We start from the raw sequence: 115,343 nt of genomic DNA, 5'->3' as shown, positions 1-115,343 counted from the left end.
CCGCTCGACGACCTCCCGACCCTGGCGGACGAACTGCTGGGCCCGCGCGAGGACGAGGACGACTGGGACGAGGGGCAGGGCCAGGGGCGCGGCGGGCGGCGCCGCTAGTCTCCGGCCGCCGGACACGGCGCGCGCGGAAACACGCGCCGCCGAGGTCCGGGGCGGTCCGGGGCGGTCCTGGCGATGCCGGGGCCCCGACGGTGCTCCGACGGCCCGGCGTCCGGCGGCGGGCAGTTCGCGTTCGGCGGCCTGTGGGCCGGGTCTGGCAGGCTGCGGTCCGGCGGTATGCATCCCGCTCCCCGCGCGCGGCTCTCGGTGTCCGGCTCCCCGTCCGGCTCCCCGTCCGGCTCCCCGTGTCCGGTGAGCGGGTGGGTGGGGCCCGGTTGTCAGTGGCGACCCGCACAATGGACGACGCGAGACAAAAAGCGATGGAAGGGCGGAGCCCATGCCTGTGTGGGACGACCTGGTGGGCCAGGAAAAGGTGAGCGAGCAGCTCGCCGCCGCTGCCCGGGACGCCGACGCCCTTGTCACCGCGGTCGCCGCGAAGGCCCCGCTCCCCGAGGCGTCCAAGATGACGCACGCCTGGCTGTTCACGGGCCCGCCCGGTTCGGGCCGTTCCACGGCGGCGCGGGCGTTCGCGGCCGCGTTGCAGTGTGTGAGCCCCGACCGCGCGCTCGGCGGAATCCCCGGCTGCGGGTTCTGCGACGGCTGTCATACGAGCCTGGTCGGGACCCACGCCGATGTGCAGATCGTCCGCACCGACCTGCTCTCCATCGGCGTCAAGGAGACCCGCGACCTGGTCCGTCGCGCGCAGCTGTCCCCCGCCGTCGGCCGCTGGCAGGTCATCGTCCTGGAGGACGCGGACCGCCTCACGGAAGGTGCGGGCAACGTCCTGCTGAAGGCCGTCGAGGAGCCCGCTCCCCGCACGGTCTGGCTCCTGTGCGCGCCGTCCATCGAGGACGTGCTGCCCACCATCCGCTCCCGCTGCCGGCTGCTCACACTGCGCACCCCGCCGGTGGAAGCGGTCGCCGACATCCTCGTTCGCCGTGACGGCATCGAGCCCGACGTCGCGGCGGCCGCCGCGCGCGCGACGCAGGGCCACATCGGACGGGCCCGCCGCCTCGCGACCGACCCGAGCGCCCGGCAGCGCCGCGCCGCCGTCCTCAAACTCCCGCTGCGGATCGACGACATCGGCGGCTGCCTCAAGGCGGCGCAGGAGCTGATCGACACGGCTTCGGAGGACGCGAAGCAGCTCGCCGAGGAAGTCGACGTCAAGGAGACCGAAGACCTGAAGACGGCGCTCGGCGCGGTGCAGGGCGGCCGGATGCCGCGCGGCACGGCGGGCGTCATGAAGGAGCTGGAGGACCGGCAGAAGCGCCGAAGAACGCGTACGCAGCGCGACAGCCTGGATCTGGCTCTGATCGACCTCACCGGCTTCTACCGCGACGTACTCGCCCTTCAGCTCGGCTCGCGCCTGGCCATCGCCAACGTGGAGGCGGGGGACACGCTGGAGCGGCTGGCCCGCGGCAGTTCGCCGGAGTCGACCTTGCGCCGCATCGACGCGATCGCCGCGTGCCGAGAGGCACTCGACCGCAACGTTGCCCCGCTGCTCGCCGTGGAGGCGATGACGATGGCGCTCCGGGCGGGCTGATCCCCTTGCACGCGCGCCGCATGCCATCCGCGCCGCATGCCATCCGCGCCGCATGTCTCCATGATGTGGTGCAGGGCCTGGTGCGGTGTGCGGCCCCGGCCATCGGGCGGGACGTGCGGCCCGGACCATCCGGGCGTGGTCTGCGTGGCTTGCGGGCCTGGGCGGCCCGGTCAGGGGTGGCGCGCCCGGCGACCGGTTGACCGACTCACTCGTATGAGCCGGTTACGAAACTGAAGGTGATCAATTGATCGCGCAGGGCTACGCTCGCGAGATGCATATGAGGCGCACCGCTCGGCCGGCCCGACCCCTTCGTGCGGGCGGCGTGCTGCTGGCCGCTGCGGTGCTGCTCATCTCCGCCTGCTCCTCGGGGAGTTCCACGACGACGGCCGCGGCGACCGAGGCGGCGCTCACCGCGCTGCCGCGCGCCACACCCTCGGCGCTGTCGCCCTACTACCAGCAGAAGCTGAACTGGCGCAGTTGCGGTGTCCCCGGCTTCGAATGCGCCACGATGAAGGCGCCGCTCGACTACGCGAAGCCGGGCTCGGGCGACGTCAGACTGGCGGTCTCCCGCAAGAAGGCCACGGGGCCGGGCAAGCGCCTCGGTTCGCTGCTGGTCAATCCGGGCGGGCCGGGCGGTTCGGCGGTGGGCTATCTCCAGTCGCACGCCGGGATCGGCTACCCGGCGGACGTCCGTGCCCGCTACGACATGGTCGCGGTCGATCCGCGCGGAGTGGCCCGCAGTGAGCCCGTCGAGTGCCTCAACGGCCGTGCGATGGACGCGTTCACGCAGACGGACACCACTCCGGACGACGGTCGGGAGACGGATCAGCTCGTCGAGGCGTTCAAGAAGTTCGCGGAGGGCTGCGGCGAGCACTCGCCCGAACTGCTCCGGCACGTCTCCACTGTCGAGGCGGCCCGCGACATGGACATCCTGCGGGCCGTGCTGGGCGACGAGAAGCTGAACTACGTCGGGGCGTCGTACGGGACGTTCCTGGGGGCGTCGTACGCGGGCCTCTATCCGGACCGGGTGGGCCGGCTCGTCCTGGACGGCGCGCTGGACCCGTCCCTCACCGCGCGCAAGCTGAACGAGGAGCAGACGGCGGGGTTCGAGACGGCTTTCCAGTCCTTCGCGAAGGACTGTGTGCGGCACAGTGACTGCCCGCTCGGCGACGCGGGTACGAGCCCGGATCAGGTGGGCAGGAACCTGAAGGCGTTCTTCCAGCAGCTGGACAAGGAGCCCATCCCGGCGGGCGACCCGGACGGCCGCAAGGTCGGGGAGGCGCTCGCGACGACCGGGGTGATCGCGGCGATGTACGACGAGACGGCCTGGCCGCAGCTGCGTGACGCGCTCACCTCCGCGATGAAGAAGAACGACGGCGCGGGCCTGCTCGCCCTCTCGGACAGCTACTACGAGCGTGACGCCGACGGCCAGTACGCGAACCTGATGTCCGCCAACGCCGCCGTGAACTGCCTCGACCTGCCTGCCGCCTTCTCCGGCCCGGACCAGGTGGAGCAGGCGCTCCCCGCCTTCGAGAAGGCGTCCCCCGTCTTCGGTGAGGGGCTGGCCTGGGCCTCGCTGAACTGCGCGTACTGGCCCGTGAAGAACACCGGCGAGCCCCACCGCATCGAGGCGAAGGGCGCCGCGCCGATCCTCGTCGTCGGCACCACCCGCGACCCGGCGACCCCGTACCCCTGGGCCCAGTCCCTCGCCTCCCAGCTCTCCTCCGGGACCCTCCTCACCTACGTCGGCGACGGCCACACCGCCTACGGCCGCGGCAGCACCTGCATCGACTCCACGATCAACCGCTACCTCCTCCAGGGCACCCCTCCCGAGAAGGGAAAGCGCTGCTCATAGCCCTGCCGGGCACCCCTGGAGCGCACGCCCCGAGGCGGGTGCGGAGCACCCCCGGAAACTGTGTAGACTTACCGACGTTGCTGATCGCACCATAGGTGTGGGCAGCGCGCCGCCTTAGCTCAGATGGCCAGAGCAACGCACTCGTAATGCGTAGGTCTCGGGTTCGAATCCCGAAGGCGGCTCTGTGGAAGCCTCAGGACTCACTCGCCGTGACCTGGGGCTTTTACTTTTGCGTGATCTCTTTGTGGTCTGAACCGCTGCCCGATTGGGCGCCAGGGTGGTGGCCCGGTGGGGGCCGATCCGGGGCCCGCGCGAGTCCGGTCCGCCCCCTTGGGCCCGGTCTCCTTCGCTTGGTACCAACCCCGGCGCGGGTCCTGTGATGCCCGGCGCCTGCACCTTCGCCGCGGCGGGCTTCGTCGCCGACCCGGCGACGCGCGAGATCCCGCTCCTTCAACCGGGCGCGGTGATCACTGACCCCCGATCGCCGGCAACAGCATGGCGGGCAGGGGCGGTTGAGGGTTTCGGCCAGTCCGCAAACCCGCTCGCTCCCCTGTCGGGGCGGCCGCTAGAGTCCGACGCGTTGCGTGATGTTCACGACAACCGTACAAAAGAGCGCGGTCGGCCTCCGGATGTTCGAGACAGCGAGGCCGCGCCATTCCCGTGGGGGGAATCCAGTAGTGAGAACACGCTCTTTGGTGTCGGCGGCAGTGTCCGCTGCACTGGGCGCCGCGCTCCTCGCCGCGCCGGCGCTGGCGTACGCGGCCGACGGCGACACGCCCGGGCAGTACCCGGCGGCCACCGCGACCACGGATCCGACGGCTGATCCGACGCCGGCGTACCCGACCACCAGCGCCCCGTCCGGCACTCCTTCGGACACCCCGACCCCGTACGACCCGCCCATCGGTGAACCGTCGGACACCCCGACCTCCGCCGATCCGACCCCGTCCGACCTGCCCTCCGGAGACCCGACGCCCGCCCCGAGCGGCAGCGCGCCTGCCGCCGACGGCACCGGTGCCCCGGTGTTCGGCGACGTCGGCTCCGACCCTTCCGACGCCGGCTTCCTGACGGTCGCCGTCTCCTCCGATTCGGCGATCACCGAGGTGTCCGCCGACCTGACCGAGCTGCGCGGCACGGACCCGGCGACCATCGCAGTCACCGGTTTCACGCTCGTCTCCGGCACGCCGCAGGACGGTGTCTGGCGCTCGCCTCGCATGTCGCAACTGCCGTCGTACGGCAGCTACGACGTGACGGTCAGCGCCCAGGACAGCGACGCCGACAGCAGCTCGTCGGCGCACGCCACCACCGTGGACGTCGAGCCGAAGCCGGTCTTCGCCGATCGCAGCATCAGCCCCGCCGTGCTGGACGTGGAGCACACGCACGTCACACTCGGCGGCCGCATCTCGCTCTTCGACCCGATCACCGGCGACACCTCGCCGCTGGCCGGCAAGACGCTGAGCGTGGTGGCCGAGAACGGCTACAGCACCGTCACCGCTGCCGACGGCAGCTACGCGATCGACGTGGCACCGAAGTTGAACGGCGACAACGCCACGTCCGTGCCGGTCTCCCTCTCCTTCTGGATCGCCAACCCCGACGGCACGAACACCTATGTGCTCGTCGACTCGAAGACCCTGCCGGTCGTGGTCAGCCCGAGCCGGATTCGGCTGGACCACTCCAGCGTGCGGATCAAGTTCGGCGCCAAGGCGTCCTCGTCCGGTGTCGTGGAGTACCTGTACGACGGCACCTGGCGCCCGGCCAAGGGCGTCGCGGTCGACATGGGCTACTACGCCACGGCGACCAGCGGTGCCGGCGGGCGCTTCACCCTCACCGACCCGTACATCCCGTACGACGACGGCACGTTCACGGTCGAGACCACTCGCGACAGCTACCTGGCCGACCCGTATCTGACCGCCTCGCACGCGCAGTTCAAGGTCGACGTCATCAACAAGACGAACATCTGCTTCTGTTCGAGCTGGATCGACGAGTACTCCGACCTCCACATTCAGGGCAGCATGAACGCCAGCAACGGCAAGGTGCCGCCGAACCGGAAGCTGTACCTCCAGCAGTCGGCCGACGGCAAGACCGGCTGGAAGTCACTCGGCTGGTTCACCGCGAAGTCCGACGGCACCTTCAACCTCGACGGGTACGTGTCGGTGCCGAAGGGCTACTGGCGGCTGTACTCGGCAGGGTCGTCGGACTACCAGTCCGGCTACTCCAACTCCGTACACTTCAACCGCACCGCCACCCGGATCACCGGCTTCAACGCCGGTCCCGAGCCGGTGCGCAAGGGTCACACCGTGACCACCACCGGCACCTTGCAGCGGCTGAGCGGCACGAAGTGGGTGGCGTTCGACAAGCAGCGCGTCCACATCCTCTTCCAGGCCAAGGGCAAGAAGTCCTGGACCGAATTGGGCTCCGTCAAGACCGACTCGCACGGCCACTTCACCGCCCGCTTCACCGCGAAGCAGGACGGCACCTGGGTCGGGTTCTACGTCGCGTCCGGCTCGTACGTGGACGCCGAGAGCTACCACGACTACGTGGACGTGCGCTGAGCAGCCTTTTGCGACGACCACGGCGAAGGGCGCCCCGGGAACCTCCGGGGCGCCCTTCGCCTTTGCGGCCGCTTGGCTACGCGCCACCAGGAGCTCCGCCTGCAGCAGGATGTTCCCCGTAGCTGCACTCAGCGCCGGGAATTCCGCGCGGGCTGCTGGTTCGGTGGTGCCGGAATCGTTGTATCTTCGATGGTGGAGACTGCCACGATCGAAGGAGTCGGCTCATGGTGCGCAGCGGCAACGCCGAGCAGCACGGGGCTTCCCCCCGGAAGGACTTCCTCATCGCCGAGCGTCCCGGCTATCTGCTCCACAAGGCGGGGCTGGTGCTGGTGGAGGACGTGGAGAAGGCGCTGGGCTCGGTCGGTATGCGCATCCGCGACTTCTTCGTGCTGGCGGCCCTGGCCGGCGGGCCCGAACTCTCTCAGCAGGACCTGAGCCGGCTGCTCAATCTCGATCCCACCACGGTCGTGACCGTGATCGACGAGATGGAGCGCAACGGGCATGTCGAGCGCCGCCGCAACCCGGCCGACCGGCGGCGCTACAACCTGATCCTGACCGAGTCCGGACGTGAGGCGCTCGCGACGGCTGACCGGGTGGCCACGGAGGTCGAGTCGGCCTTCTTCGGCGTGCTCGCGGAGGATGAGCGCGAGGCGCTGCGCAAGATGCTCGGCGTGCTGATGGCGGGCCGCTGGCCCGCGTCCGTCTGCTCCGACTGACATACGCGTTCCGACTGGCGCACACGTTCCGGCCGACACACACGTCCTCGAGGAAGCCCGCGGTGCCGCGTGAAACCGGCGCCGCGGGCTTTTGTCGTGCCCGTGACCGTCATTTCGGGTGAGCGCCCGCGGGCCGGCGATGGGCCGTCGGCCGGTCGCCCTGTCGGTCGCTACCGACCGTCACGGTCGTTGACGTACGGCTTTTCTATCATCTAGATTTCCATCATCTAGAGATCCCACTGATCGGAAGGCTCTCGTATGTCCGCAGAACGCGCGTTATCGCCCACGAGGTGGTGGACACTCGGGATCGTCGCGTTGGGCTCGTTCATGCTGATGCTCGATCTGAGCGTGGTGTCGATCGCGCTCCCGCAGATCCACCGCTCCCTGGGAAGCAGCTTCGCCGACCTGCAGTGGGTGTTCGACGCCTACGCCCTCACGCTGGCGATCTTCCTGGTGGCGGCGGGCTCGATCGCCGACCGGATCGGCCGCAAGAAGGTCTTCCAGGTCGGTTTCGCCGTCTTCACCGCCGCTTCCCTGGCCTGCGGTCTGGCCGACGGTGCCGGGCAACTGAGCTGGTTCCGGGCCGTCCAGGGTGTCGGCGCCGCCATCATGTTCGCGGTCGGTCCGGCGATGCTCAGTCACGAGTTCCACGGCAAGGAGCGGGCGACCGCCTTCACCGCGTTCGGCGCCGCCGTCGGTCTCGCCGTCGCCACCGGCCCGCTCATCGGCGGCTCGCTGATCAACGCGCTGTCCTGGCGCTGGATCTTCTACATCAACGTTCCGGTCGGTGCGATCGCCCTCCTCGTCGGTGCCCTGCGTGTCCGCGAGTCGCTCAACAGGCGGGCCCACCCCACCGACTGGGCCGGTCTCGCCACCTTCAGCGTCGCGCTCGGAGCGCTGGTCCTCGCCACCATCCGCGGGCCCGTGGAGGGCTGGACCAGCGGCACCACGCTCGGCCTGTACGCGGGCAGCGTGCTCTTCCTGGTTCTCTTCGTCGTCATCGAGCGGCGGCTGGGCGAGCGCGCGCTGATCGACCCCGCGTTCTTCCGCAGCCCCACCTTCGTGGGCATCTCGCTCGTCGCCATGATCGGCAACGCCGGAGCCCTGCCGTCGGTGTTCTTCGAGACCAGCTACCTGGAGAACATGCTGCATGTCGACGCCTGGGGCACGGGTCTGCGGTTCCTGCCGCTGACCGGCGCGATGTTCGTGGCCGGTGCCCTCGGCGGCGGTCTCATCGGCAAGGTCCCCTTCCGGGTGCTGCTGGGCGGCTCGACCCTGGTCATGGGCATCGGCATTCTGTTCCTGAACCTGACCAGGGCCGACTCGTCCTGGACCGTGCTCGTCCCGGCGCTGGTCATCGCCGGCTTCGGCATGGGCGCCTTCAACCCGGCCAGGGCCGCGCTGGCCATCGGCGTCACGGAACCGGCCAGGGCCGGTGTCGCCTCCGGCATCAACGAGACCTTCCAGCAGGTCGGTATCGCCGTCGGCATCGCCGGCGTCGGCGCGTACTTCCAGCACGGCGTGTCCCAGGACTTCACGTCCTCCGCGGTCGGCAGGCAGATGGGGAACGCAGCCGCGGAGCAGGCCGCCCACGGCATCAGTGCCGGCTCCCTGGACGCCGTCGCCGAGGCCGCGGGGCCCCTGCGCGACAAGGTGCTGGCCACCGGGCAGGACGCGTTCATGAGCGCCTTCCACGGCGCCATGACCCTGAGCGCGATCCTCGGGTTCACCGCCGCGCTCGTCGGCTTCACCATGCTGCGTACGAAGGATCTGCACGCCAGCGCGCTGTCGACCATTCCGCCGGACGTCGACGAGGACGCTGGGGTACGTCCCGACGGCTCGCCGGACGTCGCGGTGGGCGCAACGGCCTGACGCCGGCACTCCGGAACACCGTCAGTGGCCGCCCGGGTCGTGGGACGAGACCGCGATCGTCTCCTTGCGGAAGTAGCTCGGGCGGAACGCGCTGTACAGGAACATCAGGACGGCTCCGAGGAGGAGTGCGCCGATGCCGGTGACGAAGACGCCGCCGAATTGCCAGTGCGGCGGGAACGGCAGGGTCCACGACGTGCTGCCGTAGTCGGCGGCCGCGTACACGAAGCAGGCGTTGATGAAGAAGTACAGGAGCATGGCGCCGCCGAGGCCCGGCATGATCCCGCGCGTCCAGAGGTCGCGCGGGCTGCGGGTCAGCACCCTGCGGTAGTACCAGACGCAGGCGAAGCCGGTGAGACCGTAGTAGAAGGCGATCATCAGTCCGACCGAGCCGATGGAGTCGGCCAGGACGTTCTCGCTCACCCGGGTCAGCATGACGTAGAAGGCGATCGAGGCCAGGCCCATGCCCACGGTGGACCAGGTCGGGGTGAGGAACCGGGGGTGGATGCGGGCGAAGCGCTGAGGGATGGCCTTGAACGCGGCCATGGACAGGGTGGTGCGGGCCGTGGGGAGGATGGTCGTCTGGGTGGAGGCCGCCGCCGAGGTGAGGACCATCACGATCAGAAGCTTCGTGGCGACCGTGCCCCAGCCCCCGGTGCCGAAGACCTCGGAACCGAGACTGGAGAGGACGTCTCCGGAGTTGTCCGGGTTCCCCAGGCCGATGCCGTGCTCGCCCACTCCGGCGAACGCCTGCGCGGACGTGGTGACCATGAGGTAGACGAGCAGCAGGATGACGGTGGAGATGACGGCCGCGCGGCCCGGGGTGCGGTCGCGGTCGACGGTCTCCTCGTTCACGGACACCGCGGTGTCCCAGCCCCAGTAGATGAACACTCCGGCGAGGATGCTCTTGGTCAGGTCGTCGAAGGAGTTGATCTCGAAGGGGTTGAACCACGACCACGAGATCTCCGACGAGACCGCCGGTGCCGTACCGCCGTACACCTTGACCAGGGCGGTGACCGCCAGCAGACAGAGCACCACGATCTCGATGGTGAGCAGCGCCTTCTGCAGGTTGGCCGAGAGCTCGATGCCGATGTAGCAGATCAGGGTCATGACGGCGATCCACAGGACGCCGACCACGGTGACCCAGAACGTGTTCTGCGCCAGCCCGTCCGCGCCGATGAGCTGGAAGCCGTACGCGCCGGCGATCTGGGCCAGGTTGGCCATCACGATGATGTCGGCCGCGACGATGCCCCAGCCGCCCAGCCAGCCGGTACGGGGGCCGAAGGCCCTGGCCGCCCAGGTGAACGTGGTGCCGCAGTCGGGGTCGGCCCGGTTGAGTTCCTTGTAGCCGTAGGCGATCAGGAACATCGGGATGAACGCCAGCACGATCACGATCGGTGACTGGAAGCCCACGATTCCGACGATGACGCCGAGGGTCGCCGCGAGGCTGTAGGCGGGGGCGGTGGAGGCCAGCCCGATCACCGTGCTGGAGAACAGACCCAGGGCGCCACCCTTGAGGCCCTTGTCCGTGGCCCCCGGTCCCAGTGGAGGGAGCGGTGCGGGCGGCGGGACGGATGGTGAGCTCATGGCGCCCTCCGGAACCTTGTGGCGCCCGCCGGTGGTGGACCGGGCGCCCGCTGTCCCCGGCTCCGGACTTCCTCGGTGATCCCCGGGGATCACCGAGGAAGTCCGGGGGCACCGGGCCGCTCCCACCAGCATGAACCCGCTCGTTGCCAACCGGTAGTCGAGCTGCGGGTTCCACCCGTGAACCGGCTCCCACCCCTGTCCCGGCACGAGCGCGGCGGGATGCCTCGTACCGGCTGCCCGACGGTGTCACCTATGTCGCTCGGCTGGAACTCGCGGACGGGACCGAGAATCCGCTGCCCGCGATCGCGGAGTTCCGTGAGTTCCGGGCGGGCCTGAGGAACTGGATGGCCGGGCCGCCCGCCGTCGAGCACTTCGAGGTCAGAGGCGCGTACGCGGGCTGACCGGACCAGGCGGTGTCATCCTGCGGGGATGACGGGATCCAGCGCGGCGGGCGGCGGGTACTCCGGTACTCCGCTCGCCCGGAAGATCGGCATCAAGACGGGGCACCGGGTGCGGTTGGCCCACGGGCCACGGGACTGGGAGATCCCCGGACTGCCGGAGGGCTGCGAGGTCGAGGACGGCGGTCCGAAGGGGGCGGACGTCACCGTCGCCTTCTTCCGGGAGCGTGCCGAACTGGTGGCACAGGCGGCCGGATTGGTCGCAGACCTGTCCGATGCGTCCATGCTCTGGATCGCCTGGCCGCGCCGCGCGGCCGGGCACCGCAGCGACATCACGGAGAACGATCTGCGGGACCTTTTCCTGCCCCTCGGCGTCGTCGACGTGAAGGTGGCGGCGCTGGGGGAGGACTGGTCGGGGCTGAAATTCGTCCGGCGCAAGGAGAATCGGCGCCACTGATCGTGGACGTGATCGTGGACGTATGGGTGTAGATCAGGACGTACGTACGGCGGGCAGGGTGGCGTACGCGAGGGGGAATTCCGGTGAACGGCTAGCATCGCGGCACAGTTGTCGGCCGGGATGGGGTGGGTTTCGTGTCACAGGCGGAGGAGGGGCCACGGATCGCCGTTGCCGTGGTCACCATGGGCAACCGGCCCGTCGAGGTCGACGCACTGCTCACCTCCGTGGCCAAGCAGGACGTGGCGCCCACCCGGATCGTGATCGTCGGCAACGGCTGCCCGCTGCCGGAGTTCGCCGAACGCCTCGGCCTGCCGGGCGAGGTGACCACCGTCGAACTGGACGACAACCTCGGCTGCCCCGGTGGCCGGAACGTCGGCCTGAGCCGGCTCCGTGAGTTCGGGGACGTGGACGTCGTCGTCGAGCTCGACGACGACGGGCTGCTCGTCGACGGCGACGTGCTGCGCAAGGTGCGTGACCTGTACGCCGCCCGGCCGCGGCTCGGCATCGTCGGCTTCCGCATCGCCGACGAACACGGGGAGACACAGCGCCGTCATGTGCCGAGGGTCGGGGCCAAGGACCCGATGCGCGGCGGACCGGTCACCGGCTTCCTCGGGGGCGGCCACGCGCTGTCCATGCCGATGCTCGCCGAGACCGGGGACTGGCCGGCCGAGTTCTTCTTCGCGCACGAGGAGACCGACCTCGCCTGGCGGGCCATAGACGCCGACTGGACCGTGCTGTACGAGCCCGAACTGCTCCTCCAGCACCCCAAGACCTCGCCCGCCCGGCACGCCATCTACTACCGCGTGACCGCCCGCAACCGGGTCTGGCTCACCCGTCGGCGGCTGCCCCTGGCGCTGATCCCCGTGCACCTGGGCATCTGGATCGTGCTCACGCTGCTGCGGACGCGGTCGGCCGGCGGGCTGAGGGCCTGGTTCGGCGGATTCGCGGAGGGGCTGCGGCAGTCCGGCGGAGAGCGACGCCCGATGCGCTGGCGGACCGTGTGGAGGCTGACCCGTCTCGGGCGCCCGCCGGTCATCTGACCCGGCTCGCGGATCCTGTACGGACGGAGGCCCCGGTCGATCACCTCGCGACCGGGGCCTCTGACGTCCCCGGATCCGGCCGCGGCGGCGACACTCCCCCGAGTTACGCGTAGTACGCGCGCACCGTCGGGCCAGATCCGATGGACTGATCACATCAGGCCACGCCAACGGATCGCTAACATGAGGCCAACGGTTCCCACGGGAACGATCAGTCGATCGGCGTGAACTCGCCCCGAGAGGGCGGGAAACCGCCGTGGTGCGCGACCGGAGCGGTCGGGCGGAAAGGCAGTGGGGCGGCGTGATGCGGAACGGGCTGCGGTTCGGGCTGCTGGGGCCGCCGGTCCTGTACGACGCCGACGGCGGGGTCGGCTCGATCGGCAGCGGCAAGATGCGAGCCCTGCTGGCCGCACTGCTCCTGGAACCGGGCCGGGTCGTCTCCGTCGACGTGCTCAAGGACGCGCTGTGGGGCGGGACGCCACCCGCCTCCGCCCAGGCGTCCCTGCAGAACCATGTGACCCGGCTGCGCCGTCTCCTCGACGATCCGGAACGGCTGCGCGCCGTACCGCCGGGGTACGTCCTGCGGGTCGGCGAGGGCGAGTTGGACGTCCGCGTCTTCGAGCGACACGCCACCGTCGCGCGCGACGCGCACGCCGAGCGCGACTGGGAGCGGGCGCTGCGGGAGTCCACCGCCGCGCTCGCGCTGTGGCGTGGCACCCCGCTGAGCGGGTTGCCGCCCGAGACCGGCGGACACGCCTTCGTCCAGCGTCTGGAGGAGGCCCGGCTACTGGTCCTGGAGTGGCGGTACGAGGCGGAACTGTGCCTCGCCCCGACGGCCTCCCGGCTCGACCGGCTGGCACCGGAGCTGGCCGCCCGCACGGCCGAGCATCCGCTCCGCGAGTCGTTCCACCGGCTTCTGATGCTTGTCCTGCACCGCACCGGGCGCCAGGCCGAAGCCCTCGTGGTCCACCGCGACCTGCGGGCCCGCCTGGTCGACGAACTCGGCATCGAGCCGGGGTCCGCCGTGCGCAGGGCCCACCTGGAGATCCTGCGGGACGACGAGTGGGTCCCGGGTGAGGTCCGCGCTGCCGACCGGACCCCGGGCGGGAGCCGTGCCGATGACCGGGTCATGGGCGGGGGCGGGCCACGGGGTGGCGCTGGGGACCAGGGCGGAGGCAGGGCCGGGGACAGGGTTCCGGGCGGGGACGCCGACCGGGGGAGGAACGGTGACCACCGTACGAACGGTGACCGGGGCCGGGATCACGGCCGGGGCATGGACGGTGACAGCGACCGGACCTGGAACAGCGGCGGGGACGGGAGCAGCGACGGTGACGGGGCCGGAGACGTCAGCGACGACCGGATCTGGAGCGGGGACGGTGACGGGAGTAGCGACCGGACCTGGAGCAGCGACGGAGACAGAGACGGAGACAGGGACAGGGACAGGGACAGGCGCGGCGACCGACGCGGTGGCCGGGAAGGGAACGGCGGGGCGGCGGAATCCGCAGCCGGCTCCGCCCGGGTCGACCGGGCCACGGCTTCGCCGCCCCGCCCCGCCCAACTCCCGCCGCCCCCGGCACACTTCACCGGCCGCGAAGACGCCCGTGACCGGCTGTGCCAGGTCCTGGACCCGGAACACTCCGTGGACCTGACGCACCCGAAGGTCCCGGCACACCCGGACGGCGGGCCCGACGGCTCACCATCCGAAGGCGCGGCGGCAGGTGTGCCGGCAGGTGCGCCAGGAGGCACGCCCGGCGACGCGACGATCGCAGGGACGGCCGGCGGGACGGTCGCCAGGACGGCCGCCGGCAGGGCAGCCGACGGGGCGCAGAGCGGTTCGCGAGGCCGGTCTTCCGGAGGCGACCCCGCCACCGGGATGCCTCGTGTCGCGGTGATCAGCGGGATGGCCGGCGTCGGCAAGAGCGCGCTCGCGCTGCACGTCGCACACGGCCTGCGGGAACGATTCACCGACGGTCAGCTGTACGTCAACCTGCACGGCGCCACCCCCGGCATGACCCCGCTCACCGCCGGTCAGGCGCTCGCCGCACTCCTGCGCGACCTGGGCGCGGAACCCCGGCGCATCCCCGAACACCCCGACGCGGCGGCGGCGTTGCTCCGCTCGATGCTCGCGCCCACCCGCACGCTCATGGTGCTGGACGACGCGGCGCACGCCGCGCAGGTGCGGCCGCTGCTCCCGGCGGGCGCGGGCTGCGCGGTGATCGTGACGAGCCGCTCGCCGCTCACCGCCCTGGACGGCGCCGACCGTTTCCCACTCGCGCCGCTGACGGACGAGGACAGCGCGGCCCTGCTCCGCGCGGTCTCCGGCCGCCGGGACGGACTCGACGGCGGGCATCCCCTCGTCGAACTCACCGGCCGGCTGCCGCTCGCCCTCCGGGTCGTTGCGGCCCGCCTCGCCGCCCGCCGCGCTCTGACCCCCGATGTCCTGGCCGGTCAACTGGCTGCCACGGAAGGGCGGTTGCATCATCTGGAGTACGACGACTTGAGCGTGCGCCGTTCGCTCGCCGTCGCGCACGACGCCCTGCGCGCCTCCGAGCGCGAGGCCGACCGGGACGCGGCGCTCGCCCTGTGCCGTATCGGCGCGCTCGACCTGCCCGCTTACGGGGCCGCCCTCGTCGCCCGCCTCACCGGCACCGACGAACGCCGGGCCGAGGCCGCGCTCGACCGCCTGGTCGACGTCGCCCTCCTGGAGGAGACCGCCTACGGCCGCTACGCGCCGCATGACCTCGTACGGGATTTCGCCCGGGAGATCGCGGGCGCGGCGGAGTGCGTCCTGGCGGCAGCGGCAGCGGGCGCAGGCGTGGGTGTGGGTGCGGGCGTGGGTGCTCCGGCGGCCGGGAGTGTCTTCGGAGGCCCGGTCGTCGTCGCCTATGGCAGTGGCAGTGGCAGTGGCAGTGGCAGTGGCAGTGGCAGTGGCAGTGGCAGTGGCAGTGGCAGTGGCAGTGGCAGTGGCAGTGGCGGTGGCGGTGGCGGTCCGGCCGTCCCGGGCGGTCACGGCGATTCCGTTCCCCTCGGTCATGACGCGCTCGTGGCCGAGCGCGCCCTGCGCTGGTACGCCGGTGTCGCCGCCCGCTCCCTGGAGGCGATCCTCGAACCCGGCCTCGACCGGGAGGACCGCAGCAGGCCGACCGCCTCGCAGCCGGCCGGGCACGCGGCGGACGTCGCGGCCACGCCCCCGTTCTGTTCCGCGCGGGAGGCCTTCGCCTGGGGCGACACGGAGCTGGCGAACGTGGTCGCGCTGGCGGAACGGTACGCGCAGACCTCGCCGTACGTTCCCGTGCTGGCCCGCATGCTCAACCCGTACGTCCAACGCAGCGGCCGGGTGGCCGAGTTGGAGGTCCTTCACGAGGCCGCACTCGGGGCGGCGCGACTGCTCGGCGACGAGGCCGCCGAGGCGTACGCGCTGGGAGACCTCGGAGGCCTGCACTTCATGACCGGCCGTGTGGGCGAGGCCCTCACCCTGAACGACGAGGCGCTCGCGATCTGGCGCCGCCTCGGGGTGCTGTCCTGCATGCGGCGGGGGCTGAACAACCGGGGCATGCTCCTCGAAAGCCTGGGCCGTTACGCCGAGTCCGGTGAAGCCCTGCTCCAAAGCCTGTATTTCTCGCGGGAGTTGGGTGACCCTCACATGGAGGCCATCACCTACAGCCATCTCGGCAACCTGTACGAGCACACCGATCCACGGGCCGCCATCGATCACCACAAGCGCAGCCTCGCCATCGGCGACGCCGTGCAGGACGTGATCATCAGGCACTCCGCGCACTGCAACATCGGCTACGCCCACCTCACGCTCGGCGAACCGGCCGCCGCCGTACCGCACTTCGAGGAGAGCCTGCGCATCCTGGGCGGCCACGGCGACTGGCACGGCGAGTCACAGACCCGGCTCGGCCTGGTGCGCGCCCTGCGCGGCGTCGGCCACTGGGAACGGGCCGCGCGCGAGTGCGATCTGCTGCGGTGCCGCGCCGACCGTCGGGCCGACCGCTATACCGGAGGCCTCGCCCGCCACCAGCGGGGCCTGCTGCTACGGGAACGCGGCGACGCCGAAGCGGCCTACAAGGAGTGGACATCGGCGCTGGAGGACCTGGAGGAGACGGACAGTCCGGTGACGGGCGAACTGCGAAAGCTGCTCGCGCGATAACGTCTGCCGCCGACACCGGCGGCGACCTCCTTCGCCGTCCCTCGGGGCATCCGGCGCCGGAGGCGCAGAAGGCTACGCGGACGCCCTACTTCGCGTCCGCGTAGCACCGTACGACCGCCGTCGTGAAGGGGAACCGCACCGGCGTCTCCCCGAACGTGAGGCGGCCCGCGAGTTCGGCCGCGTCGCGGATGGCGGCCACCACGGTGTCGGCCTCCTCGGCGGGGCAGTGCACGATCACCTCGTCGTGCTGGAAGAAGACCAGCTCGGCGGAGAGCTGGGAGCAGGTGCGGCGCAGCGCCGCCAGCACCAGCAGGGCCCAGTCGGCGGCACTGCCCTGAACGACGAAGTTGCGCGCGAACCGTCCGCGGGCGCGGGCGTTGGAAGAGGCGTAACCCGGCACCCAGCCCTGGTCGACGGCGGTCCCGACGGGATCGTCCTGAGGGATGCCCGCCTCCTCCCCGCTGTCGTCGCCCGCCCCGACCGCCGGAGGACAGGTTCGCCCGAGCCAGGTCCGTACGAGGCGCCCCTCCTCGCCCGCGCGGGCCGCGTCGTCGACGTACGCGACCGCCTTGGGGAAACGGCGGCGGAGGAGGGCGAGGTTCTTCAGGCCGTCGCCGGAGGTCTGGCCGTAGACGGCGCCGAGCACGGCGAGTTTGGCCTGCGCGCGGTCGCCGGAGAAGGCCCGGTCCGACACCGACTGGTAGAGGTCGCTCTCACGGCCCGCGACCTCCATCAGGCCGGGGTCGCGGGAGATGGCCGCGAGGACACGGGGCTCCATCTGGTCGGCGTCGGCGACGACCAGCCGCCAGCCGGGGTCGGCGACGACGGCACGCCGGATCACCTTGGGGATCTGGAGGGCGCCGCCGCCGTTCGTCACCCAGCGTCCGGTGACCGTCCCGCCCGGCAGGTACTCGGGCCGGAACCGTCCGTCGCGCACCCAGTCCTGGAGCCAGGACCAGCCGTGGGCGACCCAGATCCGGTACAGCTTCTTGTGCTCCAGCAGCGGCTTCACGGCCGGATGGTCGATCGACTCGATCTCCCACCGCCGGGTGGACCTGACCTTGATCCCGGCCTGCGCGAAGGCCTTGACGACGTCGGCCGGCAGATCGGGTCTGACCCGTCTCCCGAAGGCGGCGGAGACCTCCTCGGTGAGCTCGGCGAGGCGCCGGGGCTCACCGCCTCCGGTGTACCGCTCGCCGAGCAGTTCGTGCAGCACGTCCCGGTGGACGTCCGCGCTCCACGGCAGCCCCGCCTGGTTCATCTCGGCGGCGACCAGCATCCCCGCGGACTCGGCGGCCGTCAGCAGCCGCATCCGCTCCGGGTGCGCGGTGGTCTCATGGCGGCGCTGCTGGTCGGCGTAGACCGTGAGGAGATCCGCCAGCGGCAGATGCACCGGGCGCGGTTCGAAGAGGGAGGACTGCGAACCGGGCTCGGCGGAACGCTGCGGCGGGTCCGGCGGCACGGGGCCGCCGCGCAGTCTCGCCAGCGCGGCGGCCGCCGACCGGGGCTCGCCGAGCCGCCCCTCATGCCCGAGCAGCAGGGTCTCGGCGGCCTCCATGTCGTAACACCGCTCCACTCGCACCCCCGTGGCGAGCAGGCGCGGGTAGACATCGGCCGTCGACCGCCACACCCACCGGCTCACGTCCGGCCGTGTCCGCACGGCCTCCGCGAGGTCCGCCTCCCGGCGGACCGGTCCCGTGGGCAGCCCGTCCGGGCCGAGGGCGGCGATCTCCACACCACCGTCCTCGGCCGGCGCGAGAGCCCAGCGCTCGGTCATGCTTCCGAGTCTCGCAGGAGGGTCTGACAATGCCGTCCGCCGCCGCGGCCGTAAGCCCGCAGGCCGTAAGCCCGCAGACCCGCTGCCCGCAGGCCGTAAGTCCGGAGGCCCGCTGCCCGCTGCCCGCAGACCCGCTGCCCGGAGGTCGCAGGCCCGGAAGCCCGGAAGCCCGGAACCCTGGAAGTCCGTAGGTCCGGAAGTCTGGAGCCCCGGAAGTCCGGCGGGCCCGGAGGCCTGCTGCCCGCTGGCCCGCAGCACCGGAAGTCCGGAGGACTGCTGGCCCGCAAGCTCGCAGCTTCCGGGAGCCCCGAAGTCCGCAGGCCGTAGGCCAGGAAGCCCGCAGACCTGCAAGCCCACCAAGCCCACCAAGCCCGCAGTCCGTGGGCCCCCAGCACGCAAGCCCCCCGAGCCCGTAGCCCCTAGTGCGCTGCCGGCGACGGCAGTTCTCTATCCGTTCCCCTCGGACTGTTCGTCCGACTTGCCCTCCGTCTTCGCCTGCGTCTCCGTCCTCTCCTTCACGAGCGCCTCGAGCATGCGCCCGATGTGCGCCTCGGTCGCCGCCTTGTCGACGCCCGCGCGGCTGAGGACGCCTTCGCCGTTCTCGAACTCCAGCAGGGCGAGCAGGATGTGCTCGGTACCGACGTAGTTGTGGCCGAGGCGGAGCGCCTCGCGGAAAGTGAGCTCCAGGACCTTCTTGGCGGCCGGGCCGTAGGGGACCAGTTCGGGGACCTCGTCGGCGGCGGGCGGAAGGGCGGCGACGGCCGCCTCACGGACGGCGCCCAGGGAGACGCCCTGCGCGGTGATCGCCCGTGCGCCGAGTGCGTCGGGCTCGCTGAGCAGGCCGAGGACGAGGTGCGCGGGCAGTCCCTCGGTCCCGCCCCTGGCCTTGGACTCGTTGTGCGCGACGAAGACGGCCTTGCGGGCTCGCTCGGTGTAGCGGCCGAACCCCTGGCTGGGGTCGAGGTCCGCCTCCGCCTTCGGCACGAACCGCTTCTGCGCGGCCTGCCGGGTGACGCCCATGCTCCTGCCGATGTCCGTCCAGGACGCCCCCGAACGCCGTGCCTGGTCCACGAAGTGCCCGATCAGATGATCGGCCACGTCGCCCAGGTGATCTGCCGCGATCACCGCGTCCTGGAGCTGGTCGAGCGCGTCGCTGTGCACCTTCTTGATGGCCTCGATGAGGTCGTCGAGACGCACGGATGCCTTGCCGGGTGGATTCGTCGTCATGTGTCAACGTTAGGTTGACAGTCCAGGGAGTGTCAACCCGAAGTTGACATCTGTCGTCATTCAAGGTGCCGGCGAAGTATCCGCAGGGTGCGCGCGAAGAGCCCGCGAAGAGCCCATGGGGCATCCGTCGGGCGGGGGTGAGGCGGAGATGGACGGAGGTTGGACGGAGGGCAGGGGAGGGTGTCTGCCGTCCGGAGTCCGGCGGTCGAGGCGCTGTCCACAGGGTGTGGACGATCCGACGACTTCGAGGCCAGGCCACACTTCGGCACCCGGCCGTCCCGTGACACGATCGGGGGATGAGTACGTCCAGCACCGTGGAGCGCGCCTTCGGGGCCGCCCTCTACGCCGACTCCGAAGCGGCCCTCGACACCGGCGCCTCCCTGCTCGCCGCCGACCCGGCCTCCGACGCCGAACTCGCCCGGCGCGGTGAGGAGTTCGCCGCGGCGGCCTGGCGTCGCGGCTGGCAGCCCGCCGATGTCGTACGGATCGTGCGGCGCGACCTGGACGACGTACACGTACGCCTGGTGACATCCTTGATCATCGAGGAGAGTCGGGGCGACCGCTCGCCCCGGGGTGCGCGCTGGGCGGCCCAGCTCGACGAGCTGGAGGCCGAGCCGCACGACCTTCGCACCGACCGCTTCACCCGCGCCACCGCCGCCCTGGAGCTCTACCGTCTGCTCCTGCGCCTGCCCTCCATCGAGCCGCTGCACCCGCCGAGGGTGCCGGCCACGGCGGCCGCCCCGCAGGAGACGCGCATGCTCACCCGTATCCGTGCCCTGCTCGCGAAGGCGGAGGCGACCGGGTTCCCGGAGGAGGCGGAGGCGCTCAGCGCCAAGGCGCAGGAGCTGATGGCGCGGCACAGCATCGACGAGGCGCTGCTCGCCGCCCGGACCCACGCGAAGGACGCGCCCGGCGCCTGCCGTATCGGCGTCGAGCCGCCGTACGAGACGGCCAAGGCGGTGCTCCTGGACGCGGTGGCGGGGGCGAACCGCTGCCGGGCCGTGTGGAACGACGCTCTCTGCTTCTCGACCGTGGTCGGCTTCGAACCCGACCTGGAGGCGGTCGAGCTCCTCTACACCTCGCTTCTCGTGCAGGCCACGGGGGCGATGACGAAGGCGGAGGCGGCGCAGCGGGCGGGTGGCCGCAAGCGCACGAAGACGTTCCGGCAGTCGTTCCTCGCCGCGTACGCGCACCGGATCGGTGATCGGCTCGCGTCGGTCGCCGAGGGGCAGGTGACCGCCACGGAGGGGGAGCTGCTGCCAGTGCTGGCAGCCCGTGACGTCGCGGTCGCGGACCACCTGGACCAGATGTTCCCGGAAACCGTGACAACCCGGATGCGTGGCGTCACCGACGAGGCCGGCTGGCACGAGGGTGCCGCGGCGGCGGACCGGGCCCAGGTCCGGGGCAGACGCCCGCTCCCGTAAGCACCCGGCCGTCCCTGAGCCCTCGGCTGTCCCGTGTCGGCCCGGCGGTTTCCGTGAGTCCTCGGCTGTCCCGTGAGAGTCCGGCTGTCCCGTGTCGGCCCGGCGGTTTCCGTTAGCCCTCGACCGTCCCCTGAGAGCCCGGCCGTCCGTGAAGGCCCGGACGTCCCGTGAGATCTCGGCTGCCCCGTAAGCGCCCGGCGGTTCCGGATGGGCCCGGCAGGGCGCTCGCTCGTCAGTCGCCCGCGTGCTGGAACGGCGTCACGGAGGCGTTCGGCTCGCTCGCCGAGCCCTTGCCCGCGACCGGGCCGTACGACCACGGGAAGCTCTGCGTCGTGCCGGCGCCGGGAAGGCTGATCTTCAGCGTCTTCACGGCGAGGGTCTTCGCGTCGCCCGCCGCACCCCGCACGTAGGTGATGGTGAAGGACGCGGTGTCGCCCTCGGCGAGGGTCAGTTGTTCCGGTGCCGCGGACTTGTCCGCGGCGATGTCCGCCGACGTGTCGCCCGCCTGTACGGAGAGCCCGGGGAAGCCCTTCAGGGTGCACTGGGCGCCCTTGTTGGTCAGGGTGACCGGGATGTTGCCCGTGTCCCCGGCGGCCGTGGCGGCGTTCGCGGGACCCACCTGGATACCGGCGTCACCGATCACGCAGGCCGCGACGGCGGCCTTCTTCGCGGAGCCGGCCGAGTCACCGGACTTCCCGGAACTGCTGGAGCTGCCGCCGCCGTCGCAGGAGGTCAGGGCGAGGGCGGCCGCGAGGGCGGTGACGGCGATGGGCAGAGCGCGCATGTGTTCCCCTGGAGGTCGTGACGATGTGCATGGATCATCACGCACTTGGGGCCGACGATGTTGCGCGCCCCTGGCCGTTCACCCACCCGGGACCGATATCGCCCGCTATTGTCCGCGGATCTTCCCCGCGCTGTCGGAACGGACCGTCGACGGAATGCATTGTCCGAACGGACCGACGGAACGCCTCTGACGTAACGAGCCGACGGAACGCCCTGACGGACCGACCGGACCAGACCGCACCGGACCGGACCGGAACGAATCGGGTGCGGGCGCCGGGGCTCGTGGAGTTCGCGGGATCAGGAGCCCAGGCTCGCCGTGGGCAGGTCTGTGGGCAGCTTTCCGCCCGTGCTCTTGGTGTACGTCTCCTTGCCGAGGCCGCCCTCCCAAGTGACCTTCAGGGTCGTACCGCTGACGGAGTCGACCATGCCGACGGCACGCTTCTTGCTGCCGTCCGTACAGGCGAGGCGGATCATCCGCATGCTCGCCTCGTCGGACGAGGTGCCGCTGCACACGGTGCCGCCGGTCGCGAAGAGGCCCGCCTGCTTGCCGTTGATCATCAGGACCACGGCCTTGCCGCCCGAGGTGGTGAGCCAGCTGCCCTGAAGTTCGCCGCTCGCCGAGGAGGTGCTTCCGGAGCCGCCGCCCGTACCGGCGTCACCCGTACCGGTGGCGTCCGTGGCGGACGCGCTCGGGCTCGCGGACGCGTCCCCGGAGTCGCCGCTCCCGCTGCTGCAACCGGTCAGCACGAGCGCCGCCGCCACTCCTGCGGTCGCGGCCGCGATGCGCGCCTGGCGTGACGGGAAGGTCGCCGTAGTCACTGAAGCCCCCAAGGTGGGTTGGATGCGGGTCGCCCGAACGATCGCAGCAAGCTATCAGGAGGACCTGGGGATCCCGGCCAGGTCCTATAGGTAGGAGATTACCTACGATTGACGTGTAGGCAATCTCCTACCTATCCTGTCGGCCATGAACATCACCCACGCCTCCTTCGTCACGCTTCCCGTCGCCGACCAGGACCGGGCCCTGCGCTTCTACACGGACGTCCTCGGCTTCGAGGTCACCGCCGACCAGGACATGCCGCCCGGCCGGTGGCTCCAGGTGGCGCCCGAGGGGGCGCAGACCGTCTTCACTCTCTCGGATCCGGGCATGGGGAGTTTCACGCCCGGCGAGACCCGGGGGATCATGTTGGTCACGACCGATGTCGACGCCGACTGCGCGCGGCTCAGTGCCGCGGGTGTCGCGGTGGAGGGTCCCGACGACCTTCCCTGGGGCCGCATGGCCTCGTTCCGCGATCCCGACGGCAACGGTCTGATGCTGATCACGGAGAAGGCCCTGGAGACGGCCTCGGAGTAGGAGTGAAGGGTGCTGAGCGCGCCATGACGAGGACCGGAACCGGGACCGGCCCGGAAGTCGGGACTCCCGACGGGGTTCCCGTCGAAACTCTCGCCGCCCGCGAGGACCAGACCTTCGCCGCGCTCGCCAACGCCACCCGCCGCGAGGTGCTCCGGCTGCTGCGCGAGCAGGGACCCCAGCCCGTCCAGGCGCTGGCCGACCGCTTCGCCATGCGCCGCCCCAGCCTCTCGGAACATCTCAAGGTGCTCCGAGAGGCCGGACTCGTGTCCGAGGAGCGCGCGGGCCGGCAGCGGATCTACCGCCTGGAGGCCGCCCCTCTCGCCGACGTGCAGGACTGGCTCCATCCGTACGAGCGGTTCTGGCGCGACAGGCTGAAGGGTCTCGGCGATCTCCTGGACCGCATGCCCGACGATGCCGAGACATGACCCCCGACTCACAAAGCGTGAACCCTGACCCGCAGGACGCGAACCCCGCCCCGCAAGGCGCGAACCCCGCCCCGCAAGGCGTGAACCCCGACCCGGCGGGACCGAGCCCCGTCTCCGAGGGCGACCTCACGACCATCCGCGTCGACCAGTTCCTGCCGCATCCGCCGGCCAAGGTCTGGCGTGCGCTCACCGAGCCCGAACTGCTCGCGCAGTGGCAGATGCCGGGGTCCGAGAACTTCCGGCTCGAAGTCGGCCACCAATACACGCTGACCGCGGTCCCGCGCCCCAACTCGAACTTCTCCGGCACCGTTGACGTGCGCGTTCTCGCCTACGAGGCGCAGCGGATGCTGAGCGTCCGGTGGGCGGACGCGAACGCGTCGCGTCCTGCGGACTGGACCATTACCTGGACACTGGAACAGGAAGGGCGCGGTACGCGTCTCTTCCTAGTACACGCGGGATTCGATCCGGACGATCCCGCACAGATGATGGCGCGGAAGATCATGGACGGGGGCTGGAGATCGCATGTGATGCGATCTCTGGGGAATGCGCTGGACCGAATGTAGTTCGTCCCGCACTCCGGTTGAGCTGCAGGCCGTAGTCGGGTGAACGACAGTCGGTAGTCAAGGGCCGGTAAAAGCTGTAACCGCAGGACCACCCCGCGTGCACGTGCATCTGCCCATGCATCTGCACATGAACAGAGCTATGATCCGAGTCAGTTGACTACTGCATCTATGGCCACCTCAGCCACTGCACGACCGGGGAGCGACCTGTGGACCACGACGTGTTCGACGTGGATGACGTGTACAACGGTATGGCTGAATTCGTGTACAACGGCATGGCTGCGACCGAGCTGGACGGCGTCGCCTGGCAGAAGAGCCGGCACAGCAACTCGCAAGGTTCCTGTGTGGAGTTCGCACGGCTGCCCGGCGGTGACGTGGCCGTGCGGAACTCGCGGTTCCCCGAGGGGCCCGCGCTCGTCTACACACGCGCCGAGATCGAAGCGATGCTCCTGGGCATCAAGGACGGCGAGTTCGATCACCTGATCGCGGGCTGACAGCCGTGATCGTGAACCGTCCGGAACGGGCCGGTCGCGGGAGAGCCGGTCGCGGGGCGGGCGACGTCAACCGAAGGTGATCGCCGTACAGCGTTCTGTAACGCGCGTAGAACCGCGGCGCCAAAAGACGCCGCGGTTCGTCATTCGGAGGGGGGTTCGGCCGTCCCCGGATGGGATCCCAGCCGGAACAGCGCCCACACGACCTTGCCGCTGAGTGTTCCGGCGAGCGGGTGCCAGCCCCAGCTGTCCGAGAACGAGTCGACCAGGAAGAGTCCGCGCCCCGACTCCGCCGCGAAGTCGTCCGAGTCGCCGGCGACCGGACTGTCGTGGCTGGGATCGCGCACCGCGCACACCACACGTGAGGTCCACCGCATCAAGTGCAGTCGTACAGGCGGCCCTTGGTCGTCCTTGCGGGGCGTGTCCGAGGGCAGCGCGTGCCGCAGGGCGTTGGTGACGAGCTCGGAGACCACCAGACAGACGTCGTCGAAACGGTCGCCTATCTCCCAATGGTCCAGCGTTCCGCGGGTGAACTGCCGGGCCTCGCGCACCGCTTCGTAGCGGGCGGGCAAGGCGCACGAAGCGGCGCTGGACACGGCCGCGGGATCGAGAGGCGGAAGTCCCTGCCGTAAGGGTTCGAGCATGGTCGATCCATTCGTCCCCATGCGAGGCACTCCCGGGTGTTCGCGGTCGTTGCGATGCAGCGGTGGCGCGAGGACCATGGTTCCGAATGCGTACGGCAGATGCAAGGGCAGATGCACGTGCACGCGCCCGAATTGGACCTTCCTCTCCTACTTCTTGCTCATTTCTTCCATCACCTTATTCTCAGTTGTTGACACCCGACTGGTCTTTTCCTGTGCTCTGCCTTTGGCTACTTTCCGTTTCCGTAACTGAACGAGTACTGCTTGAAGTGTTTTAGTGGCAGACTTCGGCGTCTGGGAGACGGTTGGGGAGGCTGACGAACGTGAGCGCTGGTGAGTCGAGCGGCTCGGTGGTGCGGCGCATGCTGCTGGGGTCACATCTGCGGCGCCTGCGTGAGGCGCGTGGCATCACCCGTGAAGCGGCCGGCTACTCGATCCGTGCCTCCGAATCGAAGATCAGTCGCATGGAGTTGGGAAGGGTGAGCTTCAAGACGCGCGACGTCGAGGACCTGCTGACGCTCTACGGCATCAACGACGAAGCCGAGCGCACCTCCCTGGTCTCGCTCGCCAAGGAGGCCAACGTCGCGGGCTGGTGGCACAGTTACTCCGACGTCCTGCCGAGCTGGTTCCCCACCTATGTCGGCCTCGAAGGCGCGGCCCACCTGATCCGGGTGTACGAAGTGCAGTTCGTGCACGGCCTGTTGCAGACCGAGGCGTACGCCCACGCGGTCGTCCGGCGCGGGATGAAGGGTGCCTCCGCCGCCGACGTCGACCGGCGCGTGGCCCTGCGCCTGGAGCGGCAGAAGTACCTCGTCTCCGAGAGCGCCCCCGAGTTCCACATCGTCCTCGACGAGGCCGCGCTGCGCCGCCCGTACGGCGACCGCGAGGTGATGCGCGGACAGCTCCAGCATCTGATCGAGGTCTCGGAACAGCCCAACGTACGGCTTCAGGTCATGCCGTTCAGTTTCGGCGGCCACTCCGGTGAGAGCGGTTCCTTCACCATTCTGAGCTTCCCGGAGTCCGACCTGTCCGACGTCGTCTATCTGGAGCAGCTCACCAGCGCGCTCTACCTGGACAAGCGCGAGGACGTCACCCAGTACGAGGGCGCGCTCAAGCAGTTGCAGCAGGACAGCCCGGGGCCGTCCGAGAGCCGCGACCTGCTGCGGGGGCTGCTCCAGCTCTCCTGAGAGTGTCCACAGGCTTCTCCGGACTTCGCCGGTCTCCTTCAACTCCCTTGAAACACAAGTACGATGACGTGTGATCAGACCGTGATCAGATGTCTGCTGACCCGGGCCAAGGACTGCCTCGGCAGCACAGGGATTGAGGGAGCACATGTCGTCCTACTTCACCGACCTGGCCCAGCAGTACATCGACGGCGAGTGGCGTCCGGGAACGGGCTCCTGGGACATCATCGACTTCAACCCGTACGACGGCGAGAAGCTGGCGTCGATCACGATAGCCACGGTCGACGAGGTTGATGAGGCCTACCGCGCCGCCGAGCGCGCCCAGAAGAAGTGGGGCGCGACGAACGCGTACGCGCGTCGCGCGGTCTTCGAGAAGGCGCTCGCCGTCATCGACGAGCGCGAGGCGGAGATCACCGAGGTGATCATCGCCGAGCTGGGAGGCACCCGCCTCAAGGCGGCCTTCGAGCTCCACCTCGTCCGGGAGTTCCTGCGCGAGTCGGTCCAGCTGGCGCTGCGCCCCGAGGGGAAGATCATCCCCTCGCCGGTCGACGGCAAGGAGAACCGCCTCTACCGCGTCCCGGTCGGCGTCGTGGGTGTCATCAGCCCCTTCAACTTCCCCTTCCTGCTGTCGATCAAGTCGGTCGCGCCGGCCCTCGCGCTCGGCAACGGCGTGGTCCTGAAGCCGCACCAGAACACCCCGATCGTCGGTGGCTCCCTGGTCGCGAAGATCTTCGAGGACGCGGGCCTGCCCGGCGGTCTCCTCAACGTCGTCATCACCGACATCGCCGAGATAGGCGACGCCTTCATCGAGCACCCGGTCCCGAAGGTCATCTCCTTCACCGGCTCCGACAAGGTCGGCCGGCACGTCGCCACGGTCTGCGCCGCGAACTTCAAGCGCTCGGTGCTCGAACTGGGCGGCAACAGCGCCCTGGTGGTCCTGGAGGACGCGGACATCGACTACGCCGTCGACGCGGCGGTCTTCAGCCGCTTCGTCCACCAGGGCCAGGTCTGCATGGCCGCGAACCGTGTCCTCGTGGACCGCTCGATCGAGGCCGAGTTCACCGAGAAGTTCGTCGCCAAGGTCGGGACGCTGAAGACCGGCGACCCGAGTGACCCGCAGACGGTGATCGGCCCTGTCATCAACTCCTCCCAGGCGGACGCGCTGGCCGGTGTCGTCGAGCAGGCGATCGCGGAGGGCGCCACCGCCCTGTTGCAGGGCACGACCACGGACAACATGGTCGAGCCCTCCGTCCTGACCGGCGTCCCCGCCGACTCGGACCTGCTTCGGCAGGAGATCTTCGGGCCGGTCGTCTTCCTCGTCCCGTTCGACGGGGAGGAAGAGGCGGTCCGGATCGTCAACGACACCCCGTACGGCCTCTCCGGCGCCGTCCACACGGCCGACATCGAGCGCGGTGTGAACTTCGCCAAGCAGATCGACACCGGCATGTTCCACGTCAACGACGGCACCGTCCACGACGAACCCCTCGTCCCCTTCGGCGGTGAGAAGCACTCCGGCATCGGCCGCCTGAACGGCGAGACGACGGTCGACTCCTTCACCACGACGAAGTGGATCTCGGTGCAGCACGGGCGGAGCCGCTTCCCCTTCTGACCCTTCTGGCCCTCTGGCCCCTCGGACCTTCCTTCCGAGACGCCTTCGCGTGATCGTTCAGCGTGCCCGGACCCTTGCGGACAGAACCTGACCGCAAGGGTCCGTAGCGTCATCGGTGTCAGCCAGGAGGACCCGATGAAAGGCGGCCGGTCATGGTCACGCATGTGCGAGCGGAAGAGCAGGGCGACGAACGAGGGGCGCTGCTCGCCTTCATCGAGGAGCAGCGCAGTGGCATCCGCCGGTCGCTGCTCGGGCTGACCGAGGAACAGGCCGCGAGCCGGCCGAGCACCAGTGAACTCTCCCTTTCGGGACTGCTCAAGCATGTCGCCGAGGTCGAGCAGGGCTGGGTGGCCCGCGCCAAGGGCGAGTCGCCCGCGGTGAAGCGGGACGAGTCGAACTGGCACGAGTGCTTCGTCCTCGCCGACGGCGAGACGGTCGCCTCTCAGCTCGCGTACTGGGAGAAGGTCGCCGCCGAGACGGATGAGTTCCTGCGCGCGGTGCCGAGCCTCGACGACACCTTCGCGCTCCCGAACGACCCCTGGTTCCCACCCGAGGCCCGCGTCTCGATGCGCTGGCTGGCCCTCCACCTGATCCGAGAGACGGCTCGCCACGCCGGGCACGCCGACATCATCCGCGAGTCCCTGGACGGCAAGACGGCTTTCGAGCTGGTGGCGCAGGAGCAGGGCACCTCCTGGGGCTGAGCCGCCGCGAGACACCTGCTGGGGCTGAGCCCCCCGCCTGAGGCCTGACGGTCCGACGGCATGCCGTCGGACCGTCTCGTCGTTACGCGACGGCACCCACCCTCCACCGCCACCTGCCCTCCACCGCCACCCGCCGCTCCTCCCGGAGGGCCGCGAGCCGGTTCGGCGCGACAGCCTCGCTAGTGGTGGAAACTCGTCGCCGCGTCCTTGTCATGGGTCATCGGACCCGGCTGGCGGCGCAGTTCGGGCAGCAGCCGGGTCAGATCCTCGATGAAGAGGTCGGCGAGGTCGGACGAGAAGCCGTTGCGGCACACAACGCGCAGCACGGACAGATCCTCGCGGTTCTCCGGGAAGGTGTACGCGGGCAGCAGCCAGCCGCTCTCGCGCATTCTCCGGGACACGTCGAAGACGTCGTACGCGGTCACCTCGGGGGCCGTCGTGAAGGCGAACACCGGCAGCTCGTCGCCCCGGGTGATGAGCCGGAAGTCGCCCATACAGTCGATGCGTTCGGCGAGTGCGCGCGCCACGTCCCGGGTCGTCTGCTGCACGGTCCGGTAGCCCTCGCGGCCCAGCCGCAGGAACGTGTAGTACTGCGCGACGACCTGCGCTCCGGGCCGGGAGAAGTTGAGCGCGAACGTCGGCATGTCGCCGCCCAGGTAGTTCACCCGGAAGACCAGTTCCTCCGGCAGCTCGGCCGCCGTCCGCCACAGCGCCCAGCCGACACCCGGGTAGACCAGGCCGTACTTGTGCCCCGAGGTGTTGATCGACGACACCCTGGGCAGCCGGAAGTCCCAGACCAGGTCCTCGTCGATGAACGGCGCGATCATCGCCCCGGACGCGCCGTCGACATGGACCGGGATGTCGAGGCCGGTGCGCTCCTGGAGCCGGTCCAGCGCCGCGCACAGCTCCTCGATCGGCTCGTACGACCCGTCGAAGGTGGAGCCGAGGATGCCGACGACCCCGATCGTGTTCTCGTCGCACAGCTCCGCCGCCGCCTCGGGGTCGAGGTGGAACCGGTCGCCCTCCATGGGGATCTGGCGGGCCTCGACCTCCCAGAAGTTGCAGAACTTCTCCCAGCACACCTGGACGTTCACGCCCATGATCAGGTTGGGCCGCGCGCCCGGGTAGCGGTCCGCGTTGCGCTGCGTCCAGCGCCGCTTCAGCGCCATGCCGGCGAGCATGCACGCCTCGCTCGACCCGGTCGTGGAACAGCCCACCGCGGCCGACGGATCCGGCGCGTTCCACAGGTCGGCGAGCATCGAGACGCAGCGCCGCTCCAGCTCGGCCGTGCGGGGGTACTCGTCCTTGTCGATCATGTTCTTGTCCCGGCACTCCGCCATCAGGACCCCGGCCTGCGGTTCCATCCAGGTGGTGACGAAGGTGGCCAGGTTCAGCCGGGAGTTCCCGTCCAGCATGAGTTCGTCGTGGACGAGTTGGAGCGCGGTCGTGGGCGGCAGCGGGCCGTCCGGGAGGCGGTGCTTCGGCGGCGCCTCGACCATGCCGCTGACCGGATTGGTCTCGCCGTAGAACGGATTGACGGAGAGCGGGCGGTCATCGGGCTTCTGGTGGCCCTGGTGGAGCGGCATGGGCTTCTCCCAACGCTTCAGCGGGACGGCGCGTCCCTTTGGTTCATCTGCTTCATCGGATGAAGGCCACCCGTCGGTTCACCGGACCGAACTTCCGTCCTCGCGCAGTTGCAGCTGCGGCCGTCCGGTCACCAGAAGCCAGGCCGGCAGCGAGGCGATGCAGAGCAGGGCGATGATCGTGGGCGAGGACACCAGGACGGCGGCCGTGAACAGGCTCACCCAGCCCTGCCGGGTGGTCGCGAGGAGCACGCCCAGCACTCCGGCGGCCAGGCCCAGCGACGCCGGGACCGAGGACACGAGCGCGTGGGCGCACAGACCGAACGAGGCACCGGCGAAGACGGCCGGGAAGATCCGGCCGCCCCGGAACCCGCAGGACGTCGCGACGACCAGCGCGGCCAGCTTCACCACGGCCATCAGAGCGTACCGGCCCGCCGAGTAGGCGTCCGGGTTCCGGGCGATCTCATCGACCTGCTCCAGGCCCTTGAACAGCGTGAGCGGCCCGCCCAGACAGCCCAGTAGGCCGAGGACGAGCCCGCCGACGGGTAGGGCGATCATGGGGTGGCGCAGGAGCGAGAACACCTTGTGGACGTAGGGGAACACGTAGACGGCGGCCATGCCGAGCACCGCCGCCGCGGAGGCGATCACGAGGGCGGACAGCACATCGGCCCAGCCGGGATCACCGAGCGGGGGCAGATCCAGGTCGAAGCTCGGATGGCCGATCAGCGACGTGGTGATCGAGCCCACCGAGGCCGCCGTCAGCGGTGCGAAGAGGTTGTCCCACAGCAGGCCCTTCACCTGCCGCCCGGCGAGCGCCTCGGAGATGACCAGCGCCGCCGCGACCGGAGTGCCGAACAGGGCGCCGATCGTCCCCGCCTCGGCCAGGGTCACCCACAGCACGCCGGGCGCCGCGGGCGCGAACCTGCGGCCCGCCCAGAACGCCAGCGCGACGTTGGTGGCGATGATCGGGTTCTCGGGACCGAGGCTCGGGCCGCCCGCCAGCATCAGCGCGGTGGCCACCAGCAGTCCGGGCAGGATGAAGAGCGCCATCGGCTCCCCCTGGATCCCCACGGTGGCCGGGTCGGGGCCCGCGTGGCCCGGCGCCTTCCACACCACCAGACCGACCAGGATGCCGGTCGTGGTGAGCATGACGATCATCCAGAGCGAGGAGTATCCGCCGATGTCGAGCGCGTCCGGCAGGTCCGTCCACAGCACGTCCTTGAGCTGGTCGGCCAGCTTGCTCACACCCACGTAGAGAAGGGCCGAGACCGCTCCGACGACCACGGACGGCAGGAACAACGGCAGGAGGGTCCTTGCGGGCGTCGCCCGGGTGAGGGCCGGTCCCGGGGGAGCCGCTTCGTGGGTCACGGGCTCACCCTAAGCGCGCGAAACGGACATAACATCCCGGGCGTCGTCCCCGGACCCCCGGTATTCCGGGCTTGCACCTCACGTCACGTCAGGCCTCATCGTGAAGGGCGTATCGAGGAAGGAGCGGAAGTGGGCTACTCAGTGGGCCAGGTCGCCGGATTCGCCGGGGTCACGGTGCGCACGCTGCACCACTACGACGAGATCGGTCTGCTCGCGCCGGGCGGACGCAGCCATGCGGGTCATCGGCGCTACGACGACGCCGACCTCGACCGGCTGCAGCAGATCCTGTTCTACCGAGAGCTCGGCTTCCCGCTCGACGAGGTCGCCGCCCTGCTCGACGACCCGGAAGCGGACCCGCGCGCGCATCTGCGCCGCCAGCACGACCTGCTGACCGCCCGGATCGAGAAGCTGCAGAAGATGGCCGCGGCCGTGGAGCACGCCATGGAGGCACGCACGATGGGCATCAATCTCACGCCCGAGGAGAAGTTCGAGGTCTTCGGGGACAAGGACCCGGAGGCGCACGCGGAGGAGGCCGAGCGCCGCTGGGGCGGCACGGACACGTACGCCGAGTCGCAGCGCCGCGCCGCCCGCTACACCAAGGACGACTGGAAGCGCATGCAGGCCGAGGTGGCCTCCTGGGGCGAGCGGTACGACGCCCTGATGGAGGCCGGGGAGCGGCCGGACGGCGAGCGGGCCATGGACATGGCCGAGGAACACCGGCAGCACATCACCAAATGGTTCTACGCGTGCACGTACGAGATCCACCAGGGGCTCGGCGGCATGTACGTCGCCGACGAGCGGTTCAAGGAGTTCTACGACTCCATGCGGCCGGGTCTGGCCGAGCACCTGAGGGACGCGATCACGGCGAACGCCGCCCGGCACACCGGGGAGGCCTGACCCAGCAGGTGTCCGTGACGGCGACGGGCGCGGGGCCGGCCGGTTGCCGCCCGTCGCGCAGGCGGTGCCGTCGGCATCGGTAAGGGGCGTCCGCCACTGCGGGCGCCCCTTACCGATGCGCGCTACTCCTTCGCCAGGACCACGGCCGTGCCGTACGCGCACACCTCCGTGCCCACGTCCGCCGCCTCCGACACGTCGAAGCGGAACATCAGCACGCCGTTGGCGCCGCGCGCGCGTGCCTGCTCGACGAGCCGCTCCATGGCCTGGTTGCGGGTCTCCACCAGAGTCTTGGTGAGCCCCTTGAGCTCACCGCCGATCATCGACTTCAGGCCCGCGCCGATCTGGCTGCCCAGATGACGCGAGCGCACGGTGAGGCCGAAGACCTCGCCGATGACCTGTTCGACGCGATGGCCGGGAACGTCGTTCGTCGTCACGACCAGGACGTCCGAGTGGGGACCCTGGCCGCCGCCGTATTCATCGATACCCATGGTCCACAGCTTTGTCCCAGTCGTCGCACAGTGCATCCTGGAGTCACGGGTGGAACCTGGCGTGGACACATTGCGTTGATAGCTTTGGCCGGCCGTACAGGACCGCCGTCCTCCCCTCACCCCTCAGGAGCCCGGAACCGTGATGACGCTTGCCCTCGGTCCCAGCTGGCTGGATCCGAACACGCTCCTGGACAACTTCGGCATCTGGGGCCTGCTGCTGGTCGTCTTCGCCGAATCCGGCCTGCTCATCGGCTTCTTCCTGCCGGGTGACTCGCTGCTGTTCACCTGCGGTCTGCTGATCGCCACGGGCGCCATGGACTTCCCGTTGTGGGCGGCGGTCCCGCTGATCTGTCTCGCCGCGGTCCTCGGCGACCAGGCGGGCTACCTCTTCGGCAAGAAGGTCGGGCCCTCGCTCTTCACCCGCCCGAACTCCCGCCTGTTCAAGCAGGAGAACGTGGTCAAGGCCAACGAGTTCTTCGAGAAGTACGGGCCCAAGTCCCTGGTGCTGGCCCGCTTCGTGCCCGTCGTGCGCACGTTCACGCCGATCATCGCCGGTGTCAGCGGCATGAGGTACCGCCCCTTCCTCACCTTCAACGTCATCGGCGGCGTGATGTGGGGCGCGGGCGTCACGCTGCTCGGCTCCTGGCTCGGCAAGATCGAGCTCGTCAACAAGAACATCGAGCTGATCCTGATCCTGATCGTGCTCGTCTCGGTGGTCCCGATCATCATCGAATTCCTGCGCGCCCGTTCGAAGGCCAAGAAGAACCCGCCCCAGGAGTACCAGGAGTCCGTCCAGGCCCAGCCCGCGGACGCCTACGCCCGGCCCGCCGCGCCTGTCATGGACGACGCGACCAGGCCGCTGCGCGTGCCGCCGGTCCACGAGGGCCAGGACCCGTCGTACGGCAGCCAGGGCCAGCAGTACGGCAACCAGGGTCACGGCCAGTCGTACGGCAACCAGGGCCAGGACCGGCAGTACGGGAACCAGGGCCACGACGCGTACGGCAATCAGGGGCAGGGCTACGGCCATCAGGGCAACGGGTACCCGTCCCAGCAGCCCCAGCCCCAGCAGCCCTACGGCTCGGACCAGGGCTACGGCTACGACCAGCAGCAGTACGGTCAGCCGCAGTACGACCAGGGTTACCAGCAGGGCTACGACCAGGGCCAGGCCCACCCGCCGCAGCAGTACCCCCAGCAGCACCCCCAGGGCCACCCGCAGCAGCGGTACGGCGCGGAGCAGTACCCCTACGACCAGGGCCCCACGCAGAACTGAGGACCGGGCCTCCGGCGACCCGGCCTTCCGCGCCCCGCCCTCCGGCGGCCCGGTCCTCCTGGGACCGGGCCTCAGAACCCGCGCGTCCGCTTGGCGGCCCGCCGCCCGCCGGCGGAGCCGCCGGGCAGGCGCAGGAACAGCCGCGAGATCTCCGAACCCAGGTTCACGCCGATCGCGATGGCCATCGCGAGGGCCGCGGCCTTGGTGAGCGACACCAAGCCCTTGTCGACCTCGTTCTGGGCGATGGACAGCAGCCCGAAGTAGGTCGCCGAACCGGGCAGCAGGGGCCCGATCGCTGCCGTCGTGTACGGCAGCGCGGAAGCGAACCGGTAGCGCGAGAGCAGTTGCCCGAAGAGACCTACCAGGCCCGCGGCGACGGCCGTGGAGGCCACCGGCGAGATACCGCCCGCGTAGTGCATCGCCCCGTACACCGACCAGGCCACGCCTCCGTTGAGGGTCACCGCGAGGACGGTGGATCGTTCCTGCTGGAGCAGGATCGCGAAGGTGAGCGACAGCAGCATGGACGCGGCGATCTGGATCAGCGGCCGCTCCGATAGGCTCAGCCCCGCGTCCGGGTTGAGCTGCGTGCCCAGCTTCACGCCGAAATAGAGCACCAGCAGGACGCCGGAGACGATGCCCACGAAGAAGTACATGACTTCGAGCAGCCGCGCGGACGCGGTGATGTAGAAGCCGGTCAGCCCGTCCTGCACCCCCGCGACGAGCGCCCGCCCCGGCAGCAGCGCGAAGAGCCCACCGGTGATCACCGCGGAGGCGTTCACGTCGACATGCGCCAGCGTGAGCGCGACCCCTATCGCGGCCGGCGGCATCGCGGCCACCGTGAACTGGTAGAACTCCGGCAGCCCACGCCCCGCGCACAGCCACGCGAGCCGGTCGCCCAGCATCGCGCCGAGTGCCGCGGCGACGAACACGATCGCGTCACCGCCGACGAGCACGGAGGCGGCGCCGGCGAGCAGCCCGCCGGAGGCGGTCAGTACCCAGCCGGGATACGGGTGCCGGTTGCGCCGGATCTCCGCGAGCCGCCCGTAGGCCTCCTCCAGGGAGATCGCGGTCTCCGGGTCGCTCAGGTCGTCGACGAGCCGGTAGACGGCCGCCAGGCGTGTGTAGTCGGTGCCCCGGCGCCGCACGGTCCGTGACGCCGTCACCGGGTCGTCCACCAGGGACGGCTGGTGCGAGATCGACAGCAGGGTGAAGGTGACGTTCGGCTCGCAGCGGTCAAGACCGTAGGAGCGGCAGACCGCGAACATCGCCGTCTCAACGTCCTCGGCGCCCTCACCGCCCGCGAGCAGCAGCTCGCCGATGCGCAGGGTCAGGTCGAGGACGCGCGGGACTGCGGGCCCCGACTCGTCCTCCTTGTGCACGGGTTCGGGCGCGGGCCGCTCGGTCACCGGCATGCGCAGCATCGTGCGCATCCGGTCCTGCCACGGCACGTCCTTGGTCAGGCTGACCAAGGGGATGCCGGTCGCCGGGGTGAACGCGGGCGGGGCGTGCTTGGCGCTGTAGGTGCGCGGCGTGCTGAACGCCGAGCCCTCCTGCTCAGGACCGGCCTGCTGCGGTGCGTCGAGACCCTTGGGCAGCGCGAACTCCGAAGTCGTCGACGATTCCTCGTCGGCCGCCGCCGGCCCCGGCGCCGCCACACCGGCGGGCGAGCTGAATGCACTCCTAGCCTCGTCCGACTGCGGCTTGCGGTCTTCCGCTTCCGGGTCCGCCACCAACTCCAGCCTCGCCTTTCGCGTCTGTGTGGTTCTCCTTCTTGCCTTCCGTATGCCTCAGTATGCGTACGGAAGGCACGAACGGGCCGCGCGACCCCCATGGGGATCACGCGGCCCGTTCGGAAGCGGAGGAGGTCATCGACCGCCCGCGGGGAGGTCAGTGACCGCCCTGGTCCTTGAAGCGCTTGTAGGAACGCTCGACCTCGGCCTCGGCCTCGGTACGGCCGACCCAGTCGGCGCCCTCGACGGACTTGCCGGGCTCCAGGTCCTTGTAGACCTCGAAGAAGTGCTGGATCTCCAGGCGGTCGAACTCCGACACGTGGTGGATGTCGCGCAGGTGCTCCACACGCGGGTCGTGCGCCGGGACGCACAGCAGCTTGTCGTCGCCGCCGGCCTCGTCCGTCATACGGAACATGCCGATCGTGCGGCACTGGATGAGGCAACCCGGGAAGGTCGGCTCGTCCAGGATGACCAGGGCGTCCAGCGGGTCGCCGTCCTCGCCGAGAGTGTTCTCGACGAAGCCGTAGTCGGCCGGGTAGCTGGTCGAGGTGAAGAGTCGACGGTCCAGACGGATCCGACCGGTCTCGTGGTCCACCTCGTACTTGTTCCGTGAACCCTTCGGAATCTCGATCGTGACGTCGAACTCCACCGGTGGCTCCTCCATGATCAGCACATAGTTCTGGTGATTAAGTGTCCCTCACGCAGGTGGGTGATCGCGAAAGGGGCTGGTGGTCGTGCCAGAGCTGAGGGCTTGGCGGGCTGCGAGACCGCATGTGGTGCGGGTCGCGCGAACGGTGAAACCGCATGTGGCGCGGGTCACCCGAGCCGTGCGTCCGCGTGCCGTGCGGTTGACGACACCGCAGCTCACAGCCGTCGCGGCCACCGTGGGCCTGGCCCTGGCGGCCGGGGCGGTGACCGTGGCCGGTCCCTGGGACTCCACCGGCCAGCGTACGGCCGAGCGGGACTGGGCCGCATCGCGGGCGCCCGAGGGTGGCACAGATCACGCACGTAAATCCGGTACGCCCCGAACGTCACCCCGGCCCGCCCCCAGCGCCGCCTCCGTGCTGGCCGGACTCGGCGGCTCCGCGAGTGCCGTGCCCGTCCCCGCCGGGAAGGCCCTCGCGAACGTCCTCGACCCGCTGCTGGCCAACCCCGTCCTCGGCTCGGTGCGCACCGCCGTCGTGGTCGACGTGGCGACCGGCACACGGCTCTACGGCAAGGGTGCCGACCAGGTCCAGACGCCGGCCTCCACCACGAAGATCGCCACCGCGGTCGCCGCCCTCACGGCGCCGGGCCCCGACCACCGCATCCGGACGCGTACGGTCCTGGAGCCCGACACCAAGGAGGTCGTGCTCGTCGGCGGCGGCGACCCGACGCTGACCGCCCGCAAACCCGCGGACGGCTGGGCGGACCTGAGCACCCTCGCCGAGGAGACGGCCGCCGCCCTGAAGGCCCGCCACATGAACCACGTGACGCTCTCCTACGACACCTCGCTGTACTCCGGCCCCGGCCTCCACCCCATCGGAGTCAACGAGAACATCGCGAAGGTCACCGCCCTGATGGCCGACGAGGGCCGACTGGACGACACTACCGGCGGACCGGCCGGACGCGCCCTGGACCCGGCGGCGGACGCCGCGCGCAAGTTCGCGGACCTGCTCCACGACCACGGCATCACCACGACAGCACCCGGCCCCTCGAAGGCGACGAACCGCTCCGAGGCCCTCGCCTCCGTCTCCTCGCCGCCGCTGTCCGCCCTGGTCGAGCGGATGCTGACCAACAGTGACAACGACATCGCGGAGGCCCTGGCCCGCCAGGTCGCCCTCGCCACCGGCGAGGAACCCAGCTTCGACGGCGACGCGAAGGCGATCCGCGCCCAGCTGAAGAAGCTCGGACTCCCCCTGCCCGGGGCGCAGTTCGCGGACGGCAGCGGCCTCAACCGCGCCGACAAGCTCTCCGCCGACCTGCTCACCGCCCTGCTGGCCAAGGCCGGCGACCCGGCCCACCCCGAACTCCGTTCGGTCCTCACCGGCCTGCCCGTCGCCGGCTTCACCGGCACCCTCAGCACCCGTTACGCCGACGCCCCCACCGCCACCGGTGTCGTCCGCGCCAAGACCGGCACCCTGACCGGCGTCAACACCCTCGCCGGCACGGTCGTCGACAAGGACGGCCGTCTGCTGGCCTTCGCCTTCCTGACCTCCGACGCCGCCCACCCCCCGAACCCCCTGGAAGCGCGGGCCGCGTTGGACCACACGGCGACGGCACTGGTGGCGTGCGGCTGCCGCTAGGACCTGTCCTGGCCGTCCCCGAACGGACACCTCCGACCCCGCCCGGCCCGTGCACACCAGAAGCACCACCAGCCCCTCGATCGGGGCGCATCCGGCTCCGTACCTCTCACCGCAGCCGGACCCGCTCACGTACGGTTGACGCATGACGAGCATCGGTGGTGCTGCATCTACTGGGATGGTCGACTGGAATCTCGCGGTGGCGACCGCGACCCGGCTCGTGCGGCCGGGCCCCGAGGTGAGCCGCGACGAGGCCAGGGCCATCGTCGCGGAGCTGCGCCGACACGCGAAGGCCTCGGAGGAGCACGTCCGGGGCTTTACTCGTATGGGTGACGACGTCGTCCACGACACCCCCGTCCTCGTCGTCGACCGCCCCGGCTGGGTCCGGGCGAACGTCGCGGGGTTCCGGGAGATCCTCAAGCCCCTTCTGGACAAGATGCAGGAACGGCGCGGGAACACCGCGGGCGGAGCCGTCCTCGGCGCCGTCGGCGGCAAGGTCACCGGCGTCGAACTGGGCATGCTGCTGTCGTTCCTGTCGTCGAGGGTCCTCGGGCAGTACGAGACGTTCGCGCCCGCGACCAGGGACCTGCCCGCCGGGGCGCCCACCGGCTCCGGAAACGGCGGCGGCAGGCTCCTGCTGGTCGCCCCGAACATCGTGCACGTGGAGCGCGAACTCGACGTCCAGCCCCACGACTTCCGCCTGTGGGTGTGCCTCCACGAGGAGACCCACCGCACCCAGTTCACGGCCGTGCCCTGGCTGCGCGACCACCTGGAGGGCGAAATCCAGTCGTTCTTGGGGGAGACCGAGGTCGACCCCATGACCGTCCTGGAACGCATCAGGGAGGCCGCCCAGTCGCTCTCCGGCTCCCGCCCCGACACCGAGGAGGACGACGGCGGACGTTCCCTCGTGGAAATCGTGCAGACGCCCGCCCAGCGCGAGATCCTCGGTCGTCTCACCGCCGTGATGTCCCTCCTGGAGGGACACGCCGATTTCGTGATGGACGGCGTGGGGCCCGCCGTGGTCCCCTCCGTCGCCGAGATCCGCGAGAAATTCCAGCAGCGCCGCGCCAAGGGCGCCTCCCGCCTCGACCTGGCCCTGCGCAAACTGCTCGGCCTGGACGCCAAGCTCAAGCAGTACAAGGACGGCGAGCGGTTCGTACGGGCGGTCGTCGGTGAGGTCGGCATGGACGGCTTCAACCGTGTGTGGACTTCCCCGAACACCCTCCCGACCAAGGCGGAGATCGCCAAACCGGCGGACTGGGTCGCGCGGGTGCACCGCAAGGCGGAGTCGTGAACCCTGCGGGACGGTCGTGAAACGAATCCGGCCGATGGCAGGCAAACGCCCCTCGTGTCACCCGTCCGAGGGACCGTGGAGCACGGGTAGGCGTGCAATGCTCGGGGAACGCCCCGGTTCTGTCACCATCGTCACACTCTGAGTGACCGATCCCGGGCTAACCCCCCGAAAACTTCATGAAGGGAACCGGACATGGGTCCCCATCCTGCGGTCGCGGCGATACGCCTGGCGGTCCGCCGCGTACTCCACGACATCCTCACTGAGCAACCGCCCACCCCCGACACCCGGCGTACGCCCGCACGCGGTGCCGCGCGCCCCTGCGCGCCCGACGCGGAGCGCGTCCCCGCCCCCGGAACACGGCGCAGCATGACGGCGCCCGCACGGGTCCCGCACGACCAGCCCCCCGCGAGCTCCCGGCCCCGACCGGGCGAGGACGGGTCCCCGACGCCGGTCGTACTCGTCGCCTGCTCCGGCGGCGCCGACTCCATGGCGCTCGCCTCGGCCCTCGCCTTCGAAGCCCCCAAACTCGGCATCCGCGCCGGTGGCATCACCGTCGACCACGGTCTGCAGCCCGGCTCCGACCTGCGCGCCGACGAAGTCGTGCTGCGCCTCACCGAGCTGGGGCTCGCCCCGGCCGAGTCCATCGCCGTCACCGTCGGCCGCGACGGAGGCCCCGAGGCCGCCGCCCGCGACGCCCGGTACGCCGCCCTGGACTGTGCCGCCGAGCGCCACGGCGCCTCCGCGATCCTCCTCGGCCACACCCGCGACGATCAGGCAGAGACGGTCCTGCTCGGCCTCGCCCGCGGCTCCGGCATCCGCTCGCTGTCCGGAATGGCCGCGGTCTCGGGGGCCGACGGCCGTTACCGCCGCCCCTTCCTGCACCTGGACCGGCAGACCGCCCGCAAGGCGTGCATGGTCCAGTCGCTGCCCGTCTGGGACGACCCGCACAACGCCGATCCGGCCTACACCCGCTCCCGGCTCCGCCACGAGGGCCTCCCCGCACTGGAGAAGGCACTCGGCAAAGGAGTCGTCGAGGCGCTCGCCCGGACGGCCCAGCTCTCCCGGGACGATGCCGACGCCCTCGACGCTTGGGCCAGCCAGGCGGAGGCGTCCGTACGCGACGCGGCCGGCCTCCTGGAGTGCGCCAAGCTCTACGTCCTCCCGCCCGCCGTACGCCGCCGGATCCTGCGCCGCGCGGCCATCGAGGCGGGCGCTCCGGCCGGTTCGCTGTTCGCCCGCCACATCGAGGAAATCGACCGGCTGATCACCGGATGGCGCGGTCAGGGGGCCATCAATCTCCCGGGCAAAGTCGTCGCTCAGCGCCAGGGTGGCAGACTGGTGATTCGGCAAGGCTGAAACCGGACCCTGCACCGGGGCCGCTCGCGCGGCTCCCCGAGACCCCTTCAGTCGGGTCACGGGCGGTCCGAGCGGCCGCGCGGGTGAGCCGTAAGGGGACCGCCGCCAGTGACACGGGCGCCCTGAAGGTGAACGAGCCCAAAAAAGTGGGACGGACGACCGAAAGTGATGCGGGTGGACGCGAAAGACATGGGCACCGACCTCAAGTCGGTGCTCATCACCAAGGAAGAGATCGACGCGAAGCTGGTTGAGCTGGCCGCGAAGATCGACGCGGAGTACGCGGGCAAGGACCTGCTGATCGTCGGAGTGCTCAAGGGCGCCGTGATGGTCATGGCGGACCTCGCGCGTGCGCTGTCCACCCCCGTCACCATGGACTGGATGGCCGTGTCGTCGTACGGCGCGGGCACCCAGTCCTCCGGCGTGGTGCGGATCCTCAAGGACCTCGACACCGACATCAAGGGCAAGCACGTCCTCATCGTCGAGGACATCATCGACTCCGGGCTGACCCTGTCCTGGCTGATCTCCAACCTCGGCTCCCGCGAGCCCGCCTCGCTCAAGGTGTGCACGCTACTGCGCAAGCCGGACGCGGCCAAGGTCGCGATCGACGTGGAGTGGGTCGGCTTCGACATCCCGAACGAGTTCGTCATCGGGTACGGCCTGGACTACGCCGAGAAGTACCGGAACCTCCCGTTCGTCGGTACGCTCGCGCCTCACGTCTACGGCGGCTGAGCGCACTCTTCCTGAGGGCGGCTCAGTCCTCGTAGGGCGTTCGGGAACCCCAGCGGGTTTCGCGCCGTTGGAGCATGCGTGGGCAGGATTGCCAGCAGTCCCCTGCGGCTTCGGGTGACAATGCTGGGGTACCGTCCGAAGAACAGTCTTTATCAAACTCACTATGGCAGGAGGGACGGGGCGACACCGCTCCGTATGGATGGACGTGAAGCGATACTTCCGTGGGCCGGTCATGTGGATCGTGCTGGCCGTCCTTGCCGTGGTCGTGTTGATGCAGGTCGTCGGTTCGTCCGGCGGCTACAAGACGGTGGACACCGGTCAGGTCGTCCGGGCGATCAACGACAACAAGGCCCAGTCAGCCAAGATCACCACTGGCGACGAGCAGGTCATCAAAGTCTCGCTGAAGGACGGCGAGAAGGTTGACGGCAGCTCGAAGATCCAGGCGAGCTACATCGGCGACCAGGGCGTGGCCCTGGCCAACACACTGCAGGACAAGTACCAGAACAAGCAGATCCCGGACGGCTACACGGTCTCGCCGTCCAAGCAGAACCCCTTCGTGGGCATCCTGCTTTCCCTGCTTCCCTTCGTCCTCATCGTCGTCGTCTTCCTGTTCCTGATGAACCAGATGCAGGGTGGCGGCTCCCGGGTCATGAACTTCGGGAAGTCCAAGGCGAAGCTCATCACCAAGGACACCCCGAAGACGACGTTCGCGGACGTCGCGGGCTCGGACGAGGCCGTCGAAGAGCTCCACGAGATCAAGGAGTTCCTCCAGGAGCCGGCGAAGTTCCAGGCCGTCGGCGCGAAGATCCCCAAGGGCGTCCTGCTGTACGGCCCTCCTGGTACGGGCAAGACGCTCCTCGCGCGCGCCGTCGCGGGCGAAGCGGGCGTTCCGTTCTACTCGATCTCGGGTTCCGACTTCGTCGAGATGTTCGTCGGTGTCGGTGCCTCCCGAGTCCGTGACCTGTTCGAGCAGGCCAAGGCGAACGCTCCGGCGATCGTCTTCGTCGACGAGATCGACGCGGTCGGCCGCCACCGCGGCGCCGGCCTCGGCGGTGGTCACGACGAGCGCGAGCAGACCCTCAACCAGCTGCTCGTCGAGATGGACGGCTTCGACGTGAAGGGCGGCGTCATCCTGATCGCCGCCACGAACCGGCCCGACATCCTCGACCCGGCCCTCCTGCGCCCCGGCCGCTTCGACCGCCAGATCGCGGTCGACCGCCCGGACATGCAGGGCCGTCTGGAGATCCTCAAGGTTCACCAGAAGGGCAAGCCGGTCGCTCAGGACGTCGACCTGTCCGCGGTGTCGCGTCGGACCCCCGGCTTCACGGGCGCAGACCTGGCGAACGTGCTGAACGAGGCGGCGCTGCTCACCGCGCGCAGCAACCAGAAGCTGATCGACAACTCCATGCTGGACGAGGCGATCGACCGTGTGGTCGCGGGCCCGCAGAAGCGGACCCGGATCATGTCGGACAAGGAGAAGAAGATCACCGCGTACCACGAGGGCGGCCACGCCCTGGTCGCGGCGGCTTCTCCGAACTCCGACCCGGTCCACAAGATCACGATCCTCTCGCGAGGCCGTGCTCTCGGCTACACGATGGTCCTGCCGGATGAGGACAGGTACTCCACGACGCGCAACGAGATGCTGGACCAGCTCGCGTACATGCTGGGCGGCCGCGCGGCCGAGGAGCTCGTCTTCCACGACCCGACCACCGGCGCCGCGAACGACATCGAGAAGGCCACGGCCACCGCTCGCGCGATGGTCACGCAGTACGGCATGACCGAGCGTCTCGGCGCGATCAAGTTCGGCGGCGACAACACCGAGCCCTTCCTGGGCCGGGAGATGTCGCACCCGCGCGACTACTCGGAAGAGGTCGCCGCGCTCGTCGACGAAGAGGTCAAGAAGCTCATCGAGAACGCGCATAACGAGGCCTGGGAAATCCTGGTCGAGAACCGCGACGTACTCGACGCGCTGGTGCTCCAGCTGCTGGAGAAGGAGACGCTGAGCAAGGAGCAGATCGCCGAGGTCTTCGCTCCCATCGTCAAGCGCCCGGCCCGCCCCGCGTGGACCGGCTCCTCCCGTCGCACGCCGTCCACCCGCCCGCCGGTGCTCTCCCCCAAGGAGCTGTCACTGACGAACGGGGCGAACGGCTCGGCGGCGGCCATCGCCACCGCGACGGAGTCCGTCCCGGCGACGGAGGCGGCCCCGGAGGATCGCACCGAGAGCTGATATCACTCGGCTCCGGGCGGCCTCATCAGGCCCGGAATGGATGCCGTGCCCCCCAGGTTCTAGCCTGGGGGGCGCGGCATTTTCGTGTGCCCGCACCTTCTGGACGCGTCGAGGCACGCACAAGGATCCACAGGAACGAGGACCAGATGACCGACCCCGTGACGCTGGACGGCGAGGGCGTGATCGGCGAGTTCGACGAGAAGCGTGCCGAGAACGCCGTACGAGAGCTCCTGATCGCGGTCGGCGAGGACCCTGACCGTGAGGGACTGAGGGAGACACCGGGGCGGGTGGCGCGGGCGTACAAGGAGATATTCGCGGGCCTGTGGCAGGAACCGGAGGACGTGCTGACGACGACGTTCGACCTGGGCCACGACGAGATGGTCCTGGTGAAGGACATCGAGGTGTTCAGTACGTGTGAACATCACCTGGTCCCGTTCAGGGGTGTCGCGCACGTCGGCTACATCCCCGCCACCAGCGGCAAGATCACCGGCTTGTCCAAGCTGGCCCGCCTCGTCGACGTCTACGCCCGGCGTCCGCAGGTGCAGGAGCGGTTGACGACGCAGATCGCCGACTCCCTGATGGAGATCCTGGAGCCGCGCGGTGTGATCGTGGTCGTCGAGTGCGAGCACATGTGCATGTCCATGCGCGGTATCCGTAAGCCGGGCGCGAAGACCATCACGTCGGCGGTGCGCGGACAGCTGCGCGACGCCGCGACGCGCAACGAGGCGATGAGCCTCATCATGGCCCGCTAGGACGGACGCGGAACGGACGCCGACGCGGGCCGGCCTCAGACCATGGGGCCCGCCTCGGCGCTATGCCACCGGAGCGGCCCCGCCGTGGTGTTCGTCGTCGTCCTCCGGGAGCTTGCAGACGCGCTCCAGGAAGAAGGCGGCCGCTATCACGCCGATTCCGGCGATGACGGAGAGGCCGGCGTAGATGGCCTGGTCGCGGCGGGCGGGTACCTCCAGGGACTCCAGGAGGAAGACGCCGGTGCCGCCGTACATCCCCGCCACCAGGGCGGCCACCAGGGCGCTCGCCTGGCCGAAGACGACCGCGCGGGCGGCCATCAGCGGATCGACGCCCTTGGCACCGGGGCGGCGCTCGCGCTGCGCCTTGAGGCGGGCGCGCAGCGACAGGGCCGTCGCGAGGAGGACGATCGCGATCAGGGCGAGGACGATGGGTGCGGCCAGCGGGACCCGGGGCAGCGTGCCCACCGCGTTCCACAGGCGGGCGCCCGCCCAGGACAGCACTCCGGCCACCACGAACACGGCGGCCAGTGTCCTGATACGCAGCTCTTTCACGTTGCCCCTTCGGTAGCCCGCCTGTGGCCGGCCCCGTGTCGGGCCGGCCTGTGGTCGTCTTGACCTTAACGACTACTCGGGCAGCCGGAGTTCCAGGTCCGGGCGGGCCGCTACACCGTCGCACGTGACCACGGCGAGGAGCTGGGCGACGGCACCGCGACCGGGGAGCTGTGCCTCGGGATCCACGTCGTGCCAGGGGGCGAGGACGAAGGCCCGCTCGTGGGCGCGCGGGTGAGGGAGGGTCAGCACCGGGTCGTCGGAGACGACATCGGCGTACGCCACGATGTCCACGTCGATCGTGCGCGGGCCCCAGCGCTCGTCCCGTACCCGGCGGAAGGCCTCCTCGACCGCGTGGGCCCGCTCCAGGAGCGAGGACGGGGGCAGGGTGGTCCTGAGCACCACGACCGCGTTGAAGTACGAGGGCTGGCTGCCCGGTTCGACGCCCCACGGCTCCGTCTCGTAGACGGGGGAGACCGCTTTGACCCGGACACCAGGGGTGTCCTCCAGGGCGTCGATGGCGCCCTGGAGGGTCTCCAGGCGGTTGCCCAGGTTCGAGCCGAGGGAGATCACCGCGCGCCGCGGATTGTGCAGGGTCGTGTCGGCGGCGTCCACCCGCTCGACCACGGAGGCGGGCACCGGCTGTACGGTCGGGTCGCTCTGACCCTCGGTGAAGGACGCGGTCATGCTCGGCTCCGGATGATCGTGACGGTCACGTCGTCGAAGGGGACCGTGATGGGCGCGTCCGGTTTGTGGACGCAGACCTCGACCTCCTCGACCCCGTCGTGCTTGAGACACGTCTGGGCGATGCGCTCGGCGAGCGTCTCGATGAGGTCGACCGGCTCGCCCTCGACCACGGCGACGACCTCTTCCGCCACGATGCCGTAGTGCACGGTCTTCGCCAGGTCGTCGTCGGCCGCGGCCGGCCGGGTGTCCAGGCCCAGCGTCAGGTCCACGATGAAGGTCTGGCCCTCCTCGCGCTCCTTCTGGAAGACGCCGTGGTGCCCGCGGGCCTTGAGGCCGCGCAGCGCGACACGATCCACGCGAATCACTCCTGCAATTGTCGGTAACGGCCGTCATGCGCCGAATGCGGTCGGCACACCGGCCTCGAACGAATCTACCTGCGGGCACTGACAACGCTCGCCCACGGGGACGGGCGCCCTGGTGAAGGCCACGAGGCTTCACCGGGCGTTTCCCCTGGGGAACGCCACGGCTCACGGGTAGGTAGCCGCCCCTACCCCGGGTCGGCGATTCCAATCACCTGTTGGTCCCTGCGGGCCGTACACCCACTCAACCGGCGGTGTCCTCGTCCTCTTCCTCGCCGGACTCGGCCAGCACGGGTGAGGCGTGATGGGACCAGAGTTTCCAGCCGGCGGCGGTACGGCGGAACACGTTCGTGGCGACGACCAGCTGGCCGACGAGCGGGCCGAGCTCGTCGCTGTCGTCGGGGGCGGGGCCGCCGCTGAGGATGTTCTCGGTGCAGGTGACCAGGGCCGTGTCGCCGGAGACGGCGACGCGCACGTCGGTGAGGAAGAACTGGATGTACTCCGTGTTCGCCATGATCAGCGCGTACGAGCGGAGCACCTCGCCGCGGCCGTTGAGGACGGGCCAGCCGGGGTGGACGCAGGAGACGACCGCGCCCTCGCCCTCGAAGTCGTCGTCGGACGTGTCCAGCGGGGCCAGCCACAGCGAGGACAGCTCCTCGAAGTCGCCCCGCTCCATCGCCTCGTAGAACGCGGTGTTGGCGAGTTCGACCTGCTCGACGTCAGTACGCGGTGTGCTCACCGGGCTCCCTCGGCGGCCTGACCGCCGGCGGCACCCGATGCCCCGCCGGTCCGGGCACCCTCGACGGCGCGGGCGACCCGTACGGCGTCGGCGGTGGCCCGTACCTCGTGCACGCGGACGGCCCAGGCGCCCTGCTGGGCGGCGATCGCCGAGACGGCGGCGGTGGCGGCGTCGCGCTCGCGCGCGGGAGGCGGGGCGCCCTCGGGGCCGGCCAGGACGCGGCCGAGGAAACGCTTGCGGGAGGCGGCGACCAGCAGGGGGTGGCCGAGCGCGCGGAGGCGGTCGAGGTGGGCGAGGAGGGCCAGGTCGTGCTCGGGGTCCTTGGAGAAGCCGAGCCCGGGGTCGACGACGACGCGGTCGGGGGCGATGCCGCCCGCCAGAACGGCCTCCACGCGCGCGTGCAGTTCGTCGAGGACCTCGGAGACCACGTCCTCGTATGCCCCCTGGACGTTTCCGCCCGCCAGGAAGCCGCGCCAGTGCATGACGACGAACGGGGCGCCCGCGGCCGCGACGGCCGGGATCATCGCCGGGTCGGCGAGGCCGCCGCTGACGTCGTTGACGAGGGCGGCGCCCGCGGCGAGGGACCGCTCGGCGACGGAGGCGCGCATGGTGTCCACGGAGACGGTGACGCCCTCGGAGGCGAGGCCGCGGACGACGGGGATGACGCGCTTGAGCTCCTCCGCCTCGTCGACGCGGGTGGCTCCGGGACGGGTGGACTCGCCGCCCACGTCCACGAGGTCGGCGCCCTCGGCGACCAGGCCGAGGCCGTGCTTGACCGCGGCCGTCGTGTCGAACCAGCGGCCGCCGTCGGAGAAGGAATCGGGGGTGACGTTCACGACCCCCATGACCGCGCAGCGGTCCCACGTCGGCAGTCCCGCGACTCGGCCGCGCCCGCGCTCAATACTCATACGTCCAGCCTAGGCCTCCCGCGGGAGGCCTCATGGCCCACTGCCGGTCTCCGTGGTCCCGGTACGCGGGTGCGGATCCCTCCCGCCGGCGCCTCGCGACCGGTGCCGTCGGCCGCTCGCGGCGCGTTCCCGCCCGGAGCCCGGAGCCCGGAGCCCGGAGCCCGGAGCCCGGAGCCCGGAGCCCGGAGCCCGGAGCCCGGAGCCCGCTTGTCCCGGTCGGCTGGGACAGGTGGGCAGCGCTCGTGCCGCTCAGCCCCCGAGCGGCATCGCCCCGGGGCCACCGCCCGGCCCGCCGGCTACGCGGCCCTCATGTTCCGCTCCGCCACCGTGTGCGCGCAGGGGCGCGGGGCCGGTGTGCGGCGGCGCAGCATCCGGGGCAGGGCGAGGTTCACGAAGCCCTCGGCCTGCATGGCGGCGAGGCCGATGCGGGGGAGGTCGCGGGAGGCGGCGTAGACGACGAAGCGTGGCTCCCAGCGCGGGTGGAACTTGGCGTTGAACTTGTAGAGCGACTCGATCTGGAACCAGCGGGACAGGAAGACCAGCAGTCCGCGCCAGGCGCGCAGCACGGGCCCGGCGCCGATCTTCTCGCCGCGGGCGAGCGCCGCGCGGAACATCGCGAAGTTGAGCGAGATCCGTTCGATGCCGAGGCGGGGCGACGCCTGGAGCGCCGCCACGATCAGGAGTTCGTTCATACCGGGGTCGGCCGCGCGATCGCGGCGCATGAGATCGAGCGACACGCCGTCCGTGCCCCACGGGACGAAGTGCAGGACGGCCTTCAGGTCGCCGTACGGGCCGGGCCGGTCGTCGGCCTTGTGGGCCGTGGCGATCAGACAGTCGCCGTCGGACGGGTCGCCGATACGGCCGAGCGCCATGGAGAAACCGCGCTCGGTGTCGGTGCCGCGCCAGTCCTCCGCTGCGCGCCGTATCCGGTCCAGTTCTCCTTCGCCGAGGTCACGGATGCGCCGTACCCGGGTCTCGTAACCGGCGCGCTCGATGCGCTTGACCATCTGGCGTACGTTCCGCATCGCGCGCCCGGAGAGGGAGAAATCCGCGACATCCACCACCGCCTCGTCTCCCAGTTCGAGGGCGTCGAGGCCGGTTTCGCGGGTCCACACCTCGCCGCCCGTCTCGGAGCAGCCCATGACGGCGGGCGTCCAGGAGTGCGCCCTGGCCTCGTCCATGAAGCGTTCGATCGCACCGGGCCAGGCCTCCACGTCGCCGATGGGGTCACCGCTGGCGAGCATCACGCCGGAGACGACCCGGTAGGTGACGGCTGCCTTGCCGCTGGGAGAGAAAACGACCGCCTTGTCGCGGCGGAGCGCGAAGTGGCCGAGGGAGTCGCGGCCGCCGTGCCGGTCCAGGAGGACGCGCAGCCGGGCCTCGTCGTCCTCCGTGAGGCGGGCGGCGGGGTGTTCGGGCCGGAAGGCGAGGTAGACGGTGGTGACGGCGGTGAGCCAGCCGAGCGCGCCGAGGGAGAAGGCGACGGTCCAGGAGGTGGGGCCGGCGTAGTCCACGGGGCCTTCGAAGCCGACCAGGCCGTACAGGACGTGGCTGATGCGGTCGGCCAGGCTCGGGTCGCCGATCATGCGGTCCTCGTGGACGCTGACGATGACGAGCCCGAGGACGAGGGAACCGGCGCCCATGAGAACGAAGTTGGCGAGCGCGCGCCAGCGGCTGCGCGGATCGGGCAGCGCCGCGAACTCGTCGCGGTTGCGCAGCAGCGGGGCGAGCAGCGCGGCCGAGATGACTACGCCGATCACCGAGTGACGGTACGCGAACTGCGCGACGGCACCCGCCGGGAGCAGTAGGACCGCGGCGCGCCAAGCCCGGCGTTTGCGGCGGCGCAACCCATGGGCGAGCAGCAGCAGGAGCACCCCGGCGCTCAGCGACAGCGCCGCGGCGAAGGGTCCGAACGCACCGGGCAGCACCTCGGCCAGGGCGTGCATACGGCTGTGACGGAAGCGCGGGAAGACGCCCGCGGCGATGTCCAGGAGGCCTACGAGCGTGCAGGCCCTGGCGACCAGGGCGGGGACGGCCTCCGGACTCGGACCGCGGAGTATGCGCCGCGTCCGGCCTGTTCGGTCTGGAACCCCACCCGACAATTCCCCATCTACCCTGACAGACATCGCATCCCGTGGTTCTGCGAGAGACCTTGAATCCGGTGCCATTCCGGCATCCGGCGACATTGCGCCCTCTAGGACGGTGTCTTGGGGAGAGAGGTTCACTCCCTTTCGAAAAGCCGGTTCAAAAGGCAAGGAAAGTCCAGGGCAAGGCCTCGCCGATGTGCGGGACGGACCCGGACGGAAAGCGCAGGCGGAACAGCCCATGGGTCTCACAAGCAACAAGGTGCTGGCATTGGTGGTCCTGCTCGCCGTGCTGCTGTTCATCGGCACGGTGTGGTGGTGGCCGCGGCTCGCCCGGCGCACCTGGTGGTCCGTCAGCGGACGTGTGGGGCTGCTCCTGGTCACCCAGGTGATGTTGTTCGCCTCGATCGGACTGTCCGCCAACCAGGCGTTCGGGTTCTACGCCAGCTGGGCGGATCTCCTGGGCCGGGAGAGGGGCGAGGGTGTGGTCGTCGACCACAACGGCGCGGGCGGTCCGGGCGGCGGCCCCCTCCAAGTGGTGGACACCGAGGAGGTGGCCGTCTCGGGCGGGGGCCGGCTGCAGACCGGTGGCCAGATCCAGAAGATCGACATCGTCGGCGGTACGACCCACATCGCCACACCGGCGTACGTCTACCTGCCGCCGGAGTACTTCCAGCCGCAGTACCGCACCCGTACGTTCCCGGCTGTCACCGTACTGACCGGCTATCCCGGCACCGCCAAGGCGCTCATCACGGCCCTGCACTTCCCGCAGACGGAGAATCGTTTGGTCAGGACCGGCAGGAGCCAGCCGATGATCCTGGTCATGCTGCGGCCGGCCGTCGCTCCCCCGCGGGACACCGAGTGCGTGGACATCCCCGGCGGTCCGCAGACCGAGTCCTTCTTCGCCAAGGACCTCCCCGACGCCGTATCGGCCCACTACAGGGTGGGCAGGAAACCCGGGAGCTGGGGCGTCATCGGCGACTCGACGGGTGGCTACTGCGCGCTGAAGCTCGCCGTCCACCACCCCGGGGTGTACGCGGCCGGGGCCGGTCTGTCGCCGTACTACAAGGCGCCGATCGACCGCACGACGGGCGACCTCTTCCGCGGCGACAAGGCATTGCGCAACGCCGCTGACCTGCGCTGGTACCTGAAGCACAAGCCTGCGCCCGACACCTCACTCCTCGTCACCAGCAGCAAGGTGGGCGAATCCAACTACAAGGCCACACTGGGCTTCATAGACCTGGTGAAGTCCAAGAGGCTCACCAGGATCTCGTCGATCATCCTCGACAGCGGAGGCCACAACTTCAACACGTGGCGGCGGGAGATCCCGGCGACGCTGCAGTGGATCAGCGGGCGGCTGAGCGACCGCTGATCCACTGCAGTGCCAGGGCCGTGCCGAGCCCGGGCCGTGTCGTCCGAAGACGGTGCCGAGCCCGGGCCGTGTCGTCCGAAGACCGTGCGGTGCCGGGCCGTGTCATCTCGTGTCGGGCCGTGTCGTGCCGAGCGGACGAATTAGGGTGCTCGGTACGGAGAAAGGCTGCCCCTCGGGGAAATGTCGCGCATCGATGATTCCGATTCGGTGAACCGTCCGAGCCGACGGAATTGATCGAGGAGCGGGCGTGACCGGGGGTCGTGACGGGCCTTGTGGGACAAGCGGTGTGCCTTGCCGACGCCTGGTACAGGACAAAGGTTCCGGGGTGACTGTGTTTTTACCGTGCGGGGCACCAAGATTCGCCTACGCGCGGTAAGTTTCTGGCCATGCCACGTGGACGCCACCGCCATTCCCCGCCCTTGCACAGGGTGCTGCCTCCTTCGGCGATCGCCGGCGTGTCGCTCGTCTGCGCCGTAGGTTCCTGGCTGTTCACGGATGCGTTCGCGCTCCGTGTCCTGGCCGCGGGTGCCGCGGTGACGGCGGTCGCCGGCGCGGTCGCCATGCGCCGCTGGGACACCTCGGCGGGCAAACGCGTCGCCGACCTCACGCGCGCGCGGGCCAGCGACGAGTGGCGTCATGAGGAGCGCGTCGCCGAACTGGAGACAGACCTCGAGGAGTCGCGCGAGCTGCGCGTCAAGCTGGAGCAGAAGCTGCGCGTCAAGCGCACCGAGCTGGCCGGCCTGCGCAATGAACACGCGGCGCTGCTGCGGCGGTACGCCACGGCCGAGACGGAGCGGGCGACCGCTCTGGAGGGGCGTCGGCAGCTCGCCATAGAGGCGGCTGTGCCGGCACGTGCCCTGCCTGCCGCGCGGACGGCTCCGGATGCGGTGGAGACTCCGCAATCCCCGGACACGCCGGATTCCCCGGACACGCCGGATTCCCCGGACGCGACGGACCACTCCGACGCGGTGGATTCGCCGGACGCGCCCGAGGCGATCGAGACGTCCGAGGAACCGGACGAGCCGGAGCGGTCCGAGGAGTCGGGGGAGTCCGGGGGCGCGATGTCCGCGTCCGGGAGCGGGATGGAGGCCATCGAGGCCTTCATGGCGCCCGACGACGACACGGCTCCCCTGGAGGCGGACGTGGAGGTGCCGGCGGAGGCCGGCCCCGGGACCGACGAGTCTCCCGAAGTCTTCTCTCCGGCCGGATCATCGCTCTTCCTGCGGGCCGGAGCGGCGTTGAGCCGGATCGCGGGCAGTGCTCAAGGCGCGGAGGGCGTCAAGGCGGAAGGCGTCGGGACCGGGGCGGTCTCGACGTCCGTGGCCCTGGCGCTGCGGGACTCGCACCCCGATGCGGATCCCGCCCCCGACGCGGACTCGGCGACGGCCGAGTCGCTGAACACCGTGCCTGCCCGCGGCGAGTCCGCGCTGGACGCGGCCGTCAAGAGGGACGCGGCGGCGAAGAGGCGCGCGGCGCTGCGGAAGAGCGAGGTCGCGACGAAGGGTGCGGTCGCGACGAGGGAACTGGTCGCGGCGAAGGACCCGGTCGCGAAGGGTGAGGGCCCGCAGGGTGCTCCGGCCATCGAGGCGGGTCCGTCCTCGGACTCCGTCGCGGAGGCGGGTGGGGCGCAGGGGAAGCCCGAGGCGGTCGGCGAGCATCAGCGTGCGGCCGCCGAGGCCAAGCCGTCGTCCTCCGCACCGTCCACGCCCTCCGCAACGTCTCCCCAGGCCGAGGCGGCACAGCCGGCCCGGGCGGCGCATCCCGTCAAGCCGGCTCAGCGGTCCGGGCACTTCACCGTGCCGACGGCGGTCGCCGTCGTCCCGCACACCGCGCAGGTGCGACGTCCCTCGGTCGAGGGCGGGTTCGACTTCTTCGGTACGCAGAAGGAGGCGTCGGACGCCGCCGCGATGGAGGCCGTGCAGAACGAGGACCTCGCCGATGTGGTCGGTCAGGAGGCGCTCGCTCTGCACAAGGCCGAGGCCGAGTCCGGGTTCAAGCCCGCGAGCGAGGCTTCGCGCGGTGCCGACCGCCAGGTCATCGACCTGACGGCGCACGACGAGACCGAGCACATCAACATGACGGGGCTGCGGAGCGCGGTTTCCTGAACCGCCCGCCGCATGCCTGCCGAACAGGCGTAGAACAGGCGTAACGGAGTGAGGGCAGTGGCACCACGCCACTGCCCTCACTACTGCCCTCACTCCGTTTCTGAGGGGCAACCCTCTTCGCCCGCGGGCCCCCGCCTCCACAAACGCGCCTTGGCCGCCCGCCCCCTGGCCGCCCGTACGCCCTGGTCGGTGTGTACGCCCCCTGGTCGTGCGTGCACCCAGGACACGCGTCGGCGCCCCCAGCGCCGATTCCACGCCTTCCGCGCGCTCCAGAGCCGTGCCTGCCTCGGTCGCCCTCCGCTCGGTCCGCACGCCTGTGTGCACGCCCTCGGGCATCCCCTCTCGGTCCGCCTCGGTCCGCCTCGGCGTGAGCGCGACGCCCGCGCGGGCGCCTCAGGCCATCCAGCGGTCCGGCCGGGCTTCCCGCCGACCCGTGCGGGACCGGTCCGCCTGTGCCTGGAGAAGCTCCCTCGCCTCCGCGGCATCCCGCAGCCGCGCCGTCACCGTCTTGCCGGCGCCGGCGTCGATGTGGACGTCGGCGAGCCCCTTGAAGCGCTCCCACGGCCCCTGCGTCAGCCGTACGCTCTGCGCCTTCGCGTGCGGGACGAGGGAGAGGCGGCGCCGCAGCAGCCCGTGGCGGGCCGCGAAGACGGTGTCGGTGACGGCGAGTCCGTACCCGTGCCACCAGAACGGCACGCACCAGCCGGCCCGCCGCGGCGGCCGGTCCAGGGCCGCCGGGACGGTCACCCCGGGCAGCACCGCGGCGATCACCGCCTCGGCGACCTCGCGCGGAGCGACGGGCACGAGAACCGAGTTGGACGACCCCGCCACGTCCAGCTCGACACGCACCCACCTGCCCCGCCACAGCAGGGGCTCGACGATCCGTACGGTCTGCACGCGTCCGGGCGGCACCGTCTCGTGCGTACGGTCCAGGAGCCCGTGGTCGATGCGGAGTCCGTCGGGCGACTCGCCCACCGTCCAGTCGTACTCGGCGACGAACCGCCCCACGCTGCTCGCGCCCGCCGCGCCGAGCAGCGGCAGCCCGGTAGCGAGGACCGTCCACGCGCTGTGCGTGGCGAGCCACAGCAGCGTGGGGACGACGAGCGCGGCGGCCAGGGAACCCCAGGTGGCGCCGGTGAGCAGCAGGGAGGCGGCGAGGACGCCGGGCGGGACGTGCAGCAGCCGGTGGACCGGAGCCTCGCCGACCTCGCGGGCGGACTCGGGAGCGAACCCGGCGGCCCGGGCGAGGAGTTCGGCGCGCAGCATCCGGGCCTCGCCCTCGCCCAGGTAGGCCAGTTCGTCCTTCTTGTCCGTCCCGACGACATCGAGCTTGAGCTTGGCGACGCCCGCGACACGGGCCAGCAGCGGCTGGGTGATGTCGACGGCCTGGAGCCGTTCGAGCCGGATGTGCGCGGTGCGCCGGAACAACAGGCCGGTGCGGATGCGCAGTTCGGTGTCGGTCACCGCGAAGTGGGTGAACCACCAGCTCAGAAAGCCGTAGAGAGCGGCGCCCGGGACGATCACGGCGAGTCCGAGGAGCAGCGCGGTCGTGGTGAGTCTGGTCAGCTGCTCCTGCGCCTGGTTGGGGTCGTGGACGGCCCAGCCGGCGAGCACGGCGACCGGCGCCCAGGCGCGCCGGAACGGCGTCACGGGGTGCAACCGCCGTTCGGACAGCGGCTTTTCCTCCCGTACGGAGTCGTCCCCGCCCGGCAGGGCCGTCGCCCCGGAGGGACTGCCGGGCGTGGCGGAGGTGTGCCCCGAGGAGTCCGGGGAGGCCGTGCTCACAGGCCCGCCGATCGTGCCTCGCCCAGTTCGGTCAGCCGGTCCCGCAGCCGCTCGGCCTCGGCCGGGTCGAGACCCGGGATGCACGCGTCGGTCGCAGCGGCGGCCGTGTGCAACTGCACGCTGGCGAGCCCGAAGTGGCGTTCCAGAGGCCCGGAGGTCACCTCGACCAGTTGCATGCGCCCGTACGGCACCACGGTCTCCTCACGCCACAGCACACCCCGGCTGATCAGCAGGTCGTCCGCGCGTTCGGCGTACCGCCAGGAGCGCCAGTTGCGTCCCAGCATGCGCCAGCCCCACGCGGCCAGGGCGAGCGGCAGCAGGGCGAAGGCAGCCCAGCCCGGACCGGCGAACAGGGCGAGGAGCAGTCCGACGGTGATCGTCAGGAGTCCCAGCCACACCACCAGCAACAGCCGTCGCATCCGCAGCAGCCCTGGAGGCAGTCCGGTCCAGACCGGCTCCGGCATCGCGCTCTCGTCGGTCCGCGCGCTCCCCGTATTCATGGGGCAAGCGTACGTACGAGAGACTGTGCCCATGACTCCTACGACGGAGACCATGGTCGGCATCGGCGGCGCTGCCGAGAGCACCGACATGGTGCTCAACATCGGCCCCCAGCACCCCTCGACCCATGGCGTGCTGCGACTGCGGCTCGTCCTCGACGGCGAGCGGATCCAGCACGCGGAGCCGGTCATCGGCTATATGCACCGCGGCGCGGAGAAGCTCTTCGAGGCGCGCGACTACCGCCAGATCATCATGCTCGCCAACCGCCACGACTGGCTGTCCGCCTTCTCGAACGAGCTGGGTGTCGTCCTGGCCGTGGAGCGGATGCTCGGCATGGAGGTCCCCGCGCGCGCGGTGTGGACGCGCACGCTCCTCGCGGAGCTCAACCGCGTCCTCAACCACCTGATGTTCCTCGGCTCCTATCCCCTGGAGCTGGGCGGGATCACCCCGATCTTCTACGCCTTCACGGAGCGCGAGGAGCTCCAGCACGTCATGGAGGAGATCTCCGGCGGGCGCATGCACTACATGTTCAACCGCGTCGGCGGCCTCAAGGAGGACCTCCCGGCCGGATGGGCAACGCGTGCGCGTGCCTGCGTCGCCGCGCTGCGCTCGCGGATGGGTGTGTACGACGACCTGGTGCTCGGCAACGAGATCTTCCGGGGGCGTACACGCGGTGTCGGCGTCCTCACGCCGCAGGCCGTGCACGCGTACGGCGTGAGCGGCCCCATCGCCCGCGCCTCCGGCGTCGACTTCGACCTGCGCCGCGACGAGCCCTACCTCGCGTACGGCGAGCTCCAGGACACCCTGAAGGTCGTCACGCGCCAGGAGGGCGACTGCCTGGCCCGCTTCGAATGTCTCCTGGAGCAGACCCACGTCTCCCTGGACCTCGCGGACGCCTGTCTCGACCGGCTCGCCGAGCTGCCGCCCGGCCCGATCAACCAGCGCCTGCCGAAGGTCCTGAAGGCGCCCGAGGGGCACACGTACGCCTGGACCGAGAACCCCCTCGGAATCAACGGCTACTACCTCGTCAGCAAGGGCGAGAAGACCCCGTACCGGCTGAAGCTGCGCTCCGCCTCCTTCAACAACATCCAGGCGCTCACCGAACTGCTGCCCGGGACACTGGTCGCGGACATGGTGGCGATCCTGGGATCACTGTTCTTCGTGGTCGGGGACATCGACAAGTAGGGCATCGCGCAGGACGGCGTTCTCGGCGGCCGGGGCGTGCAGGGCATCCGGGGCGTCCGCAGCGGCCGGGACGTCCCGGAGCACGTCGGGGAAGCCGACGGGCTGGAGCAGCCAGCCGAAGTCGCCCAGCCCGCCCGGCGCGGTGAGTTCCGCCGCCGCGCCGGCGCCCGCGAGGGCCCGCACATAGGCGGCCGGGTCCGTGGACGCCAGCGCGAGCGGGGGACGTGCGCCGCTCACGCCCAGCGCGCGCAGTGCCGCGCGCTGGGTCACCACGCGTCCCCCGGGCAGCGCGCACGCGTCGAGCGCCACATGCGCGGTGATGTCGCACGACCCGTCCGGCACCGGCGCCGTCCCGCGTCCTTCCCGGAAACCGGTGAGCGTCCCGAAGGGCGGCCGTCCGCCCGCGAAGTGCGCGTAGTCGACGGCGACGGCGAGACCCCGGTCGAGTGCCGACACGGCGGAGGCCCAGGCGAGGTCCCGGGGAAGCCCGATCTCGGCACGGGCGCCCTCGGCGGCCAGGAGGGGCTCGTCGGCGGACGTGCGCGCCCCCTGTGGAAGGGGCGCTCCTTGTGGGGGCGTGCGGTCCGGCCGCGCTCCCGGTGCGGGCGTGCGGGCGAACCGCGCGCCGGCCGGCGGCCACCACCAGTTCCGCAGCCACTGGGCGTCCGCCCCGGTGACGGCCTCCCCGAGGCGTTCGGCTCCGTCGCCGCGTACGAGGACCAGCCGCGGAACCCCGTCCGGGCCGACCTCGGCGACGTCCACGGGCACGTTGTCCAGCCACTCGTTGGCGAACAGCAGCCCGGTGATCCCCTTCGGGGGCTCGGCGAGCCACGCGATCCGCCGGTCGAGGCCGGCCGGCCGGTCGGCCCGCTCGACCGCGAACCAGCGCGCCCGGGAGGCCACGTCGGCGGGGAGGGCGGCGAGAACGCCGGTCACCAGCTCGCCGCGGCCGGCCGCCATGTCGACGAAGTCCAGCGTGTCCGGGTGGCCGAGCGCCGCGTCGAGGCGGCACAGCAGCCGTGCCACGGCGCCCGCGAACAGCGGGGACGCGTGCACCGAGGTCCGGAAGTGCCCGGCCGGTCCCGCGGGCCCGCGATAGAAGCCGGAGGGGCCGTACAGCGCCTCCTCCGTCGCCTCGCGCCACCCATGCCACTCGCCCTTCACCGCACGTCTCACGGGCTCAGGCTAAGCGTCCCGGAGCGGGGGGCCTCCACCTTGGGGAGTACGAGGGGCGGTCCCGGATCGGTCCTCCGGTTGACCCCTGCACACTGCACGCTTCCCTACTCTGGGTTACGTGCAGCGCCTCTATGACTTTCTCCGCAGGCACCCGACATGGGTCGACAGCTTCTGGGCCGTCGCCCTGCTCGGGATCTCCGGCGTGAGCCTCAGCAATGTCAACGGCGCCGCGGACCAGCGAGGGTCGGTTGCCGCGGCGCTCCCGATCGCCGTCGTCATGAGCCTGGTCGTCGCGCTGCGCCGCCGTATGCCCGAGAAGATGCTGATCCTGGCCGTGGCGGCAGGCCTCGCGCAGCTCGTCCTGGACGTCCCGACGGGGCCCGAGGACTTCGCGATGCTGGTGATCATCTACACGGTCGCGGCGGACGGCGCCCGCTGGGCCTCCCGGTTCGCGCTGGTCGGCGGGCTGTGCGCGGGCACGCTCTCGCAGATGCGCTGGCCCACGCACGAGACGGGCGGTCTCGGCGGCGTCCTCATAGCGATATTCCAGACCGTCCCGTTCGCGCTCGCCTGGGTGCTCGGCGACTCGATCCGCACCCGCCGCGCCTACCTGGCGCAGCTGGAGGAGCGCGCCGCCCGTCTGGAGAAGGAGCGCGAGGCGCAGGCCAAGGTCGCGGTCGCCGCCGAGCGCGCCCGGATCGCGCGCGAGCTGCACGACGTCGTCGCGCACAACGTCTCGGTGATGGTGGTCCAGGCCGACGGCGCCGCGTACGTCATGGACGCCGCCCCGGACCAGGCCAGGAAGGCGCTGGAGACCATCTCGGGGACCGGCCGGCAGGCCCTCGCCGAGATGCGCCGCCTGCTCGGCGTCCTGCGCACCGGCGAGCACCAGGAGGTCGGCGAGTACGTGCCGCAGCCCGACGTCGAGCAGCTCGACGACCTCATCGAGCAGTGCCGCACGTCCGGCCTCCCCGTCGACTTCAAGGTGGAGGGCACCCCGCGCCCGCTGCCCAGCGGAGTGGAACTCACGGCGTACCGCATCGTGCAGGAGGCGCTCACCAACACCCGCAAGCACGGAGGCCCGAACGCGGGTGCGAGCGTCCGCCTGGTCTACTTCGACGACGGCCTCGGCCTGCTCGTCGAGGACGACGGCAAGGGCGCGCCCCACGAGCTGTACGAGGAGGGCGGCGCCGACGGGCAGGGCCACGGCCTGATCGGTATGCGGGAGCGCGTCGGCATGGTCGGCGGCACCCTGGACGCGGGGCCGCGGCCCGGTGGAGGCTTCCGCATCAGCGCCCTGCTGCCGCTCAAAGCGGCCCACTGACACCTGTACACACCTGATCCGTGCGAACGATCCGTGCGGATGATCTCATCCGTACGGATGATCCCTACGAAGTGAAAGGACCCCGATGGCGATCCGCGTGATGCTCGTCGACGACCAGGTGCTGCTGCGCACCGGCTTCCGGATGGTGCTCGACGCCCAGCCGGACATGGAGGTCGTGGCCGAGGCGGGCGACGGCGTCGAGGCCCTCCAGGTCCTGCGTGCCACCGAGGTCGACGTGGTCCTGATGGACGTACGCATGCCGAAGCTGGACGGCGTGGAGACCACCCGCCGCATCTGCTCGGACCCGAACCCGCCGAAGGTGCTGATCCTCACCACCTTCGACCTCGACGAGTACGCCTTCTCCGGGCTGAAGGCGGGTGCCTCCGGCTTCATGCTCAAGGACGTGCCTCCGGGCGAGCTGCTCGCCGCCATCCGTTCCGTGCACAGTGGCGACGCCGTGGTGGCGCCGTCCACCACCCGGCGTCTGCTCGACCGGTTCGCGCCGCTGCTGCCCAACACCGGCAAGGAGCCCCAGCACAAGGGGCTGGAGCGGCTCACCGAGCGCGAGCGCGAGGTCATGATCCTCGTCGCGCAGGGCCTGTCCAACGGGGAGATCGCGGCCCACCTCGTCCTCTCGGAGGCCACCGTGAAGACGCACGTCGGGCGCATTCTCACCAAGCTGGGGCTGCGCGACCGGGTCCAGGTGGTCGTGCTCGCCTACGAGACGGGGATCGTCCGGGCGGGCGGGCTCGGCTGACGCCGTCGTGCCGCACGGCTGACGGCGGGGATGAGAACGGGACGGGGACGGAGGCGGGAGCGTGACCGGGATGTGACCGGCGCACACTAGGGTCTGCGCATGCTCCTGTGGATCAACGGGCCCTTCGGGGGCGGCAAGACACAGACCGCACACGAGATCCAGCGCCGGCTGCCCGGCAGCGTCATCTGCGATCCGGAACACGCCGGTTTCGGCCTGCGCCGCATGCTTCCGCCCGAACTCCGAGGCGATTTCCAGGACTTGGTGTCCTGGCGGCAGGGCGTGGTCGAGGTGCTCGACCTCGCGCTCGGCAAGCAGGGCGGTGTGGTCATCGTCCCCATGACGGTCACGAACCCCGTGTACTTCGCGGAGACGGTCGGACGGCTGCGTGAACTGGGCCACGACGTACGGCACTTCACGCTGCTGGCCGAGCGCGAGACCGTACTGCGGCGGCTGCGCGAGCGCGGCTTCGGGCAGCTTCTGCGCCATGTCGCCGGGAAGAGCGCTCCGCTGCGGCGCGAGAGCTGGGCCGTGCGGCAGCTCGACCATTGCCTGGAGCGGCTGCGCGAGCCGGAGTTCGCCGAGCATCTGTGGACCGACCGGACGACGGTCGCCAGGACCGCCGACCGCGTAGCCGTCCTCGCGGGGCTGACACTCACGCCCAACCGGGACGGGGCCCTGCGCGGACGTCTGCGGCGGGCGCGGACAAGCGTGCGCCACATCCGCTTCGACTGAGCCTGCCGCACAGGCCGGAGGAGTTCCCCGCACCCGGGCGGCGCCCGGTGCCGGGGGAGCGGTGTTTCCAGCGGCCCGCGTGCCCGTGTGTACGGGTCGGCGTGCCGCCATGTGCACGGGTGCACCCGTGCACCCGGACCGTCTGTCGCCGTCGCGTCCTAGCGGAGGATGCCCTCCAGGAAATCGCTGCCCAGCCGGGCCACCACGCTGACGTCGAGCTGGTGCAGCACATACCGCCCGCGGCGCCGCGTGGTGATGAGGCCCGCCTTCTTGAGCACGCCCAGGTGCCGGGATATCTCCGGTGCGGTCATGCCGTGCGCCTGGGCCAGCTCGCCGGTGGTGTACGCGCTGCGTGCCAGGTTGCGGCAGATACGCATTCGGACCGGGTGGGACAGGGCGGTCATCCGCAGGGTGAGCTGTTCGACGGAGGGCGGGGTGGCGAGCTCGGGGGAGCTGACGGGGTAGTGCAGCACCGGCTGCCACTGGTACCGGTGCAGCACCATCAGATGCGGGCGGCCGAGGCTGGTGGGGACGAGGAGCAGGCCGCCGTCCGCCGTGACCGTGCGCCCCTCGGTCAGCTTGTCGACGGTGATGCGCCGCGCCGTCTCGTCCAGGGACAGGGCGGAGGAGACGGAGGCCAGCGCCTCGGACAGGCCCTTGTGCCGGAGCAGATCGGTCTTGTGACGGGCCTCCGCGGCGAGCGGGTGGCGCAGCCGGGACCAGGTCTCGGCGAAGAAGGCCTCTTCGCAGTCCTCCAGGAACTGCCTCAGCCAGGCCCGCACGCCCGGCGGGTCCACCAGCAGCCGCTCGGTGAACCGCGTCTGCTGCGGCCCGCGCGAGGCGGCCAGATCCACGGCGCGCCGCTGCACCTCGGGGTCGGAGAGGGCGTGCGGCCCCGCGGAGCTGTAGGCCAGCGCGCAGGTGAACTCCAGAGCCGCGTCCACGAACTGCTCGTCCGTGAGTTTGTCCAGCAGGTCCAGGTCCTCGGCGAGCGTCGCGCCCGGCAGCGTGGCCCCGCCCGGGACGCCCGCACACGCCAGGAACAGGTCCGAGAACGTCGTCCGCCACAGGAAGTCCGCCTCGCACATCCGGTCCGCGAGATGGGGATCGAGCCGGGCGGTCACCCCCGTCACCCAGCCCTGCAGCCCGGGGTGGTGTCCCGGCTCCGCCAGCGCGTGCAGCGCCATCCCCAGCTCGGCAAGCGGTGACGGAACGACGGCGATCCGCTCCGGCCGCAGCCCGCCGATCTCGATGTGCACGCTCATGTCCCCATGGTGCACCTCGCCACCGACAACGGCCGCCGCCGATTGACGGCGGCCGTCAATCGAGGCGACAGCCGTGGCGATCAGGCGCAATCTTGAGCATCCGGGGCATCCAGGGCATTTCGCGCAGGTCCTTCGGTCCCATCCCTCGTCCCGAGAGGCGATCGGTCATGAGCATCACGCAGCAGTACCTCCTGGACACCTACCGGGCCGCGCAGCACGGGGAAGCGGCGCCTCCGGCACCCGGCAGCCACGACTGGGAGGTCGCGCGGGAGCTGCGCGACTACCGGCAGTTCCGGGCCGTCGTGGCCGGGCATCCGGCCCACGGCCGGATACGCGGCGCTCTCACCCGGTGGCTGCACGGACAGCACCGGCACCCGGCCGGCTGACCTCCGCGGCCACCCCGATCGCCCCTGGTGGCAGTACGGGCCGGGCAACCGTGCGGCTGTCCCGAATGCGCTGCCGGGCCGTCCCGAATGCGCTGCCGGGCAGTCCCGGATGTGCCGCCGTGCCGGGCGTGTGTGCTGTCGTGCCGAGCCCGCCCCCGTACCGCTCCGACGAGCCGTCCGGTGACCCCGTGCCACTCAGTGACCCCGTGCTACTCGGTGATCCCGCCCGGCAGCCGCTTCACGAACGTCCGGACCGCCGCCCTGACGTCGTCCGCCGTCCACTCCAGACCCGGCCCGGCCACCGTGACCTCGGTGTAGGCGAGTCCGGGGCCGCCGCGGTTCCAGCCCTGGGCGAAGAGGCCCGTCCTCGTCTCCTCGACGTGCCGCAGCGCCGCGTCCCCGAGGACGTCCGGCTCGTACGGCAGCCAGACCTGGAACTGGTGGGTGTGCGGCTCCTCCGGGTGGACGCGGGCCCAGGGGACCCCGGCCTCCGTGAAGCCCTCGCGCAGGGCACCGGCCACCACGCGCGCGTGGGCGACGTATTCCGGCAGCCGGGGCAGCTCCCGCTCCAGGCCGATCAGTGCCGACAGGACGGTCGGGAACTGCTGGATGATCATGCCGCCGTACCGGTGCCGCCAGGTCTTCGCCTCGTCCACGAGTGTCTTCGGCCCCGCGACCGCGGCGCCGCCGAAACCGCCGAGCGACTTGTAGAACGAGACGTACACGCTGTCCGCCAGGCCCGCGATCTCGCTCAGGGGGCGGTCGAAGTGCGGGGTGCACTCCCACAGCCGGGCCCCGTCGAAGTGGACCACCGCGTCGCGCTCCCGGGCGGCCTCCACGACCTCGGTCAGTTCTTCCCAGGAGGGCAGGACGAAACCGGCGTCCCTGAGCGGCAGCTCCAGCAGCAGCGCTCCGAACGGCTCGGGGAAGTCCCGTACCTCCTCGGCGGTCGGCATCCGGGGCTCGTCCGTCAGACGGACCGGGCGCAAGCCGCTGACCTGGCTGAACGCCTGTCGTTCATGGACTTCGGGGTGATTGAGGGGGTGCAGCGCCACGGTCGCGTCGCCGGTCCGGCCCGCCCAGCAGCGCAGGGCGACCTGCTGGGCCATTGTCCCGGTCGGGAAGAAGACCGCCGCCTCCATGCCCAGCAGCGCGGCGACCCGCTCCTCCAAGGCCTCGACGAGGCCGTCGCCGTACATGTCGACCCGCCCGTCGAGGTCGCACACCTCGCCCGCGGCCTCGCTCAGCCAGGCAAGGCGCTCGCGGAGCGTCTGCTGGTGACCGGGCCGCCACAGCACCCGCTCGGCCGCCTTCCAGGCGGTGACGCGCCGCTCGAACCGCTCCTCGGGAGACAGCTTGGCCGTCTCCTCCCCGGCCTGCTCCGCAGGCTCCGTCCCGCTCTGTGCCGCCGTATCGCTCATCCCAGGATGATGTCCCGATCGCGCCCGGCCGGGCACCCCGATTTTCCGCGCGCCGGTGACCTGCGGAAATCCCGTTCACGCGGTCGGCGCACGTGCTTTTCCCGAGGCCCGCGGAAACCCACAGCCTGTGGACGGCCGAACTGCCCTCGAACCAATCGCGTTAACATGACGAGAAATCGTCCGGTACCCCGAGCGGACTGGAACGGAAGGCTGCCGTCGAGTGAGTACGTTTCCCCAGCCAGAGCCCAAGGACCGCCCCGCGCGGCTGACCGTCGGCGTCGTCGGCGCCGGCCGCGTCGGACCCGCGCTCGCCGCGGCGCTCCAGCTCGCCGGACATCGCCCGGTGGCCGTCTCCGGCGTCTCCGACGCCTCCAGGCGGCGTGCCGCGCAGCTCCTGCCCGACGTGCCGCTGGTGTCCCCGGCGCAGGTCCTGGAGCGCGCCGAGCTGGTGCTGCTGACCGTTCCCGACGACGCCCTCCCCGGGCTCGTCGAAGGGCTCGCCGAGACGGGCGCCGTCCGCCCCGGGCAGCTGCTGGTGCACACCTCCGGGCGGTACGGGGCGCGGGTGCTCGACCCGGCCCTCAGGGCGGGCGCGCTGCCGCTCGCCCTGCATCCCGCGATGACGTTCACAGGCACCCCCGTGGACGTCCAGCGGCTCGCCGGATGCTCCTTCGGGGTCACCGCGCCCGAGCAGCTGCGGATGGCGGCCGAAGCCCTGGTGATCGAGATGGGCGGCGAGCCCGAGTGGATCGCCGAGGAGTCCCGGCCGCTCTACCACGCGGCCCTCGCGCTCGGCGCCAACCACCTGGTGACCCTGGTCGCCGAGTCGATGGAGCTGCTGCGCACCGCCGGTGTCGAGGCCCCCGACCGGATGCTGGGCCCGCTGCTCGGCGCCGCTCTGGACAACGCGCTCCGATCGGGCGACGCGGCGCTGACCGGACCCGTCGCGCGCGGGGACGCGGGCACGGTCGCCGCGCACGTCGCCGAGCTGCGCGAGCACGCCCCGGGGACGGTCGCCGGTTATCTGGCGATGGCCCGCGCGACCGCCGACCGCGCGCTCGCCCACGGACTGCTCAAGCCGGAACTCGCCGAGGACCTCCTGGGGGTACTCGCCGACGGGACGGACGGGACCCAGGGAACCGAGGGAGACGCCCGATGACCACCGCCCTGCTGCGTACCGCCGACGAACTGCACGCGCGTGCCCGCGCCGGCCGCCGGGCCGTGGTGATGACCATGGGCGCCCTCCACGAGGGCCACGCCACCCTGATCCGCACCGCCCGTGAGATCGCCGGTGACGGGGGCGAAGTGGTCGTGACCGTCTTCGTGAACCCCCTTCAGTTCGGTCAGGGCGAGGACCTCGACCGCTACCCGCGCACCCTCGACGCCGACCTGAAGATCGCCGAACAGGCGGGTGCGGACGTCGTGTTCGCACCCTCCGTGGACGAGGTCTACCCCGGCGGCGAGCCCCAGGTCCGGATCTCCGCGGGACCGATGGGCGAGCGCCTGGAGGGCTCCGTGCGGCCCGGCCACTTCGACGGCATGCTCACCGTCGTCGCCAAGCTGCTGCACCTCACCCGCCCCGACGTGGCGCTCTTCGGCCAGAAGGACGCCCAGCAGCTGGCCCTGATCCGGCGCATGGCGCGCGACCTGAACTTCGGCGTGGAGATCGCCGGTGTCCCCACCGTGCGCGAGGAGGACGGACTCGCCCTCTCCAGCCGCAACCGCTACCTCTCGGCCGGAGAGCGGCGCACCGCGCTCGCCCTCTCGCAGGCCCTGTTCGCGGGCCGCGACCGGCACGCCGCCCAGGAGGCGCTGCGCGCGCGGGCCCTCGAGGTGCCCGCCACGCGTGCGCGTGCCGAGGCCCTCAGCGCCATAGGAGAGTCCCGGGCCGCGGCCGACGCGCACGCCGTCGCGAAGGCCGTCCCCGGCTGGCCCGGCGGCGTCCGTTCGGCGGCCCGGCTGATCCTGGAGGAGGCGGCCCGCATGCAGCCGCCGCTGGTCGTGGACTATCTCGCTCTCGTCGACCCTGACGACTTCACGGAGATCCCGGACGACTTCACCGGCGAGGCGGTCCTCGCCGTCGCCGCCCGGGTCGGGACGACCCGGCTGATCGACAACATCCCCCTCACCTTCGGAGCCGCCTCGTGACCGGCAAAGGCACAGGTTCAGACACAGCCACCGCTACCGGCATACGACTGCACGCGCCCGCCCCCGGCTGGGCCCTCACCGCGGACGTCGTGATCGTCGGATCCGGCGTCGCCGGTCTCACCGCGGCCCTGCGCTGCGAGGCAGCGGGGCTGAGGACCGTCGTCGTCACCAAGGCACGTCTGGACGACGGCTCCACGCGCTGGGCGCAGGGCGGCGTCGCCGCCGCGCTCGGTGACGGCGACACCCCCGAGCAGCACCTCGACGACACCCTGGTCGCGGGCGCGGGCCTGTGCGACGAGGAGGCCGTGCGCATCCTCGTCACCGAGGGCCCCGACGCGGTCCGCCGGCTCATCGCGACCGGCGCCCACTTCGACGAAACCTCCGAGGGCGGACTCGAACTCACCCGCGAGGGCGGCCACCACCGGCGCCGCATCGCGCACGCCGGCGGCGACGCGACGGGTGCCGAGATCTCCCGGGCCCTCGTCGAGGCGGTGCGCGCGCGGGGCCTGCGCACGGTCGAGAACGCGCTCGTCCTCGACCTCCTCACGGACGCCGCCGGCCGCACCGCGGGCGTGACCCTGCACGTCATGGGAGAGGGCCAGCACGACGGGGTGGGCGCCGTGCACGCCCCCGCCGTGGTCCTCGCGACCGGCGGCATGGGGCAGGTCTATTCCGCCACCACCAACCCGTCCGTCTCCACGGGCGACGGCGTGGCCCTCGCCCTGCGCGCGGGCGCCGAGGTCTCCGACCTCGAATTCGTCCAGTTCCACCCGACCGTGCTCTTCCTCGGAGCCGACGCGGAGGGCCAGCAGCCGCTGGTCTCCGAGGCGGTACGCGGCGAGGGCGCCCACCTGGTCGACGGTGACGGCGTGCGCTTCATGGTGGGCCAGCACGAGCTGGCCGAACTGGCGCCCCGGGACATCGTCGCCAAGGGCATCACGCGCCGGATGCAGGAGCAGGACGCCGAGCACATGTTCCTCGACGCCCGGCACTTCGGCGCCGCCATGTGGGAGCACCGCTTCCCCACCATCCTGGCCGCCTGCCGCGCCAACGGCATCGACCCGGTGACCGAGCCCGTCCCGGTCGCCCCCGCAGCGCACTACGCCTCCGGAGGCGTGCGGACCGATGCCCGGGGCCGCACCACGGTCCCCGGCCTGTACGCGTGCGGCGAGGTCGCCTGCACCGGTGTCCACGGCGCCAACCGGCTCGCCTCCAACTCGCTGCTGGAAGGCCTGGTCTACGCCGAGCGCATCGCCGCCGACATCGCGACGAGCCACGCCGAGGACGGTCTGCACGCGCGCGTGCCCGAACCCGTCCCGCACCCCCAGAAGCCCGCGCACCCGCTGCTCGCCCCCGAGGACCGGTTCGCGATCCAGCGGATCATGACCCTGGGCGCCGGTGTGCTGCGCTCCGCCGAGTCCCTTTCGACCGCGGCCGACCAGCTCCAGCGGCTGCACACCGACGCGCGGGACGCCCTCGACGAGAACGGCAAGACCTCCGAGCCCGGCGTCGACACCTGGGAGGCCACCAACCTGCTGTGCGTGGCCCGCGTCCTGGTCGCCGCCGCCCTCCTGCGCGAGGAGACCCGGGGCTGCCACTGGCGTGAGGACCACGCCGACCGGGACGACGCCCAGTGGCGCCGCCACATCGTCGTACGGCTGAATCCCGACCGGACGCTCGCGGTCCGGACCACCGATACCGCAGACTTCCCCCCGACATCCCGGCAGCCCCACGCGGCGCCCCAGTCCCGTCCCCAGGAGCAGTGACCGAAGTGAGCACCCACGACCTTCCCCTCGCCCAGAGCGGCGGCTGCGGCGACGGCTGCGGCTGCGGCGCCGACACGGACGAGGAGTACCTGGAGTGCGGCCTCGACCCCGCGCTCGCCCAGCTCCTCGCCGACGCCGGTCTCGACCCCCTGGAGGTCGAGGACATCGCGAACGTGTCGATCCAGGAGGACCTCGACCACGGCGTGGACGTGACGACGGTCGCGACCATTCCCGAGGGCGCCGTCTCCACAGGCGACTTCACCGCCCGGGACGCGGGCGTCGTCGCGGGCCTGCGGGTCGCCGAGGCCGTCATCTCCGTGATCTGCACCGACGAGTTCGAGGTCGAGCGGCACGTCGAGGACGGCGACCGCGTCGAGGCCGGCCAGAAGCTGCTGACCGTCACCACGCGCACCCGCGACCTGCTGACGGCCGAACGCAGCGCCCTGAACCTCCTGTGCCGCCTGTCCGGCATCGCGACCGCCACGCGCGCGTGGGCGGACGCCCTGGAGGGCACCAAGACCCGCGTGCGGGACACCCGCAAGACGACCCCGGGCCTGCGCTCCCTGGAGAAGTTCGCGGTGCGCTGCGGCGGCGGCGTCAACCACCGCATGTCGCTCGCCGACGCCGCGCTGGTCAAGGACAACCACGTGGTCGCCGCCGGCGGCGTGGCCCAGGCCTTCAAGGCCGTACGGGAGATGTTCCCGGAGGTCCCGGTCGAGGTCGAGGTCGACACCCTGCACCAGCTGCGCGAGGTCGTGGACGCGGGCGCCGATCTGATCCTGCTGGACAACTTCACGCCTCTCGAGTGCGAGGAGGCGGTGGGCGTCGTCGAGGGCCGGGCCCTCCTGGAGGCGTCAGGGCGGCTCACCCTCGACAACGCCGCCGCGTACGCGCGGACCGGCGTCGACTTCCTGGCCGTGGGCGCGCTCACGCACTCCTCCCCGATCCTCGACATCGGTCTCGACCTGCGAGCGGCGGAGTAACCGCGACCATGCTGCTGACCATCGACGTAGGCAACACCCACACGGTCCTCGGCCTCTTCGACGGGGAGGAGATCGTCGAGCACTGGCGCATCTCCACCGACTCGCGCCGGACCGCCGACGAACTCGCCGTGCTGCTCCAGGGCCTCATGGGCATGCACCCGCTGCTCGGCGAGGAGCTCGGCGACGGCATCGACGGCATCGCGATCTGCGCCACCGTGCCGTCCGTGCTGCACGAGCTGCGCGAGGTGACGCGGCGCTACTACGGCGATGTCCCCGCCGTCCTCGTCGAGCCCGGCGTCAAGACGGGCGTGCCGATCCTCACGGACAACCCCAAGGAGGTCGGCGCCGACCGGATCATCAACGCCGTGGCGGCCGTCGAGCTGTACGGGGGACCGGCGATCGTCGTCGACTTCGGTACCGCGACCACGTTCGACGCGGTCAGCGCGCGGGGTGAATACGTCGGCGGTGTCATCGCTCCCGGCATCGAGATCTCCGTCGAGGCGCTCGGCGTCAAGGGCGCGCAGCTGCGGAAGATCGAGGTGGCCCGGCCGCGCGCGGTGATCGGCAAGAACACCGTCGAGGCGATGCAGTCCGGCATCATCTACGGGTTCGCGGGCCAGGTCGACGGGGTCGTGAACCGGATGGCGCGCGAGCTCGCCGACGATCCCGAGGACGTCACGGTGATAGCCACGGGCGGCCTGGCTCCGATGGTCCTCGGCGAGTCCTCGGTGATCGACGAGCACGAGCCTTGGCTGACGCTGATCGGGCTGCGCCTGGTCTACGAGAGGAACGTGTCCCGAAGCTAGGGCGGCACGGCCGACTCCGTGTTCGCGCGGAGTTCATACAACCTTCTGGTGGGGTTCAGGGTCATCGCGGGTGACTTCGGGGGTGTCCCGAGGCCCTGGACCACCAGAGGGAGTTCGGATGAGATCGGTTCCGACTGCGGCCAGAACCGCCGGCAGGAGATGGGCCCGGTCGGCCGTGTGCGCCCTTGCCGCGGCGACGGCCCTGACGGGCGTGTCCACCGGATCGGCGGCGGGGGCGCCCACGCCGCCGGCCGGCACCCGTGTGGTGCTGGACAGTCCGGCGACCGCGGAGGCCTTCCCGTACAAGTCCTACGGACTTCCGATGGATGTGTGGGTGCGCAACACGGGGACGACGACGATCGACTCCTACAAGCTCACCGTCGACGCCACCTCGCTCAAGGGCATCGCCGATGTGACGGCGTGCTGGAAGCCAGCGGACCCCGTCCGGGTCTGCGACTCGGACGGAATCATCTCGCCCCGTGGGGGCCGCGCCCACCCGGTCGACCTGCGGCGTGCGAAGAACGCGGTGGTCGGTGCCTCGGGCGAGATCCGCATGACCGTCGAGTCGCACGGGGTACAGCTCGCGACGCGGACGATCAAGGTGACGGTTCCCGACGCGGGCTTGCCCCTCGACCGGCTGGAGCGCACGCCCGGCAGCGAGAAGGTGAAGCCGGGAACCTCCATGAAGGTGACGAGCGGGTTCACGAACTACGGTGCCGCCGCGCAGGACACCATGGGTCTCTACATGTACTACGACGGTCTGACACCCGACGAGGAGTTCAGCAACTGCGAGTACTCGACCTCCCACGGCACCGCGCACGGCGGCGGTACGGTCTCCTGCGTCTTTAAGGGCCCGTTCGCCGTCGACGGATCGTACGATCTGGACCTGGGCTCGGTGACCGCCGACACCGCCGTGCTGGAGGGATCCCTCTCGGTTTCGTACGGGAAGGCGGAGCACGATTGGGACGGCCAGGCCCACCACCGCGGCACCGGCCGTGAGTTGAGGCCGACGCCCCGGCCCGCCTCCGCGCCCCCGGGGGAGCCGCAGACGCAAGGGGTCACGAGCTTCCAGGTCGACAACACCGCGGACATCCAGGCCGTGGGGGCCACGGTGCGGCAGAAGAAGGCCGGGGACCCGGTGAGGTTCACGGTGGGCGTGCGCAACAACGGTCCCGCCGGGATGCTCGCCTGGACCGGCAGCGAGCCGGGCGAGGACGCGCCGTACGAGACCCGCGTCTACATCCCGGCCGGGACGGAGGCGGTCACCACTCCCAAGGCCTGCCACAAGTTCACGAAGCACGGCGTCCTCGACTATTACGAGTGCTACGGGGATGTCGACGACTACTGGATCGACCCGGGCCAGTACACGAAGTGGGACTTCGACCTGCGCGTCGTCGATCCCGCCAAGCTGAAGCCGGGCCGGATCACGGTGGATTCGCTGTCGGTCGATCCCGACAAGACCAACAACACCGCGGCGATCGTCGTCCGCGTCCCGGGCAACGCCTCGGGCACGGGCGGTGCGGCGGGCGGCTCGGGCGGCTCGGGCGGCTCGGGCGGTACAGGCGGTACGGCGGGCTCCTCGGGCTCGGGAGGTACGTCCGCGGCCTCCGGCGGGGCGCAGGGCTCCGGCGCCGGTACGGCGACGGGAGGCACCGGGAACGGGCCGCTGGCCGCGACCGGAGCGAGCCCGGCGACGGCGCTCGCGGCCGCGGGGTCGGTCGTGGCCCTGCTCCTCGGCGGGGGGCTGGTCCTCGGTCTGCGCCGCCGCGGGCAGCGCTGAGCATCAGTGTCCTCTGTCGTGCCCGCCGCGGACCTGCGGCGGGCACGACACGTGTGGAGCTGCTTGTGGTGATGCGGGGTTCGTACAACCTTTCGGCGGCGTCCGGGGTCGTCCCGGGCGGCATCACCGGGGGTCTCCCGGTGCCGTGAGCCACCGAGGGAGTCTCCATGAGATCGATTCCGGTACGCGCCGGAACGGCCGGCGCGGGGTTCGCGTGGCCGGCCGTGTGCGCCCTCGTCGTGGCGACGGTGCTGACGGGCGCGTCGACCGGACCGGCGGCCGCGAACGGGGACGCGGTGAGGGGCGGCGGGCCGGCGGCGGGGGCGTCGGTGCCCGCCGGCACCGGCGTCGTGCTGGTGAGCCCGACGGACGCGAAGGCATATCCGTACGACGATCAGAATTCCGAGGGTCTGTACGCGGGCGTGCGCAACAAGGGAACGACGACGGTCGACTCCTACACGCTCACCCTCGACACCACGTCGCTCACGGGTGTCGCCGATGTGACGGGCTGCCCGGAGCAGGCGGACCGCGTCCTGGTCTGCACGACGGGCAAGGAGTCGCTCGAGCCCGGCGGGTCCGCCTCGTACGACCTCGGGCTGCGGCGCGCGAAGGGCGCGGTGGTCGGTGCCTCGGGCGAGATCCGTATGACCGTCGAGTCGCACGGGGTCCAGCTCGCGACCCGGACGATCAAGGTGACGGTTCCCGACGCGGGCGTGGTTCTCGACCGGCTGGAGCGCACGCCCGCCAGCGAGAAGGTGAAGCCGGGAACCTCCCTGAAGGTGATGGGCGGGTTCACGAACCACGGTGCCACTCCGCAGGAGAGTGTGGGCTTTTCCGTCCGGTACGAAGGCGTGACGCCCGGCCAGGAGTTCAACAACTGCGAATACCGTGCCTGGGGCGACTCCACCCATGGGAGCGGCCTGGCGCACTGTGTGGTCAAGGGCCCGGCCGACGTGAGCGGTTCCTACGATGTGGATCTGGGCTCGATGACGGTCGACTCGGCGGTGCTCTCCGGTGAGCTTGCCGTCCACTACGTGCCTGACATGCGGTTGGGTGGGCAGGACGGCTACCACCGCGGAGCCGGCGCTGAGCTGAAGCTGACGCCGCGCCCGGCCTCCGCACCGCCGGGTGTGCCGCAGAGCAGCAACGGGGACTACACCCGATTCTCCGTCGACAACACCGCGGACATCCAGGCCCTGGGGACCACCGTGCGGCAGAGGACGGCCGGGGAGCCGGTGACGGCCACGGTCGGTGTACGCAACAACGGTCCCGCCGGGATGCAGCCGTGGAACGGCAGCGAGCCGGGCGAGGACCCGCCGTACCAGACGCATGTCTATCTCCCGGCCGGGACGGAGGCCGCCACCGTTCCCGAGCACTGTCACAAGTTCACGGACAAGCACGACGCCGTCTACTACGACTGCGTCATGAACACCGAGCAGGACTTCTGGATCGACCCGGGCCAGCGGACGTCCTGGACGTTCGGACTGCGCGTGGTCGATCCGGCCGCTCTGAAGCCGGGCCGCGTCGAGGTGCTGTGGAGCGACCCCCACCAGAGCAACAACACCGCGTCCATCGTTGTCAGCGCATCGGGCCGGGGTTCGGGCAGTGATGGCGCGGGCGGCACCGAGGGCCCCGGCGATACGCCCAGCGCGCAGGGCTCCGGCGGCACCGGCGTCGACGCCGGGCAGGGGGAGCTGGCCGAGACGGGCATGGACTCGGTGACGCTCGCGGCCGCGGCGTCGGCGTCGGCCCTGCTTCTCGGCGGTGGCCTGTTCCTCGGCCTGCGCCGCCGAGCGGCACGCTGAGCGCCGGGGTCCCGTGACGTGACCCCTGCCCCCGCCGGGCCTGCCGTGCGGACCTCCGTGGTCCGAATGGCGGGCCCGTGCCACGCCGCAAGAAGTATATTCGTCTGATTCTTCGCATTCGGTGCGTATCGTCACTTTCATGCCCACTCCCTACGGATCCCACGGCGGCATGGCGTTCGGTGCGGAGGAGCTGCGTGTGCTCCGTCGTGCCCTCGCCCTCGCCCTGCACCCCAGTCCCGTCTCGGCCGAGGACGTCCAGGACTGCCTCCGCCTCGCCGAGTCGGTCGACGAGGCGGCCTGCGAGGGAGCCAGGCTCCGGACCTTCCTGCTGGACGACCTCGCCCGCTACCGGGCCGCGTTGCCGGGCACCGCCGCCGGCTATCTCGTCCTCCTGGAGGAGGTCCTCACCTCCGGGTACCGGCCGAACCCCGACGACCTCGCCGCACTCCGCGCGCTGCGCGGCAACCCCACCGCGGCGGCCCTCCTGGACCGCTGCCGGGTCCTCGCCGAGCAGGACGTGCGCGCCCGGCTCGCGGGCCGCGCGGTCGCCTCGGTCCCGTCGTCCCGCACCCGGCTGCTGGCCCTGCCCGGAGGCCGCGCCGCCGACGAGCCGGCCAAGAAGCCCGAGCCGAAACCGCAGTCCCAGCCGCCGGCCGGGACACCGCGTCCGGACCGCCCCGTCCCCACCCCGGGCGAGGTCTTCCCGCCGAGGCGCAAGCCCGGGCCGCCTCCGGCGAACCCGCCGCAGCAACTCGCGGCGGGCTAGCTACTCTGGAGCCATGGACTACGTCTCCGCGCTCGTGCCCCCCGTAGTGATGGCCGTGTTCTTCATCGGGCTCATCGTGACGATCGTGAAGAGTCAGGGCGGGGCCAACAAGGCCAAGGAGGACGGTGTCGTCGACGCCGCCCTCGCGCGCGTGGAGGCCGCCCAGCAGGCTCAGGCCCCCAAGGACGCCGGGGCCTGAGCCCCGGGAGGCCTCGCGCGCGGTTCCGCCGAGCACCCTTCGGCTGCGGCCGTCCCGCACCGCACCGCGTTGTCACGGGCGTACGACTCGGACGTTTCATACGTTCTTCGAGTCGTACGCCCTTTTTGTTGACCATCTCCCACTATTGTTCTGAACTGTGCCTCGCCCATTGGGAGAACTCGAAGACGCGGTCATGACGCGGGTGTGGAAGTGGAACCGCCCGGTGACCGTTCGGGAAGTCCTGGAAGACCTTCAACAGGAACGGACCATCGCCTACACCACGGTGATGACCGTTTTGGACAATCTCCATCAGAAGGGCTGGGTGCGCCGCGAGGCGGAAGGCCGGGCCTATCGATATGAGGCCGTCTCCACGCGGGCCGCCTACTCGGCGGCGCTGATGAACGACGCCTGGTCGCAGAGCGACAACCCGGCGGCCGCTCTCGTCGCGTTCTTCGGGATGATGAGCGAGGAACAGCGGGTCGCGCTCAGGGATGCCGTACGGATGGTGCAAGGGCCCGAACCACAAGCTTCCGAAGCCGCCGAAAGGCCACCGGTGCCCGAGCCCTCCGAGGAGAACCCCGCCGCCGACGGGGACGCCTCCGGGCGATAGCGTCCGCTCATGCCAGCAGAGCGTCCCGCGGAGGTTCCGGCAGAGCTTCCGGCACAGGATCCCCAAGTCACCGCGAAAGCCGTCACCGTCCGGCGGGCCAGGACCAGTGATGTCGCGGCCGTACGCGGACTCCTTGACGCGAACGTGCGCCGCCGTATCCTGCTCGACAAACCCACGGTCACCCTTTACGAGGACATCCAGGAGTTCTGGGTCGCGGAACGCGACGCGGGCTCAACTACTGAGGTGGTCGGCTGCGGCGCCCTGCACGTGATGTGGGAAGACCTCGCGGAAGTCCGTACTCTCGCGGTGAACCCCGCGGTCAAGGGTCTGGGCGTCGGGCATCAGTTGCTGGAGAAGTTGCTGCAGACCGCGCGCTGGCTCGGCGTTCGACGGGTTTTCTGTCTGACCTTCGAAGTCGCCTTCTTCGCGAAGCACGGCTTCGTGGAGATCGGTGAGACACCCGTCGACACCGATGTGTACGCCGAGCTCCTGCGTTCCTATGACGAGGGCGTGGCAGAGTTCCTCGGTCTCGAACGAGTGAAACCGAACACCTTGGGCAACAGCCGGATGCTTCTGCATCTGTGATCGCGGCCGGCTATTCCGGCGGAGTGCGCTGCCCACGTTCCCTATGTCCGAAACGCGCACGTTTCCGGGCGGGCAGTGTCCAGTGAGTCTGCGCCAGGGGTTTGTGTTTTTCCAGCAAAAGCGGTTTGCTTTCCGACGTACTGCAGTACTGCATATAACAAGGGACGGCGAAACGGCGGACGCCGCGGACCCTCCTTGCCCTGAAGTTATCGATGAAAGGAAATCCGGTGGCACAGAAGGTTCAGGTCCTTCTTGTCGACGACCTCGACGGTGGCGAGGCGGACGAGAGCGTGACGTTCGCGTTGGACGGCAAGACGTACGAAATCGATCTCACGACCGCCAATGCGGACAAGCTCCGTGGCCTTCTCGACCCCTACGTGAAGGGTGGCCGTCGTACCGGAGGCCGTGCCTCGGGTGGACGCGGAAAGGCCCGCGCCGCTTCCGGTGGCAGCCAGGACACCGCGCTGATCCGCGCCTGGGCCAAGGAGAACGGCTACGAGGTCAACGACCGCGGCCGCGTTCCCGCGACCATTCGCGAGGAATACGAGAAGGCCAACGGCTGAGCGCACGCTTGCCGCAGCCTTACCCGGTGACATTGTGTCGCCATCGTCTGCACCAGTCGTACGAGATCGGGGGCGCCCCCAACGCCCCCGCCGACGCCCCCGCCGCCCAGCGCCGACAGCGTCGGCAACGCCGGCTCCACCTCGCGGCCGGGCTCCGGGGGTCGCAGCCAGCGGGCGGCCCCTCGCGGGCCCCTCTGCGTTTTTGGACCGGTCGGCAGCCGGTCCGCGGGACGGGCTTGCGGGTGGTCCTCGGGACGGGCTCCGGGCCGGTCCTCACGCCCGGCCGGCAGCGGAGCACGGGAATCCGGCGACGCCGGAGCCCCGAAGTCCGGCGCCGTGGAGACAGCTCCGCAGCCCTGCGCCGACGCCGCAGTACCGCGCTCCGGCGCCACCGAGACGCTGAGATCCGGCGGCGGCGGAGCATCGATGCTTCCGTCCGCGCCGATCGCCGTGAGATCCAGCGCGAGAGAGCCCCACTCCAGCCAGTCGAGCAGCCCCGGCAGCTCCTCCGCGCTCCCCGCGGCCACCAGCAGCCGCATCCGCTCCCCCTGCAGCGCCACCGGAGAAGCGGGCCCCAGATGCCGCAGCGCCGCGAATCCCGCCTCCGCCGGCACCTCCAGGACGTCGAAGCGCAGTCCCGTGACGAGCCGTACCGGCGACCCGGGCACTGCTGCCCAGCCCAGTTCGTTCTCGTACCACTGGTGCACCGGATCGACCGGATCACCCGGATCGAACGGCCGGCGAGGGACAGGGACGGTGGGAACCATGCAAGGAGCAACCGCCACAAGACCCCTGGAGTTACGCTGGGCGTTTCCGTGAACGCACAGAGTTCCGGGAAAAGGAGCGTGCGGGAGCGTTCCGCCGGGCATGGATGTTCGCCCGTAGCGGAGGGAACCGGTGCGCGCGGCATGGAGTGTCAGTGCGTACGGGTAAGACATCCCTAGTGGGAGAGGCGACACGCACGGCTCGGGCATCTCACGTTCGCCATCGGCGTACAGCGGGAGAGGGTATCTGCCTGGCCTGCGGGAACATCGTCTCGCACCATCAGGTTGGAGCAGATGTCGGCGTTCGGGGTCAGGAGGCCAAGGACGGTGTCGGCAGTTGGAATGAGCGGTCCCCGCTTGCGGGACTAAGCTGCGGAAGGACAGGGAGGGGAGCGTCCCCTTACTGCCTGACCGCTCTGAGGAGCGATTAACGATGTTCGAGAGGTTCACCGACCGCGCGCGGCGGGTTGTCGTCCTGGCTCAGGAAGAAGCCCGGATGCTCAACCACAACTACATCGGCACCGAGCACATCCTCCTGGGCCTGATCCACGAGGGTGAGGGTGTCGCCGCTAAGGCCCTGGAGAGCCTCGGGATTTCGCTCGAGGCGGTCCGCCAGCAGGTGGAGGAGATCATCGGGCAGGGCCAGCAGGCCCCCTCCGGCCACATCCCCTTCACCCCCCGTGCCAAGAAGGTCCTGGAGCTGTCGCTCCGCGAGGCCCTTCAGCTGGGCCACAACTACATCGGCACGGAGCACATCCTGCTCGGCCTGATCCGCGAGGGCGAGGGCGTCGCCGCCCAGGTCCTGGTCAAGCTGGGCGCAGACCTCAACCGCGTGCGGCAGCAGGTGATCCAGCTGCTCTCCGGTTACCAGGGCAAGGAGACCGCCACCGCAGGCGGTCCTGCCGAGGGCACCCCCTCCACGTCCCTGGTCCTCGACCAGTTCGGCCGGAACCTCACCCAGGCCGCTCGTGAGTCCAAGCTCGACCCGGTCATCGGGCGCGAGAAGGAGATCGAGCGGGTCATGCAGGTGCTGTCCCGCCGTACGAAGAACAACCCGGTGCTGATCGGTGAGCCCGGCGTCGGCAAGACAGCCGTCGTCGAGGGCCTCGCCCAGGCCATCGTCAAGGGCGAGGTGCCCGAGACCCTCAAGGACAAGCACCTCTACACCCTCGACCTCGGCGCGCTGGTCGCCGGCTCCCGCTACCGCGGTGACTTCGAGGAGCGCCTGAAGAAGGTCCTCAAGGAGATCCGCACCCGCGGCGACATCATCCTGTTCATCGACGAGCTGCACACGCTGGTCGGTGCGGGTGCCGCCGAGGGCGCCATCGACGCCGCTTCGATCCTGAAGCCGATGCTGGCCCGCGGTGAGCTCCAGACCATCGGTGCCACGACCCTGGACGAGTACCGCAAGCACCTTGAGAAGGACGCGGCCCTCGAGCGCCGCTTCCAGCCGATCCAGGTGGCGGAGCCTTCCCTCCCCCACACGATCGAGATCCTCAAGGGTCTGCGCGACCGGTACGAGGCCCACCACCGCGTGTCCATCACGGACGAGGCCCTGGTGCAGGCGGCGACGCTCGCCGACCGGTACATCTCGGACCGCTTCCTTCCCGACAAGGCGATCGACCTGATCGACGAGGCGGGCTCCCGGATGCGCATCCGCCGGATGACCGCACCGCCGGACCTCCGCGAGTTCGACGAGAAGATCGCGGGCGTGCGCCGCGACAAGGAGTCGGCCATCGACTCCCAGGACTTCGAGAAGGCGGCCTCTCTCCGCGACAAGGAGAAGCAGCTGCTGGCGGCGAAGGCCAAGCGCGAGAAGGAGTGGAAGGCCGGCGACATGGACGTCGTGGCCGAGGTCGACGGCGAGCTGATCGCCGAGGTCCTGGCCACCGCCACCGGCATCCCGGTCTTCAAGCTGACCGAGGAGGAGTCCTCGCGTCTGCTGCGCATGGAGGACGAGCTCCACAAGCGGGTCATCGGCCAGAAGGACGCCATCAAGGCGCTCTCGCAGGCGATCCGCCGTACGCGAGCGGGTCTGAAGGACCCGAAGCGTCCCGGTGGTTCCTTCATCTTCGCCGGCCCCTCGGGTGTCGGTAAGACGGAGCTGTCGAAGACCCTCGCGGAGTTCCTCTTCGGTGACGAGGACGCGCTGATCTCCCTCGACATGTCGGAGTTCAGCGAGAAGCACACGGTCTCGCGTCTCTTCGGTTCGCCCCCCGGATACGTGGGCTACGAAGAGGGCGGCCAGCTGACCGAGAAGGTCCGCCGCAAGCCGTTCTCCGTCGTCCTCTTCGACGAGGTCGAGAAGGCCCACCCGGACATCTTCAACTCGCTGCTGCAGATCCTGGAGGACGGTCGACTGACCGACTCCCAGGGCCGGGTCGTGGACTTCAAGAACACGGTCATCATCATGACGACCAACCTCGGCACGCGGGACATCTCCAAGGGCTTCAACCTCGGCTTCGCGGCCGTGGGCGACGTCAAGTCCAACTACGACCGGATGAAGGCCAAGGTCAACGAGGAGCTGAAGCAGCACTTCCGCCCCGAGTTCCTGAACCGTGTCGACGACACGGTGGTCTTCCACCAGCTGACCGAGGAAGACATCATCCAGATCGTCGACCTCATGGTCGCGAAGGTGGACGAGCGTCTGAAGGACCGGGACATGGGCATCGAGCTCAGCCCGAGCGCCAAGTCCCTCCTCGCGAAGAAGGGCTACGACCCCGTGCTGGGCGCCCGGCCGCTGCGCCGGACCATCCAGCGCGAGATCGAGGACATCCTCTCCGAGAAGATCCTCTTCGGAGAGCTCCGTCCCGGCCACATCGTGGTCGTCGGCACGGAGGGCGAGGGCGAGGCCAAGGCCTTCACCTTCCGGGGCGAGGAGAAGTCGGCGCTTCCCGACATCCCGCCGATCGAGCAGGCTGCCGGCGGCGCCGGTCCCAACCTGAGCAAGGAGGCGTGACCTCCGGGTCCGCCTGAAAAGGGGCTGCCCCGGGACTTCGGTCCCGGGGCAGCCCCTTTTTCTGGAGAGCAGGGGAGGAGCCGGGAGAAGTCACAGAACGTTGTGGGTCGTGGTCGTCGTGTGTTCGCCCGGCAATTGCCTCGAGAGTTCTTCCGGAGCGCTGCCGGTGTCCGAATTGAGGACGAAATTGACCGTCCGCAGATTCGGCAGCAAGGCCCGGAGCGCGGAAAGGTCCTCGTTCCCCGCCGGCTTTCTGAGCTCCAGGTGCTCGACCGCCGGCAATGGCGGCGCCGACGCGAGAGATGCCAGTGCGGCCCGGTGGATCCGCAGTTCCCTGAGTTCCGGCAGCGCGGCGGCCTCGGACCAGTCGTCGGGGGTGAGTTCGCCGGGCACCCGGCTCAGCCACAGGGTGTGCAGGGACTGCCAGTGGCTGAGCCCCCGCATCCCGGTGTCGCGGAGCACGTCCAGCCCGAAGCAGATGACTTCCAGCGGTGCGTTCAGGGGGAGACTCTCGCTCAGCGACCGGCCCGTGAGCCGGTGTCCGACGTTCAGTTCACGCAGCGAGGTCAGCCCCGCCAGACCGTCGGGGGCCGGGGGCCGTCCCGAGGCGGACGGCAGGAAGAGCCGCTGCAGGGGCAGCTCCCACAGGGGCGCGAGGTCGTCGACCCGCGGGCACTGATCGAGGTTGAGCTGCTCCAGCTGCCCCTGAGCGGTCAGGAAGTCCAGATCCCGCAGACGGCTGTTGTGCCGTAGAGCCAGATGGGTCACCTGGTCGGACGGCAGGCAGGAACGCAGCTCCGCCGAGTCGATGTCCCCGACGATCTGCAGCCGGGGCCGGCCGCCCAGGTCGCGCAGCACATGGAGCTGGGCGGTGGAGTGCGCGGTGAAGTACAGGCCGGCCGGGTCCAGTCGGGCGATGATCTCGGACGCGTACCGCTCGGTGTCGAACCTGTGCCATCCCCAGGCGAGTTGGGCCCGTACGGACCGGGCCGGATGCGAGCGGAAGCGCGCCAGTACGGGGATGGCGGCGTCGGTGCCGATCAGGGAGGCGGTGACCACGACGCCGTGGGCCTCGGCCTCGGTCAGCCCCTCCGGTCCGGGCAGCAGTTCCAGGACGAGGGGTCCGGCCTCGGCCAGGGCGCGGGCCTCCTCGGACGTCCTCGGGGGGATGAGCGCGGCCGCGTCGCCCTCCACGGCGGCCCGCACCTCGGGCGCGAGCTGGGTGGCGTGTTCCAGCGAGGCGAGGGCGAGAAGCCGTACGCGGGTCGCGGACGGCCCGTCCAGCCGGGCCGCCGCGCCGGTCATGGAGCCCAGCAGCTCGGCCCGTTCCCGTGGCCGGGCGTGGGCGACGGCCATCCGGACCACATCCGCCCACTGGGACTCCCCGGCGTTGCGCACCAGCAGACCGAAGTCCCCGTCCTCCACCGCGGCCTTGGCGCCCAGGTAGTCCTGGAAGGTGCGGTGGACGAACTCGACGGTGCCGAGGGCGGGTTCACGCAGAAGGCCGCTGCGGACCAGGAGGTGGCGCAGGATCTGCGCGGCGTCGCCCTGCTGGGCGGCGGCCGGGAGGGAGGGCAGGACGTCGGCGACGATGCGTTCGGCGCGGTCGCGGTCCATCTCCGCCCGGCTGTTGCGGATGAGCCAGTAGGCGAGCCGTTGCAGAAGCTGGATCTGCGGAAGTTCCGTGAGACGGATGCCGTCGTGACCGCTTCCGCGCACGAACATGTCGCGCTCCTCGTCGCGGCGCGACAGCAGCATGGAGAGCGCGGCCTCGTACAACTCCTGTCTGCCGTGCGGCAGATAGCCCCGCCGGTCACGGTGCAGCGCGCAGATCAGACCGCACATCAAAGGGTTGGTGGCGAGGCGGCCGAGGTCCGGCTTGGTCCGGACGGCGTCGAGGAGGGAACGCTCGTAGCCGTCGAGGCGGTCCGTGTCCGGGTCGTCCAGGCGTGCCGCGGCATGCCAGCGGCGGATGAACGCGGCCACGTCGTCGCCGGTCATCGGCGAGAGGACCAGTTCGGTGAATCCGTCGGGGGCGAGCCAGTCCTCCCGCACGGCCGAGGGGCGGGACGTGACCAGCCACTGGTTGCCGGGGTAGGCGTCGAGGAGCTCGCGCAGCCAGCTGCGGGTGTGTTGGCGGTCACGTTCGGGGATTTCGTCGAGGCCGTCGACGAGCAGCAGGCCGCGGCCGTGTCCGAGCACCCTGTCGGTCCAGCCGTGCGGCTGGGTCGCGTGGAAGGGGAGCCGCACGGCGGACAGGAACGCATCGGGGGCCGGCAGGCCCTCGGGGCGGCGGACGAGGGTGCGCAGCGGGAGGACGAAGGGGATGCGGTCTCCCCGCTCGCCGCGCGCCGCGGTCACCGCCAGCCACTGCACCAGCGTGGTCTTGCCGGAACCGGCCACACCGCGCAGCAGAACCAGGTCCTGCTCCGACAGGGCCTGTTCGGCGGGCAGGGAGGCGGCCGCGGCGGCGATGCGCACACCGTCCGACGAGGCGGTCTCCTCGTCCTCCACGGGGCGTAAGGCCTGGAGGCTGAGGTAGGCGGCGTCCAGCGGCCAGCGTTCCGGGGAGTTGACGAGGTCGATGCCGTAGATGGTGAGGTGGCTGTGCCGGGTGGCGAGATGGGCGAGATAGCGCTGCTCGAAGGCCTGGTCCGTGCCGCCCGTCATGGGTGTGCGCGCGATCAGCTCGTCCACCTTGGCGATCAGCTCGCGCTGTCTGCGGCTCTGCTCCACGAGGGTGCGGGGGACAAAGGCCGAGCGCTGGGTGAAGAAGTGCAGGATGTGGAGGCAGGCCGTGTCGAGCAGACCCTCGTAGAACAGGGCCGCGTCGTAGGACAGGTCCCGGTCGGGGTTTCCGCCGGCCTCGCGCAGCCGCCGGGCGAGCGCCCGGTGGCCGAGCTCCACCGCCTGGACGTCCGTCATGGTGAGGTCGCCCAGGGCGTGCAGGGTCGCCGCCAGCGCGTGGACGACGGCCGGTTCCTCGTCGGCGGAGAACGGACGCTCTCCGCCGCGCAGCGCCCGCCCGACCAGGGTGGCCGAAAGACTGGCCAGGTCCTTCTCTCCGACGGCCTGTTTCTCGCCTCTGAAGGAGACGAGCGCCGAGATCCGTACGGGCTTGTCCACGAGGCCCGCTCCCGGGCCCTCGGCCACGAAGAGCTTCCTGACCAGCGGCGCGGCCACGCTGGAGGCCAGGCGCGTGCCGACGGTTACTGGGTCCATGACGATCCCCCGGGAGAGCGTTGAGCCGGAAGGGCAACCGTATGTTCTGACAGCCGATCGGCACAGAGGTGCCGGAGGCACCCGTGAAGGGTCCGCGAACGCCCCCAAGACCCTTGAAAACAGGGGCCGGCGGCGTAGCCCGCGTCACATTCCAGGGGTCCCGGATCCGATGGCCCGGTGACATGAGGCACAGGCGTTTTGTCCGGTACTAGGGCGAGTAGTAGCTACGCGAAAACGGACAAAAAGGACCTTTGACCCGGGGTGGGGAGGTTCGTCGGCAGGTTGTCCGGACAGGTGGGCCGAGAGCAGGTTTAGCAAGGGATGTGCAGGCCTGAAGTGGGGTTAAACCCTGTTTTCCGGGCCAAAGGGACAAGATCCTTCGCTGAATGTCCGGGGTGTCAACGTTCGGGAAGTTTGGGGATGAAGTACTACTTCACGCCGTAGATGGGGGGTTTGAGTGCAGCTGGGGGCGCGGGTTACCAATGAATGGCCAACACGGCGGCAGGCAGTTCGCCGGAGTGGTTGCTCAGTCCCTTGTCCCCGTCTCCACGAGGTATTCATGTCGAAGCGCGTCACGTCCCGCAAGTCCCTTACGTCCATGGTCCGCACTCGGGCGGCCGTTCTGACCGTCGGTCTGGGAGCCTCGGTCGTTCTGGGCGCAGGGGTCGCGACCGCCGCCGAAACGGGCGTCAGCAGCAGCGCCACCGTCACCGCGGCCAACGCCGTTCACACCCAGGCCGCCGCTCAGGCCAAGGCCGCCGTCGCGAAGAAGACGGCCGCCACCAAGGCGGCTGTCGCCAAGAAGGCCGCGGCGAAGAAGAAGGCCGCCTCCTGGATCGACCCGGTCGCGAAGTACTCGCTGTCCGCCAGCTTCAACCAGGCCGGCGGCATGTGGGCCCACAAGCACTCCGGCCAGGACTTCGCCGTGCCGCAGGGCACCAACGTCATGGCCGCGCACGGCGGCACCGTCGTCAAGGCGGGCGGCAACGGCGCCGGTGACGGTCCGGCGTACGGCAACGCCGTCGTCATCAAGCACGGCAACGGCACGTACTCCCAGTACGCCCACCTGTCGCGTATCGACGTGCACGTCGGCCAGGTCGTCACCACCGGTCAGCACATAGCCCTGTCCGGCAACACCGGTAACTCCAGCGGCCCGCACCTGCACTTCGAGATCCGTACGACCCCGAACTACGGCTCGGCCATCAACCCGGTCGCGTTCCTGCACGGCATGGGTGTGACTGTCTGATCCACCCGCGCCGGTGACCCGGCGCGCGGCCCCGGCGCGCAGTGCCGGGGAGCGAAAACAGAAGCGGAGCCCCGCTGCCGGAGACGGCGGCGGGGCTCCGCTTTCGTGCGAGGGGGGCGGCGCCGGGAAACTCTGCGCGCCGGAACCCGCCCTAGGAGGCTCCGCCCCCGTGGGCCTGTGTCACCAGGTCGATCGCGACCTCGAGGACGGCCTTGCGCTTGTCCTCGGGGTCGCCTTCGACGTCTTTGAGCACGAACATGCCGGCGTGCATCGTGAAGAGCGCGCTGATGCAGCGGACCTGGTCGGTCAGCGGCGACTCGGGCTCCTTGATGATCTCCAGCATGCTGATCATGCGGTCCTTGAAGGTCTCGCCGATGCTCAGCTCGCGTACCGTCGCCTGGTTCTCCTGCATGAAGCGGAAGAGCGGGGACGCGCCGCCGAGGGCGTCGCTGTAGCGGCGCAGCACCTCCTGCTTGGTCTCCAGGCTGTGCGGCTGCTGCTTGCCCCACTCGATCAGCTCGTCGAGCGGCCTCGTCAGATCCTCGAAGAGGCTGATGAGGATCTCTTCCTTGGTCTTGAAGTGGTAGTAGAGCGCCGCCTTGGTGACATCGAGGTGCTCGGCGATCTCGCGCAGCGAGGTCTTCTCGTAGCCCTGCTCGGAGAAGAGTTCGAGGGCTACGTCCTGGATGCGCTGCCGAGTGTCGCCCCGGCGCTGTCGCTTGGTGCCGTCCATCGTGCCGCCCATCCTCGTATGCCTCGCGCTCCCTGAAACTTACCTGTCGACCGGCTGGTAAAACTAGTGTTACTTACTTGACGCCCGGCTAGTTGCGAGGCTATTTTCCCTGAGTGTAGTCAGCTTGCCGGTCGGCAAGTAAGTAGCCGGACGGCGGCAGAGGTACTTAGGGGAGTGGGAACGATGGCGGACAAGACGAAAGCGGCCGAACCGGCCGCGGAGCAGGCCGGGCCACAAGCCGACGGCCAGCCGGCGGTCGAGGGCGGGAAGCGACAGCGCAGCGTGCGCGTGGTCCTCCTCGCGCTGATGCTCACGATGATGCTGGCGATGCTCGACAACATGATCGTCGGCACGGCCATGCCGACCATCGTGGGTGACCTCGGCGGACTCGAACACCTTTCCTGGGTCGTGACGGCGTACACCCTCGCCACCGCGGCCTCCACCCCGATCTGGGGCAAGCTCGGCGACATGTACGGGCGCAAGGGCGCCTTCATGACCTCGATCGTGATCTTCCTGATCGGCTCCGCGCTGAGCGGCATGGCCCAGAACATGGGTGAGCTGATCGGATTCCGGGCCATTCAGGGTCTCGGCGCCGGCGGTCTCATGGTCGGCGTCATGGCGATCATCGGCGACCTGATCCCGCCCCGTGAGCGCGGCAAGTACCAGGGCATGATGGCCGGCATCATGGCGCTGGCGATGATCGGCGGTCCGCTGATCGGCGGCACCATCACCGACAACTGGGGCTGGCGCTGGTCCTTCTACATCAACCTGCCGCTCGGCGCGATCGCGCTCGCCGCGATCAGCATCGTCCTGCACCTGCCGAAGAAGCGGTCCGAGACGCGCATCGACTACCTCGGTGCCGCGCTGCTGACCATCGGCATCACCTCCATCGTCCTCGTCACCACCTGGGGCGGCACGGAGTACGCCTGGTCGTCCGCGCGGATCATGGAGCTCATCGGCCTCGGCGTCGCCGCGCTGGTCGGGTTCGTCTTCTGGCAGACCAAGGCCGCCGAGCCGATCGTGCCGCTGCACATCTTCCGCAGCCGCAACTTCACCCTGATGTCGATCATCGGCTTCGTCACCGGCTTCGCCATGTTCGGCGCCACGCTGTTCCTGCCGCTGTACCAGCAGGCGGTACAGGGCGCGTCCGCGACCAACTCCGGTCTGCTGCTGCTGCCCATGCTGGGCGCGATGCTCGTGACGTCGATGGTCGCCGGGCGGGTCACCACCGCCACCGGCCGCTACAAGATCTTCCCCGTCATCGGCGGTGTGCTGATGGTGATCGGCCTCTACCTGCTGTCGACGATGGACACGGACACCACCCGTTTCATGTCCGGCGTCTACATGGCCGTCCTCGGCCTGGGCATGGGCTGTCTGATGCAGGTCACCATGCTGGTGGCGCAGAACAGCGTGGAGATGAAGGACATGGGCGTCGCGTCCTCCTCCACCACCCTGTTCCGTACGCTCGGCTCGTCGTTCGGTGTCGCCGTCATGGGCGCGCTGTTCAACAACCGCGTCAAGGACGTCATGGCCGAGAAGGCCGGCGCGCTGGGCTCGAAGATCACCGAGCAGTCCCCGCAGCTGGACGCGGCGAGCCTGGCGAAGCTGCCGGCTGCGGCGCGCGAGGCCTACCAGCACGCGGTGTCGGCCGGTACGCACTCGGCCTTCCTGCTGGGCGCGTCGGTGGCCGTGATCGTGATGATCTCGTCGGTGTTCGTCAAGGAAGTCGCCCTCAAGGGAGCGGGAGCGCCCAAGCCCGCCGAGGACGGGGCGCAGGACGAGGCACCCCAGATCCCGCTCGCCGAGCCGGTCTGACCTGATCGCAGGGGCCGGCCTTTGCGCCGGCCCCTGAACTCCTCGCAACGAAGGCCCCCGGCGTTGTCCGCCCCGGGGGCCTTCTCCTGTGCCGGCCTTCTCCTGCGCCGTGCGGGCCTTCTCCCGCGCAGGGTCACTGTCAGTGCCGCGTGCCACCATCGGGAACGTGGACCGAATGCGGCAGCTGCGGCTCGCCAAGGACGTCATCGACCGGGACTGGGCCGAGCCCGGCACCGACCTCGACACGCTGGCGGCGCGCGCCGGATATTCGCGGTATCACTTCATACGCGCCTTCAAGGCGGCGTACGGCGAGACCCCGGGCCAGTATCTGACGCACCGGCGCATCGACCGGGCGGAGGACCTGCTGCGCACCGCGAACCTCTCGGTGACCGAGATCTGCCATCTGGTCGGCTTCAGCAGCCTCGGCACCTTCTCCGCGCGCTTCAAGACATGGACCGGGATGACGCCGAGCGAGTACCGGGCGAAACACGTCGGGCGGGGTGCCGCCCTCATACCCGGCTGCTACGCGATGCTCTGGGCCGGCGGCTTCCGGACCGGGCCGGGCGCGGGAGCCCGTGACGGCACCGGTGCCGGAGAGCGCAATTCCGGAGAAGCGCCGTGACGGGGAGGGCGCCTACCGTGGCAGGGCGCGCGCGGCCGACGACGACCCGGCCCGGCCGCGCACACCTCGCGATCCCGCACACCTGGAGCACACCATGATCAAAGGACTCGCCATCTCGACCGTCTGGGTCCTCGACCAGGACCGGGCCAAGGAGTTCTACACCGAGAAGCTCGGGCTCGAACTCCGTACGGACATGACGATGGGCGAGGGCGGTATGCGCTGGCTCACGGTCGGTGCCCCGGATCAGCCCGGGATCGACCTGACCCTCATGGTGCCCGGACCGCCCGCCATGGACCCCGAGTCCGCGGAGATGATGAAGAAGCTGATCGCCAAGGGCGTGCTCGGCGCGGGCGTGCTGAGGACCGACGACATCCACGGCGACTACAAGAAGCTCAAGGACCGCGGCGTGGAGTTCCTCCAGGAACCGCAGGAGCGTCCGTACGGCACGGAAGCGCTGTTCCGCGACGACTCGGGGAACTGGTTCTCCTTCACCCAGCACCGTGAGGGCGAGCTCGACCTGGAAAAGGACTGGAGCTGCTAGGACAGACCCGGCAGGTCCGGAGCTGCTAGGACAGACCCGGCAGGTCTGGAGCCGCTGGGACAAGGCCCGCCGGGTCTGGAGCCGCTGGGACAAGGGCGCCAGGTCTTGACCAGCCAGGACCGGCGCCCGCCGCTGCGGCTACTTCCCGGAGGGCGGCAGTATGGGGTAACTCCCCGTGCTCGTCGGCGCGTGCTCCGGCAGCCACAGCACCGCGACCGCGCCCTCGGCTGGTACGTCGTCCGGGGCGCCGGCGGGTCGTACGTTGCGGAAGGTCAGCCGTGCGCCGAGCACCCGTGCCTGGCCCGCGGCGATGGTGAGGCCGAGGCCGTGGCCGTCGCCCGCGCGGTCGGTGCTGCCGGTGCGAAAGCGGCTCGGCCCCTCGGCGAGGAGTTTCTCGGGGAAGCCGGGGCCGTGGTCGCGGACGCGGATGACGCGGCCCTCGACGGTGACCTCGATCGGCGGCCTGCCGTGCCGGGCGGCGTTCGCGAGGAGATTGAGCAGGACGCGCTCCAGCCGGCGCGGGTCCGTCGTGACCTCCGACTCGTGCACCACACGCACCTCGACGTCCGCGCCCTTGGCGGCCACCCGCCGGGTCACGAACTCGCCGAGCATGATGTCCTGCAGCTCGGCCCGCTCCGAGGCCCCGTCGAGCCGGGCGACCTCCAGGACGTCCTCGACGAGGGTGCGCATGGCCTGCGCCCGGTCCCGTACGAGCTCGGTGGGGCGGCCGGGCGGCAGGAGTTCGGCCGCCGTGAGCAGTCCGGTCACCGGGGTCCGCAGCTCGTGGGCGATGTCGGCGGTCACCCGGCGTTCGGCCTCGATGCGCTGCTGGAGCGCGTCGGCCATGGCGTCAACGGCACGCGCGAGATCATCCGTCTCGTCGAGCACGACACCACCGATCGCGTCCCGCACCCGGACGTCCCGCTCGCCCTTGGCGACCCGGTTCGCGGCGGCCGCCGCCTTGCGCAGCCGGCGCGACAGCTGCCCGCCGATGAGCACGCCGAGCGCGCTGCCGCCGAAGACGACCGCGATGGAGCCGATGATCAGCGCCTGGTCGAGGTCCTTCATCACGTCCGCGTTGCGGTCCGTGAACCGCTCGTGCCAGGACAGCACCTGGCCGTTCCTGAGCGGTAGGGCGGCCCAGATGTCCGGCACGCCGTTCGAGCTGTCGGAGACGTAGGTCGCCCGCCGTCCCTCCGAGACCTTCACCATCAGGTCCGCCGGAATGGAGGGATCGTCGATCTTGGCCCCGAACGGCGGCTGTCTGCCCGGCCCGTACATGCGCTCGGCGAGCTGGATGCGTTCGTCCGCCAGGTCGCGCGAGTTGTCCAGCATCGAGACACGGGCCGCGTTGTGCACGACCAGGCTCAGCGCGATGGCGACCAGCGCGCCGACCAGGGCGATCGCCGTGCTGAGCTTCCAGCGGATGCCCGTACGGATGCTCGTACCCGAATCCGCGCCCCGGTCGATCCCTATGCCGATGCTTCGGCTCCTGCCCGGGTCTCTGCCGGTGTCCCTGCCGAGGATCTCGTCCCTGCCGGAATCTCTGTGGCCGCCGATCCCGCCGCCCGCGCCGTGGCGTGAACCCGTGTCCACGCCGCCGCCCGCGTCCGTGAGTCTCCCCGGAATCGGTCCCTGCCCCGGAACCGAGGGCTTCCCCGGAGCCGAGCGCTGAAATATCCCCCGCATAGCGTGCTCAGGCCTTCAACTTGTAGCCGAAGCCGCGGACCGTCTCGATACGGTCCTGGCCGATCTTCGTACGCAGTCGCTGCACATGGACGTCGACCACCCGGGTGTCCCCGCCCCAGCCGTAGTCCCACACACGTTCGAGCAGCTTGTCGCGGCTCAGGACCGTACCTGGCGCGGACGAGAACTCCAGGAGCAGCCGCATCTCGGTGGGCGTCAGCGCCACCGGCGTACCGCTCCTGAGAACCTCCATGCCCTCGGTGTCGATCTCCAGATCACCGAAGGCGAGCACCCCGCCGTCCACCGTCGCGGACTCCCCGGCCGCCGCGCCCATGCCGCCGCTCGCGTGCCCGAAGCGGCGCAGCACCGCGCGGATGCGGGCGACCAGCACGGCGCCGTCGAAGGGCTTGGTCACATAGTCGTCGGCGCCCGCCTCCAGGCCGAGCACGATGTCGATCGAGTCGGCGCGCGCGGACAGCATGATGACCGGCACGGTCGACTCGTCGCGGATACGGCGGCACAGCGAGACACCGTCGAGCCCGGGGACCATCACGTCCAGCAGGGCGATGTCGGGGCGGTCGGCGCGGAACGCCTCCAGGCCCGAGAGCCCGTCGGGCATGGCCGTGACCGCGAAGCCGTCGCGCTCCAGGGCGAGTTGCGTGGCCTCGCGGATGACGTCGTCGTCCTCGACGAACAGGACGTGGGTCTGCTCTGCCATCCGGCTGCTCCGTCCGCTCTCAGTTCGCGTCGGGGGCGGGCGAACTCGTGCCGCCCACCGCGTTGCTGTAGTCGTTGTGGATCCGGGACTGCTCGACGAAGCGCGTCGCGGACCAGCTGTAGGTGATCACTTCCTCGCTGGAGGGGTACGACACCGGGTCGCCCTTCTCGTACAGCTGCTGGGTGACCACCAGATCGCCCCGGTCGATCTCGGCGTAGACCGGCGGCTCCTCGGTCTTGAAGACATTCTGGTACCTGCCGTTCTCCTCGCGATAGACGTACGAGCCGACGCCGACGGCATCGGCACAGGTCATCACGTTGATCACGAGGTCGTTCGTGGACCCGCCGGTCAGATCCCCGTACGACACGTCGACCGGGTACTCGTCGGCGACGCACGGCTTCAGGTCGCGCTTGACCGCCGCGCTGACCGCCGGGTCGCCCTTGACGATCTTGACCGCATCCACGCGCTTGGGCGCCTTGGAGGGCGAACCGGAGCCGGCCGGCATGATGCCGCCCTTGGCGACCGCGTCGCTGCCCGCCGGGCCCTCGTCGCGGGCGCCGGTGCCGCCGGTGGCGCACGCGGTCACGAAAAGGCCGAGGGCGGCGAGCCCGGCCGCCGCCGAACTCCCCGCCTTCAGGGCCGCTCTGGCCCGAACTCCTAGGCCGCGCAACGCTCCCGCTCCTCACGTTCGAGCGCGCGGGCGTCCAGGTCGCGGCTCTCCAGCTCCTCGCGGAGCCGGGCCAGCGCCCGGTGCAGCGTGCTCTTGACCGTTCCGGCCGACATACCGAGTGCGGCGGCCGTCTCCTCCGTGGACATCTGCTCCCAGTGTCGCAGCACCACGACACTGCGCTGCTTGGGTGCCAGCACCTTCATGATGTCCATCAGCAGCGCGCGGTCCGCGTGCTGCTCGGTGGCGTCCTCCACCCGCGCGTCCGGCAGCTGCTCGGTGGGCACCTCGTCGAGCTTGCGGGCCCGCCACCACTCGGTGCGCGTATTGATCATCACGCGGCGCAGATAGGCGTCGGCGAGGCGCTTGTCCGCGATGCCCTCCCAGCGGCCGTACGTCCGCACGAGCGCGGTCTGGAGCAGGTCCTGGGCGTCGACCGGGTCGGGGACCAGGCGGCGGGCACTGCGCAGCAGCGCGTCCTGCCGAGTGCGGACGTACTCCTCGAATTCGAGCACCTCGCCGTGCGCCATGATCAACCGCCTCCATCCCCGTTTCCGACCTGCCTGCTGCCGGTTGTCCGTTGCCTGCGAACCGCCGCTCCTGCGCCGCTCGTTGCGGCGTTTCCTGCGGTACGGCACTGAAAGCTACGGAGGCGTTGTCACGGGGTTGTCCGAGACAGCCTGCGGCCAGCACTCGGCTGTCCGTCGGTTGTGTAACGGCTATGGAAACGGGGTAGGAGAACGTGGCTCTATGGCCTGGTTGATCCGGTTATGGCGTCTGTTCTAGGTGAGGGGCAACCGATACAGACCGCCGGGGAGCGGCTCGACCAGTCCGTCGGCGACGAGCCCGTCGAGCGCGCGGCCCCGCTGGACCGGTTCGTCCCACACCCGGTCCAGCGCGGTCTGCGGAACCGGTACATGCGCCTCCCGGAGGACGGCCAGCAGCTTGCCGCGCACCTGGCGGTCCGTGCCCGCGTACGTCTGCCCCTTGCGCGGCGGTCCGTCGTGCTCCGGCTTGCCGGCCAGCCGCCAGGCGCACTGTGCGGCGATCGGGCAGCGGTGGCACGTCTCGTTCTTCGCCGTGCAGACCAGCGCGCCGAGCTCCATGGACGCGGCGGCCCAGCGCGACGCCGTGCTCTCGCTCTCGGGCAGCAGGGCGCGGGCGAGCTTGCGTTCGGCGGCGGTGGTGGCGTTCGGCGGGTACTGCACGCCGGTGACGGCGCGGGCGAAGACCCTGCGGACGTTCGTGTCCAGTACGGGATGCCGCTGGCCGTAAGCGAACGACGCGACCGCCGCCGCCGTGTACTCCCCGATGCCGGGCAGCGCCAGCAGCTGCGCGTGCTCCGTCGGTACGTCCCCGCCGTGCCGCTCCGTTATGGCCACCGCGGCGCCGTGCAGACGCAGGGCGCGGCGCGGGTAGCCGAGCCGTCCCCAGGCCCGGACGGCTTCCCCGGGCGCGTCCTGCGCCAGGTCGGCGGGGCGCGGCCAGCGGGCCAGCCAGTGCTCGTACACGGGCAGGACGCGGTTGACCGGGGTCTGCTGGAGCATGAACTCGCTGACCATCACCGCCCAGGGGCCGGCATCGGGATGCCGCCAGGGCAGATCGCGGGCGTGCTCTTCGAACCAGTCGATGACGGGGGTGTGGAGGTTCTCGCCGGGGGTGTTCCGGGTGGGCGCGGTGGGCTTGGTGGGTGCAGTCATGGCGATGTCGATCCTGCCATGCGGCGGCGAGGATGCGGGGACGACGCCGGGGGCGGGCGGTGGTGAAAGACCGCACCCGGCGGCCGTCGCGGCGCCGGGAAGGGTGCCCCGCCGGGATGATGATCCGGAAAAGTTGGTACCGGGGCGGCGGGTGGGGCGAGCGGCGCGGCCGATCTCTCGTACAGTTTGCGCCGTGGGATCTCTGCGCAATCCGGTCGGGCCGCTCCCCTCCACCATTTACTGGCGTCGGAGGGCCGTTCTGCTGTCCGTAGTAGGGCTGTTGGCGCTACTCACCGTCTGGGTGGTCGGCACCGGCGGCGGGGGCGGCAACAACGGTGCCGGCGGGGCGAACGGCAAGAACCCCGCGACCTCGATCACGCCCGGCCCATCCGGTTCGGGTCCCGCGATCAGCCAACACCCGGGCGGCCGCGACGAGTCGAGCGGCGGGGGTGACAGCGGCGGCGACACCGACGGGAGCGGGAGCGACAGTGGCGGGGGGTCCGGCGGCGGTTCCGGGGACGGTTCCGGCGACGGCTCCACGGGCTCCGGCACCAGCACCGGCGGCGGCTCCGGCGACGGGGCCAAGAACGGCGGAGGATCGGCCGATCAGCTCCCGGCCGGCTCCACTCTTCCCAACTGCACTACGAACAATGTGAAGTTGACGCTCAAGAGCGTGCAGAACACATACGCCCCCGGCGAGCAGCCCGCGATCGAGCTCATCGCCAAGAACACCTCGGGCAGTGACTGCAAGGTCGATCTCGGCCCGAAGAACACGGTTCTGACGATCACTCAGGCGGGCAGCGACAACGACATCTGGGCCTCGGACGACTGCCCGAAGGACGCCGCGGGTGTCCTCTACCGCGTACCGGCGGGCAGCCAGGTCGTCTACACGGTGAAGTGGGACCGCAAGCCCGGCGCCCCGGCGTGCGCGACGCCCCCTTCGGGTTCGGCCTCCGCCGGCACCTACCTGGTCGAGGCGAAGGCCCCGGGCCTGACGAAGGCCCAGGCGTCGTTCGTCCTGTCCAAGGACTGAGGACCCTCGGCCAGCCGGGCCCGATCCGGGGGTGCCTCGACCGGTGAGACGTGCACCGGGTCTCGACCGATGGGGGCCTGAATCCGGGCGCCTCGACCGGTGGGGCCTGAAAAGGGGGCCTCGACCGACGCGGACTCCTAGACGTAGCGCTCCAGGATCGACGACTCCGCCAGCCGGGACAGCCCCTCGCGGACGCTGCGCGCCCGTGCCTCGCCCACGCCGTCGACCGTCTGGAGGTCGTCCACGCTCGCGGCGAGCAGCTTCTGGAGCCCGCCGAAGTGCTCCACGAGCCGGTCGATGATCGCGCCGGGCAGGCGCGGCACCTTGGCCAGGAGACGGAAGCCGCGCGGGGAGACCGCGGAGTCGAGCGCCTCGGGAGAGCCGGTGTAGCCCAACGCCTTTGCCACCGTGGAGAGTTCGAGCAGCTCGGCGTGGGCGAGCGCGTCCAGCTCGGACAGCGCCTCGTCGACCGTGCGGGAACGCTTGGCGGTCGGCTCGGGCACGTAGTCCCGTACGACCAGCTCGCGATCGGGCTCGACGCCGGCGATCAACTCATCGAGCTGAAGGGTCAACAGCCGCCCGTCCGTGCCCAGTTCGACGACGTACTCGGCGATCTCGGTGGCGATGCGGCGCACCATCTCCAGGCGCTGGGCGACCGCGGAGACGTCCCGGACGGTGACGAGGTCCTCGATCTCCAGCGCCGACAGCGTTCCCGCGACCTCGTCCAGGCGGAGCTTGTACCGCTCCAGGGTGGCGAGGGCCTGGTTGGCGCGGGAGAGGATCGCGGCGGAGTCCTCCAGGACGCGGCGCTGACCGTCGACGTACAGGGCGATCAGGCGCATCGACTGGGAGACCGAGACGATGGGGTAGCCGACCTGTTTGCTCACCCGGTCCGCGGTGCGGTGCCGCGTGCCCGTCTCCTCCGTCGGGATCGTCGGGTCGGGCACCAGCTGCACGCCCGCCCGGAGGATTTTGGTGATGTCCTTGTCGAGCACGATGCCGCCGTCGAGCTTGCACAGTTCACGCAGGCGGGTCGCGGTGAACTCCACATCCAGGACGAATCCGCCCGTACACATCGCTTCGACGGTCTTGTCGGAGCCGAGCACGATGAGTCCGCCCGTGTTGCCGCGGAGGATCCGTTCAAGCCCGTCGCGCAGGGCCGTGCCAGGTGCCACGGCGCTCAGTGCGGCGCGCATCAGGCCATCGGCACCGGAGCTCCCACCGGACTTTCCGGGAGCTGCTGCCCGGTCGTTGGCTGCCACTGCACTCCTCCGGTCGAAGGTTTCCGGCCGCCCTCGGTTCGTACGGACGGGCGAGACCAGGGCAAAGTCTACCGGCGCTGTTCCTCGTCCCGTGGGGCCTCTCTGCGACGCGAGCGCGGAAGGACGCTCAGCGCCGCGCCGATGTCCGCCACTTCCAGGACCTTCATGCCGTCCGGGATCTTGCCCGGATCGGTCGGTACGAGAGCGTGGGTGAAGCCCAGACGGTGTGCCTCGGACAGCCTGCGCTGGACACCCGTGACCCGTCTGACCTCGCCCGCGAGCCCCACTTCGCCGATCGCCACGAGGTTCTTGGGCAGCGGGGTGTCACTCGCCGCGGACGCCAGGGCGAGCGCGATGGCGAGGTCCGCGGCGGGCTCGGAGAGCTTCACACCGCCGACCGTCGCCGAGTAGATGTCCCTCTTCCCGAGAGCGCTGATCCGGCCGCGCTGCTCCAGGACGGCGAGCATCATCGAGACGCGGGAGGTCTCCAGACCGGATGTCGTACGGCGCGGGGAGGGGATCTGGGAGTCCACGGTGAGCGCCTGCACTTCGGCGACCAGCGGGCGGCGGCCCTCCAGAGTGACGGTCAGACAGGTGCCGGGGACGGGCTCGGCGCGGCGCGTCAGGAAGAGACCCGACGGGTCGGTGAGGCCGGTGATGCCCTCGTCGTGCAGCTCGAAGCAGCCGACCTCGTCCGTCGTGCCGTAGCGGTTCTTGACCCCTCGGACCAGCCTCAGGCGCGCGTGCCGGTCGCCCTCGAACGACAGAACGACGTCCACGAGGTGTTCGAGCAGCCGGGGTCCGGCGATCGCGCCGTCCTTGGTGACATGGCCCACAAGCAGGGTGGACATGCCGCGCTCCTTGGAGGCGCGGATGAGCGCACCCGCGACCTCCCGGACCTGGGCCATGCCGCCGGGCGCGCCGTCGATCTCCGGGGAGGCGATGGTCTGGACGGAGTCCAGGATGAGCAGGGACGGCTTCACCGCGTCCAAGTGGCCGAGGACGGCCGACAGGTCTGTCTCCGCGGCGAGATAGAGATGGTCGTCGATCGCCTTGATGCGGTCCGCGCGGAGCCGCACCTGGCTGGCCGACTCCTCGCCCGTCACATACAGGGTGCGGTGTTCGTCGCTCGCGGACTTGGCCGCCACGTCCAGCAGGAGGGTTGACTTGCCGACGCCCGGCTCACCCGCGACCAGGACGACCGCCCCGGGCACGAGCCCCCCGCCGAGGACACGGTCCAGCTCGGGCACGCCGGTGCTGCGGGCGGTGGCCTGACGGCCGTCGACCTGTCCGATGGGCACCGCGGACGTGGTGACCCGTCCCGGGGCTGTCGTGCGGACAGCGGGCGTGCCGTACTCCTCGACCGTCCCCCATGCCTGGCATTCGGGGCAGCGGCCGAGCCACTTGGCCGTCTGCCAGCCGCACTCGGTGCAGCGGTAGGACGGCCGGTCCTTCGCGGTTTTCGTACGGGCAGCCATGACCGAACCGTAGCCGCAGCCACTGACAGCCCGGCACGCGCCGGTGCGGACCCGCCCTGATCCGCCCGCGCCCCACCTTGATCCACCGCGCCCCGAGCCGCTGTGACCTGCGCCCAGAGCTGTTGTGACCCGCGTCCAGAGCTGTTGTGACCCGTGCTCCGAGCCGCCGTGACCCATGTCCCGAGCCGCCGTGACTCGTGCCCAGAGCCGCTGTGACCCGTGCCCAGAGCCGCTGTGACCCGGGTCTCCGGACCTCCGGGCCCGTGGCGCGAGCCCCCGTGCCCCGTTCCCACCCCCGCGCGATCGGGCCCTGCGCGGAGCCCCCGCGGCCCCATCTGCCATGGACTGCCATAGCCACCGGTGACGGCCCAGGCCAGGGGTCGGGGGTTCCTGTCCCCTTATGAGGGATCGTTTCACCCGTACGGATTAAATGTGCTCAAGGGGGAGGAAGGGCCTGCCTCCGGGCACCTACGGTCGCACGGGTGATGAGCAGCAGTCCGGAGACCTCAACGCACACCACCGGCGCACACCGGGCGCACGGAGCCGCGCGCAAGCGGGCGGGCGCGCCCCGTGGCGCGACCCCTCGCACCCTGATCCAGCGTCCCCCCGCGCGTTACGAGCCCTATCTGGACGGCCTGTTCACCTACTGCCTGTCCGTGCTGTGCGACCACGACGCGGCCACCGCCGCCCTGGGGGACGCCCTCGCGCTGGCCGAGCGGCGCGGCCCGCGCGGCCCAGAGTCCGCCGGCGACCGCAGGGCCTGGCTCTACGCGCTCGCCCGCTGGTCCTGCCTGCGCAAGCTCACCGAAGCGCGGCGCAAGCGGCAGGCGGCGCACGCCTCAGGGCGGCATGCACCCCACGGGAGCGACCCTCAGGGTGTCTCCAAGGGCCCCCGTGAAGAGGCCGCCCTCAAGAGGGCGCACAAGGCCGCCGCCGACCGGCGCGCGGCCGAGGCGCTGAGCGCCGTTCCGGTGCCCCAGGAGGTCCAGGACGACCGTCGGCGCGAACTCGCCCTGCTGGCCTGGCCGGAGGCCGCCGGAACCACCCCGGAGCAGCGCGAGGCGCTCGAACTCGCCGTGCGCCACCAGCTCGCCGCCCACGAGGTCGCCGCCGTCCTCGGCATGGACCTCGCCGCGGCGCGCGAGCTGCTCGCCTCCGCCGCCTGCGAGGTCGAACGCACCCGCGCGGCCCTCGCCGTCGTGGAGACCCGCGTCTGCCCCAGCGTCGCCCGGCTCACCGGCGACAGCCGGCTCGTGCTGAGCACCACCCTGCGCAGCGAGCTGGTCCGGCACGTCGACGACTGCCCCCGCTGCCGCCGCACCGCCGAGCGCGCGGTCGCCGGCGCCTGGCCCGGCACCAGCGTCACGCCCGCGGCGCTTCCCGTGCTGCAGGCCCCGCACGCGGCCCTGCGCGTCGCGATGGCACACGCCCCACGCGCGCGGGGCAGCGCTCCGCGCTTCGACCGGCGGGGCTTTCCGATGGACCCCAAGGACCACGCCGCCCGAAGGGACCGTCTTCGCGCGCGTGCCGTCACGACGACGATCGTCGCCACGGTCGTCGCCGCGCCCGTGCTCGCCCTCTGGGCGGCGTACCGGGGCGCACCCCTGACCGGCGAGGGCGTGGACGGCCGCCCGGCCAGCACGAGCGAGGCACAGGACCCCGAGGGTCTGGACGGCGGACAGGCGGGCGGCTACGAGAACGCCGGAAACGCCAGCGCGGGACCCGGCTCCCACTTCTCCAAGGGCAGCGGCTCGCCGGATGTGTCCGTGGAGGTCGTCAGCGCCCGCGGAAGCACTCCGGGGCACCTGTCGGTGGCCGCCGGAAGCAGTGGCGACACGACCCTGGTCACGCTGACCGCGTCCGGCAGTTCACCGGTCCACTGGTCCGCGCGCACCGGCGTGTCCTGGCTCTACCTCAGCCAGTCCTCGGGAACGCTCGAACCGGGCGGGTCGTTGACGATCAAGGTGTACGTCGATCACCTTCGCGAGCCGGCGGGCCACTGGACCGGGCGGGTGGCGATCGCCCCGGCGGGTGCGGTGGTCACCATCGCCGGGTACGGGAAGGCGGGCTCGTCCCACCCCGACCCCGCCGCGAGCAGCCCGAGCCCCTCAGGACCGGGCCCCACCCCGACCGCGACCCCGACCAGCCCGGACCCGTCCCCGACCGACCCGACGCCTACGCCGACGGTCACCGACTCGTCCTCCCCGGACCCGGGCGACTCGTCACCGACACCGGACGACAGCGGTGACCCGGACGCGTCGTAGGACCCTGCCACAGGCCGGATGGCCCGGCCGGATGGCCCGGAGGCGTTGTAAGACTCCGGCCACCGGCCGTATGTCTCGGGCGCGTCGCGGGACCCCTGCCACCGGCCGGACGGCCTGGAGGCGTCGTAGGACCCCGGCCACCGGCCGTACGGCCCGGACGCGTCGTCGCACCCGAGTCACCGGTCGCACGCCGACCGGGCGCGGTCCACGTACCGCTCGGCCGGCGAGCGGTCTACGCATCGCGCGGACGCGGACTCAGTCCACCGGGTCCGCGGGATGCGGTGCCAGCAGCGGCAGCTGCGAGGCCAGCCGCTCCTCGCACAGCTGGACCAGGCGGTCATATCCCGCCTTGCCCATCAGCTCGATCAGCTCCGGACGGTACGAGACGTACACCGGGTCGCCGGCGCCGTGTGCCGAGGTCGCCGACGTGCACCACCAGTGCAGGTCGTGGCCGCCCGGTCCCCAGCCGCGCCGGTCGTACTCGCCGATGGAGACCTGGAGCACCCGGGTGTCGTCGGGCCGGTCGATCCACTCGTACGTGCGACGCACGGGCAGCTGCCAGCAGACGTCCGGCTTGGTCTCCAGCGGCTCGCGCCCCTCCTTGACGGCCAGGATGTGCAGCGAGCAGCCCGCGCCACCGGCGAAGCCGGGACGGTTCTGGAAGATGCAGGAGCCCTCGTACGGGCGGGTCTGGCGGTCGCCGTCCTCGTCCTTGGACACCCAGCCCGTCTCCACGCCCACGTCATGGTTCTGCCAGATCTCCGGCGTGAGCCGGGCCACGTGCCCGGCCACCCGCTTCTCGTCGTCCTCGTCGGAGAAGTGGGCCCCCAGCGTGCAGCAGCCGTCGTCGGCGCGACCTGCCTGGATGCCCTGGCAGCCGCTCCCGAAGATGCAGTTCCAGCGGGAGGTCAGCCAGGTCAGATCGCACCGGAAGACCTGCTCGTCATCGGCCGGATCAGGGAACTCCACCCATGCGCGAGCGAAGTCGAGCCCCTTCTCGTCGCTCTTCTTCACGGACTTCTTGGGCTTGGTGGCCTTCGCCTGCGGGGAGCTCGTGGCTGATTTGTCGGACTTCGCCTTTTTCGTCTTTGGCACGGGTCCAGGGTAAGTCGCTTCCGCCCGCTCCGGGGACGCCCCGGCGACCGCCCGGAGATCACCGTTCGACGTGGGCTTTCGCCCCACCCCTCGTGAACCGCCGTGTGGGCAGTAGCGTTCCGTCCATGAGACTCGGTGTCCTCGACGTGGGATCGAACACGGTGCATCTGCTGGTGGTGGACGCCCACCCCGGCGCCCGGCCGCTGCCCGCCCACTCGCACAAGGCCGATTTGCGGCTTGCCCAACTGCTCGACGAGAGCGGGGCGATCGGCCCCGAAGGCGTCGACAAGCTGATCGAGACCGTCCAGGAGGCCCTGGAGGCCGCCGAGGACAAGGGTGTCGAGGCCCTGTTGCCGTTCGCGACGTCGGCCGTTCGCGAGGCCGGCAACGCCGACGAGGTTCTCGCCCGGGTGCAGGCCGAGACCGATGTCGAGCTGCAGGTCCTCACCGGCGCGGAGGAGGCCCGGCTCACCTTTCTGGCGGCCCGCCGCTGGTTCGGCTGGTCGGCGGGCAAGCTCCTCGTCCTCGACATCGGCGGCGGCTCCCTGGAGATCGCGTACGGCATGGACGAGGAACCGGACGCGGCGGCGTCGCTGCCGCTCGGCGCCGGCCGGCTGACCGCGGGCTGGCTGCCCACCGACCCGGCGGACCCGGCGGACGTGCGGGCGCTGCGCCGGCATGTACGGGCCCAGATCGCCCGGACGGTCGGAGAGTTCAGCCGTTTCGGCGCCCCGGATCACGTGGTCGCCACGTCCAAGACGTTCAAGCAGCTCGCCCGGATCGCCGGCGCCGCACGCTCCACCGACGGCCTGTACGTCCAGCGCGAGCTCAAGCGCCGCTCCCTGGAGGACTGGGTCCCCCGCCTCACGTCCATGACGGCGGACGAACGGGCCGAGCTCCCGGGCGTCTCCCCGGGCCGCTCCGGCCAGCTCCTCGCCGGCGCCCTGGTCGCCGAGGCCGCCATGGACCTCTTCGGCGTGGAGACCCTGGAGATCTGCCCCTGGGCCCTGCGCGAAGGCGTCATCCTGCGCCGCCTGGACCAGATGGCCTCGGAGTAATACGGAACGGCGCCCACCGGAACCCCCGACCCGCCGGTGAGGGGTAACCGGCCCCGGGGGCGGCGCCTCCATGGGGGCGCAGGGAACAGCGGGACCGGCCCTGGGCGGCGACCGGCCGCGCGACGGCGCTCTCTCCCACGGCGAGTGGGCACCCGACCGCCGGTGACGGGTGACGGGCGGCCTCTGGCGCCCCGCAAAGGGGGCGCGGGGAACGGCGGGACCGTCCCCTTGTGGCGATCGGCCGCGCGACGGACCTCTCCCTCACGGCGAGTGGGCACCCGACCCGCCGGCGAAGGGACACCCCGGCGCGGGTCCGTGGCGTCGGCCGGGTGAGCACCCGTGGGTGCGTTGCGTCGGCCGGGTGATGACCCCGCGGTCCGTGGCATCGGCGGGGTGAGGACGCCGTGGGTGCGTGGCGTCGATCACGTGGGCACGTCGGCGCGGGGCCGTCGCGCCGGTCGCCGGAGCATCCCGGCAGGGCCCCGCCCCCTTCGGAGCGATGGCCGCCGCACCCCGGGCCGAAGGCCGGTCCACCCCCAGGTCGGAGGCCCGTCCTCCCCCGCCCGGAGGGTTCGTCCGGCCCCGGCCCGGAGCCCAACCCACCCCCGCCGGGGGCCCACAGGAGCCTCCCGGCCAAGCTCGCCGCCCCTCGCCCAACCGCCGGAGGCACCCCGTACGCTGTCCCTCGTGGCAGAACCAGTCGTGCGGATCCCGGATGCGAAGGTCGCGCTGTCCACGGCGTCCGTGTACCCGGAGTCGACGGCGACGGCCTTCGAGATCGCCGCGCGCCTCGGCTACGACGGCGTCGAGGTCATGGTGTGGACCGACCCCGTCAGCCAGGACATCGACGCGCTGCGCCGCCTCAGCGACTACCACCGGATGCCGATCCTCGCCGTCCACGCACCCTGCCTGCTGATCACCCAGCGGGTCTGGTCCACCGACCCGTGGACCAAGCTCCAGCGCGCGAAGGCGGCCGCCGAGAAGCTCGGCGCGAGCACCGTCGTGGTCCACCCCCCGTTCCGCTGGCAGCGCCAGTACTCCCGTGACTTCGTCACCGGGATCTGGCGCATGGCCGACGAGACGGACGTGCGGTTCGCCGTCGAGAACATGTACCCGTGGCGCTACCGCGACCGCGAGATGCTCGCGTACGCCCCCGACTGGGACGTGACGAAGGACGACTACCGGCACTTCACGATCGACCTCAGCCACACGGCGACCGCCCGCACCGACGCCCTCCAGATGATCGACCGGATGGGCGACCGCCTCGGACACGTCCACCTCGCCGACGGCAACGGATCCAACAAGGACGAGCACCTGGTCCCCGGCCGCGGCACGCAGCCCTGCGCCGAACTCCTGGACCGCCTCGCGCTCTCCGGCTTCGACGGCCATGTCGTCATCGAGGTCAACACCCGCCGCGCGATGTCCAGCGCCGAACGCGAGGCCGACCTCGCGGAGGCCCTCGCCTTCACCCGGCTCCACCTCGCCTCCGCCGTGAAGGTGCCCCGCGGATGACGGACGCCGCCCCGCGCCGCGGCCGGGGACGCCCCACCCGTACACAGACCGAGGCGGCCCCCGCCACCCGTGACCGCATCCTGGAGGCGGCCCGCGAGGAGTTCTCCGAGCGCGGGTACGAGAAGACGTCGATCCGCGGAATCGCCAGGTCCGCCGGCGTGGACTCGGCCCTCGTACACCACTACTTCGGCACCAAGGAGCAGGTCTTCGAGGCGGCCGTCGAGGGAGCCATGGCCCCCGCGCTCGGCGCCCCCGACACGATCGTCGAGGGCCCTCTCGACGGCGTCGGGGAGCGCCTCACCCGCTTCTTCCTCGGCGTCTGGGAGAACCCCACGAGCCGTACGCCGCTGCTGGCGATCGTCCGCTCGGCGGTCAACAACGACACAGCGGCCGCCGTCTTCCGCCGCCTCGTCGCAGCCCAGCTGCTGCGACGCGTCGCGGGCCGGCTCGACGCCCCGGACGCGGAGCTGCGCGTGGAGCTGGCGGCGGCCCAACTGGTCGGGGTCGCCATGCTCCGCCATGTGATCAAGGTGGAGCCGCTGGCCTCGGTGGACCTGGAGCGCATCGTGGCCAAAGTGGCGCCGGTGGTGCAGGGACACCTGACGAACCCATGAGCGAGCGGAACCGCCGACGAGGTGGCTCCACCCCGTCAGTACGCCGCTGACGTGCGCGTATGCCATGCGAAGGTGGCCGCTGTTCGAGACGTATGTCCCGAGATACGGACGGCCTGTCCGGATCCTGGAGCACCGGCGTACGCTCGACTTCAGTCATAACCCTCCTCATACCTCCCCGAAGGAGCGAGCGACGATGCCCGAGCTGAGGTCCCGCACAGTCACCCACGGCCGCAACATGGCGGGCGCACGCGCCCTTATGCGCGCCTCCGGTGTACCCGGCGCGGACATCGGACGGAAGCCGATCATCGCGGTCGCCAACTCCTTCACCGAGTTCGTGCCTGGTCACACCCACCTCCAGCCCGTCGGCCGGATCGTCAGCGAGGCCATCACGGCCGCCGGCGGCATCGCCCGCGAGTTCAACACGATCGCGGTCGACGACGGCATCGCGATGGGCCACGGCGGCATGCTGTACTCCCTGCCCTCCCGCGACCTGATCGCCGACTCGGTGGAGTACATGGTCGAGGCGCACTGCGCCGACGCCCTGATCTGCATCTCGAACTGCGACAAGATCACGCCCGGCATGCTCATGGCCGCCCTGCGCCTGAACATCCCGACGGTGTTCGTCTCCGGTGGCCCCATGGAGTCCGGCCGCGCCACCCTGGTCGACGGCACGGTCCGTACGCTCGACCTGGTCGACGCGATCTCCGACGCCGTGAACGACAAGATCTCGGACGAGGACATCCTCCGTATCGAGGAGAACGCCTGTCCGACCTGCGGGTCCTGTTCCGGCATGTTCACCGCCAACTCGATGAACTGCCTGACCGAGGCCATCGGTCTGAGCCTGCCCGGCAACGGCTCGGTCCTCGCCACCCACACCGCCCGCAAAGGCCTGTACGAGGACGCGGCCCGCACGGTCGTCGACATCACGCGCCGCTACTACGACCAGGACGACGAGTCGGTCCTGCCCCGCAACATCGCGACGCACGCGGCCTTCGAGAACGCCATGGCCCTCGACATCGCCATGGGCGGCTCCACCAACACGATCCTGCACCTGCTGGCCGCCGCCCAGGAGGCGGGCGTCCCCTTCGGGCTGGACGAGATCAACGAGGTCTCGCGCCGGGTGCCGTGCCTCGCCAAGGTGGCCCCGAACGTCGCGAAGGACCGCACGTACTACATGGAGGACGTGCACCGCGCCGGCGGCATCCCCGCCCTGCTCGGCGAACTGCACCGCGCGGGCCTGCTCAACGAGGACGTCCACACCGTCCACAGCCCATCCCTGTCCGACTGGATGAAGACGTGGGACGTGCGGGCCGGCTCCCCCTCTCCCGAGGCGATCGAGCTGTGGCACGCGGCCCCCGGCTGCGTCCGCTCCTCCGAGGCCTTCTCCCAGTCCGAGCGCTGGGAGGCCCTGGACGAGGACGCCGAGGGCGGCTGCATCCGCTCCGCCGAGCACGCCTACTCCAAGGACGGCGGCCTCGCGGTCCTCAAGGGCAACCTCGCCGTCGACGGCTGCGTCGTGAAGACGGCGGGCGTCGACGAGTCCATCTGGACCTTCGAGGGCCCCGCGGTCGTCTGCGAGTCCCAGGACGAGGCCGTCGACAAGATCCTCAAGAAGGAGATCACGCACGGCGACGTCGTGGTCATCCGCTACGAGGGCCCCAAGGGCGGCCCCGGTATGCAGGAGATGCTCTACCCGACCTCGTTCCTCAAGGGCCGCGGCCTCGGCAAGACCTGCGCCCTGATCACCGACGGCCGCTTCTCCGGCGGGACTTCGGGCCTGTCGATCGGCCACGCGTCCCCGGAGGCGGCGTCCGGCGGCACGATCGCCCTCGTCCGGGACGGTGACCGCATCCGCATCGACATCCCGAACCGCTCGGTCGAACTGCTCGTGTCCGACGAGGAGTTGGCCGACCGCCGCGACTCCTTGAACGGCGTCTACGCCCCCGCGAACCGCGAGCGCAAGGTCTCGGCCGCCCTTCGCGCGTACGCCGCGATGGCGACGAGCGCGGACAAGGGCGCCGTGCGGGACGTCTCGAAGCTGGGCTAGCCGCAAAGAGCCGCAAAGAGCCGCAAAGAGCCGCAAAGAGCGGCAAGGGGCGGCAAGGGGACGTAAAGGGTTGCCAGGGTCGTGAGGCCGAGGCTGTGAAGGGGCCGCTCCTGCCGGGGCGGCCCCTTCGCGTCTCACCAGGCCGAGGGATCCCGCGTGTCGACGGCGAAGAGGGAGCCGTCGGGGGCGGTGGCGTAGATGTGGCCGTCGGCGGCGAGGGGGGCCGGGAGCACGCTGACGAGCGAGCCCCGGTCACTGCCCAGCCGTGTCTTTGTCTGCCCGAGCAATGTGCCCCGGTCGGTGTCGACGGCGATGAGACGCCCGTCCGCCGCGGTGAGGCAGAGACGATGACCGGCCACGGTGGGAGCCGATGCCCTGCTGACGGACGTCTCCACCCGCCACAGCTGCTCCGACGTCCTGGTGTTCACGGCGACCAGCGAACCGTCGCTTCCCAGCAGATACGCGGTGTCCCCTTGCACGGCCACCTGCGTCTGCGCCTGCGGGATGCGCAGCGTGGTGCGGTGGATCCTGCGCTTCGCCACGTCGTAGCGCAGCACGGAGTCCGTGTACTGGTCCACGGTGGTCGAGGTGAACCAGACCGTTCCGCCGCGGGCGGCCACGAGGCTCAGCGCTCCGTCCATGCGCCGCTGCCAGGTCGTGGCGCCGGTCGTCGGGTCCACCGCGGTCACCCGGGTACCGGTCCCGCTCCCGGGCGGGGCGGGAGGCGAGACCACGTAGACGAGCCCGTCCCCGTACGACTGGAACTGGGGGACGGCAAGGCCCGGGATCGCATGACGCCACTTCTCCTCGCCGGTGGCCGCGTCCAGCGCGGTGACCTTGGAGTCGGGACCGGTGAGCAGGACGACACCGGCGACGTGGGTGACCCGGCCGTCGTAGCGGGCGACGTCGCGAGTCCAGCGAGTCGCGCCCGTGGCGGGATCCAGGGCCGTCAGCCGGTTCCCGCTCCGGCTGCCGACCAGCAGGAGCCCCCCGGAGAAGACCGGCGCCGGGGTGGAGTAGGAACTCCCGTTCCCCGTGTCGCTCCGGGACCACAGCACCTCGCCGTCGTCCGGGTCGATCGCGGTGGCCAGGACACCGGGCCGGACGCACAGCAATGCTCGAGGCGCGTACGTGCACCGCGGCTGACCGTCGGCCTCGGCGCCGGAGGCCCTCAGGTCGCGTTCCCACGGTTGAAAGGTGCTCTTGGACGGCCGCGCGGTGTGATGTTCCGCTACGGGGCTCTGTGACCCGCCGAGGAGGCCGAAGGCGCCGACGGCACCACCGGCGACGGCGAGCCCGGTTACCGCGATGACAGCGGGCAGGCGCCGGCCCCGCCCTCCCCTCTTCCGGGCGGCCACATGGGTACGGTCTTCGGCGCCCTGCGGACGCTCGTGCCTCGGCCTCGGAACCCTCGGCCTGGAATCCGAGTCCTGCGCGGGCGGCGCCGACTCCCCTTTGCCCGCGCGCTGTTCGGGTATGAAGGCCCGCGTGTCGTACGAGGCCGAGACCGAGCGCAGCGCGACCATCAGCTCGTCCGGGGTGGGCCGGTCCTCGGGCTCCTTGGCGAGACAGCGCGACACGAGGCCGACCAGGTCCTCCGGCACGCCCGTCAAGTCCGGTTCGTCGTGGACGACTTGATAGGCGACGAGATACGGGCTGTCCGAGTCGAACGGCCCGCTCCCGGTGGCCGCGTGCACGATCACCGACCCGAGGGCGAACACGTCGGCGGCCGGCCCGACATGCCGTGGCCTGCTGAACTGTTCCGGGGCCATGAAGGGCGGAGTACCGATCAACTTGCCGGTCTCCGTGCGTAGTTCGCTGTCGGCGGGGCGCGAGATCCCGAAGTCGATGACTTTCGGCCCGTCCTCCGCCAACAGGACGTTGCTGGGCTTGAGGTCGCGGTGGACGACCCCGGCCCGGTGGATGTCCCGCAGCGCCTCGGCGAGCCCGGCCATCAGGTGGCGCAGCCGGGCCGAGGACAGCGCGCCGTTCCGCTTCACATGCTCGGCGAGCGTCGGTCCCGGGATGAACAGGGTTGCCATCCATGGGTGTTCGGCCCCGGGGTCGGCGTCCACCACGGGTGCGGTGAAGGCACCGCTGACCCGCCGGGCGGCCGCGACCTCCTGGCGGAACCGCCCCCGGAACTCGGGGTCTTGAGAGAACTCGGCATGCACGACCTTGACGGCCAGCCGCAAACCGGAGGCGGAGCGCGCCAGATGCACGATTCCCATGCCACCGGAGCCGAGTCTCGCCTCCAGCAGGTACTGCCCGGCATAGCGCGGATGTTCCGCTTCCGAGTCCGTACCGGTGCTGCGCTGTGGCGGCATCACTCACCCCCGTGGGTTCGACCGCGTGCGCGACGCGCAGAGCCTAGTCGATCCTTCGTGCGAAACCTCGACGGCTTGCTAGCCTCGGCGCGCAGTAAATTTCTGGCGCGAATCAATCAACGGGGGAGATCGACATGGCCTTGGAAGACATTGCCGTCACGGACGCGGCGGACGTGGAGCCGCTGACCGCCCAGGCGCTCCGCACCTACCCGCTCGCACCGGGCCACAACGTCAACGTCCGCAGCGGTCCGGGCACCCATTTCAGCATCGTCCGTACCCTGCCGGCAGGGTCGCGTGTTCCGATCTACTGCCAGTGCCCGGGAGAGTCCGTCACCGGCCCCTACGGCACGAGCAAGATCTGGGACAACATCTCCAACGGCCAGTTCGTCGCGGACGCGTACGTGCAGACGGGCAGCGACGGCTACGTCGCCCCGGCGTGTTCCTGACCGACGCCCCGGCTCAAGGGCACCCGCGGCGGACGCCGGAGCCGTGACCGGAGCGATAATCGTGGCGTGAGCGACGAGACCAGCACCGCAACCGGCACCCCCGCGGGGCCCCGGCCCGAGCCCCTGCGCTTCTTCGGGACGACCTGGGTGGAACACGACGGCGGCTACACCGGTCGCCGTATCGCCGTGGCCGTCGGCTCCCTCGCCGCCGCGGTGGCCGCCTGCTTCGTGCTTCGCTTCGCCTACCAGGGCCTGGCCATCGCGGACGTGGGGACACCCGTGACCGTGCTGGTCGTGGTGATGTTCGCGGTGTGCAGCGCCCTCGCGTTCCGCCACACCTCGGACGCCTTCACCAAGCGCCCGGACCCCGACCGCCAGGCATCCCTCCGTGGCCTGCTCGCCATCGGTTTCGTCGGCTCCCTCCTCGCCTACTGCTTCCGCTCCCTCACCGAGGCGCCGGGCGAGAAGCTCCACCGCGAGGAGTACGAGGCGGCGAAGGAGCAGTACACCCGCCGAACCGCGCGCCGCGCCGGCAACCCCTCGAAGAAGCGACGCCGCTCCTGATCCCGTCCGGGTCCCGCACCCGGGCATGAGCCCGCGACGCGACACGCCCGGTCAGGGACACGCTCGGTCAGGGGGCACACCCCTCGGTGCCAGAACCGGGATGGACGAGGGGACGAGGGGCCGGGGAGACGGGGAGACGAGGGGACGGGGAGACGGGACAAGAGGGTCTACCCCAGCACCCGCACCACCCCCGATCATGAACCCATGCCTCCTTCCCCCGCCGCAGCCTCCCAGCACGCCGCCCGGGCCCACTCCTTCAACTCGGCCGCGGCGCAGTACGCCGCGAACCGTCCGTCGTATCCGCCGGCCCTCTTCGACGCCGTCGAAGCCCTCGCCGCCCGCCCGCTGGCCGGTGCCAGGGTCGTCGACGTGGGCGCGGGCACCGGAATCTCGACCGGACTCCTGCACGCCCGCGGCGCGGATGTCCTCGCCGTGGAACCCGGCCCCGGCATGGCCGCCGAGTTCCGTCGCGTCCATCCCCGCATCCCGATCGTCCGGGGCAGCGGCGACGCACTGCCCCTCGCCGGGGCCTCCGCGGACTTCCTCACCTACGCCCAGGCGTGGCACTGGACCGACCCGAGCCGTTCGGTGCCCGAGGCGCTGCGCGTGCTGCGTCCCGGCGGGGCGCTGGCCCTGTGGTGGAACATGGAGGCGCTCGACGTCCCGTGGATCGAAGCGGCAGCCCGGCGCGCCGCGCGCTTCCTCGGCTGGGACCAGGAGGCCGAGAAGAGCGCCGCCGCCGCTCGTGCCTCCCAGTTCAGCTCCGCCGACCCCAGCGGCAGTCTCTCCTTCGACCGCCGCCAGGTCCGCTGGAGCCGGCGCATCCCGGTCGACACCCGCCTCGCCAACACAGGCAGCCACTCGCAGTTCCTGGTCCTCGGCGAGGAGACCACCGGAGCGTTCTTCGCCGAGGAACGGAACCACCTCCTCCAGGCGTTCCCGGACGGGTTCGTGGAGGAGACCTACGTCGTGGAACTGCTGGTGGCGATCCGTTCGTGATCCCGCCCGGCGGCCCATGCGTCGAGGGCCGCCGCACACGCGTGATCGACGTGCCGCAACCCGCCCAGCTCCAGCCGTACGTCACGGTCGTGCGGCAACGCCTCCAAGGCGTCCAGCAGCTTCGGCAGCCGGAGGAACGTGGCGTTGCCGAGCACCCGTACGACCAGTCCCGCGGCGCCCCGGTCCTCGGTCTCCACGTGCACATGACTGATGTCCCAGGCGGTCTTGCCCACGGCGAGCGCGAGCCCGACCAGCACCCCCTCGAACAGGTTCCCCAACACGATCGCCACCGCGGTCACCGCCAGTACGACCACCTCACCGCGATGCCCACGCCACAGCGTCCGCACCTCCCGCACCGGCACGAGCTTGCACCCCGCGTGCACCAGCAGCCCGGCGAGCGCCGCCACCGGAATCAACCCGAGCACCGCGGGCACCACGGCCGTGAAGAGCAGCAGCCACACCCCGTGCAGCACCCGCGACACCTTGGTCTGCGCCCCGGCCTGCACGTTCGCCGCACTCCGCACGATCACGGCGGTCATCGGCAGTGCCCCGAGGATCCCGCACACGGTGTTCCCGGCGCCCTGCGCGATGAGCTCCAGGTCGTAGTCGGTACGCGGCCCCCGATGCAGCCGGTCCACCGCCGCCGCACTGAACAGCGACTCCGCCGAAGCGATCAGCGCGAACGCCAGGACGGTCCCGATCACGCCCACTTCCGTGAGCCGGCCCAGGTCTGCGAGGGACGGCGGCCGCACGGCGTCGAACAGCCCCCGCACCTCGACCCGTCGTACCGCCAGATCGAACGCCCCGGTCACGGCCGAGGTGAGCGCCACCGCCAGCAGTGGTGCCGGCACCACCCGCGCCCCCCGTCGCCAACGCGGCCACAGCAGGAGTACGGCCACGGTGGTGCCGCCGATCGCCAGCGCCACCGGATCCGCGGCACCGGCCAGCGGGACGAGCCCGGCGATCTTCCCGAGTCCACCGGAAGGCGCGGTGGCGTCGCCCATGGCGTACACCTGGCCCGCGATCAGCACGAGCCCGATCCCGGCGAGCATCCCCTGCACGACGGCCACGGACACGGCCCGGAACCACCGCCCGAGCCGGAGAACCCCGAGTCCGAGCTGCACCAGCCCGGCCCCGAGCACCAGCACGCCCAGCGCCCGGACCCCGTACGACTGCACAGCCTCGTACACCAGCACGGTCAGCCCGGCCGCGGGCCCACTCACCTGCAGGCTGCTTCCGGGCAGTATCCCGGCGACCAGCCCGCCGACGATTCCGGTCACCAGCCCCAGCTCGGCCGGCACACCGGACGCTATGGCGACCCCGACACACAGGGGCAGCGCCACCAGAAAGACGACGAGGGACGCGAACAGATCGGCTTTGCGCATCACGACAGCACCTCCGGTCGACAGCGGGAGATGCGTGGGTGCCGTGCCGGGGGAGGGCACGGCGGACCTGGCGACCCGGCATGGGGCCGTATCGCACAGTGAAATCCATTGTCAGGTAAGCCAGTTGATTGCGCAGCTCCTCCGGGCCACCGTCACGCGAACGCGGGAGCGCGCGGTTCGGCGGCACCGCGGACGATCCCGTTCCGTTTGCGCCGACGTGCGCCTGCGCCGCCCGGCGCTCCCGCCGTCCGGCCGGTACGCCGTGACCCTTGACCGGCGCACCTCACTAGAGGAATATTCATCGAGTGATGATTATTCGTCCGCGTCCGCCCGACCCCACAGGATCACCCGTGCCCCTTTCCCCGCCCGCCGTCCGCGCCGAAGGCCTCACCGTCGTCCGCGGCACCCGCTCCGTCCTGCACGGACTGGACTTCACCGTGCCGCGCGGCCAGATCACCGGTCTGCTCGGCCCTTCCGGCTGCGGAAAATCCACCCTCATGCGCGCGACCGTCGGTACCCAGGCCAAAGTCAGCGGCACCCTCGAAGTGCTCGGCCTCCCCGCCGGCGACGCCGCACTCCGTTCCCGCATCGGTTACGTCACCCAGGCGCCCTCCGTCTACGACGACCTGACCGTCCGGCAGAACCTCGGCTACTTCGCCGCGATCCTCGACCCGGGCCGGGCCGCCTCCGAGCGCCGCCACGCCGACGTCACCCGGGTCATCGACGACGTCGACCTCGCCTCCCACGCCGACTCCCTCGCCGGCAACCTCTCGGGCGGCCAGCGCAGCCGCGTCTCCCTCGCCGTCGCCCTCCTCGGAACCCCGGAACTCCTCGTCCTCGACGAACCGACCGTGGGCCTCGACCCGGTCCTGCGCCGCGACCTGTGGAACCTCTTCCACGCCATCGCCGAGCAGCGCGGCACGACCCTCCTGATCTCCTCCCACGTCATGGACGAGGCCGAGCGCTGTCACCGGCTCCTCCTGATGCGCGAGGGCGGGATCCTCGCCGACGACACCCCCGACGCCCTCCGCGAACGGACCGGCGCGGACACCGTCGAAGCCGCCTTCCTGCACCTCGTGGACGAGGCGGCCGAGGCCGCACACCGGCCCGCGACGACCACCACGACCGCACCGCGGAACCCCGCGGCCCCCGAACTCCCGGCCCCGGATTCCCCCGTCCCGTCCCCGGAGCCCCCGGCCACCGGCACCGACCCCCGTCCCGCCGGTGCCCACCCCCGCGAGGAGACCGCACGATGAGTCCCACCGCACCCACGAGCCCCACTCCGCCCACCGCAGCCGTGAGCCCCGGAGTCCCCGGGCAGGCGGCCCCGGCGTCCCGCCCGAGCGCGCTCGACTTCTCCCGCACGACGGCCACCGCGGCCCGCGCCCTGCGTCAGCTGCGGCACGACCCGCGGACCATCGCGCTGATGATCCTCGTCCCCTGCGTGATGCTGGTGCTGCTCCGCTATGTCTTCGACGGCAGCCCCCGCACCTTCGACTCCATCGGCGCGTCCCTCCTCGGGATCTTCCCGCTGATCACGATGTTCCTGGTGACCTCGATCGCGACCCTGCGCGAGCGCACCTCCGGCACCCTCGAACGCCTCCTGGCCATGCCCCTGGGCAAGGGCGACCTGATCGCCGGCTACGCCCTCGCGTTCGGCGCGCTCGCCATCATCCAGTCGGCCCTGGCCACCGGACTCGCGGTCTGGCTCCTCGGCCTGGACGTCACGGGCTCCCCCTGGCTCCTTCTCCTGGTCGCCCTCCTCGACGCCCTCCTCGGAACGGCCCTCGGCCTCTTCGTGTCGGCGTTCGCCGCATCCGAGTTCCAGGCCGTCCAGTTCATGCCGGCGGTGATCTTCCCGCAGCTGCTCCTCTGCGGACTGTTCACCCCGCGCTCCGACATGCACCCCGTCCTGGAGGCCATCTCCGACGTCCTCCCCATGTCGTACGCGGTCGACGCCATGAACGAGGTCCTCAAGCACACCGACATGACCGCGACCTTCGTACGCGACGCGCTGATCGTCGCCGGGAGCGCGCTGCTGGTCCTCGGACTCGGAGCGGCGACCCTGCGACGCAGGACGCCGTAGGGTCGCGGCGACGGGGCGGGCCGGTCCGCCCGCCCCGGCCCGCCGGGACCGGGGCGACCTGCCGTCCGCCCACCGGACATCCCACCCGTCCCCATGACCCCGGTGGGAGGATGAACGCGGACGACTCAACCCTCGGAGGGCACCCGTAACCATGCCTCAGAAAGTCGCAGTCCTCGGCACCGGCAAGATCGGCGAAGCCCTGCTCAGCGGAATGATCCGAGCCGGCTGGGCCCCCACCGATCTCCTGGTCACCGCCCGCCGACCGGAGCGGGCCAGGGAACTCCAGGAACGCCACGGCGTCACCCCGGTCAGCAACGCGGAAGCGGCGAAGACCGCCGACACCCTGATTCTCACCGTCAAGCCCCAGGACATGGGCTCCCTCCTCGACGAACTCGCCCCGCACATCCCCGCCGACCGCCTGATCATCAGCGGCGCGGCCGGTATCCCGACCTCCTTCTTCGAGGAGCGCCTGGCAGCCGGCACTCCCGTCGTCCGCGTCATGACGAACACCCCGGCCCTCGTCGACGAGGCCATGTCCGTCATCTCCGCCGGCAGCCATGCCACCGCCGAGCACGTGGCGTACGCCGAGGAGGTCTTCGGCGCCGTCGGCAAGACCCTCCTCGTCCCCGAGTCGCAGCAGGACGCCTGCACCGCTCTTTCCGGTTCGGGACCGGCGTACTTCTTCTACCTGGTCGAGGCCATGACGGACGCGGGCATCCTGCTCGGCCTGCCCCGCGACAAGGCGCACGATCTGATCGTCCAGTCCGCGATCGGCGCCGCCGTGATGCTCCGCGACAGCGGCGAGCACCCTGTGAAGCTCCGCGAGAACGTCACGTCTCCCGCGGGCACCACGATCAACGCGATCCGCGAACTCGAGAACCACGGTGTACGCGCGGCACTCATCGCCGCCCTGGAAGCAGCCCGCGACCGCAGCCGCGAACTCGCCTCCGGCAGCAACTGACCCGCTCCCGCCCCGACCAGGCCTCGGCACCGACCCACCCCTGGACCGAGCCGAGGCGCCCCCGGCGCCGAGGGCCGGCCGATGCAGGGGGCGGCTCGTCGCCGAGGCCGACAGTCAGCCCTCAGGACTCAACCCTCGGGGTTGAGTCCTGAGTCCTGAGTCCTGAGTCCTGAGTCCTGAGCCCGGAGCCCGGAGCCCGGAGCCCGGAGCCCGGAGCCCGGAGCCCGGAGCCCGGAGTCACTCAGCAGCCGCGGGCGGCAGCAAACCGATCGCCTCGTAGGCCGCGTCCACCCTGGGCCGCGCCAACTGTCTGGCCTTCTCCGCACCGTCCCGCAACACCCCCTCCACATACGCAGGATCCGTACACAACTGCTTGTGCCTTTCCTGTACGGGCCTGAGGGTTTCGACCACGGCCTCGGCGGTGTCCTTCTTCAAAGCGCCGTACGACTCGTACGCACCGGCCAGGGCTTCCGGGTTTCCTCCCTCGCACGCCGCGAGGATCTCCAGCAGATTCGAGACCCCGGGCCGCTCCGCCGGGTCGTACTCGACGTCCTGCCCGCTGTCCGTCACCGCGCGCATGATCTTCTTCCGCACGGCTTCCGGTTCGTCGAGCAAATAGACGACGCCCGGTCCTACGTCGTCGCTCTTCCCCATCTTCGACGTCGGCTCCTGCAGATTCATGACCCGTGCCGCGACCTCAGGACGCGTCGCGCGAGGCACCACGAACGTATGGCCGTACCGCTGGTTGAACCGCACCGCCAGATCCCGGGTCAACTCGACGTGCTGCGTCTGGTCGTCCCCGACCGGCACCTCGTCGCTTCCGTACGCCAGGATGTCGGCCGCCATCAGCACGGGATACGTCAGCAACGACAGCCGCACGCTCCCACCGCGCTTCCGTTCCAACGCGGCCTTCTCCTTGTACTGGACCATCCGCCGCATCTCCCCGTCGGTCGCGACGCACTCCAGCAGATAGGAAAGCCGAGCGTGTTCGTCCACATGACTCTGTACGAACACGGTGCACAGCTCGGGATCGAGCCCCGACGCCAGCAGCAGCGTCGCCGCCTGCCTGCTGAGCCTGCGGACCCGCCCCGGATCGTGGTCCACGGTCAGCGCGTGCAGATCGACGATGCAGAACAGGGCTTCGGCCCGGTGCTGATCGACGGCGGCCCAGCGGCGTACGGCTCCCAGATAGTTCCCCAGCGTCAGATGCCCGGTCGGCTTGACCCCACTGAAGATTCGCGTCATCTCTCCACCTCCTGGTCGAGGCCGCCGCGCCCACCGGCCGGCTCCCCAGGAGGGAGACACAAAAACGGCCGCCGAGGGCGGCGGCCGTTGGGTACATACGTGTGTACGGCCGCCGTCAGGCGGCCCACCACAGCTGGGTGCACGTATGGGTAGTCATGGACTCACCGTACGCCTCGGGCGGCCCGTCCGGAGCGGAGTTGACACGACTCCTACCTCTACGTAGTGTTCTCCGAGTTGTCCGACGTGAGCGTCGACTCCGGTCGGTCCCCGGACAGCCATTCCGCACCACCATTCAACGATCGACGACTCGTCGTCGGCTCGTTTTCATGCGTGTTTGCGAAATGAGGATTCCGCGTTCGAAAGGGCGCCACCCCGATTAGCTCGGGAGCCAGGAATCCGCTAATGTCTCACTCGTCGGAACGGCCCAACAGCCGAGAAGACAAGCCCCGCTGACTGGGAGTCAGGCCCGAAAGGATCTGGTAGAGTCGGAGCCGCTGGAAAGGGAAACGCGGAAGCGGATTACCTGGAAAGCG

General features: G+C 70.9%; 98 protein-coding genes and 1 tRNA gene (1 of these 99 running past the window's edge). 63 read left to right on the top strand and 36 right to left on the bottom strand.

What is annotated here, in order from left to right; translation table 11 throughout:
- The 7 genes from tmk to N4G66_RS15685 all read left to right on the top strand — a co-directional run.
- A protein-coding gene (gene tmk, locus N4G66_RS15715; RefSeq protein WP_261704719.1) for a dTMP kinase crosses the window boundary here: on the top strand, positions 1-108 show its 3' end. The gene continues 3,276 nt to the left of window position 1, outside the view; 108 of the gene's 3,384 nt are visible here — the last part of the coding sequence; the start codon falls outside the window, past its left edge; its stop codon occupies positions 106-108.
- A gap of 337 nt (positions 109-445) precedes the next feature.
- A complete protein-coding gene (locus N4G66_RS15710; RefSeq protein WP_261704718.1) occupies positions 446-1,651 on the top strand; it encodes a DNA polymerase III subunit delta' in 1,206 nt (401 codons plus the stop codon).
- Between the two features lie 271 nt (positions 1,652-1,922).
- Positions 1,923-3,506 (top strand): alpha/beta hydrolase, encoded by a 1,584-nt coding sequence (locus N4G66_RS15705; protein ID WP_261704717.1) that lies wholly within the window; start codon positions 1,923-1,925, stop codon positions 3,504-3,506.
- A gap of 108 nt (positions 3,507-3,614) precedes the next feature.
- A tRNA-Thr gene (locus N4G66_RS15700) sits at positions 3,615-3,688 on the top strand.
- A 525-nt stretch (positions 3,689-4,213) separates the two neighbouring features.
- Positions 4,214-6,055: a hypothetical protein gene (locus tag N4G66_RS15695; protein WP_261704716.1), complete on the top strand. Its 1,842-nt coding sequence runs from the start codon at positions 4,214-4,216 to the stop codon at positions 6,053-6,055.
- A gap of 224 nt (positions 6,056-6,279) precedes the next feature.
- A complete protein-coding gene (locus N4G66_RS15690; RefSeq protein ID WP_261704715.1) occupies positions 6,280-6,771 on the top strand; it encodes a MarR family winged helix-turn-helix transcriptional regulator in 492 nt (163 codons plus the stop codon).
- Between the two features lie 258 nt (positions 6,772-7,029).
- Positions 7,030-8,643: an MFS transporter gene (locus N4G66_RS15685; protein WP_261704714.1), complete on the top strand. Its 1,614-nt coding sequence runs from the start codon at positions 7,030-7,032 to the stop codon at positions 8,641-8,643.
- 21 nt (positions 8,644-8,664) lie between these two features.
- On the opposite strand, the gene N4G66_RS15680 is transcribed toward N4G66_RS15685, so the two are convergent.
- Positions 8,665-10,227: an APC family permease gene (locus tag N4G66_RS15680; RefSeq protein ID WP_261704713.1), complete on the bottom strand. Its 1,563-nt coding sequence runs from the start codon at positions 10,225-10,227 to the stop codon at positions 8,665-8,667.
- Between the two features lie 143 nt (positions 10,228-10,370).
- On the opposite strand from N4G66_RS15680, the gene N4G66_RS15675 reads away from it, so the two are divergent.
- The 4 genes from N4G66_RS15675 (at position 10,371) to N4G66_RS15660 (ending at position 16,272) form a co-directional block, all read left to right on the top strand.
- Positions 10,371-10,628, top strand: a complete 258-nt coding sequence (locus tag N4G66_RS15675; RefSeq protein ID WP_261704712.1) for a hypothetical protein — start codon at positions 10,371-10,373, stop codon at positions 10,626-10,628.
- A gap of 28 nt (positions 10,629-10,656) precedes the next feature.
- Positions 10,657-11,082 (top strand): DUF3052 domain-containing protein, encoded by a 426-nt coding sequence (locus N4G66_RS15670; RefSeq protein WP_261704711.1) that lies wholly within the window; start codon positions 10,657-10,659, stop codon positions 11,080-11,082.
- A gap of 182 nt (positions 11,083-11,264) precedes the next feature.
- Positions 11,265-12,122, top strand: a complete 858-nt coding sequence (locus N4G66_RS15665; protein WP_261704792.1) for a glycosyltransferase family 2 protein — start codon at positions 11,265-11,267, stop codon at positions 12,120-12,122.
- Positions 12,123-12,423: 301 nt separating this feature from the next.
- Positions 12,424-16,272, top strand: a complete 3,849-nt coding sequence (locus tag N4G66_RS15660) for an AfsR/SARP family transcriptional regulator (RefSeq protein ID WP_261704710.1) — start codon at positions 12,424-12,426, stop codon at positions 16,270-16,272.
- An 85-nt stretch (positions 16,273-16,357) separates the two neighbouring features.
- On the opposite strand, the gene N4G66_RS15655 is transcribed toward N4G66_RS15660, so the two are convergent.
- Positions 16,358-18,049: a bifunctional 3'-5' exonuclease/DNA polymerase gene (locus tag N4G66_RS15655; protein WP_261704709.1), complete on the bottom strand. Its 1,692-nt coding sequence runs from the start codon at positions 18,047-18,049 to the stop codon at positions 16,358-16,360.
- 447 nt (positions 18,050-18,496) lie between these two features.
- The gene (locus N4G66_RS15650; protein WP_261704708.1) at positions 18,497-19,276 is read right to left on the bottom strand and encodes a Clp protease N-terminal domain-containing protein; all 780 of its coding nucleotides are present in this window, start codon (positions 19,274-19,276) and stop codon (positions 18,497-18,499) included.
- Between the two features lie 296 nt (positions 19,277-19,572).
- Between N4G66_RS15650 and N4G66_RS15645 the strand changes: the two genes are divergently transcribed.
- The gene (locus N4G66_RS15645; protein ID WP_261704707.1) at positions 19,573-20,700 is read left to right on the top strand and encodes a DUF2786 domain-containing protein; all 1,128 of its coding nucleotides are present in this window, start codon (positions 19,573-19,575) and stop codon (positions 20,698-20,700) included.
- Between the two features lie 232 nt (positions 20,701-20,932).
- Here the strand turns inward: N4G66_RS15645 and N4G66_RS15640 are convergent, their stop codons facing one another.
- Together N4G66_RS15640 and N4G66_RS15635 are read right to left on the bottom strand one after the other, a co-directional pair.
- Positions 20,933-21,484: a DUF4232 domain-containing protein gene (locus tag N4G66_RS15640; protein ID WP_261704706.1), complete on the bottom strand. Its 552-nt coding sequence runs from the start codon at positions 21,482-21,484 to the stop codon at positions 20,933-20,935.
- 296 nt (positions 21,485-21,780) lie between these two features.
- Positions 21,781-22,302: a hypothetical protein gene (locus N4G66_RS15635; RefSeq protein WP_261704705.1), complete on the bottom strand. Its 522-nt coding sequence runs from the start codon at positions 22,300-22,302 to the stop codon at positions 21,781-21,783.
- A gap of 145 nt (positions 22,303-22,447) precedes the next feature.
- Between N4G66_RS15635 and N4G66_RS15630 the strand changes: the two genes are divergently transcribed.
- The 4 genes from N4G66_RS15630 (at position 22,448) to N4G66_RS15615 (ending at position 24,313) form a co-directional block, all read left to right on the top strand.
- The gene (locus tag N4G66_RS15630; protein ID WP_261704704.1) at positions 22,448-22,834 is read left to right on the top strand and encodes a VOC family protein; all 387 of its coding nucleotides are present in this window, start codon (positions 22,448-22,450) and stop codon (positions 22,832-22,834) included.
- Positions 22,835-22,857: 23 nt separating this feature from the next.
- Positions 22,858-23,259 (top strand): ArsR/SmtB family transcription factor, encoded by a 402-nt coding sequence (locus N4G66_RS15625; RefSeq protein WP_261704703.1) that lies wholly within the window; start codon positions 22,858-22,860, stop codon positions 23,257-23,259.
- Positions 23,256-23,822: an SRPBCC family protein gene (locus N4G66_RS15620; protein ID WP_261704702.1), complete on the top strand. Its 567-nt coding sequence runs from the start codon at positions 23,256-23,258 to the stop codon at positions 23,820-23,822. Before N4G66_RS15625 ends, N4G66_RS15620 begins: the two co-directional genes overlap by 4 nt.
- A 206-nt stretch (positions 23,823-24,028) precedes the next feature.
- Positions 24,029-24,313 carry a DUF397 domain-containing protein gene (locus tag N4G66_RS15615; protein WP_103552684.1) on the top strand — a complete coding sequence of 95 codons (285 nt, stop codon included), beginning with the start codon at positions 24,029-24,031 and terminating at the stop codon, positions 24,311-24,313.
- A 140-nt stretch (positions 24,314-24,453) separates the two neighbouring features.
- On the opposite strand, the gene N4G66_RS15610 is transcribed toward N4G66_RS15615, so the two are convergent.
- Positions 24,454-24,975: an ATP-binding protein gene (locus N4G66_RS15610; RefSeq protein ID WP_261704701.1), complete on the bottom strand. Its 522-nt coding sequence runs from the start codon at positions 24,973-24,975 to the stop codon at positions 24,454-24,456.
- A 338-nt stretch (positions 24,976-25,313) separates the two neighbouring features.
- Here N4G66_RS15610 and N4G66_RS15605 point away from each other — a divergent pair, with 338 nt between their 5' ends.
- The 3 genes from N4G66_RS15605 (at position 25,314) to N4G66_RS15595 (ending at position 28,445) form a co-directional block, all read left to right on the top strand.
- Positions 25,314-26,138, top strand: coding sequence for a helix-turn-helix domain-containing protein (locus N4G66_RS15605; protein WP_261704791.1), 825 nt, complete (start codon positions 25,314-25,316; stop codon positions 26,136-26,138).
- 145 nt (positions 26,139-26,283) lie between these two features.
- Positions 26,284-27,744, top strand: coding sequence for an aldehyde dehydrogenase family protein (locus tag N4G66_RS15600; RefSeq protein WP_261704700.1), 1,461 nt, complete (start codon positions 26,284-26,286; stop codon positions 27,742-27,744).
- Between the two features lie 152 nt (positions 27,745-27,896).
- Positions 27,897-28,445, top strand: a complete 549-nt coding sequence (locus tag N4G66_RS15595; protein WP_261704699.1) for a DinB family protein — start codon at positions 27,897-27,899, stop codon at positions 28,443-28,445.
- Between the two features lie 179 nt (positions 28,446-28,624).
- Here N4G66_RS15595 and N4G66_RS15590 read toward each other — a convergent pair whose 3' ends face one another.
- Positions 28,625-30,031 carry a glutamate decarboxylase gene (locus N4G66_RS15590; RefSeq protein ID WP_261704698.1) on the bottom strand — a complete coding sequence of 469 codons (1,407 nt, stop codon included), beginning with the start codon at positions 30,029-30,031 and terminating at the stop codon, positions 28,625-28,627.
- Positions 30,032-30,109: 78 nt separating this feature from the next.
- Positions 30,110-31,396, bottom strand: coding sequence for an ion channel protein (locus N4G66_RS15585; protein ID WP_261704697.1), 1,287 nt, complete (start codon positions 31,394-31,396; stop codon positions 30,110-30,112).
- A 129-nt stretch (positions 31,397-31,525) separates the two neighbouring features.
- Between N4G66_RS15585 and N4G66_RS15580 the strand changes: the two genes are divergently transcribed.
- Positions 31,526-32,293 (top strand): MerR family transcriptional regulator, encoded by a 768-nt coding sequence (locus N4G66_RS15580; protein ID WP_261704696.1) that lies wholly within the window; start codon positions 31,526-31,528, stop codon positions 32,291-32,293.
- A gap of 122 nt (positions 32,294-32,415) precedes the next feature.
- Here N4G66_RS15580 and N4G66_RS15575 read toward each other — a convergent pair whose 3' ends face one another.
- Positions 32,416-32,781, bottom strand: a complete 366-nt coding sequence (locus N4G66_RS15575; RefSeq protein WP_261704695.1) for a YbjQ family protein — start codon at positions 32,779-32,781, stop codon at positions 32,416-32,418.
- Between the two features lie 139 nt (positions 32,782-32,920).
- Here N4G66_RS15575 and N4G66_RS15570 point away from each other — a divergent pair, with 139 nt between their 5' ends.
- Positions 32,921-34,051 carry a DedA family protein gene (locus N4G66_RS15570; protein ID WP_261704694.1) on the top strand — a complete coding sequence of 377 codons (1,131 nt, stop codon included), beginning with the start codon at positions 32,921-32,923 and terminating at the stop codon, positions 34,049-34,051.
- Between the two features lie 71 nt (positions 34,052-34,122).
- Here N4G66_RS15570 and N4G66_RS15565 read toward each other — a convergent pair whose 3' ends face one another.
- Both N4G66_RS15565 and N4G66_RS15560 read right to left on the bottom strand, forming a co-directional pair.
- Positions 34,123-35,781, bottom strand: a complete 1,659-nt coding sequence (locus N4G66_RS15565) for a threonine/serine exporter family protein (RefSeq protein WP_261704693.1) — start codon at positions 35,779-35,781, stop codon at positions 34,123-34,125.
- 157 nt (positions 35,782-35,938) lie between these two features.
- Complete coding sequence (locus N4G66_RS15560) at positions 35,939-36,430, bottom strand: inorganic diphosphatase (RefSeq protein ID WP_261704692.1); 492 nt, start codon at positions 36,428-36,430, stop codon at positions 35,939-35,941.
- Positions 36,431-36,509: 79 nt separating this feature from the next.
- Between N4G66_RS15560 and dacB the strand changes: the two genes are divergently transcribed.
- The 6 genes from dacB to folE all read left to right on the top strand — a co-directional run bounded on the left by dacB (position 36,510) and on the right by folE (position 44,421).
- A complete protein-coding gene (gene dacB / locus N4G66_RS15555) occupies positions 36,510-38,066 on the top strand; it encodes a D-alanyl-D-alanine carboxypeptidase/D-alanyl-D-alanine endopeptidase (RefSeq protein WP_261704691.1) in 1,557 nt (518 codons plus the stop codon).
- Between the two features lie 142 nt (positions 38,067-38,208).
- Positions 38,209-39,357, top strand: a complete 1,149-nt coding sequence (locus N4G66_RS15550; protein WP_261704690.1) for a zinc-dependent metalloprotease — start codon at positions 38,209-38,211, stop codon at positions 39,355-39,357.
- A gap of 192 nt (positions 39,358-39,549) precedes the next feature.
- Entirely contained in the window at positions 39,550-40,713 is a 1,164-nt protein-coding gene (gene tilS / locus N4G66_RS15545; RefSeq protein ID WP_261704689.1) for a tRNA lysidine(34) synthetase TilS, read from the top strand.
- Positions 40,714-40,881: 168 nt separating this feature from the next.
- Positions 40,882-41,442, top strand: coding sequence for a hypoxanthine phosphoribosyltransferase (gene hpt / locus N4G66_RS15540; protein ID WP_261704688.1), 561 nt, complete (start codon positions 40,882-40,884; stop codon positions 41,440-41,442).
- 199 nt (positions 41,443-41,641) lie between these two features.
- Positions 41,642-43,669 (top strand): ATP-dependent zinc metalloprotease FtsH, encoded by a 2,028-nt coding sequence (gene ftsH / locus N4G66_RS15535; protein ID WP_261704687.1) that lies wholly within the window; start codon positions 41,642-41,644, stop codon positions 43,667-43,669.
- A 146-nt stretch (positions 43,670-43,815) separates the two neighbouring features.
- Positions 43,816-44,421 (top strand): GTP cyclohydrolase I FolE, encoded by a 606-nt coding sequence (gene folE, locus N4G66_RS15530; RefSeq protein ID WP_261704686.1) that lies wholly within the window; start codon positions 43,816-43,818, stop codon positions 44,419-44,421.
- A 60-nt stretch (positions 44,422-44,481) separates the two neighbouring features.
- Here folE and N4G66_RS15525 read toward each other — a convergent pair whose 3' ends face one another.
- From N4G66_RS15525 to N4G66_RS15500, 6 genes are all read right to left on the bottom strand, one after another.
- On the bottom strand, positions 44,482-44,970 hold the full coding sequence (locus tag N4G66_RS15525; RefSeq protein WP_261704685.1) for a DUF3180 domain-containing protein: 489 nt from the start codon (positions 44,968-44,970) through the stop codon (positions 44,482-44,484).
- A 72-nt stretch (positions 44,971-45,042) separates the two neighbouring features.
- A complete protein-coding gene (gene folK, locus N4G66_RS15520) occupies positions 45,043-45,654 on the bottom strand; it encodes a 2-amino-4-hydroxy-6-hydroxymethyldihydropteridine diphosphokinase (protein ID WP_261704684.1) in 612 nt (203 codons plus the stop codon).
- Positions 45,651-46,010 (bottom strand): dihydroneopterin aldolase, encoded by a 360-nt coding sequence (gene folB / locus N4G66_RS15515; protein ID WP_261704683.1) that lies wholly within the window; start codon positions 46,008-46,010, stop codon positions 45,651-45,653. The genes folK and folB overlap by 4 nt, the downstream gene beginning before the upstream one ends.
- A 247-nt stretch (positions 46,011-46,257) precedes the next feature.
- Positions 46,258-46,752: a nuclear transport factor 2 family protein gene (locus N4G66_RS15510; RefSeq protein ID WP_261704682.1), complete on the bottom strand. Its 495-nt coding sequence runs from the start codon at positions 46,750-46,752 to the stop codon at positions 46,258-46,260.
- Positions 46,749-47,660: a dihydropteroate synthase gene (gene folP / locus N4G66_RS15505; RefSeq protein ID WP_261704681.1), complete on the bottom strand. Its 912-nt coding sequence runs from the start codon at positions 47,658-47,660 to the stop codon at positions 46,749-46,751. Before folP ends, N4G66_RS15510 begins: the two co-directional genes overlap by 4 nt.
- 296 nt (positions 47,661-47,956) lie before the next feature.
- On the bottom strand, positions 47,957-49,786 hold the full coding sequence (locus tag N4G66_RS15500; protein WP_391858821.1) for a phosphatidylglycerol lysyltransferase domain-containing protein: 1,830 nt from the start codon (positions 49,784-49,786) through the stop codon (positions 47,957-47,959).
- A gap of 199 nt (positions 49,787-49,985) precedes the next feature.
- Between N4G66_RS15500 and N4G66_RS15495 the strand changes: the two genes are divergently transcribed.
- Together N4G66_RS15495 and N4G66_RS15490 are read left to right on the top strand one after the other, a co-directional pair.
- Positions 49,986-51,116: an alpha/beta hydrolase gene (locus tag N4G66_RS15495; protein ID WP_261704679.1), complete on the top strand. Its 1,131-nt coding sequence runs from the start codon at positions 49,986-49,988 to the stop codon at positions 51,114-51,116.
- Between the two features lie 386 nt (positions 51,117-51,502).
- Entirely contained in the window at positions 51,503-53,221 is a 1,719-nt protein-coding gene (locus N4G66_RS15490; protein WP_261704678.1) for a hypothetical protein, read from the top strand.
- 393 nt (positions 53,222-53,614) lie between these two features.
- Here the strand turns inward: N4G66_RS15490 and N4G66_RS15485 are convergent, their stop codons facing one another.
- A complete protein-coding gene (locus N4G66_RS15485) occupies positions 53,615-54,934 on the bottom strand; it encodes a PH domain-containing protein (RefSeq protein WP_261704790.1) in 1,320 nt (439 codons plus the stop codon).
- 68 nt (positions 54,935-55,002) lie between these two features.
- On the bottom strand, positions 55,003-55,506 hold the full coding sequence (locus N4G66_RS15480; RefSeq protein ID WP_261704677.1) for a PH domain-containing protein: 504 nt from the start codon (positions 55,504-55,506) through the stop codon (positions 55,003-55,005).
- Positions 55,507-55,537: 31 nt separating this feature from the next.
- Between N4G66_RS15480 and N4G66_RS15475 the strand changes: the two genes are divergently transcribed.
- Positions 55,538-56,689: an NADH-quinone oxidoreductase subunit D gene (locus tag N4G66_RS15475; RefSeq protein WP_261704676.1), complete on the top strand. Its 1,152-nt coding sequence runs from the start codon at positions 55,538-55,540 to the stop codon at positions 56,687-56,689.
- Here N4G66_RS15475 and N4G66_RS15470 read toward each other — a convergent pair.
- Positions 56,654-57,865 (bottom strand): SAM-dependent methyltransferase, encoded by a 1,212-nt coding sequence (locus N4G66_RS15470; RefSeq protein WP_261704675.1) that lies wholly within the window; start codon positions 57,863-57,865, stop codon positions 56,654-56,656. The genes N4G66_RS15475 and N4G66_RS15470 overlap by 36 nt on opposite strands.
- Before the next feature lie 118 nt (positions 57,866-57,983).
- Between N4G66_RS15470 and N4G66_RS15465 the strand changes: the two genes are divergently transcribed.
- The 3 genes from N4G66_RS15465 to N4G66_RS15455 all read left to right on the top strand — a co-directional run bounded on the left by N4G66_RS15465 (position 57,984) and on the right by N4G66_RS15455 (position 60,678).
- Complete coding sequence (locus tag N4G66_RS15465) at positions 57,984-59,189, top strand: sensor histidine kinase (RefSeq protein ID WP_261704674.1); 1,206 nt, start codon at positions 57,984-57,986, stop codon at positions 59,187-59,189.
- 85 nt (positions 59,190-59,274) lie between these two features.
- Positions 59,275-59,946, top strand: coding sequence for a response regulator transcription factor (locus N4G66_RS15460; protein WP_261704673.1), 672 nt, complete (start codon positions 59,275-59,277; stop codon positions 59,944-59,946).
- A 99-nt stretch (positions 59,947-60,045) separates the two neighbouring features.
- Positions 60,046-60,678: an AAA family ATPase gene (locus N4G66_RS15455; protein WP_261704672.1), complete on the top strand. Its 633-nt coding sequence runs from the start codon at positions 60,046-60,048 to the stop codon at positions 60,676-60,678.
- 158 nt (positions 60,679-60,836) lie between these two features.
- Here N4G66_RS15455 and N4G66_RS15450 read toward each other — a convergent pair whose 3' ends face one another.
- Entirely contained in the window at positions 60,837-61,943 is a 1,107-nt protein-coding gene (locus N4G66_RS15450) for a DUF5937 family protein (protein WP_261704671.1), read from the bottom strand.
- A 167-nt stretch (positions 61,944-62,110) separates the two neighbouring features.
- Between N4G66_RS15450 and N4G66_RS15445 the strand changes: the two genes are divergently transcribed.
- Positions 62,111-62,329 carry a hypothetical protein gene (locus tag N4G66_RS15445; RefSeq protein WP_261704670.1) on the top strand — a complete coding sequence of 73 codons (219 nt, stop codon included), beginning with the start codon at positions 62,111-62,113 and terminating at the stop codon, positions 62,327-62,329.
- A 209-nt stretch (positions 62,330-62,538) separates the two neighbouring features.
- Here the strand turns inward: N4G66_RS15445 and N4G66_RS15440 are convergent, their stop codons facing one another.
- Positions 62,539-63,750: a threonine aldolase family protein gene (locus N4G66_RS15440; RefSeq protein ID WP_261704669.1), complete on the bottom strand. Its 1,212-nt coding sequence runs from the start codon at positions 63,748-63,750 to the stop codon at positions 62,539-62,541.
- A gap of 220 nt (positions 63,751-63,970) precedes the next feature.
- On the opposite strand from N4G66_RS15440, the gene N4G66_RS15435 reads away from it, so the two are divergent.
- The 12 genes from N4G66_RS15435 to N4G66_RS15380 all read left to right on the top strand — a co-directional run bounded on the left by N4G66_RS15435 (position 63,971) and on the right by N4G66_RS15380 (position 75,761).
- Entirely contained in the window at positions 63,971-64,909 is a 939-nt protein-coding gene (locus tag N4G66_RS15435) for a Rossmann-like and DUF2520 domain-containing protein (RefSeq protein ID WP_261704668.1), read from the top strand.
- The gene (gene panC, locus N4G66_RS15430; RefSeq protein WP_261704667.1) at positions 64,906-65,898 is read left to right on the top strand and encodes a pantoate--beta-alanine ligase; all 993 of its coding nucleotides are present in this window, start codon (positions 64,906-64,908) and stop codon (positions 65,896-65,898) included. The genes N4G66_RS15435 and panC overlap by 4 nt, the downstream gene beginning before the upstream one ends.
- The gene (locus N4G66_RS15425) at positions 65,895-67,664 is read left to right on the top strand and encodes an L-aspartate oxidase (RefSeq protein ID WP_261704666.1); all 1,770 of its coding nucleotides are present in this window, start codon (positions 65,895-65,897) and stop codon (positions 67,662-67,664) included. The genes panC and N4G66_RS15425 overlap by 4 nt, the downstream gene beginning before the upstream one ends.
- 5 nt (positions 67,665-67,669) lie before the next feature.
- A complete protein-coding gene (gene nadC / locus N4G66_RS15420) occupies positions 67,670-68,647 on the top strand; it encodes a carboxylating nicotinate-nucleotide diphosphorylase (protein WP_261704665.1) in 978 nt (325 codons plus the stop codon).
- 8 nt (positions 68,648-68,655) lie between these two features.
- On the top strand, positions 68,656-69,453 hold the full coding sequence (locus N4G66_RS15415; protein ID WP_261704664.1) for a type III pantothenate kinase: 798 nt from the start codon (positions 68,656-68,658) through the stop codon (positions 69,451-69,453).
- Between the two features lie 118 nt (positions 69,454-69,571).
- On the top strand, positions 69,572-71,233 hold the full coding sequence (locus N4G66_RS15410; RefSeq protein ID WP_261704663.1) for a hypothetical protein: 1,662 nt from the start codon (positions 69,572-69,574) through the stop codon (positions 71,231-71,233).
- Between the two features lie 167 nt (positions 71,234-71,400).
- Positions 71,401-73,038, top strand: a complete 1,638-nt coding sequence (locus N4G66_RS15405) for an LPXTG cell wall anchor domain-containing protein (RefSeq protein ID WP_261704662.1) — start codon at positions 71,401-71,403, stop codon at positions 73,036-73,038.
- 169 nt (positions 73,039-73,207) lie between these two features.
- Positions 73,208-73,804, top strand: a complete 597-nt coding sequence (locus tag N4G66_RS15400; protein ID WP_261704789.1) for a hypothetical protein — start codon at positions 73,208-73,210, stop codon at positions 73,802-73,804.
- Between the two features lie 13 nt (positions 73,805-73,817).
- Positions 73,818-74,003, top strand: coding sequence for a hypothetical protein (locus N4G66_RS15395; RefSeq protein WP_261704661.1), 186 nt, complete (start codon positions 73,818-73,820; stop codon positions 74,001-74,003).
- A gap of 193 nt (positions 74,004-74,196) precedes the next feature.
- Positions 74,197-74,613, top strand: coding sequence for a BlaI/MecI/CopY family transcriptional regulator (locus N4G66_RS15390; protein WP_391858824.1), 417 nt, complete (start codon positions 74,197-74,199; stop codon positions 74,611-74,613).
- 9 nt (positions 74,614-74,622) lie between these two features.
- Entirely contained in the window at positions 74,623-75,198 is a 576-nt protein-coding gene (locus N4G66_RS15385; RefSeq protein ID WP_261704659.1) for an amino-acid N-acetyltransferase, read from the top strand.
- A 227-nt stretch (positions 75,199-75,425) separates the two neighbouring features.
- Positions 75,426-75,761 (top strand): histone-like nucleoid-structuring protein Lsr2, encoded by a 336-nt coding sequence (locus N4G66_RS15380; protein WP_261704658.1) that lies wholly within the window; start codon positions 75,426-75,428, stop codon positions 75,759-75,761.
- On the opposite strand, the gene N4G66_RS15375 is transcribed toward N4G66_RS15380, so the two are convergent.
- On the bottom strand, positions 75,692-76,528 hold the full coding sequence (locus N4G66_RS15375; protein ID WP_261704657.1) for an SCO3374 family protein: 837 nt from the start codon (positions 76,526-76,528) through the stop codon (positions 75,692-75,694). The genes N4G66_RS15380 and N4G66_RS15375 overlap by 70 nt on opposite strands.
- Before the next feature lie 430 nt (positions 76,529-76,958).
- On the opposite strand from N4G66_RS15375, the gene N4G66_RS15370 reads away from it, so the two are divergent.
- Positions 76,959-79,484: an ATP-dependent Clp protease ATP-binding subunit gene (locus N4G66_RS15370; RefSeq protein ID WP_261704656.1), complete on the top strand. Its 2,526-nt coding sequence runs from the start codon at positions 76,959-76,961 to the stop codon at positions 79,482-79,484.
- 90 nt (positions 79,485-79,574) lie between these two features.
- Here the strand turns inward: N4G66_RS15370 and N4G66_RS15365 are convergent, their stop codons facing one another.
- Positions 79,575-82,706, bottom strand: a complete 3,132-nt coding sequence (locus N4G66_RS15365; protein WP_261704655.1) for an NACHT domain-containing protein — start codon at positions 82,704-82,706, stop codon at positions 79,575-79,577.
- Between the two features lie 559 nt (positions 82,707-83,265).
- On the opposite strand from N4G66_RS15365, the gene N4G66_RS15360 reads away from it, so the two are divergent.
- Positions 83,266-83,952: a M23 family metallopeptidase gene (locus tag N4G66_RS15360; RefSeq protein ID WP_261704654.1), complete on the top strand. Its 687-nt coding sequence runs from the start codon at positions 83,266-83,268 to the stop codon at positions 83,950-83,952.
- A gap of 151 nt (positions 83,953-84,103) precedes the next feature.
- Here the strand turns inward: N4G66_RS15360 and N4G66_RS15355 are convergent, their stop codons facing one another.
- The gene (locus N4G66_RS15355; RefSeq protein ID WP_261704653.1) at positions 84,104-84,697 is read right to left on the bottom strand and encodes a TetR/AcrR family transcriptional regulator; all 594 of its coding nucleotides are present in this window, start codon (positions 84,695-84,697) and stop codon (positions 84,104-84,106) included.
- Between the two features lie 171 nt (positions 84,698-84,868).
- Here N4G66_RS15355 and N4G66_RS15350 point away from each other — a divergent pair, with 171 nt between their 5' ends.
- From N4G66_RS15350 to N4G66_RS15340, 3 genes are all read left to right on the top strand, one after another.
- Positions 84,869-86,500 carry an MDR family MFS transporter gene (locus tag N4G66_RS15350; protein WP_261704652.1) on the top strand — a complete coding sequence of 544 codons (1,632 nt, stop codon included), beginning with the start codon at positions 84,869-84,871 and terminating at the stop codon, positions 86,498-86,500.
- Positions 86,501-86,675: 175 nt separating this feature from the next.
- Positions 86,676-87,122, top strand: coding sequence for a helix-turn-helix transcriptional regulator (locus N4G66_RS15345; RefSeq protein ID WP_261704788.1), 447 nt, complete (start codon positions 86,676-86,678; stop codon positions 87,120-87,122).
- Between the two features lie 94 nt (positions 87,123-87,216).
- A complete protein-coding gene (locus N4G66_RS15340) occupies positions 87,217-87,663 on the top strand; it encodes a VOC family protein (RefSeq protein WP_261704787.1) in 447 nt (148 codons plus the stop codon).
- A gap of 138 nt (positions 87,664-87,801) precedes the next feature.
- On the opposite strand, the gene cseC is transcribed toward N4G66_RS15340, so the two are convergent.
- The 5 genes from cseC to N4G66_RS15315 all read right to left on the bottom strand — a co-directional run bounded on the left by cseC (position 87,802) and on the right by N4G66_RS15315 (position 92,434).
- Entirely contained in the window at positions 87,802-89,352 is a 1,551-nt protein-coding gene (gene cseC / locus N4G66_RS15335) for a two-component system sensor histidine kinase CseC (RefSeq protein ID WP_261704651.1), read from the bottom strand.
- A gap of 7 nt (positions 89,353-89,359) precedes the next feature.
- The gene (gene cseB / locus N4G66_RS15330; protein WP_261704650.1) at positions 89,360-90,067 is read right to left on the bottom strand and encodes a two-component system response regulator CseB; all 708 of its coding nucleotides are present in this window, start codon (positions 90,065-90,067) and stop codon (positions 89,360-89,362) included.
- 19 nt (positions 90,068-90,086) lie between these two features.
- Positions 90,087-90,737, bottom strand: coding sequence for a hypothetical protein (locus N4G66_RS15325; RefSeq protein ID WP_261704649.1), 651 nt, complete (start codon positions 90,735-90,737; stop codon positions 90,087-90,089).
- Positions 90,725-91,264, bottom strand: coding sequence for a SigE family RNA polymerase sigma factor (locus tag N4G66_RS15320; protein ID WP_261704648.1), 540 nt, complete (start codon positions 91,262-91,264; stop codon positions 90,725-90,727). The genes N4G66_RS15325 and N4G66_RS15320 overlap by 13 nt, the downstream gene beginning before the upstream one ends.
- A gap of 252 nt (positions 91,265-91,516) precedes the next feature.
- Positions 91,517-92,434, bottom strand: coding sequence for an A/G-specific adenine glycosylase (locus N4G66_RS15315; RefSeq protein WP_261704647.1), 918 nt, complete (start codon positions 92,432-92,434; stop codon positions 91,517-91,519).
- A 193-nt stretch (positions 92,435-92,627) separates the two neighbouring features.
- Here N4G66_RS15315 and N4G66_RS15310 point away from each other — a divergent pair, with 193 nt between their 5' ends.
- The gene (locus tag N4G66_RS15310; RefSeq protein ID WP_261704646.1) at positions 92,628-93,467 is read left to right on the top strand and encodes a hypothetical protein; all 840 of its coding nucleotides are present in this window, start codon (positions 92,628-92,630) and stop codon (positions 93,465-93,467) included.
- Positions 93,468-93,604: 137 nt separating this feature from the next.
- Here N4G66_RS15310 and disA read toward each other — a convergent pair whose 3' ends face one another.
- Together disA and radA are read right to left on the bottom strand one after the other, a co-directional pair.
- Positions 93,605-94,729, bottom strand: coding sequence for a DNA integrity scanning diadenylate cyclase DisA (gene disA / locus N4G66_RS15305; RefSeq protein ID WP_261704645.1), 1,125 nt, complete (start codon positions 94,727-94,729; stop codon positions 93,605-93,607).
- A gap of 68 nt (positions 94,730-94,797) precedes the next feature.
- Positions 94,798-96,207 (bottom strand): DNA repair protein RadA, encoded by a 1,410-nt coding sequence (gene radA / locus N4G66_RS15300; protein WP_261704644.1) that lies wholly within the window; start codon positions 96,205-96,207, stop codon positions 94,798-94,800.
- A gap of 482 nt (positions 96,208-96,689) precedes the next feature.
- Between radA and N4G66_RS15295 the strand changes: the two genes are divergently transcribed.
- A complete protein-coding gene (locus N4G66_RS15295; RefSeq protein ID WP_261704643.1) occupies positions 96,690-98,471 on the top strand; it encodes a BACON domain-containing protein in 1,782 nt (593 codons plus the stop codon).
- A 255-nt stretch (positions 98,472-98,726) separates the two neighbouring features.
- Here N4G66_RS15295 and N4G66_RS15290 read toward each other — a convergent pair whose 3' ends face one another.
- Positions 98,727-99,566, bottom strand: a complete 840-nt coding sequence (locus N4G66_RS15290) for a hypothetical protein (protein ID WP_261704642.1) — start codon at positions 99,564-99,566, stop codon at positions 98,727-98,729.
- A 125-nt stretch (positions 99,567-99,691) separates the two neighbouring features.
- On the opposite strand from N4G66_RS15290, the gene N4G66_RS15285 reads away from it, so the two are divergent.
- The 4 genes from N4G66_RS15285 (at position 99,692) to ilvD (ending at position 104,797) form a co-directional block, all read left to right on the top strand.
- Positions 99,692-100,624, top strand: coding sequence for a Ppx/GppA phosphatase family protein (locus N4G66_RS15285; protein ID WP_261704641.1), 933 nt, complete (start codon positions 99,692-99,694; stop codon positions 100,622-100,624).
- A gap of 687 nt (positions 100,625-101,311) precedes the next feature.
- Complete coding sequence (locus tag N4G66_RS15280; RefSeq protein WP_261704640.1) at positions 101,312-102,136, top strand: sugar phosphate isomerase/epimerase family protein; 825 nt, start codon at positions 101,312-101,314, stop codon at positions 102,134-102,136.
- Positions 102,133-102,750, top strand: coding sequence for a TetR/AcrR family transcriptional regulator (locus N4G66_RS15275; protein WP_261704639.1), 618 nt, complete (start codon positions 102,133-102,135; stop codon positions 102,748-102,750). The genes N4G66_RS15280 and N4G66_RS15275 overlap by 4 nt, the downstream gene beginning before the upstream one ends.
- Positions 102,751-102,943: 193 nt before the next feature.
- On the top strand, positions 102,944-104,797 hold the full coding sequence (ilvD, locus tag N4G66_RS15270) for a dihydroxy-acid dehydratase (RefSeq protein ID WP_261704638.1): 1,854 nt from the start codon (positions 102,944-102,946) through the stop codon (positions 104,795-104,797).
- Positions 104,798-104,931: 134 nt separating this feature from the next.
- On the opposite strand, the gene N4G66_RS15265 is transcribed toward ilvD, so the two are convergent.
- Positions 104,932-107,124, bottom strand: a complete 2,193-nt coding sequence (locus tag N4G66_RS15265) for a protein kinase domain-containing protein (protein ID WP_261704637.1) — start codon at positions 107,122-107,124, stop codon at positions 104,932-104,934.
- Positions 107,125-107,258: 134 nt separating this feature from the next.
- Between N4G66_RS15265 and N4G66_RS15260 the strand changes: the two genes are divergently transcribed.
- From N4G66_RS15260 to N4G66_RS15250, 3 genes are all read left to right on the top strand, one after another.
- Complete coding sequence (locus N4G66_RS15260; RefSeq protein WP_261704636.1) at positions 107,259-107,570, top strand: hypothetical protein; 312 nt, start codon at positions 107,259-107,261, stop codon at positions 107,568-107,570.
- Between the two features lie 66 nt (positions 107,571-107,636).
- On the top strand, positions 107,637-108,134 hold the full coding sequence (locus N4G66_RS15255) for an EamA/RhaT family transporter (RefSeq protein ID WP_261704635.1): 498 nt from the start codon (positions 107,637-107,639) through the stop codon (positions 108,132-108,134).
- A gap of 204 nt (positions 108,135-108,338) precedes the next feature.
- Positions 108,339-109,133, top strand: coding sequence for a class I SAM-dependent methyltransferase (locus N4G66_RS15250; protein WP_261704634.1), 795 nt, complete (start codon positions 108,339-108,341; stop codon positions 109,131-109,133).
- On the opposite strand, the gene N4G66_RS15245 is transcribed toward N4G66_RS15250, so the two are convergent.
- Entirely contained in the window at positions 109,097-110,518 is a 1,422-nt protein-coding gene (locus N4G66_RS15245) for a SulP family inorganic anion transporter (protein ID WP_261704633.1), read from the bottom strand. The two genes, N4G66_RS15250 and N4G66_RS15245, sit on opposite strands and share 37 nt — an antisense overlap.
- A 308-nt stretch (positions 110,519-110,826) precedes the next feature.
- Between N4G66_RS15245 and N4G66_RS15240 the strand changes: the two genes are divergently transcribed.
- From N4G66_RS15240 to proC, 3 genes are all read left to right on the top strand, one after another.
- The gene (locus N4G66_RS15240; RefSeq protein WP_261704632.1) at positions 110,827-111,774 is read left to right on the top strand and encodes an ABC transporter ATP-binding protein; all 948 of its coding nucleotides are present in this window, start codon (positions 110,827-110,829) and stop codon (positions 111,772-111,774) included.
- Positions 111,771-112,604, top strand: a complete 834-nt coding sequence (locus N4G66_RS15235; RefSeq protein WP_261704631.1) for an ABC transporter permease — start codon at positions 111,771-111,773, stop codon at positions 112,602-112,604. The genes N4G66_RS15240 and N4G66_RS15235 overlap by 4 nt, the downstream gene beginning before the upstream one ends.
- A 151-nt stretch (positions 112,605-112,755) precedes the next feature.
- Positions 112,756-113,565, top strand: a complete 810-nt coding sequence (gene proC, locus N4G66_RS15230; protein WP_261704630.1) for a pyrroline-5-carboxylate reductase — start codon at positions 112,756-112,758, stop codon at positions 113,563-113,565.
- Between the two features lie 237 nt (positions 113,566-113,802).
- Here proC and trpS read toward each other — a convergent pair whose 3' ends face one another.
- Entirely contained in the window at positions 113,803-114,810 is a 1,008-nt protein-coding gene (gene trpS / locus N4G66_RS15225; protein WP_261704629.1) for a tryptophan--tRNA ligase, read from the bottom strand.
- Between the last annotated feature and the right edge of the window lie 533 nt (positions 114,811-115,343).

Source organism: Streptomyces rhizosphaerihabitans (assembly GCF_025399795.1).
Taxonomy (GTDB): Bacteria; Actinomycetota; Actinomycetes; order Streptomycetales; family Streptomycetaceae; genus Streptomyces; species Streptomyces rhizosphaerihabitans.
This window is presented reverse-complemented; position numbering and strand designations above follow the sequence as displayed.

Bases quoted from the DNA above. Each gene is read 5' to 3' on its own strand.
- N4G66_RS15680 (WP_261704713.1), bottom strand. From the start codon at position 10,227: ATGAGCTCACCATCCGTCCCGCCGCCCGCACCGCTCCCTCCACTGGGA.
- N4G66_RS15240 (WP_261704632.1), top strand. From the start codon at position 110,827: ATGATTATTCGTCCGCGTCCGCCCGACCCCACAGGATCACCCGTGCCC.
- N4G66_RS15450 (WP_261704671.1), bottom strand. From the start codon at position 61,943: ATGAGCGTGCACATCGAGATCGGCGGGCTGCGGCCGGAGCGGATCGCC.
- N4G66_RS15320 (WP_261704648.1), bottom strand. From the start codon at position 91,264: ATGGCGCACGGCGAGGTGCTCGAATTCGAGGAGTACGTCCGCACTCGG.
- cseB (WP_261704650.1), bottom strand. From the start codon at position 90,067: ATGGCAGAGCAGACCCACGTCCTGTTCGTCGAGGACGACGACGTCATC.
- N4G66_RS15260 (WP_261704636.1), top strand. From the start codon at position 107,259: ATGGCCTTGGAAGACATTGCCGTCACGGACGCGGCGGACGTGGAGCCG.
- N4G66_RS15685 (WP_261704714.1), top strand. From the start codon at position 7,030: ATGTCCGCAGAACGCGCGTTATCGCCCACGAGGTGGTGGACACTCGGG.
- N4G66_RS15690 (WP_261704715.1), top strand. From the start codon at position 6,280: ATGGTGCGCAGCGGCAACGCCGAGCAGCACGGGGCTTCCCCCCGGAAG.
- N4G66_RS15500 (WP_391858821.1), bottom strand. From the start codon at position 49,786: ATGTCTGTCAGGGTAGATGGGGAATTGTCGGGTGGGGTTCCAGACCGA.
- N4G66_RS15235 (WP_261704631.1), top strand. From the start codon at position 111,771: ATGAGTCCCACCGCACCCACGAGCCCCACTCCGCCCACCGCAGCCGTG.
- N4G66_RS15655 (WP_261704709.1), bottom strand. From the start codon at position 18,049: ATGACCGAGCGCTGGGCTCTCGCGCCGGCCGAGGACGGTGGTGTGGAG.
- N4G66_RS15475 (WP_261704676.1), top strand. From the start codon at position 55,538: ATGACTCCTACGACGGAGACCATGGTCGGCATCGGCGGCGCTGCCGAG.
- proC (WP_261704630.1), top strand. From the start codon at position 112,756: ATGCCTCAGAAAGTCGCAGTCCTCGGCACCGGCAAGATCGGCGAAGCC.
- ilvD (WP_261704638.1), top strand. From the start codon at position 102,944: ATGCCCGAGCTGAGGTCCCGCACAGTCACCCACGGCCGCAACATGGCG.
- N4G66_RS15590 (WP_261704698.1), bottom strand. From the start codon at position 30,031: ATGCCGCTCCACCAGGGCCACCAGAAGCCCGATGACCGCCCGCTCTCC.
- cseC (WP_261704651.1), bottom strand. From the start codon at position 89,352: ATGCGGGGGATATTTCAGCGCTCGGCTCCGGGGAAGCCCTCGGTTCCG.
- N4G66_RS15445 (WP_261704670.1), top strand. From the start codon at position 62,111: ATGAGCATCACGCAGCAGTACCTCCTGGACACCTACCGGGCCGCGCAG.
- N4G66_RS15250 (WP_261704634.1), top strand. From the start codon at position 108,339: ATGCCTCCTTCCCCCGCCGCAGCCTCCCAGCACGCCGCCCGGGCCCAC.
- N4G66_RS15440 (WP_261704669.1), bottom strand. From the start codon at position 63,750: ATGAGCGATACGGCGGCACAGAGCGGGACGGAGCCTGCGGAGCAGGCC.
- N4G66_RS15595 (WP_261704699.1), top strand. From the start codon at position 27,897: ATGGTCACGCATGTGCGAGCGGAAGAGCAGGGCGACGAACGAGGGGCG.
- N4G66_RS15605 (WP_261704791.1), top strand. From the start codon at position 25,314: ATGCTGCTGGGGTCACATCTGCGGCGCCTGCGTGAGGCGCGTGGCATC.
- N4G66_RS15640 (WP_261704706.1), bottom strand. From the start codon at position 21,484: ATGCGCGCTCTGCCCATCGCCGTCACCGCCCTCGCGGCCGCCCTCGCC.
- N4G66_RS15625 (WP_261704703.1), top strand. From the start codon at position 22,858: ATGACGAGGACCGGAACCGGGACCGGCCCGGAAGTCGGGACTCCCGAC.
- N4G66_RS15710 (WP_261704718.1), top strand. From the start codon at position 446: ATGCCTGTGTGGGACGACCTGGTGGGCCAGGAAAAGGTGAGCGAGCAG.
- N4G66_RS15245 (WP_261704633.1), bottom strand. From the start codon at position 110,518: ATGCGCAAAGCCGATCTGTTCGCGTCCCTCGTCGTCTTTCTGGTGGCG.
- N4G66_RS15355 (WP_261704653.1), bottom strand. From the start codon at position 84,697: ATGGGCGGCACGATGGACGGCACCAAGCGACAGCGCCGGGGCGACACT.
- N4G66_RS15285 (WP_261704641.1), top strand. From the start codon at position 99,692: ATGAGACTCGGTGTCCTCGACGTGGGATCGAACACGGTGCATCTGCTG.
- radA (WP_261704644.1), bottom strand. From the start codon at position 96,207: ATGGCTGCCCGTACGAAAACCGCGAAGGACCGGCCGTCCTACCGCTGC.
- N4G66_RS15705 (WP_261704717.1), top strand. From the start codon at position 1,923: ATGCATATGAGGCGCACCGCTCGGCCGGCCCGACCCCTTCGTGCGGGC.
- N4G66_RS15400 (WP_261704789.1), top strand. From the start codon at position 73,208: ATGGCGTTCGGTGCGGAGGAGCTGCGTGTGCTCCGTCGTGCCCTCGCC.
- N4G66_RS15495 (WP_261704679.1), top strand. From the start codon at position 49,986: ATGGGTCTCACAAGCAACAAGGTGCTGGCATTGGTGGTCCTGCTCGCC.
- folP (WP_261704681.1), bottom strand. From the start codon at position 47,660: ATGAGTATTGAGCGCGGGCGCGGCCGAGTCGCGGGACTGCCGACGTGG.
- hpt (WP_261704688.1), top strand. From the start codon at position 40,882: ATGCGGGTGGACGCGAAAGACATGGGCACCGACCTCAAGTCGGTGCTC.
- N4G66_RS15630 (WP_261704704.1), top strand. From the start codon at position 22,448: ATGAACATCACCCACGCCTCCTTCGTCACGCTTCCCGTCGCCGACCAG.
- N4G66_RS15340 (WP_261704787.1), top strand. From the start codon at position 87,217: ATGATCAAAGGACTCGCCATCTCGACCGTCTGGGTCCTCGACCAGGAC.
- N4G66_RS15415 (WP_261704664.1), top strand. From the start codon at position 68,656: ATGCTGCTGACCATCGACGTAGGCAACACCCACACGGTCCTCGGCCTC.
- N4G66_RS15360 (WP_261704654.1), top strand. From the start codon at position 83,266: ATGTCGAAGCGCGTCACGTCCCGCAAGTCCCTTACGTCCATGGTCCGC.
- N4G66_RS15490 (WP_261704678.1), top strand. From the start codon at position 51,503: ATGCCACGTGGACGCCACCGCCATTCCCCGCCCTTGCACAGGGTGCTG.
- N4G66_RS15620 (WP_261704702.1), top strand. From the start codon at position 23,256: ATGACCCCCGACTCACAAAGCGTGAACCCTGACCCGCAGGACGCGAAC.
- N4G66_RS15410 (WP_261704663.1), top strand. From the start codon at position 69,572: ATGAGATCGGTTCCGACTGCGGCCAGAACCGCCGGCAGGAGATGGGCC.
- trpS (WP_261704629.1), bottom strand. From the start codon at position 114,810: ATGACGCGAATCTTCAGTGGGGTCAAGCCGACCGGGCATCTGACGCTG.
- N4G66_RS15395 (WP_261704661.1), top strand. From the start codon at position 73,818: ATGGACTACGTCTCCGCGCTCGTGCCCCCCGTAGTGATGGCCGTGTTC.
- N4G66_RS15345 (WP_261704788.1), top strand. From the start codon at position 86,676: ATGCGGCAGCTGCGGCTCGCCAAGGACGTCATCGACCGGGACTGGGCC.
- N4G66_RS15480 (WP_261704677.1), bottom strand. From the start codon at position 55,506: ATGAATACGGGGAGCGCGCGGACCGACGAGAGCGCGATGCCGGAGCCG.
- N4G66_RS15390 (WP_391858824.1), top strand. From the start codon at position 74,197: ATGACGCGGGTGTGGAAGTGGAACCGCCCGGTGACCGTTCGGGAAGTC.
- N4G66_RS15370 (WP_261704656.1), top strand. From the start codon at position 76,959: ATGTTCGAGAGGTTCACCGACCGCGCGCGGCGGGTTGTCGTCCTGGCT.
- N4G66_RS15315 (WP_261704647.1), bottom strand. From the start codon at position 92,434: ATGACTGCACCCACCAAGCCCACCGCGCCCACCCGGAACACCCCCGGC.
- N4G66_RS15610 (WP_261704701.1), bottom strand. From the start codon at position 24,975: ATGGGGACGAATGGATCGACCATGCTCGAACCCTTACGGCAGGGACTT.
- N4G66_RS15665 (WP_261704792.1), top strand. From the start codon at position 11,265: ATGGGCAACCGGCCCGTCGAGGTCGACGCACTGCTCACCTCCGTGGCC.
- N4G66_RS15365 (WP_261704655.1), bottom strand. From the start codon at position 82,706: ATGGACCCAGTAACCGTCGGCACGCGCCTGGCCTCCAGCGTGGCCGCG.
- N4G66_RS15350 (WP_261704652.1), top strand. From the start codon at position 84,869: ATGGCGGACAAGACGAAAGCGGCCGAACCGGCCGCGGAGCAGGCCGGG.
- N4G66_RS15265 (WP_261704637.1), bottom strand. From the start codon at position 107,124: ATGCCGCCACAGCGCAGCACCGGTACGGACTCGGAAGCGGAACATCCG.
- folK (WP_261704684.1), bottom strand. From the start codon at position 45,654: ATGACCGCGTCCTTCACCGAGGGTCAGAGCGACCCGACCGTACAGCCG.
- tilS (WP_261704689.1), top strand. From the start codon at position 39,550: ATGGGTCCCCATCCTGCGGTCGCGGCGATACGCCTGGCGGTCCGCCGC.
- N4G66_RS15275 (WP_261704639.1), top strand. From the start codon at position 102,133: ATGACGGACGCCGCCCCGCGCCGCGGCCGGGGACGCCCCACCCGTACA.
- N4G66_RS15405 (WP_261704662.1), top strand. From the start codon at position 71,401: ATGAGATCGATTCCGGTACGCGCCGGAACGGCCGGCGCGGGGTTCGCG.
- folE (WP_261704686.1), top strand. From the start codon at position 43,816: ATGACCGACCCCGTGACGCTGGACGGCGAGGGCGTGATCGGCGAGTTC.
- ftsH (WP_261704687.1), top strand. From the start codon at position 41,642: ATGGACGTGAAGCGATACTTCCGTGGGCCGGTCATGTGGATCGTGCTG.
- N4G66_RS15650 (WP_261704708.1), bottom strand. From the start codon at position 19,276: ATGACGACGAATCCACCCGGCAAGGCATCCGTGCGTCTCGACGACCTC.
- N4G66_RS15385 (WP_261704659.1), top strand. From the start codon at position 74,623: ATGCCAGCAGAGCGTCCCGCGGAGGTTCCGGCAGAGCTTCCGGCACAG.
- N4G66_RS15460 (WP_261704673.1), top strand. From the start codon at position 59,275: ATGGCGATCCGCGTGATGCTCGTCGACGACCAGGTGCTGCTGCGCACC.
- N4G66_RS15670 (WP_261704711.1), top strand. From the start codon at position 10,657: ATGACGGGATCCAGCGCGGCGGGCGGCGGGTACTCCGGTACTCCGCTC.
- N4G66_RS15375 (WP_261704657.1), bottom strand. From the start codon at position 76,528: ATGGTTCCCACCGTCCCTGTCCCTCGCCGGCCGTTCGATCCGGGTGAT.
- N4G66_RS15455 (WP_261704672.1), top strand. From the start codon at position 60,046: ATGCTCCTGTGGATCAACGGGCCCTTCGGGGGCGGCAAGACACAGACC.
- N4G66_RS15600 (WP_261704700.1), top strand. From the start codon at position 26,284: ATGTCGTCCTACTTCACCGACCTGGCCCAGCAGTACATCGACGGCGAG.
- N4G66_RS15575 (WP_261704695.1), bottom strand. From the start codon at position 32,781: ATGGGTATCGATGAATACGGCGGCGGCCAGGGTCCCCACTCGGACGTC.
- N4G66_RS15660 (WP_261704710.1), top strand. From the start codon at position 12,424: ATGCGGAACGGGCTGCGGTTCGGGCTGCTGGGGCCGCCGGTCCTGTAC.
- N4G66_RS15645 (WP_261704707.1), top strand. From the start codon at position 19,573: ATGAGTACGTCCAGCACCGTGGAGCGCGCCTTCGGGGCCGCCCTCTAC.
- panC (WP_261704667.1), top strand. From the start codon at position 64,906: ATGACCACCGCCCTGCTGCGTACCGCCGACGAACTGCACGCGCGTGCC.
- N4G66_RS15550 (WP_261704690.1), top strand. From the start codon at position 38,209: ATGACGAGCATCGGTGGTGCTGCATCTACTGGGATGGTCGACTGGAAT.